The 111,653-nt window shown below is 71.4% G+C and carries 104 protein-coding genes and 1 riboswitch (2 of these 105 running past the window's edge); of the genes, 57 read left to right on the forward strand and 47 right to left on the reverse strand.

Annotated elements, in window-relative coordinates; all coding sequences use genetic code 11:
* Window positions 1–181: the start of an ABC transporter ATP-binding protein gene (locus tag PHZ_RS02780; RefSeq protein WP_041373047.1), read on the reverse strand. It extends 1,595 nt beyond the left edge of the window; only the first 181 of its 1,776 coding nucleotides appear in the window; its start codon is at window positions 179–181; the stop codon falls past the left edge of the window.
* 105 nt (window positions 182–286) lie between these two features.
* On the opposite strand from PHZ_RS02780, the gene PHZ_RS02785 reads away from it, so the two are divergent.
* Entirely contained in the window at window positions 287–970 is a 684-nt protein-coding gene (locus PHZ_RS02785; protein WP_012521078.1) for a fused DSP-PTPase phosphatase/NAD kinase-like protein, read from the forward strand.
* A 58-nt stretch (window positions 971–1,028) separates the two neighbouring features.
* The gene (locus PHZ_RS02790) at window positions 1,029–1,256 is read left to right on the forward strand and encodes a hypothetical protein (protein WP_148216773.1); all 228 of its coding nucleotides are present in this window, start codon (window positions 1,029–1,031) and stop codon (window positions 1,254–1,256) included.
* A 37-nt stretch (window positions 1,257–1,293) separates the two neighbouring features.
* Here the strand turns inward: PHZ_RS02790 and PHZ_RS02795 are convergent, their stop codons facing one another.
* From PHZ_RS02795 to PHZ_RS02815, 5 genes are read right to left on the reverse strand one after another with little or no spacing between them, the layout of a single operon-like run.
* Window positions 1,294–1,527: a DUF4170 domain-containing protein gene (locus PHZ_RS02795; protein WP_012521079.1), complete on the reverse strand. Its 234-nt coding sequence runs from the start codon at window positions 1,525–1,527 to the stop codon at window positions 1,294–1,296.
* A gap of 22 nt (window positions 1,528–1,549) precedes the next feature.
* Window positions 1,550–2,332, reverse strand: a complete 783-nt coding sequence (locus tag PHZ_RS02800) for an inositol monophosphatase family protein (RefSeq protein ID WP_041373826.1) — start codon at window positions 2,330–2,332, stop codon at window positions 1,550–1,552.
* A 2-nt stretch (window positions 2,333–2,334) separates the two neighbouring features.
* The gene (locus PHZ_RS02805; protein ID WP_041373827.1) at window positions 2,335–3,666 is read right to left on the reverse strand and encodes a TldD/PmbA family protein; all 1,332 of its coding nucleotides are present in this window, start codon (window positions 3,664–3,666) and stop codon (window positions 2,335–2,337) included.
* Window positions 3,667–3,703: 37 nt separating this feature from the next.
* On the reverse strand, window positions 3,704–4,105 hold the full coding sequence (locus PHZ_RS02810) for an MAPEG family protein (RefSeq protein ID WP_012521082.1): 402 nt from the start codon (window positions 4,103–4,105) through the stop codon (window positions 3,704–3,706).
* Between the two features lie 17 nt (window positions 4,106–4,122).
* Window positions 4,123–5,649 (reverse strand): UbiD family decarboxylase, encoded by a 1,527-nt coding sequence (locus tag PHZ_RS02815; protein ID WP_012521083.1) that lies wholly within the window; start codon window positions 5,647–5,649, stop codon window positions 4,123–4,125.
* A 61-nt stretch (window positions 5,650–5,710) separates the two neighbouring features.
* On the opposite strand from PHZ_RS02815, the gene PHZ_RS02820 reads away from it, so the two are divergent.
* Window positions 5,711–5,932: a hypothetical protein gene (locus PHZ_RS02820; protein ID WP_041373052.1), complete on the forward strand. Its 222-nt coding sequence runs from the start codon at window positions 5,711–5,713 to the stop codon at window positions 5,930–5,932.
* 10 nt (window positions 5,933–5,942) lie between these two features.
* On the opposite strand, the gene PHZ_RS02825 is transcribed toward PHZ_RS02820, so the two are convergent.
* Entirely contained in the window at window positions 5,943–6,287 is a 345-nt protein-coding gene (locus PHZ_RS02825; RefSeq protein ID WP_041373054.1) for an MmcQ/YjbR family DNA-binding protein, read from the reverse strand.
* Between the two features lie 11 nt (window positions 6,288–6,298).
* Window positions 6,299–8,086, reverse strand: a complete 1,788-nt coding sequence (locus PHZ_RS02830; protein ID WP_041373056.1) for a gamma-glutamyltransferase family protein — start codon at window positions 8,084–8,086, stop codon at window positions 6,299–6,301.
* Between the two features lie 116 nt (window positions 8,087–8,202).
* Here PHZ_RS02830 and PHZ_RS02835 point away from each other — a divergent pair, with 116 nt between their 5' ends.
* Both PHZ_RS02835 and PHZ_RS02840 read left to right on the forward strand, forming a co-directional pair.
* Window positions 8,203–9,738: a leucyl aminopeptidase gene (locus PHZ_RS02835; RefSeq protein WP_012521086.1), complete on the forward strand. Its 1,536-nt coding sequence runs from the start codon at window positions 8,203–8,205 to the stop codon at window positions 9,736–9,738.
* Window positions 9,739–9,794: 56 nt separating this feature from the next.
* The gene (locus PHZ_RS02840; RefSeq protein WP_012521087.1) at window positions 9,795–10,406 is read left to right on the forward strand and encodes a pyridoxamine 5'-phosphate oxidase family protein; all 612 of its coding nucleotides are present in this window, start codon (window positions 9,795–9,797) and stop codon (window positions 10,404–10,406) included.
* 3 nt (window positions 10,407–10,409) lie between these two features.
* On the opposite strand, the gene PHZ_RS02845 is transcribed toward PHZ_RS02840, so the two are convergent.
* The 4 genes from PHZ_RS02845 to PHZ_RS02860 all read right to left on the reverse strand — a co-directional run bounded on the left by PHZ_RS02845 (window position 10,410) and on the right by PHZ_RS02860 (window position 13,937).
* Entirely contained in the window at window positions 10,410–11,246 is an 837-nt protein-coding gene (locus PHZ_RS02845) for a S1C family serine protease (protein WP_049758114.1), read from the reverse strand.
* Between the two features lie 107 nt (window positions 11,247–11,353).
* Window positions 11,354–11,653, reverse strand: a complete 300-nt coding sequence (locus PHZ_RS02850; protein ID WP_041373059.1) for a hypothetical protein — start codon at window positions 11,651–11,653, stop codon at window positions 11,354–11,356.
* 63 nt (window positions 11,654–11,716) lie between these two features.
* Window positions 11,717–12,058, reverse strand: coding sequence for a VOC family protein (locus PHZ_RS02855; protein ID WP_012521089.1), 342 nt, complete (start codon window positions 12,056–12,058; stop codon window positions 11,717–11,719).
* Between the two features lie 88 nt (window positions 12,059–12,146).
* Entirely contained in the window at window positions 12,147–13,937 is a 1,791-nt protein-coding gene (locus PHZ_RS02860) for an ABC transporter ATP-binding protein (RefSeq protein WP_012521090.1), read from the reverse strand.
* A gap of 350 nt (window positions 13,938–14,287) precedes the next feature.
* Here PHZ_RS02860 and ubiA point away from each other — a divergent pair, with 350 nt between their 5' ends.
* The 4 genes from ubiA to PHZ_RS23350 all read left to right on the forward strand — a co-directional run bounded on the left by ubiA (window position 14,288) and on the right by PHZ_RS23350 (window position 18,355).
* The gene (gene ubiA / locus PHZ_RS02865) at window positions 14,288–15,205 is read left to right on the forward strand and encodes a 4-hydroxybenzoate octaprenyltransferase (protein ID WP_012521091.1); all 918 of its coding nucleotides are present in this window, start codon (window positions 14,288–14,290) and stop codon (window positions 15,203–15,205) included.
* Window positions 15,206–15,275: 70 nt separating this feature from the next.
* The gene (locus tag PHZ_RS02870; protein ID WP_012521092.1) at window positions 15,276–16,217 is read left to right on the forward strand and encodes a fatty acid desaturase family protein; all 942 of its coding nucleotides are present in this window, start codon (window positions 15,276–15,278) and stop codon (window positions 16,215–16,217) included.
* Between the two features lie 59 nt (window positions 16,218–16,276).
* Window positions 16,277–16,945 (forward strand): class I SAM-dependent methyltransferase, encoded by a 669-nt coding sequence (locus PHZ_RS02875; protein WP_012521093.1) that lies wholly within the window; start codon window positions 16,277–16,279, stop codon window positions 16,943–16,945.
* A gap of 60 nt (window positions 16,946–17,005) precedes the next feature.
* Window positions 17,006–18,355 (forward strand): CAP domain-containing protein, encoded by a 1,350-nt coding sequence (locus PHZ_RS23350; protein ID WP_012521094.1) that lies wholly within the window; start codon window positions 17,006–17,008, stop codon window positions 18,353–18,355.
* Here PHZ_RS23350 and PHZ_RS02885 read toward each other — a convergent pair.
* Both PHZ_RS02885 and ppk2 read right to left on the reverse strand, forming a co-directional pair.
* Window positions 18,343–19,551: a winged helix-turn-helix domain-containing protein gene (locus PHZ_RS02885; RefSeq protein ID WP_012521095.1), complete on the reverse strand. Its 1,209-nt coding sequence runs from the start codon at window positions 19,549–19,551 to the stop codon at window positions 18,343–18,345. The two genes, PHZ_RS23350 and PHZ_RS02885, sit on opposite strands and share 13 nt — an antisense overlap.
* Window positions 19,552–19,589: 38 nt before the next feature.
* Window positions 19,590–20,342, reverse strand: a complete 753-nt coding sequence (gene ppk2 / locus PHZ_RS02890) for a polyphosphate kinase 2 (protein WP_012521096.1) — start codon at window positions 20,340–20,342, stop codon at window positions 19,590–19,592.
* A 48-nt stretch (window positions 20,343–20,390) separates the two neighbouring features.
* Here ppk2 and PHZ_RS02895 point away from each other — a divergent pair, with 48 nt between their 5' ends.
* Together PHZ_RS02895 and PHZ_RS02900 are read left to right on the forward strand one after the other, a co-directional pair.
* A complete protein-coding gene (locus tag PHZ_RS02895; protein WP_012521097.1) occupies window positions 20,391–21,110 on the forward strand; it encodes a 16S rRNA (uracil(1498)-N(3))-methyltransferase in 720 nt (239 codons plus the stop codon).
* A gap of 99 nt (window positions 21,111–21,209) precedes the next feature.
* Window positions 21,210–22,565, forward strand: a complete 1,356-nt coding sequence (locus PHZ_RS02900) for a glutamate--cysteine ligase (RefSeq protein WP_012521098.1) — start codon at window positions 21,210–21,212, stop codon at window positions 22,563–22,565.
* 9 nt (window positions 22,566–22,574) lie between these two features.
* Here PHZ_RS02900 and PHZ_RS02905 read toward each other — a convergent pair whose 3' ends face one another.
* A complete protein-coding gene (locus PHZ_RS02905; protein ID WP_012521099.1) occupies window positions 22,575–23,084 on the reverse strand; it encodes a DUF427 domain-containing protein in 510 nt (169 codons plus the stop codon).
* Between the two features lie 186 nt (window positions 23,085–23,270).
* Between PHZ_RS02905 and PHZ_RS02910 the strand changes: the two genes are divergently transcribed.
* Window positions 23,271–25,118, forward strand: coding sequence for a peptide MFS transporter (locus PHZ_RS02910; protein ID WP_012521100.1), 1,848 nt, complete (start codon window positions 23,271–23,273; stop codon window positions 25,116–25,118).
* Window positions 25,119–25,198: 80 nt separating this feature from the next.
* On the opposite strand, the gene PHZ_RS02915 is transcribed toward PHZ_RS02910, so the two are convergent.
* From PHZ_RS02915 to tldD, 3 genes are all read right to left on the reverse strand, one after another.
* The gene (locus tag PHZ_RS02915) at window positions 25,199–27,226 is read right to left on the reverse strand and encodes a TonB-dependent receptor plug domain-containing protein (RefSeq protein ID WP_012521101.1); all 2,028 of its coding nucleotides are present in this window, start codon (window positions 27,224–27,226) and stop codon (window positions 25,199–25,201) included.
* 108 nt (window positions 27,227–27,334) lie between these two features.
* Window positions 27,335–29,344 carry a TonB-dependent receptor plug domain-containing protein gene (locus tag PHZ_RS02920; RefSeq protein ID WP_012521102.1) on the reverse strand — a complete coding sequence of 670 codons (2,010 nt, stop codon included), beginning with the start codon at window positions 29,342–29,344 and terminating at the stop codon, window positions 27,335–27,337.
* Between the two features lie 124 nt (window positions 29,345–29,468).
* Entirely contained in the window at window positions 29,469–30,899 is a 1,431-nt protein-coding gene (tldD, locus tag PHZ_RS02925; RefSeq protein WP_012521103.1) for a metalloprotease TldD, read from the reverse strand.
* A 353-nt stretch (window positions 30,900–31,252) separates the two neighbouring features.
* Here tldD and coxB point away from each other — a divergent pair, with 353 nt between their 5' ends.
* The 13 genes from coxB (at window position 31,253) to PHZ_RS02985 (ending at window position 43,281) form a co-directional block, all read left to right on the forward strand.
* A complete protein-coding gene (gene coxB / locus PHZ_RS02930) occupies window positions 31,253–32,224 on the forward strand; it encodes a cytochrome c oxidase subunit II (RefSeq protein ID WP_012521104.1) in 972 nt (323 codons plus the stop codon).
* Window positions 32,225–32,241: 17 nt separating this feature from the next.
* On the forward strand, window positions 32,242–33,891 hold the full coding sequence (gene ctaD, locus PHZ_RS02935) for a cytochrome c oxidase subunit I (RefSeq protein ID WP_012521105.1): 1,650 nt from the start codon (window positions 32,242–32,244) through the stop codon (window positions 33,889–33,891).
* 73 nt (window positions 33,892–33,964) lie between these two features.
* The gene (gene cyoE / locus PHZ_RS02940) at window positions 33,965–34,951 is read left to right on the forward strand and encodes a heme o synthase (protein WP_012521106.1); all 987 of its coding nucleotides are present in this window, start codon (window positions 33,965–33,967) and stop codon (window positions 34,949–34,951) included.
* Window positions 34,952–35,104: a hypothetical protein gene (locus tag PHZ_RS22965; protein WP_086003999.1), complete on the forward strand. Its 153-nt coding sequence runs from the start codon at window positions 34,952–34,954 to the stop codon at window positions 35,102–35,104.
* Window positions 35,082–35,690, forward strand: coding sequence for a cytochrome c oxidase assembly protein (locus PHZ_RS02945; RefSeq protein ID WP_012521107.1), 609 nt, complete (start codon window positions 35,082–35,084; stop codon window positions 35,688–35,690). The genes PHZ_RS22965 and PHZ_RS02945 overlap by 23 nt, the downstream gene beginning before the upstream one ends.
* A gap of 55 nt (window positions 35,691–35,745) precedes the next feature.
* Window positions 35,746–36,207, forward strand: a complete 462-nt coding sequence (locus tag PHZ_RS02950) for a hypothetical protein (RefSeq protein WP_041373064.1) — start codon at window positions 35,746–35,748, stop codon at window positions 36,205–36,207.
* Window positions 36,208–36,348: 141 nt separating this feature from the next.
* Window positions 36,349–37,218 carry a cytochrome c oxidase subunit 3 gene (locus tag PHZ_RS02955; RefSeq protein ID WP_012521108.1) on the forward strand — a complete coding sequence of 290 codons (870 nt, stop codon included), beginning with the start codon at window positions 36,349–36,351 and terminating at the stop codon, window positions 37,216–37,218.
* A gap of 1 nt (window position 37,219) precedes the next feature.
* Window positions 37,220–37,579 (forward strand): DUF983 domain-containing protein, encoded by a 360-nt coding sequence (locus tag PHZ_RS02960; protein WP_012521109.1) that lies wholly within the window; start codon window positions 37,220–37,222, stop codon window positions 37,577–37,579.
* Window positions 37,572–38,288 (forward strand): SURF1 family protein, encoded by a 717-nt coding sequence (locus tag PHZ_RS02965; RefSeq protein WP_012521110.1) that lies wholly within the window; start codon window positions 37,572–37,574, stop codon window positions 38,286–38,288. Before PHZ_RS02960 ends, PHZ_RS02965 begins: the two co-directional genes overlap by 8 nt.
* The gene (gene thrC, locus PHZ_RS02970) at window positions 38,288–39,676 is read left to right on the forward strand and encodes a threonine synthase (RefSeq protein WP_012521111.1); all 1,389 of its coding nucleotides are present in this window, start codon (window positions 38,288–38,290) and stop codon (window positions 39,674–39,676) included. Before PHZ_RS02965 ends, thrC begins: the two co-directional genes overlap by 1 nt.
* Window positions 39,651–40,946, forward strand: a complete 1,296-nt coding sequence (locus PHZ_RS02975) for a M16 family metallopeptidase (protein ID WP_012521112.1) — start codon at window positions 39,651–39,653, stop codon at window positions 40,944–40,946. Before thrC ends, PHZ_RS02975 begins: the two co-directional genes overlap by 26 nt.
* A 33-nt stretch (window positions 40,947–40,979) precedes the next feature.
* Window positions 40,980–41,591, forward strand: coding sequence for a GNAT family N-acetyltransferase (locus PHZ_RS02980; RefSeq protein WP_012521113.1), 612 nt, complete (start codon window positions 40,980–40,982; stop codon window positions 41,589–41,591).
* A gap of 31 nt (window positions 41,592–41,622) precedes the next feature.
* Window positions 41,623–43,281, forward strand: a complete 1,659-nt coding sequence (locus PHZ_RS02985; RefSeq protein WP_012521114.1) for a putative bifunctional diguanylate cyclase/phosphodiesterase — start codon at window positions 41,623–41,625, stop codon at window positions 43,279–43,281.
* Window positions 43,282–43,313: 32 nt separating this feature from the next.
* Here the strand turns inward: PHZ_RS02985 and PHZ_RS02990 are convergent, their stop codons facing one another.
* Window positions 43,314–43,877 (reverse strand): YqgE/AlgH family protein, encoded by a 564-nt coding sequence (locus PHZ_RS02990; protein WP_012521115.1) that lies wholly within the window; start codon window positions 43,875–43,877, stop codon window positions 43,314–43,316.
* Window positions 43,878–43,959: 82 nt separating this feature from the next.
* Here PHZ_RS02990 and PHZ_RS02995 point away from each other — a divergent pair, with 82 nt between their 5' ends.
* A complete protein-coding gene (locus PHZ_RS02995; protein ID WP_012521116.1) occupies window positions 43,960–44,442 on the forward strand; it encodes a peroxiredoxin in 483 nt (160 codons plus the stop codon).
* On the opposite strand, the gene PHZ_RS03000 is transcribed toward PHZ_RS02995, so the two are convergent.
* Window positions 44,402–45,028, reverse strand: a complete 627-nt coding sequence (locus PHZ_RS03000; RefSeq protein ID WP_201765266.1) for a DNA-3-methyladenine glycosylase — start codon at window positions 45,026–45,028, stop codon at window positions 44,402–44,404. The genes PHZ_RS02995 and PHZ_RS03000 overlap by 41 nt on opposite strands.
* Before the next feature lie 28 nt (window positions 45,029–45,056).
* Here PHZ_RS03000 and PHZ_RS03005 point away from each other — a divergent pair, with 28 nt between their 5' ends.
* Complete coding sequence (locus tag PHZ_RS03005; RefSeq protein WP_012521118.1) at window positions 45,057–46,238, forward strand: amidohydrolase family protein; 1,182 nt, start codon at window positions 45,057–45,059, stop codon at window positions 46,236–46,238.
* Here PHZ_RS03005 and PHZ_RS21450 read toward each other — a convergent pair.
* Together PHZ_RS21450 and PHZ_RS03015 are read right to left on the reverse strand one after the other, a co-directional pair.
* Window positions 46,235–48,085, reverse strand: coding sequence for an ATP-binding protein (locus PHZ_RS21450; RefSeq protein ID WP_012521119.1), 1,851 nt, complete (start codon window positions 48,083–48,085; stop codon window positions 46,235–46,237). The genes PHZ_RS03005 and PHZ_RS21450 overlap by 4 nt on opposite strands.
* A gap of 87 nt (window positions 48,086–48,172) precedes the next feature.
* Window positions 48,173–49,921, reverse strand: coding sequence for an acyl-CoA dehydrogenase (locus tag PHZ_RS03015; protein ID WP_012521120.1), 1,749 nt, complete (start codon window positions 49,919–49,921; stop codon window positions 48,173–48,175).
* Between the two features lie 73 nt (window positions 49,922–49,994).
* On the opposite strand from PHZ_RS03015, the gene PHZ_RS03020 reads away from it, so the two are divergent.
* The 5 genes from PHZ_RS03020 to PHZ_RS03040 all read left to right on the forward strand — a co-directional run bounded on the left by PHZ_RS03020 (window position 49,995) and on the right by PHZ_RS03040 (window position 55,032).
* Entirely contained in the window at window positions 49,995–50,918 is a 924-nt protein-coding gene (locus tag PHZ_RS03020) for an L-threonylcarbamoyladenylate synthase (protein WP_012521121.1), read from the forward strand.
* A gap of 12 nt (window positions 50,919–50,930) precedes the next feature.
* Window positions 50,931–52,340, forward strand: coding sequence for an FAD-binding oxidoreductase (locus PHZ_RS03025; RefSeq protein ID WP_012521122.1), 1,410 nt, complete (start codon window positions 50,931–50,933; stop codon window positions 52,338–52,340).
* A gap of 42 nt (window positions 52,341–52,382) precedes the next feature.
* A complete protein-coding gene (gene yaaA, locus PHZ_RS03030; protein ID WP_012521123.1) occupies window positions 52,383–53,183 on the forward strand; it encodes a peroxide stress protein YaaA in 801 nt (266 codons plus the stop codon).
* A gap of 1 nt (window position 53,184) precedes the next feature.
* Window positions 53,185–53,982: a 3-hydroxybutyrate dehydrogenase gene (locus PHZ_RS03035; protein WP_012521124.1), complete on the forward strand. Its 798-nt coding sequence runs from the start codon at window positions 53,185–53,187 to the stop codon at window positions 53,980–53,982.
* A 66-nt stretch (window positions 53,983–54,048) separates the two neighbouring features.
* Entirely contained in the window at window positions 54,049–55,032 is a 984-nt protein-coding gene (locus PHZ_RS03040) for an NAD(P)H-dependent flavin oxidoreductase (protein WP_012521125.1), read from the forward strand.
* A 3-nt stretch (window positions 55,033–55,035) separates the two neighbouring features.
* Here the strand turns inward: PHZ_RS03040 and PHZ_RS03045 are convergent, their stop codons facing one another.
* Window positions 55,036–55,587: a hypothetical protein gene (locus PHZ_RS03045; protein WP_041373067.1), complete on the reverse strand. Its 552-nt coding sequence runs from the start codon at window positions 55,585–55,587 to the stop codon at window positions 55,036–55,038.
* Between the two features lie 133 nt (window positions 55,588–55,720).
* Here PHZ_RS03045 and PHZ_RS03050 point away from each other — a divergent pair, with 133 nt between their 5' ends.
* The 3 genes from PHZ_RS03050 (at window position 55,721) to PHZ_RS03060 (ending at window position 58,644) form a co-directional block, all read left to right on the forward strand.
* Window positions 55,721–56,686 carry an SPFH domain-containing protein gene (locus PHZ_RS03050; RefSeq protein WP_012521126.1) on the forward strand — a complete coding sequence of 322 codons (966 nt, stop codon included), beginning with the start codon at window positions 55,721–55,723 and terminating at the stop codon, window positions 56,684–56,686.
* Window positions 56,687–56,689: 3 nt separating this feature from the next.
* Window positions 56,690–57,157 (forward strand): NfeD family protein, encoded by a 468-nt coding sequence (locus tag PHZ_RS03055; protein ID WP_012521127.1) that lies wholly within the window; start codon window positions 56,690–56,692, stop codon window positions 57,155–57,157.
* A gap of 170 nt (window positions 57,158–57,327) precedes the next feature.
* On the forward strand, window positions 57,328–58,644 hold the full coding sequence (locus PHZ_RS03060) for a hypothetical protein (protein ID WP_041373069.1): 1,317 nt from the start codon (window positions 57,328–57,330) through the stop codon (window positions 58,642–58,644).
* Window positions 58,645–58,729: 85 nt separating this feature from the next.
* Here PHZ_RS03060 and PHZ_RS03065 read toward each other — a convergent pair whose 3' ends face one another.
* The 4 genes from PHZ_RS03065 to PHZ_RS03080 are packed head-to-tail and all read right to left on the reverse strand — an operon-like array spanning window position 58,730 to window position 63,654.
* A complete protein-coding gene (locus PHZ_RS03065) occupies window positions 58,730–60,271 on the reverse strand; it encodes an acetolactate synthase large subunit (protein WP_012521129.1) in 1,542 nt (513 codons plus the stop codon).
* Window positions 60,268–62,043: a feruloyl-CoA synthase gene (locus PHZ_RS03070; protein WP_012521130.1), complete on the reverse strand. Its 1,776-nt coding sequence runs from the start codon at window positions 62,041–62,043 to the stop codon at window positions 60,268–60,270. The genes PHZ_RS03065 and PHZ_RS03070 overlap by 4 nt, the downstream gene beginning before the upstream one ends.
* A 43-nt stretch (window positions 62,044–62,086) precedes the next feature.
* Window positions 62,087–63,298: an RNA polymerase sigma factor gene (locus PHZ_RS03075; RefSeq protein WP_012521131.1), complete on the reverse strand. Its 1,212-nt coding sequence runs from the start codon at window positions 63,296–63,298 to the stop codon at window positions 62,087–62,089.
* Window positions 63,298–63,654 carry a YciI family protein gene (locus PHZ_RS03080; protein WP_012521132.1) on the reverse strand — a complete coding sequence of 119 codons (357 nt, stop codon included), beginning with the start codon at window positions 63,652–63,654 and terminating at the stop codon, window positions 63,298–63,300. Before PHZ_RS03080 ends, PHZ_RS03075 begins: the two co-directional genes overlap by 1 nt.
* 138 nt (window positions 63,655–63,792) lie before the next feature.
* Between PHZ_RS03080 and PHZ_RS03085 the strand changes: the two genes are divergently transcribed.
* A complete protein-coding gene (locus tag PHZ_RS03085; RefSeq protein ID WP_041373072.1) occupies window positions 63,793–65,148 on the forward strand; it encodes a serine hydrolase domain-containing protein in 1,356 nt (451 codons plus the stop codon).
* Between the two features lie 3 nt (window positions 65,149–65,151).
* Here PHZ_RS03085 and PHZ_RS03090 read toward each other — a convergent pair whose 3' ends face one another.
* Together PHZ_RS03090 and PHZ_RS03095 are read right to left on the reverse strand one after the other, a co-directional pair.
* Window positions 65,152–66,486 carry a dihydroorotase gene (locus PHZ_RS03090; protein ID WP_012521134.1) on the reverse strand — a complete coding sequence of 445 codons (1,335 nt, stop codon included), beginning with the start codon at window positions 66,484–66,486 and terminating at the stop codon, window positions 65,152–65,154.
* The gene (locus PHZ_RS03095) at window positions 66,479–67,447 is read right to left on the reverse strand and encodes a glycosyltransferase family 9 protein (protein ID WP_012521135.1); all 969 of its coding nucleotides are present in this window, start codon (window positions 67,445–67,447) and stop codon (window positions 66,479–66,481) included. Before PHZ_RS03095 ends, PHZ_RS03090 begins: the two co-directional genes overlap by 8 nt.
* Before the next feature lie 60 nt (window positions 67,448–67,507).
* Here PHZ_RS03095 and ygfZ point away from each other — a divergent pair, with 60 nt between their 5' ends.
* The 4 genes from ygfZ (at window position 67,508) to PHZ_RS03115 (ending at window position 70,821) form a co-directional block, all read left to right on the forward strand.
* Window positions 67,508–68,314 (forward strand): CAF17-like 4Fe-4S cluster assembly/insertion protein YgfZ, encoded by an 807-nt coding sequence (gene ygfZ, locus PHZ_RS03100; protein WP_012521136.1) that lies wholly within the window; start codon window positions 67,508–67,510, stop codon window positions 68,312–68,314.
* A 63-nt stretch (window positions 68,315–68,377) separates the two neighbouring features.
* Window positions 68,378–68,968 (forward strand): DNA-3-methyladenine glycosylase I, encoded by a 591-nt coding sequence (locus PHZ_RS03105; protein WP_041373074.1) that lies wholly within the window; start codon window positions 68,378–68,380, stop codon window positions 68,966–68,968.
* Window positions 68,968–69,660, forward strand: coding sequence for a ribonuclease HII (locus tag PHZ_RS03110; protein ID WP_012521138.1), 693 nt, complete (start codon window positions 68,968–68,970; stop codon window positions 69,658–69,660). Before PHZ_RS03105 ends, PHZ_RS03110 begins: the two co-directional genes overlap by 1 nt.
* A gap of 81 nt (window positions 69,661–69,741) precedes the next feature.
* Window positions 69,742–70,821, forward strand: coding sequence for a site-specific DNA-methyltransferase (locus tag PHZ_RS03115; RefSeq protein ID WP_012521139.1), 1,080 nt, complete (start codon window positions 69,742–69,744; stop codon window positions 70,819–70,821).
* Here the strand turns inward: PHZ_RS03115 and mutY are convergent.
* Window positions 70,818–71,867 carry an A/G-specific adenine glycosylase gene (gene mutY / locus PHZ_RS03120; RefSeq protein WP_012521140.1) on the reverse strand — a complete coding sequence of 350 codons (1,050 nt, stop codon included), beginning with the start codon at window positions 71,865–71,867 and terminating at the stop codon, window positions 70,818–70,820. The genes PHZ_RS03115 and mutY overlap by 4 nt on opposite strands.
* A gap of 117 nt (window positions 71,868–71,984) precedes the next feature.
* Here mutY and PHZ_RS03125 point away from each other — a divergent pair, with 117 nt between their 5' ends.
* The 9 genes from PHZ_RS03125 to PHZ_RS03165 all read left to right on the forward strand — a co-directional run bounded on the left by PHZ_RS03125 (window position 71,985) and on the right by PHZ_RS03165 (window position 80,190).
* Complete coding sequence (locus PHZ_RS03125; RefSeq protein WP_012521141.1) at window positions 71,985–72,524, forward strand: DUF721 domain-containing protein; 540 nt, start codon at window positions 71,985–71,987, stop codon at window positions 72,522–72,524.
* 130 nt (window positions 72,525–72,654) lie between these two features.
* Window positions 72,655–73,272 (forward strand): DsbA family protein, encoded by a 618-nt coding sequence (locus PHZ_RS03130; protein ID WP_012521142.1) that lies wholly within the window; start codon window positions 72,655–72,657, stop codon window positions 73,270–73,272.
* A gap of 2 nt (window positions 73,273–73,274) precedes the next feature.
* A complete protein-coding gene (locus tag PHZ_RS03135) occupies window positions 73,275–73,919 on the forward strand; it encodes a DsbA family protein (protein ID WP_012521143.1) in 645 nt (214 codons plus the stop codon).
* 6 nt (window positions 73,920–73,925) lie between these two features.
* A complete protein-coding gene (gene smc, locus PHZ_RS03140) occupies window positions 73,926–77,369 on the forward strand; it encodes a chromosome segregation protein SMC (protein WP_012521144.1) in 3,444 nt (1,147 codons plus the stop codon).
* A gap of 178 nt (window positions 77,370–77,547) precedes the next feature.
* Window positions 77,548–77,904: an AtpZ/AtpI family protein gene (locus tag PHZ_RS03145; protein ID WP_041373077.1), complete on the forward strand. Its 357-nt coding sequence runs from the start codon at window positions 77,548–77,550 to the stop codon at window positions 77,902–77,904.
* Between the two features lie 16 nt (window positions 77,905–77,920).
* A complete protein-coding gene (locus tag PHZ_RS03150) occupies window positions 77,921–78,706 on the forward strand; it encodes a F0F1 ATP synthase subunit A (RefSeq protein WP_012521146.1) in 786 nt (261 codons plus the stop codon).
* A gap of 52 nt (window positions 78,707–78,758) precedes the next feature.
* A complete protein-coding gene (locus PHZ_RS03155) occupies window positions 78,759–78,983 on the forward strand; it encodes a F0F1 ATP synthase subunit C (protein ID WP_012521147.1) in 225 nt (74 codons plus the stop codon).
* A 72-nt stretch (window positions 78,984–79,055) separates the two neighbouring features.
* Window positions 79,056–79,676: a F0F1 ATP synthase subunit B family protein gene (locus PHZ_RS03160; RefSeq protein WP_012521148.1), complete on the forward strand. Its 621-nt coding sequence runs from the start codon at window positions 79,056–79,058 to the stop codon at window positions 79,674–79,676.
* 10 nt (window positions 79,677–79,686) lie between these two features.
* Window positions 79,687–80,190 carry a F0F1 ATP synthase subunit B gene (locus PHZ_RS03165; RefSeq protein WP_012521149.1) on the forward strand — a complete coding sequence of 168 codons (504 nt, stop codon included), beginning with the start codon at window positions 79,687–79,689 and terminating at the stop codon, window positions 80,188–80,190.
* Window positions 80,191–80,197: 7 nt separating this feature from the next.
* On the opposite strand, the gene PHZ_RS03170 is transcribed toward PHZ_RS03165, so the two are convergent.
* The 6 genes from PHZ_RS03170 to PHZ_RS21455 form a co-directional block, all read right to left on the reverse strand.
* Window positions 80,198–80,584, reverse strand: coding sequence for a PGPGW domain-containing protein (locus PHZ_RS03170; protein WP_041373079.1), 387 nt, complete (start codon window positions 80,582–80,584; stop codon window positions 80,198–80,200).
* A 205-nt stretch (window positions 80,585–80,789) separates the two neighbouring features.
* The gene (gcvPB, locus tag PHZ_RS03175) at window positions 80,790–82,316 is read right to left on the reverse strand and encodes an aminomethyl-transferring glycine dehydrogenase subunit GcvPB (protein ID WP_012521151.1); all 1,527 of its coding nucleotides are present in this window, start codon (window positions 82,314–82,316) and stop codon (window positions 80,790–80,792) included.
* Window positions 82,313–83,641 (reverse strand): aminomethyl-transferring glycine dehydrogenase subunit GcvPA, encoded by a 1,329-nt coding sequence (gene gcvPA / locus PHZ_RS03180; RefSeq protein ID WP_012521152.1) that lies wholly within the window; start codon window positions 83,639–83,641, stop codon window positions 82,313–82,315. The genes gcvPB and gcvPA overlap by 4 nt, the downstream gene beginning before the upstream one ends.
* A 150-nt stretch (window positions 83,642–83,791) precedes the next feature.
* The gene (gene gcvH / locus PHZ_RS03185; RefSeq protein ID WP_012521153.1) at window positions 83,792–84,157 is read right to left on the reverse strand and encodes a glycine cleavage system protein GcvH; all 366 of its coding nucleotides are present in this window, start codon (window positions 84,155–84,157) and stop codon (window positions 83,792–83,794) included.
* Window positions 84,158–84,350: 193 nt separating this feature from the next.
* Entirely contained in the window at window positions 84,351–85,493 is a 1,143-nt protein-coding gene (gene gcvT / locus PHZ_RS03190; protein WP_012521154.1) for a glycine cleavage system aminomethyltransferase GcvT, read from the reverse strand.
* A gap of 168 nt (window positions 85,494–85,661) precedes the next feature.
* A riboswitch (glycine riboswitch) is annotated at window positions 85,662–85,763 on the reverse strand.
* A gap of 336 nt (window positions 85,764–86,099) precedes the next feature.
* The gene (locus tag PHZ_RS21455; protein ID WP_049758117.1) at window positions 86,100–86,981 is read right to left on the reverse strand and encodes a terminase small subunit-like protein; all 882 of its coding nucleotides are present in this window, start codon (window positions 86,979–86,981) and stop codon (window positions 86,100–86,102) included.
* Window positions 86,982–87,270: 289 nt separating this feature from the next.
* Here PHZ_RS21455 and PHZ_RS03200 point away from each other — a divergent pair, with 289 nt between their 5' ends.
* Complete coding sequence (locus PHZ_RS03200; RefSeq protein ID WP_041373081.1) at window positions 87,271–87,732, forward strand: hypothetical protein; 462 nt, start codon at window positions 87,271–87,273, stop codon at window positions 87,730–87,732.
* 73 nt (window positions 87,733–87,805) lie between these two features.
* Here PHZ_RS03200 and PHZ_RS03205 read toward each other — a convergent pair whose 3' ends face one another.
* Both PHZ_RS03205 and PHZ_RS03210 read right to left on the reverse strand, forming a co-directional pair.
* Window positions 87,806–89,647, reverse strand: coding sequence for a hypothetical protein (locus PHZ_RS03205; RefSeq protein WP_148216775.1), 1,842 nt, complete (start codon window positions 89,645–89,647; stop codon window positions 87,806–87,808).
* An 836-nt stretch (window positions 89,648–90,483) separates the two neighbouring features.
* Entirely contained in the window at window positions 90,484–91,680 is a 1,197-nt protein-coding gene (locus tag PHZ_RS03210) for a cytochrome P450 (protein WP_012521156.1), read from the reverse strand.
* A 510-nt stretch (window positions 91,681–92,190) separates the two neighbouring features.
* On the opposite strand from PHZ_RS03210, the gene rnk reads away from it, so the two are divergent.
* Window positions 92,191–92,607, forward strand: a complete 417-nt coding sequence (gene rnk, locus PHZ_RS03215; RefSeq protein ID WP_236611863.1) for a nucleoside diphosphate kinase regulator — start codon at window positions 92,191–92,193, stop codon at window positions 92,605–92,607.
* A gap of 210 nt (window positions 92,608–92,817) precedes the next feature.
* On the opposite strand, the gene PHZ_RS22970 is transcribed toward rnk, so the two are convergent.
* Window positions 92,818–93,798 carry a hypothetical protein gene (locus tag PHZ_RS22970; protein ID WP_012521158.1) on the reverse strand — a complete coding sequence of 327 codons (981 nt, stop codon included), beginning with the start codon at window positions 93,796–93,798 and terminating at the stop codon, window positions 92,818–92,820.
* A gap of 335 nt (window positions 93,799–94,133) precedes the next feature.
* On the opposite strand from PHZ_RS22970, the gene PHZ_RS03225 reads away from it, so the two are divergent.
* On the forward strand, window positions 94,134–95,921 hold the full coding sequence (locus PHZ_RS03225; protein ID WP_012521159.1) for a long-chain-acyl-CoA synthetase: 1,788 nt from the start codon (window positions 94,134–94,136) through the stop codon (window positions 95,919–95,921).
* A 4-nt stretch (window positions 95,922–95,925) separates the two neighbouring features.
* Here PHZ_RS03225 and PHZ_RS03230 read toward each other — a convergent pair whose 3' ends face one another.
* Entirely contained in the window at window positions 95,926–97,425 is a 1,500-nt protein-coding gene (locus PHZ_RS03230) for a sensor histidine kinase (protein WP_012521160.1), read from the reverse strand.
* 100 nt (window positions 97,426–97,525) lie between these two features.
* On the opposite strand from PHZ_RS03230, the gene uvrC reads away from it, so the two are divergent.
* Entirely contained in the window at window positions 97,526–99,385 is a 1,860-nt protein-coding gene (gene uvrC, locus PHZ_RS03235; RefSeq protein ID WP_049758119.1) for an excinuclease ABC subunit UvrC, read from the forward strand.
* Window positions 99,386–99,490: 105 nt separating this feature from the next.
* Complete coding sequence (gene pgsA / locus PHZ_RS03240; RefSeq protein WP_012521162.1) at window positions 99,491–100,108, forward strand: CDP-diacylglycerol--glycerol-3-phosphate 3-phosphatidyltransferase; 618 nt, start codon at window positions 99,491–99,493, stop codon at window positions 100,106–100,108.
* Window positions 100,109–100,115: 7 nt separating this feature from the next.
* Here the strand turns inward: pgsA and PHZ_RS03245 are convergent, their stop codons facing one another.
* The 4 genes from PHZ_RS03245 to PHZ_RS03260 form a co-directional block, all read right to left on the reverse strand.
* A complete protein-coding gene (locus tag PHZ_RS03245) occupies window positions 100,116–100,556 on the reverse strand; it encodes a YciI family protein (protein WP_012521163.1) in 441 nt (146 codons plus the stop codon).
* A gap of 91 nt (window positions 100,557–100,647) precedes the next feature.
* Window positions 100,648–102,018, reverse strand: a complete 1,371-nt coding sequence (locus PHZ_RS03250) for an L-serine ammonia-lyase (protein ID WP_012521164.1) — start codon at window positions 102,016–102,018, stop codon at window positions 100,648–100,650.
* 10 nt (window positions 102,019–102,028) lie between these two features.
* Window positions 102,029–102,922 (reverse strand): pirin family protein, encoded by an 894-nt coding sequence (locus tag PHZ_RS03255; protein WP_012521165.1) that lies wholly within the window; start codon window positions 102,920–102,922, stop codon window positions 102,029–102,031.
* 22 nt (window positions 102,923–102,944) lie between these two features.
* Window positions 102,945–103,442 (reverse strand): Lrp/AsnC family transcriptional regulator, encoded by a 498-nt coding sequence (locus PHZ_RS03260; protein WP_041373084.1) that lies wholly within the window; start codon window positions 103,440–103,442, stop codon window positions 102,945–102,947.
* Window positions 103,443–103,583: 141 nt separating this feature from the next.
* On the opposite strand from PHZ_RS03260, the gene PHZ_RS03265 reads away from it, so the two are divergent.
* Complete coding sequence (locus PHZ_RS03265; protein WP_012521167.1) at window positions 103,584–107,018, forward strand: indolepyruvate ferredoxin oxidoreductase family protein; 3,435 nt, start codon at window positions 103,584–103,586, stop codon at window positions 107,016–107,018.
* Here PHZ_RS03265 and PHZ_RS03270 read toward each other — a convergent pair.
* The 3 genes from PHZ_RS03270 to PHZ_RS03280 form a co-directional block, all read right to left on the reverse strand.
* Window positions 107,015–107,893, reverse strand: a complete 879-nt coding sequence (locus PHZ_RS03270) for a lipid kinase (protein WP_012521168.1) — start codon at window positions 107,891–107,893, stop codon at window positions 107,015–107,017. The two genes, PHZ_RS03265 and PHZ_RS03270, sit on opposite strands and share 4 nt — an antisense overlap.
* Window positions 107,894–107,924: 31 nt before the next feature.
* Complete coding sequence (locus tag PHZ_RS03275) at window positions 107,925–109,094, reverse strand: serine hydrolase domain-containing protein (protein ID WP_012521169.1); 1,170 nt, start codon at window positions 109,092–109,094, stop codon at window positions 107,925–107,927.
* A gap of 207 nt (window positions 109,095–109,301) precedes the next feature.
* Complete coding sequence (locus PHZ_RS03280) at window positions 109,302–110,603, reverse strand: tetratricopeptide repeat protein (protein ID WP_012521170.1); 1,302 nt, start codon at window positions 110,601–110,603, stop codon at window positions 109,302–109,304.
* Between the two features lie 179 nt (window positions 110,604–110,782).
* Between PHZ_RS03280 and PHZ_RS03285 the strand changes: the two genes are divergently transcribed.
* The gene (locus PHZ_RS03285; protein ID WP_012521171.1) at window positions 110,783–111,412 is read left to right on the forward strand and encodes a TetR/AcrR family transcriptional regulator; all 630 of its coding nucleotides are present in this window, start codon (window positions 110,783–110,785) and stop codon (window positions 111,410–111,412) included.
* 38 nt (window positions 111,413–111,450) lie between these two features.
* Window positions 111,451–111,653, forward strand: partial view of an NAD(P)/FAD-dependent oxidoreductase gene (locus tag PHZ_RS03290; RefSeq protein ID WP_012521172.1) — the 5' portion only. 937 nt of this gene lie beyond the right edge of the window; only the first 203 of its 1,140 coding nucleotides appear in the window; it begins with the start codon at window positions 111,451–111,453; its stop codon lies beyond the right edge, outside the window.

The following is a 111,653-nucleotide window of genomic DNA, read 5'->3' on the forward strand; positions in this document are numbered from 1 at the left end:
TGACCATCAGGTCGTTGGTGGCCGGCTCCAGGATCTGGACCAGCATGGTGGTGAAGTACGCCGCGGCGATCCCGGCCACGAGGGCGCCGGCCCAGGCCATCCAGCGCGGGACGAGGTAGGCCCGCGCCACCCGCCCGATCAGGGCTCGGCCGGACAGCTCGGGGGCGCTGCGCTCGCTCATGGCGCGAGGCGTCGGACGTTGCGGAAGCGAAGTCAAGCGGCGGCAGGCCCCCTGCGACGCCCGGCCCGGCTTCCGGTTTGGCGGGGATCGCCCTACTTAGGCGCCATGACGGACGCGCCCGCCAAGGCTCCCTTCGACCTGTCGACGCCTCTCGGGCGGGCGAGGACCTATCTGGACTACCTCTGGAACGACCACGCCTACCTGCGGCTGGGCTTCTCCAACGCCCACTGGATCTCGGAGGAGCTGGTGCGGGCGAACCAGCCGTGGCCGCACCAGCTGGCCGCCTGGAAGGCGCGCGGGATCAAGACGATCATCAACCTGCGCGGCGGGTTCGACGCCAGCTTCCACGCGCTGGAAAAGGACGCCTGCCAGCGCCTGGGGCTGACGATGGTGGACTTCACCATCACCTCGCGCGAGGTGCCCAGCGTCCAGCGCGTGCTGGGCGCCAAGCGGCTGTTCGAGACCATCGAATATCCGGCCATGATGCACTGCAAGTCCGGCGCGGACCGGGCGGGCATCATGAGCGTGCTCTACATGCACTTCCGGAAGGGCAAGACCATCCGCGAGGCCATGGACCAGCTGCACCTGCGCTACCTGCACGTGAAGCAGGGCAAGACCGGCGTGCTGGACTACACCTTCGAGCGCTACCTCGAGGAGGGCGAGCCCGCCGGCATGAGCTTCCTCGAGTGGGTGCAGAGCCCGATGTACGATCCCGCCGGCATGAAGGCGACGTTCCGCGCCCAGATGCTGGGATCGCTGATCACCGAGCGCCTGCTCCGCCGCGAATAGCCGGCCCGTCCGCCCCCCGGGAGCTGTCGCCTTTGTGACAGACAACCGGGGCTGCGACATGCGAAGGTACGGTATGGACGACGGCCACACCCTCGCGGCGGAAGAATTCTGCACGCTGCTGTGCGTGCGCGCTGACGGCGTCTCGCCCTTCGTCGACCTCGCTCCATGGACCGGGCTGGAGCACGTGCGCAGGCGCGCGCAGCGGCTGCTGCGCGAGCATCTGAGCTGCGACGCCGTGGAAGTCTGGCGCGGCGGGACCCTGCTGGAGCGCATCGCGCGCGGTTGAGGGCGGCGGCCCGCTTCGGCGGGCCTGCCTTCCCCGCCTAGCGGCCTTCCTCGGCCGGCGAGAGCAGCTTGTGCGCGTGGATGATGAAGTAGCGCATCAGGGCGTTGTCGACCGTCTCCTGGGCCTTGGCGCGCCAGGCGCGCAGCGCTTCGTCGTAGGAGGGGAAGGCGCCGACGAGGTCGACCTTCCTGAGGTCGCGGAACTGGGGCGGGCCCTCGAGGGATTCGAGCTCGCCGCCGATGACGAGGTGCAGAAGCTGCTTGTCGGACATGGGTCGCTTTCGTAGCGGAAGGTCAGTTTCCGCTGCGGATATGCCGGACCCGGTCCAGGATCAATGGGGCGAGACGCGGCGTCGCGCAGACGAGGCTCGCCTGCACGGGGCGCGGGCGGTTGTAGCGGAAGCCCGCGCCGGTGTGGTCGCCGACGAATCCGCCGGCTTCCGTGGCGATCAGGTCGGCCGCGGCCAGGTCCCAGTCGTGCTTGGCCACGGGCGCCACCGCGGCGTCGAAATCGCCCGAGGCCACCAGGCACATGCGGTAGGCGGTGGAGTTGCGCTGCTGCACCTGCATCGGCGGCCAGGGGACCGGCCAGCTCGGGTGCGGGAAGACCCTGGGATCGCCCGCCATGCGGCAGTCCTCCAGGCGGTCGGTCCCGCTGACCCGGATCGGCGCCCCGTTCATCGTGGCGCCCTGCCCGGCGACGGCGGCGTAGGTCTCGGAGAGTTCCGGGGCGAAGACCACCCCCGCGACCGGCCGCTCGTCCTCGACGACCGCCAGCGAGATCGCCCACCAGGGCATGTCGTTCAGGAAGGCGCGGGTGCCGTCGATGGGATCGACCACGAAGAGTCGTCGGCGCGACAGGCGCCCGCTGTCGTCGGCGGTCTCCTCGGAAAGCCAGCCGTAGTCCGGCCGCGCGGCCCCCAGGCGCGCCTTCAGCAGCGCGTCGGCGGCCAGGTCGGCGTTGGTGACCGGCGAGCCGCCCTCCTTGTAGTCGATCTCCAGGCCCTCGCGGCGCAGGCGGGCCGCGAGCTCGCCCGCTTCCTGCGCGGCGTCCAGGAGGAGGGCCAGGTCGTCCAGGATCAGCGCCCCGCGATGGCCAGGGCGTCCACCAGCAGGGAGGGCGCGTTGGAGGCGCCGCGGATTTCGAGGTCCGAGCCCGGGACGAGGCGGCCGTAGATGTCGATCAGGTTGCCGGCGACGGTGATCTCGCTGACCGGATAGGCGAGCTCGCCGCCCTCGAACCAGAAGCCCGAGCAGCCCACCGACCAGTCGCCGGTGTTGCCGTTCAGCGAAGGGCCGAACATCGAGGTGACGAGCAGGCCCGAGCCGGCGTCCTTCATCAGGGCGGAGAGGTCCTTCTCGCCCGGCCGCAGGGTCAGGTTGGTGGGCGAGACGCCGGGCGGGCCGGCCAGGCCGCGCGAGGCGTGGCCGGTCGTCGAAAGGCCCAGCTGGCGGGCCGAGGACGAGTTCAGCAGCCAGGTGGTGAGCACCCCGTCCTCGATCAGGTCGCGGCGCTGGTTGCGGACCCCCTCGTCGTCGAACGGCGAGGAGCCGAGGCCGCGCGGACGGTGCGGATCGTCGGTGACGAAGATCCCCTTGGCGAACACCGGCTGGCCCAGCCTGTCCTTCAGGAACGAGGTCCCGCGGGCGATGGAGGGGCCGGCGATCGCGCCGATCAACGGCGACAGCAGCGAGGCGGCCAGGCGGTTCTCGAAGATCACCGGCGCGGTGGTCGAGGCGATCTTGCGCGCGCCCAGGCGGGCGGCGGCGCGGCGGCCGGCCTCGGCGCCCAGGGTCTCGGGCGCGGGCAGGTCGGCCTGCCAGCGGGCCGAGCGGCCGTCGTAGCCGGTCTCCATGCCGCCCTCGTCGCCGGCGATGGCCGAGGCGCCGATCGAGAAGCCCGAAGCGCGGTGCACGCCCGTGAAGCCGCCGCTGGTGACGATGGTCCAGCGCGAGGACGACCACGCGCCGCTGGCGCCGTCGGTGTTGGTGACCCTGGGCTGGGCGCGGGCGGCGGCCTCGGCGGCGCGGGCGCGATCCTCCAGCTCGGCCGCGGTGGGCTCGGCCGGGTCGTAGAGGTCGAGGTCGGGGAGGTCGCCGCGGGCCAGGGCGTCGGGGTCGGCCAGGCCTGCGTAGGGATCCTCCGGGGCGAGCTTGGCCATGGCGACCGCCCGCTCGACCAGCTTGGCGCGCGCCTCCGGCGAAATGTCGGAGCCGGAGACGGTCGCCTGCCGGCGGCCGACGAACACCCGCAGGCCGAGGTCGCGGGACTCCTCGCGCTCCACCTCCTCGAGGTCGCCCAGGCGCACGGTGACCGAAAGGCTGCGGCGCTCGGCGCCCACGGCCTCGGCGGCGTCCGCCCCGGCCTTCAGCGCGGCGGCCACGACGTCGTTCAGCAGGTTTTCGTCCATGCCCGGCATATGGCCGAGCGGAGCCCCGTTCACAAGCTCACGGCACCGCGTAGAACAGCAGCGCGGCGGCCGCGGCGATATAGGCGATCCAGGTGGCGAGGACGCCCGCGGCGCGGGGCAGCGTCGCTTCGCCGCTGCGCGAGAGGCCGACCGCGTGCAGCCCGCGACCGGCGAACAGGACGAAGCCGATCAGGTGGACGAGCAGGGGAGGGGCGCCGGCCAGCGCCAGGATCGCCAGGCCGATGAGCGCCGTCGGCACATATTCGGTGGCGTTGCCGAAGGCGCGGATGGCGCGCTCCAGCTCCGGAACCCCGCCGTCGCCCAGGGCCACCCCGTGCTTGCGCCGCTGACGGGTGACCAGCACCGACAGGACCAGCAGGAGGACGAGGTGCAGGCCGGCCCAGAGGGCGGCGGCGTGGGCGGCGGGCGTCAGGTCCATCGGGTTCCTTGGAGTGCTCAGTCCACGGGCCGGCCGTCGCCGGGAAGGCCGAGCTTAGCCCACTTTTCGGTCACCGCCTCAACCACGGCGGGATCCATGAACAGCTTCTCGCCCCACTCCCGCTTGGTCTCGGGGGGCCACTTGTTGGTGGCGTCGAGGCCGATCTTGGAGCCGAGGCCGCTCTCGGGGCTGGCGAAGTCCAGGTAGTCGATGGGGGTGTTCTCGACGAGCGTGACGTCCCGGGCCGGGTCCATCCGCGTGGAGATGGCCCACATCACGTCCTTCCAGTCGCGGGCGTCGATGTCATCGTCCACGACGATCACCCACTTGGTGTACATGAACTGGCGAAGGTAGCTCCAGACGCCCATCATCACGCGCTTGGCGTGGCCGGGGTAGGCCTTCTTCATCGACACCACGGCGATCCGGTAGCTGCAGCCCTCGGGCGGCAGCCAGAAGTCGACGATCTCTGGGAACTGCTGGCGGATCAGCGGGATGAACACCTCGTTCAGCGCCTCGCCCAGCACGCTGGGCTCGTCCGGCGGCCGGCCGGTGAAGGTGGTCAGGTAGATCGGGTCGCGGCGCATGGTGATCGCGCTGACCTGGAACACCGGGAAGCGCTCGACCGAATTGTAGTACCCCGTGTGGTCGCCGTATGGCCCCTCGTCGGCGTACTCGTCCAGGAGGACGTGGCCCTCCAGCACGATCTCGGCCTGGGCCGGCACCATCAGCGGCACGGTCTTGGCCGGCACGAGGTCCACCTTGGCCCCGCGCATCAAACCGGCGAACTGATACTCCGACAGCGTGTCCGGCACCGGGGTCACGGCGGCCAGGATGGTCCCCGGATCGGCGCCGATCACCGCGCAGGCGGGCAGGGGCTCGGGCCTGCCGGCCGCCTTCCAGCGGCGGTGGTGCTGGGCGCCGCCTCGGTGGGCCAGCCAGCGCATGATGGTGCGGTCCTTCCCAAGCACCTGCATGCGGTAGATGCCGAGGTTGTAGTCGTCTTCGCGGTCGGTGGAGGGGCCCTTGGTGACCACCAGCGGCCAGGTGATCAGCGGCGCGGGCTCGCCCGGCCAGCAGGTCTGGATCGGCAGTTGCGTCAGGTCGATCTGGTCGCCCGTGAGGACGACCTCCTGCACCGGCGCCTTCTTCACCGTGTTGGGCCGCATGCTCATCACCGTCTTGGCGAGGGGCAGCATGCCCATGGCGTCCTTCAGGCCGCGCGGCGGCTCGGGCGCGCGCAGGAAGGCCAGCAGCTCGCCCACCTCGCGCAGATCGGCCGCCGTCGCCCGTTCGCGGCCCTCCAGCGTCACGCCCATGGCCACGCGCTTGACCGTGCCGAAGAGGTTGACGAGGCACGGCATGGCCGAGCGCTGGCCGTCGGCGCGGATGACGTTCTCGAACAGCACCGCCGGCCCGCCGGCGGCCAGCAGCCGCCGCTGGATCTCGGTCATCTCGAGCACCGAGGAGACGGGTTCGGCGACCCGGACCAGCTCGCCCGCGGCTTCCAGGCGGTCGATGAAGTCGCGCAGCGATCGGTAAGCCATCGTTCCTCCACACTTGGCCGGCGGTTTACCCGCAGCCCCCCGGCGGGTCTAGGATGGGCCCATGAAGCGCCTCGACCTCGACGACCTGCCGCCGAAGATCGCCGCCCTGCTGGAAGGCCTGGCTCCCGGCGAGGCGCTGCTGCTGGTCCGGCACGGCGCGGTGGTGGGCCGGCTGGTCGCGGAGGGCCCGGCCGCCCCGCCGGCCGAACCCGGCCTTCCGCCCGAGCAGCACGCCCGCGAGGTGTTCGAGAACTTCCGCGCCGCGATCGAGGACGAGTTCTGAGGCCCTCCCCCTAGTCCTGTCCGGCCTCCCAGGCCTTCAGCGCCGCCTTCTTGGCGATCTTGCGGAAGCGGCGCTCCAGGAAGTTGCGGAAGCTGCCGGGGTGCAGGGTCGCCATCCGCGCCAGCACGCTGGGATAGTCCTTGTAGTGCGGCGTGATGTGGAAGGTCCCCGGCTCGGCCTCCATCAGCATCTCGCGCTCGTCGAACGAGACGTCCATCAGGACGAGGCTCTGGTCCTCCCGGCGCAGGCGCGTGAAGAACTTGCCGTTCACCAGGAAGGCGGGCTTGCCGTAGCTCTTGCCCTCCTCGGCGCCGGGGAAGGCCAGCACGATGGCGCGCATCTCCTCGTAGGTCATCGGGGACGTCCCTAGTAGGCCAGAGCCATGCCGTCCTTGCGCATCTCGCTGGCCGCGGCGTAGCGGCCGGGCCAGCGCTCGACCGCCTGGTAGCCGCCGAAGCCGCCGTCGGGCTCGCCCAGCTTCCAGCCGAGGGCGGCGAGGGCCGCCTTGGTCCTGGCGGGCACGCCGGTCTCCAGCCGCAGCAGGCCCAGCGGGTCCAGCTTCTGCCCGGTGGGCTCGGAGCCGCCCTCGTGATGCCAGCGGGGCGCATCGCCCGCCTCCTGCAGGGACAGGCCGTGGTCGACCATGTTGGAGATGATCTGCGCCTGGCCCTGGGGCTGCATGTCGCCGCCCATGACCCCGAACGACAGCCACGGCTTGCCCTCGCGCGTGGCGAAGCCCGGGATGATGGTCTGGAAGGGCCGCTTGCCGGGCGCGTAGAGGTTCGGATGGCCGTCCTGCAGGGCGAACAGCTCGCCGCGGTCCTGGAACATGAAGCCCAGGTCGTCGGGCGACAGGCCCGAGCCCATGCCCCGGTAGTTGGACTGGATGATCGAGACCATCATCCCGTCGGCGTCGGCGGTGGTGAAGTAGGTGGTGTCGCCGCGGCTGGGGGCCTGGAAGGGGGCGATCTCCCGCAGGATGCGGTCAGGCCGGATCAGGGCCGCGCGCTCCTTCGCATAGGCCTTGGAGACCAGGTGCTCGATCGGCGCCTTGTAGAAGGCGGGATCGGCGTAGTGGCGGGCGCGGTCCTCGAAGGCCAGCCGCTTGGCCTCCACCGCGTGGTGGATCGCCGCCGCCGACTGGAAGCCCATCGCCTTCACGTCGAACTGCTCGAGGATGTTCAGCAGCTGCAGGGTGGCGATCCCCTGGCTGTTGGGCGGCAGGGCCCAGACGTCGACCCCGCGGTAGCTGGACGAGACCGGGGCCACCCACTCCGACCGGTGGGCGGCGAGGTCGGCGCGGGTCATCCAGCCGCCGATGCGCTTGAAGTAGGCCTCGATGGCCCGGGCGGTCTCGCCCTCGTAGAACTCGCGCCCGCCGCCCTCGGCGATCCGGCGGTAGGTGGCCGCCAGGCGCGGGTTCCTGAACACCTCGCCCTCGACGGGGACCCGGCCCTCGGGGGCCCAGACGGCCTTGAAGTTCTCCACCTCCTCGATGCCCGAGCCGGGCCGGGTGAAGGCGCTGAACGAGCGCTCCAGGTAGTAGGCGACGTTCTGGGTGATCGGCGCGCCCTCGGTGGCGTGGCGGATCGCCGGCTCGAACAGGCTCTTCCACGGCAGCTTGCCGTAGCGCTGGTGCAGGCTCCACCAGGCGTCGACGGCGCCCGGCACGCTGACCGAGATGGCGCCGTGGCTGGGGATGAAGCCGTTCTTCGCCCGCGCCCGGACGGTCGCCAGCGACAGCCCGCGCGGGCTGCGGCCCGAGCCGTTCAGGCCGACGACCTTCCCCTGCTTCGGATCCCACAGCATCACGAAACAGTCGCCGCCGATGCCGCAGGCGATGGGCTCGGCGAAGCCCAGCACCGCATTGGCGGCCACGGCGGCGTCCACCGCCGAGCCACCGGCCTTGAGGATCTCGATGGCGGCGAGGGTGGCGAGGGGGTGGGCGGTGGCCGCCGCCCCGTGCAGGCCCCAGGCCGCCGAACGGCTGGCGAAGGTGGCGCCGTCGATCCGGTCGCCGGGCCCCACGTCGGGCCGGTTCCGGTTGGGGTTCTGGCTGCGGCTGTCCGCTAACGCGGGCGCGGCCAGAGGCCCGGCCAGGGGCGCGGCCAGGGCGGCGGCGGGCAGGGCGGCCAGGAAGGTGCGGCGGCGCATCGGCGGACTCCGGAATGGGCAGATGACGGAGTGTTAGCGAAGCTGGGGCGGCCGGCCTAGCCAGGGCTCAGTTTAGCTGCTTAACAGGCGTTACAGTGTAACGGGGGAAATCCTGCATGCGAGCCGTCGTCGCCGCCCTGAGCCTGGCGCTGTGCGCCACCGCCGCCGAAGCGCGGCCCATCCAGTTCGCCGCCGAGGCGCCCCAGACGGGCGCGCTGGTGCTGCCGCTGGCGTCCGAAGCCGACCTGGCGGCCCGCGGAACCATGCTGGACGAAGGCGTGCGCGCCGCCGTCTCCCGCGCCCTGGCGGCCGCCAAGTTCGACTACAAGGCCGGCGAGACCCTGAGCCTGCGCGGCCCGGGCCCCTGGGATCAGATCGTCGTCCTGGGCGCCCGGCCCGAGGGCGCCGCGCTCACCGCCGTCGAGCTGCAGGACCTCGGCGCGGCGGCCGCCAAGGCCACGGCCAAGGCGCCGGCCGCGCTGGTGGCGACGGGCCTCTCCGATCCGTCCCAGGCGGCCCTGGGCGCGGCCCTGGGTTCGTACCGCTTCTCCAACAGCTACAAGTCCCGCAAGGCCGACGAGCCGGCGACCGAGCCCGCGCTGACCGTCGTGGCGTCCGACGCCGCGGCGGCGCGGCAGGCCTACGCCCGGCGCGGCGAGGCCCTGGCCGAGGCCGTGGCCTTCACCCGCGACCTGATCACCGAGCCCGCCAACGTGATCTATCCCGAGACCTTCGTGGAGCGCACCCGCGCGGCCTTCAAGGGCGTGGGCGGCGTGACCATCGAGGCGTTCGACGAGGCGGCGCTGCAGAAGATGGGCATGAACGCCATCCTCAGCGTGGGCATGGGGTCCAAGCGTCCGCCGCGCCTGCTGGTGGTCGAGTACAAGGGTCCCGGCGCGTCCGGCAAGCCGGTGGTGCTGACCGGCAAGGGGATCACCTTCGATTCCGGCGGCATCTCGCTGAAGCCGGGCTCGAACATGTGGAAGATGAAGGACGACATGTCCGGTGCGGCCGCGGTCGTCGGCGCGACCCTGTCGCTGGCCAAGTCGAAGGCCCCGGTGCACGTGGTGGCGATCGCCGCCCTGGCCGAGAACATGCCGGACGGCGGGGCCGCGCGCCCGGGCGACGTGATCCGCGCCTATGGCGGCAAGACCATCGAGCGGCTGAACACCGACGCCGAGGGCCGCATCGTGCTGGCCGACGCCACCGCCTACGCCGACCAGCGCTACGACGCGGCGGCCATCGTCAACCTCGCCACCCTGACCGGTGCGGTCGTGGGCGCCCTGGGCGACGACTACGCCGGCCTCTTCAGCCGTCACGACGGCCTGGCCGAACAGGTCGAGGCGGCGGCCAAGGCCAGCGGCGAGGGCGTGTGGCGCCTGCCGATGCATCCCAGCTATGCCAAGGCGGTGGACTCGCCGATCGCCGACATCCGCGACATCGGCTCGGGCGAGCCGGGCGCCGGCGTGGGCGCCCAGGTGATCGGCTTCTTCGCCGACCCCGAGACCCCGTGGGCGCACGTCGACATCGCCGGCGTCGCCTGGGACGACCAGGGCACGCCCACCGCGCCGAAGGGCGCCCGCGGCTACGGCGTCCGCCTGCTGGACGAGCTGGTTCGCGGATTCGACGCCGCCAAGGCCGCCCGCAAGTAGTCCCCGCTCGGGAGCGGCGTCTTTACGGCGCCGCTCCGCCGGGCGCAGGATGGCGCATGGCGATAGAGACGCTCGAGGACCTGGAGGCGATCTACGGCGTCTCGCTGGCTCCCGCCTCGGTGGTCAAGGAGACCGACCGGATCACCCCGCACTACCGGGCGCTGATCGAGGCCTCGCCCTTCGTGGCGCTCGCGACCGCCGGGCCGGAGGGCCTGGACTGCAGTCCCCGGGGCGACGCCGGCGCGGTCGTCCGTATCGCCGACGAGAAGACGCTGATCCTGCCCGACCGGCGCGGCAACAACCGCATCGACAGCCTGCGCAACATCGTCCGCGACCCGCGCGTGGCCCTGCTGTTCCTGATCCCCGGCTCGGCGACCACTTTCCGGGTGAACGGCCGCGCCGTGGTCAGCGCCGACCCGGACCTGCTGGCCTCGCTGGCCGTCGAGGGCCAGGCGCCGCGCACGGCCATCGTGGTGACGGTGGAGACGGCCTACTTCCAGTGCGCCCGGGCGGTGGTCCGCTCGGGCCTGTGGGACCCGGCGCGCCACGTCGATCCTGCGAGCCTGCCCACCCCCGGCCAGATCCTCGCCGCCCTCACCGGCGGTGAGGTCGGCGGCCAAGCCTATGACGCCGACTGGCCCGCCCGCGCGGTCAAGAGCCTCTGGTGAGGCTCAGTTCGCCGGCCTGAGCGCCAAGGTGTCCAGCGCCTCAGCGATCGGGATGAAGAGGTTCAGGCCCGTCGGCGCGTCGTTGACCTGGTAGGTCGAGACGGAGATCCCGAGCACCGAACCCTTCTCGTCAAGCAGCGGACCTCCACTGTTGCCGGGATTGATCCCCACATCGCTCTGGAGAAACGCGAGGCCGTCGTAGGTCCTGCTCGCCGACACGACGCCCTTCGTCACCGTGTTCTGGAATTTCGCGTCGAGGGGCGTTCCGATCGCGAACACGGTCTCGCCCAGCGCCGCCGGCGAAGAGCGGAGCGCCAGGGGTGTCGCTTTGGCGCTCGTCTTGATGAGCGCGACGTCGCGTCGGCGGTCCGATCTGACAACCTCGCCCAATGCCTCGAAGCCATCCGCCCAGCGGACCTTCACGTACTTGGCGTCGCCGACGACATGCTGGTTGGTGAGCAGATAGCCGTCGCTCGAGACCACGAAGCCGCTGCCGTGGCCGCCGCCTGCAAACACGGCCGCAACCGACTGCACCGCCGCAGATAGAGGCACAGACGCCGCCTTGGGGCCAACGATCTGGATCGCCTCGAAGCGGGTCGCGGGGGAGCCGATGGCCTGAGCGGGATCGTCGGCCATCACCTGTCGGAATCGCTCGTCCGCCAGGAGACTGCGGACGTTGGCGGCGAACGCCTCCTGGGCGAGGCTGCGCTTGCTGCGGTCGTCGAGCTTCTTCGCCTCGTAGGTGCCGGTCGTCTCGATTCTGGCGACCACCTCGCGCCGCAGGCCTGAGTAGATTTGCCACTCGACGCCGAGCGTAACCTTGCCGGAGGTCTTGATCACGTTCTCGCAGTAGGAGGCGTCCGCGCTCTTGACGAGGGCGCCGACCTGCAGGTCCCCAGATGTCGGAGCAGCTTCGGCGAAGAGGTTGGACGGGTCGGAGCCGGCCTTCAGGCCGCGGCGGCGAACTCTTCCGCGAAGACGGCGTCCAGACCTGTCATCATCTCGGCGAGATCCTTCCACAGCAGCGGCGTCGGCTGGATGCAGACGGTTCCCCACCAATAGGTGCCGACCTTCTGCTCGTCGCGGAGGGGGCTGCCCACGCGCGTCAGGGTCACCGAAGCCGAAACGCCTGCGGACGACGAGGCCTTCGCCGACGTCGGCGCCGGCGCCGGCGAGCCAAGCGGCTGCGCCTGCGCTGTTCCGACCGCCAGCGCCAGCGCGCCAACGATCACGATCCACCCCTTCATCGTCGCCCCCCTGTGCGTATCTGACGATCACCTCAACCTTAGTCAGCTTAAGGTTGTTTGACGCTACCCCTCGCTCCAGACCGCCAGCTCGTTGCCGGCGGGGTCGCGGAAGTGGAACCGCCGCCCGCCGGGGAAGGCGAAGATCGGCCGGACGATCGTTCCGCCCGCGGCGCGCACCTTGCCCTCCATGGCTTCCAGGTCGTGGGCGTAGAGGATGACCAGGGGCTGCGGCGCCGCCTCGGCCGCGTCGGCGTGGAAGCCCCCGTCGAGGCCCTCGTTGAAGGCCTGATAGTCGGGACCGTAGTCCTGGAAGGTCCAGCCGAAGGCCTGGCCGTAGAAGGCCTTGGTGGCGGCCATGTCGCCGCCGGGGAACTCCACGTAGTCGATCTTGCCGTCCTCGCGCATGGCGGGCCCTCCGTATTCATGTTCGCGTTATGTTCTAGGCCGGCCGCCCGCGCCCGGCAAGCCGCGGGCGGGGGGCCCAGCATCCCTCCTAGATCATCCCCTCGGTCACCGCGTGCAGGCGCGCATAGGCGCCGCCCTTCCTCACCAGGTCGGCGTGGCGGCCTTCCTCGACGATCCGGCCGTTCTCGAAGACGAGGATCCGGTCGGCGCCGCGGATGGTGGAGAGCCGGTGGGCGATGACGATGGTCGTGCGGCCCGCCATCAGCTCTTCCATCGCCGCCTGCACCTGGCGCTCGGTCTCGACGTCGAGCGAGGAGGTGGCCTCGTCCAGCACCAGGATCGGGGCGTCGGCCAGGAAGGCGCGGGCGATCGCCACCCGCTGGCGCTCGCCGCCCGACAGCTTCACGCCGCGCTCGCCGACCAGGGTCGCGTAGCCCTTCGGCAGGCGGGTGATGAAGTCGTGGGCCCGGGCCCGCCGCGCCGCCAGCTCGACCTCCTCGCGGGTGGCGTCCGGCCGGGCGTAGGCGATGTTCTCGGCGATCGTGCGGTGGAACAGCGCCGGGTCCTGCGGCACGACGGCGATCGCGCGGCGGAGCGAGCCCTGCGCCACGTGGGCGATGTCCTGACCGTCGATCAGGATGCGGCCGCGCTCCAGGTCGTAGAGCCGCTGGACCAGCTTGACGAAGGTGGACTTGCCGGCCCCGGTCGCGCCCACCAGCGCCACCCGCTCGCCCGGCGCGATGGCCAGCGAGAAATCCTCGTAGAGCGGCGTCTCGGCCGACTTGTAGCGGAACGTCACCTTGTCGAAGACGATCTCGCCGCGCTGGCCGCGGAAATGGGCCGCGTCCGGCCGGTCGGGCACCTGGGGCGCCATGCGGGCGTAGGCGGCCACGTCCTCGGCGTCGTCGAGGCCCTTCTGCATCATGCGGATGTTCTCGCCCATGTTGCGCAGGTAGCCGCTCATCAGCAGGAACGAGGTGATCGCGAAGGCGACGTCGCCGGCGCTCGCCTGGCCCAGCGCCCACAGCCGCACCAGCAGGCCCGAGAGGCCCGCCTGCAGCACCACCAGGATCATGTTCTGGATCAGCCAGACGTCGAGGAAGCGGTTCCAGGTGATCACCGTCCGGCTGCGCCACAGCTCGGTGACCTCGGCGATGCGGGCCTCCTCGCGCGGCTCGGCTCCGAACGCCTTCACCGTCGGGTTGGACGTGATGGAGTCGGCGAGCGCCCCGCCGATGCGGCTGTCCAGCGCCACCGACTTCAGGTTCGCCGGGCGCACGTACTTCACCGTCAGCCACAGGTTCGAGGCGATGTAGAGCGCCACCGTCGCCAGGGCGAAGAGGCCCACGCCGGGCCAGCGGAAGATCATGCTGACCGACAGGCCGACGAGGACGAGCAGGGCCGGGCCCAGCCAGAGCACGACCGCGTCCGAGACGCTGTCGTAGCCCCACATCGCCCGCGAGAGCTTGCGCACCGTGGCGCCGGCGAAGGTGTCGGCGTGCCAGTCGGCCGAGAACGCCTGCACCCGGCGGAAGGCCTCGTCGGTCATCGCCTTCATGTTGTGCGCGGCCATGGGGTTCCAGAAGCGGAAGGCCGCGTTCCGGATCAGCGAGAAGGCCAGGTAGACGCCGACGAAGGTCGCCCAGGCGGCCCAGGCCTCGGGCGGCTCGCGCGGCGTGGTCGCCACCGCGTCCACCAGCCGGCCGGCGGCCCAGGGCAGGGCGAGGTCGAAGCCGATCGCCACCAGCATCAGGATCACCGCCGGCCAGAACAGCCAGGGACGGCGCATCCAGAAGCGGGCGATGAAGCCCAGCACCTGGCTGTTCTTCAGGACGCGGTCCTTCTTGGCCTCGTCGTCGTCTTCGTAGTGGTCGGTCATGCGGAATCTCGGGAAGGCCGGCCGGGCGCCGTCGGAGCGCGCGGGCCGGAAAGGCTGTCGTGGGTGGAGAACTCGCGGGAGGCCGCAGGCGCACGGGTTCGCTTCGCGCGGAGGACCGGCGAGCGCCTCGGGACGGGGCGTCCGGGCGAGCTAGAGGTGCGGCGGCGGCGGCCCGAGGCGTTTGCGGGGGGCAACGCGACGTCGGTCATGTCGTCCTCCCGGATCGGCCTCGAAGGTTCAGAAGCTAGGCGCCGCCCCGGCGGGGGTCAAGGAACCGGGGCGGGTTCGGAGAACGCCGGATTCCGCCGCGGCATTTCCGCCACAGGCCCGGCTCTGCTAAGTCGCCGCCCATGACCGCGCCCCTGCCCGACGCCGCGCCCGCCAACTGGGTGGACCGACACGCGCCCGCGGGGCTCCGCCCATGGCTGAAGCTCGGCCGCTTCGACCGGCCGACTGGCGTCTGGCTCCTGATGCTGCCCGGCTGGCAGGGCGTCGCCCTGGCCGGGCTGGCGACGGGCCGCGGCCCCGACCTGGCGCTGCTCGCCAAGATCTTCGTGGGCGCGGCGCTGATGCGGGCGGCGGGCTGCGCCTACAACGACATCGTCGACAGCGACATCGACGCCAAGGTCTCGCGCACGGCGGGGCGGCCGATTCCCTCGGGCCAGATCAGCCTCCGGCAGGCGTGGGGCTTCATCGTCGCCTGCTGCCTCGTCTCCTTCGGCCTCCTGCTGACCATGCCGCCGCTCGCCATCGGCCTGGGCGTCGCCTCGCTGGCGCTGGTCGCGGCCTATCCGTTCATGAAGCGGATCACCTGGTGGCCGCAGGCGTGGCTGGGCCTCACCTTCAACTGGGGCGCGCTGCTGGGCTACGCGGCGGCGGCGGGGGAGCTCTCGCTCGCGGCCGGTCTGCTCTATGCGGCGGGCATCTTCTGGACCCTCGGCTACGACACCATCTACGCGGTCCAGGACCTCGAGGACGACGCCCTGGCCGGCGTGAAGTCTTCGGCGCGGCGCCTGGGCTCCGGCGTGGGGCGCGGCGTCCTCGTCTTCTACCTGGTATCGCTGGCCCTGGCGGCGGCCGCCCTGCTGCAGGGGGGCGCCTCGACCCTCGCCCTGCCGCTGTTCGCCCTCTACGCCGTCCACCTGATCCTGCAGGCGCGGCGCGTGCGGCCGGACGCCCCGGCGCAGGCGTTGTTCCTGTTCAAGGCCAACGCCTGGGCGGGGCTGATCCTGTTCGCCGCCGTCGTGGCGGGGGGCTTCCCGCTCTAGGCCGTTCCCCCCAAGACCGTTCCCCGGCGTCACCCTGTTTCGCGGGGCGTTCCGGGCGTAGACTGCGGCCATGGCCGTCGCCGCCCGCGTCAGTCCGAAGGACTTCTTCACGCCCGAGGAATGGGCGCCGCTGCCCCGCCGCTCGTGGTGGAAGGGCCCGGCGCTGGTCGCCCACGCCTGGGCGGTGATCCTCGCCGCCGGCGCCATGGCCGTGGTCTGGCCCATCACCATCCCGCTGGCGGTGGCGATCATCGGCGCGCGGCAGCTGGGGCTGGCCATCCTGATGCACGACGCCGTGCACGGCGCCCTGCACCCGAACCTTGCGGTCAACGACTGGGTGGGCAACCACCTGACCACCGGCGACCTGACGCCCTACCGGCCCTACCACCTGGGCCACCACAAGTACGCCCAGCAGGCCGAGGATCCCGACCTGGTCCTGTCGGCGCCGTTCCCGATCACCCGCACCTCGCTGCGGCGGAAGATCGTCCGCGATCTGACCGGCCAGACCTACTACAAGCAGAAGTGGTCGGGCCTCGTGCAACGCCTGCGCGCGCGCCAGCCGGGCGAGCCGCTGTGGCCGATCCTGAAGGACGCCGTGGTCCGCCGCCGGCGGTTCTTCACCGGCATGGTCGTGACGGTGGCGCTGACCGCGCCGTTCGGCCTTTGGTGGGTGTGGCCGGTGCTGTGGCTGGCGCCCCAGGCCACCTGGCTGCCGATGGTCACCCGCCTGCGCAACATCGCCGAGCACGCCCTGGTGGCCAAGGACGAGCCCGATCCCCTGCGCCATGCGCGCACCACCCACGCCAACCTGATCGAGCGCGCGTTCCTGGCGCCCTACTGGGTGAACTATCACTGCGAGCACCACATGTTCATGCATGTGCCCTGCTACAACCTGCCCAGGGTCCGCCGGCTGCTGGCCCGGAAGGGCGTCACGGACCGGATGCTGTCGGCGCCGGGCTACCTCGAGTTGCTGAAGCTCGCGTCCAGCCGGCCGGAGCGGGTCGCGGCCTGAGGTTGGCGCCGGAGGTTCGGGCCGATGCCCCGGCCGCGCGATTGGGCTAGAGCATCCGGATGATCCCGCCGCAGGCCCGCCGCGCCTTCATCCTCGAGAACACCCGGCTGCAGCGCCCGCCGCACACGCCCGAGCTGGTCCTGCACCTGGCCGACGAGATCACCCCGATCTGGCGGATGACCGAGGAGGCCCTGGCCGAGATCGGCCTGCCGCCGCCGTTCTGGGCCTTCGCCTGGGCGGGCGGCCAGGCCCTGGCGCGCTACGTCCTTGACCATCCCGAGGCGGTGGCCGGTAAGCGGGTGATCGACTTCGCCTCGGGCTCGGGGATCGTCGCCATCGCCGCCATGAAGGCCGGAGCCGCGGACGTGCTCGCCGCCGACGTCGATCCGTTCTGCGGCGCGGCCCTGGACCTGAACGCCGAGGCCAACGGCGTCGCCTGCGCCTTCACCGACGCAGACCTGCTGGACGCACCGCCCCCGGCCTGGGCGCAGGTCATCCTCGCCGGCGACATCTGCTACGAGAAGCCCCTGGCCGCCAGGGTCATCGCCTGGCTGGGAGAGGCCCGGGCGAACGGCGCGACCGTGCTGATCGGCGATCCCGGCCGCAGCTACTTCCCGCGCGAAGGCCTCGACAAGCTGGCCGAATACCAGGTCCCGACCACCCGCGAGCTGGAGGACATGGAGGTCAAGAAGACCGCCGTCTGGGCCCTGCCGGAAGCGCGGCCCTAGGCCCCTTTTTCGCCGCGCCCGCGTTGAACCCTGGAAAGGTTCAACTTTTCCGAGGTCCCGATGTCCGCGCCGACCCCCTACGAGCAGTACATGCTGGAGCTGGTCAACGCCGAGCGCGCCGCGGCCGGCGTGCAGCCGCTGGCCTTCGACTTCCTGCTGAACGATTCCGCCGAGCTGCACAGCCAGTGGATGATCGCCAACGACACCTTCAGCCACACCGGCGCGGGAGGCTCCACGCCGACCGACCGCATGGTGGCGGCGGGCTACCAGCTCACCGGCTCGTGGACGACCGGCGAGAACCTCGCCTGGCAGAGCCTGCGCGGCGCGGCCGGGATCCAGGACGACGTGGCCGATCTGCACGTCGGCCTGATGAACTCCCCCGGCCACCGGGCCAACATCCTGAACGGGAACTTCCGCCAGGTCGGCATCGGCATAGAGACCGGCGAATACCAGGGCTGGCAGGGCGTATTCGCCACCCAGAACTTCGCCAAGACCGGCAGCGCCTACTTCATCACCGGCGTCGCGTTCGACGACCTGGACGGCGACGTCTTCTACGATCCGGGCGAGGGCCTGGGCGGGATCAACGTGACGGTGACCAGCGCCGCGACGGGCCAGGCGGTGAGCGCCCTCACCTATGGCTCCGGCGGCTACGAGGTGGCGGTCGCGCCCGGGACCTACACCGTCACCTTCTCCGGCGGCGGCTTCGCCGCGTCCAGCCGCACGGTCTCGGTGGGCTCGGCCAATGTGAAGGTAGACTGGGCCGACCCGCCGCTCGGCGCAGGCGGCGGCGCGCCCACCCCCGGGAACGACGACCTGACCGGCACGCCGCTGCACGGCGGGGCGGGAAACGACACCCTCACCGGAACCTCCGGCGAGAACTATCTGCGCGGCGACGCCGGTGACGACCGCCTGGTCGGCGGGCCGCTGTTCGACGACCTGCACGGCAACATCGGGAACGACACCGTCTACGGCGGCGCGGGCGGCGACTGGGTGGTCGGCGGCCAGGGCCACGACCAGCTGTTCGGCGACGATGGCCACGACGCGGTGCTGGGCAACCTCGGGAACGACGTGCTGCTGGGCGGGACCGGGAACGACGTCATGCGCGGGGGCCAGGGCGACGATGCGGTGACCGGCGGCGCGGGCGACGACTGGCTGGCGGGCGACCGCGGCTCGGACACCCTGGCCGGCGCGCGCGGCGCCGACACCTTCCACAGCTTCGCCGGGGCCGGCCTCGACCACATCCTGGACTTCAACTTCGCCGAGGGCGACCGCCTCAACCTCGTGGCCGGCTCCGGCTACAACGCCTACCAGTCGGGCGCCGACGTGATCGTCGACGTCGCGGACGGCCGGATCGTCCTGGCGGGCGTGTCCATGTCCAGCCTGGGGGAGGGCTGGATCTACCTGGGCTGACCGATCGCGTCCTCCAGCGCGGCGGCGAGGTCGCCGCGGCGGGCGACGCGGACGCGCCCCAGTCCCAGCCAGGCCGCCATCGTCCCCAGCTCCTCGGCGAGCCGCGCGGCCGTCCGGTCCGAGGCCCAGGGCTCGGCGTGGCTGGCCTGGACGATCAGCTCGCCCGCCTTGCGGTCGGCCTTCAGGTCGACCCGGGCCGTGATCGCATCGCCCTCCAGGAACGGCAGGACATAGTAGCCGTGGGTGCGCTTCTCGGCCGGGGTGTAGATCTCGAGCCGCACCTTCACCCCGAACATCCGCTCGGTCCGGTCGCGGAACCAGATCAGATTGTCGAAGGGGGAGAGGAGGGCGTGGGCCTGCACCTTCCGCGGCCGCCGCGCGGCCGGGTCGAGATAGGCCTGTTCGCGCCAGCCCTTCACCGTCACCGGGACGAGGTCGCCGGCCTCCACGAGGTCGGCGAGGCGGGCGCGGCTGTCCTCCACGCCCATGCGGAAATAGTCGCGCAGGTCGCGGGCCGTGGCGATTCCCATGGCTCGGGCGGCGATCCTCAGCAGCTCGCGTTGGGCCGCCTCGCGCGGCGGCGTCGGCGCCTCGCGCACCGCCTTCGGCAGCACCGTCTCGGGCAGGCCGTAGACCCGCTCGAAGGTTCCGCGCCGGGTGGCGGTGGTGAGCTCGCCCGCCCAGAAGAGGCCCTCCAGCGCCCGCTTGGCCTCGCTCCAGCCCCACCAGCCGCCCTGGCCCTTGTGGCCCATCTCCAGCTCGGAGGCCGACATCGGCCCGCGGCTGCGGATCTCGTCCAGCACCGCATCCACGAAGTCGCGTCGCTCGCGCAGGAACCGGGCGATGCCCTTCCAGGTCCCGACGCCCTCGCGGGCGTCCGCCATGCGCCAGCGGAACAGCGGCTGGGCGCCGAGGGGCAGCAGGCTGGCCTCGTGCGCCCAGTACTCGAACAGCGCCTTCTTCCGGCCCCAGGCGATCTCCTCCAGCAGCTCGCGCGGATAGGCGCCCAGGCGCGAGAAGGCGGGCAGATAGTGGGTGCGCGAGACCACGTTGACGCTGTCGATCTGCACGACGCCCAGGCGGTCCACCAGCTTGACGAGCTGGCGGCGGCCGACCTCGCCGTCCGGGCGGGCGCCGAAGCCCTGGGCCGCCAGCGCGATGCGCCGGGCCTCGCCGGCGGTGAGCGAATCCTTCATGCAGACAGGCTAGCGTGCGAACGAAGCAAGAACAACGTTCAGCGGTTGAGCCGCGTCAGCGCCTCGGGCGTGAAGCGGAAGACCACCTCGGGATCGGGCTCGGCGACCCCGCCGGCGATCTCCGGGGGCGCGAGCGCCTTCAGCAGCAGGCGCAGGATGTTGAGGCGCGCGGTCTTCTTGTCGTCGGTCTTCACGACGATCCACGGCGCGTGCTCGGATCCGGTGCGCGCCAGCATCTCGTCGCGGGCGGCGGAATAGGCCTCCCACTTCTCCTGGGCGACCGCGTCGAGCGGGCTGACCTTCAGCGCCTTCAGGGGGTTCGAGCGGCGGGCCTCCAGCCGCCGGGCCTGTTCCTGGCGCGAGATGTCGAGCCACAGCTTGACGATCTGGACGCCTCCGTCCGTCAGCATCCGCTCGAAGATCGGCGCGTCCTGCAGGAACACCTCCTGCTCGGCGGGCGTGGAGAAGCCCATCACGCGCTCGACCCCGGCGCGGTTGTACCAGGAGCGGTTCAGGATCACGAGCTCGCCCGCGGCCGGGAGGTGCGGGACATAGCGCTGGAAGTACCACTGGCTCTGCTCGCGGTCGGTGGGCTTGGGGAGGGCGATGACGCGGGTGGCGCGGATCGACAGCGGCTCGACGATCCGCTTGATCGCCCCATCCTTCCCGGCGGCGTCGCGGCCCTCGAAGATCACCAGGTCCTTCTCGCCGGCGGCCATGGCGTATTGCTGGAAGCGGACGAGGGCGACCTGCAGGGCCTCGAGTTCGCGGTCGTAGTCGGACTTGGGCATGGAGCTGAGCCTATGCGGGGATCGGCGGGGGAGGCTAGAACGCGCGGCATGATCCGTCTGTTCGTGACGCACGACCTTTCGGCCGGCGCCGAGCTCGCCCTGGACGAGGGCCAGAGCCGGTATCTCGCCGCCGTCATGCGGGCCAAGGCCGGGGACGAGCTGCGGGTGTTCAACGGCCGCGACGGCGAGTGGCGCGCGCTGGTGGCGGCCGTCGGCAAGCGCGCGGTGACGCTGCAGGTGATCGACCCCGCCCGCCCGCAGGCCCCGGGGCCCGACCTCGACCTCGTCGTCGCGCTGGTCAAGCGCGCGCCGCTGGAGACCATCGTCGAGAAGGCGGCCGAGCTGGGCGCCCGGCGCATCCGGCCCGTGGTGACCGAGCGGACCAACGCCGACCACACCCGGGTGGAGCGCCTGCGGGCCATCGCCACCGAGGCCTCGGAACAGACCGGCCGGCTGGACGTGCCCGAGGTGACCGAGCCCGTGAAGCTGGAGCGGCTGCTCGCCGAATGGGAGCCCGGCCGGCGGCTGCTGTTCTGCGACGAGGCGGGCGACGCCCGGCCCGTGCTCGAGGCGCTGGAGGGCGCGGCCGGCCCCTGGGCCATCCTCATCGGACCCGAGGGCGGCTTCTCCCCGCGCGAGCGGGAGGCGCTGCGGGCGCTGCCCTACGCCGTCCCGGCCAGCCTGGGGCCCCGGATCCTGCGGGCCGACACGGCGGCGATCAGCGCGCTCGCGCTGTGGCAGGCCGCGGCCGGCGACTGGCGCTCTTGAGCAACGGCCGAATTGCCCCCACCTAGCTGAACGGCGTAAAGATCACGGCTGCGCGGGACCTCGCCCGCCATGATCCGGGTTGGGCTGGGGAGGTTTTGGATGGCCGGTGTCGCCTGCGACGATCGCCCGCTCGTGTTCGCGGACCTGGTCCGCTGGTTCGAGGCGGGCGCCAAGCCCGCCGCCGACTGGCGGGTCGGGGCCGAGCACGAGAAGTTCGTCTTCAAGCTGGGCTCGCACGAGCCGGTCCCCTACGAGCCCGGCGGCATCAAGGCGCTGCTCGACGGCCTCACCCGCTTCGGCTGGAAGCCTGTCCTCGAGGGCGAGAACGTCATCGCGCTGGAGCGCGGCATGGCCAGCGTCAGCCTCGAGCCCGGCGGCCAGTTCGAGCTGTCCGGCGCCCCGCTCGAGACCATCCACGACATCTGCGAGGAGACCGGCCAGCACCTGCAGGAGGTGAAGGTCGTGGCCGACGAGCTGGGCCTGGGCTTCCTGGGGCTGGGCTTCACCCCCACCTGGACCCGCGCGCAGGTCCCGGTGATGCCCAAGGGCCGCTACGGCATCATGCGGGCCTACATGCCCAAGGTCGGCTCCCTCGGCCTCGACATGATGTTCCGCACCTGCACGGTGCAGGCGAACCTCGACTTCGGCTCGGAAGCCGACATGGTCGCCAAGTTCCGCGCCTCGCTGGCGCTGCAGCCGATCGCCACCGCGCTGTTCGCCAACTCGCCGTTCAAGGAAGGCAAGCCGTCGGGCCTGCTCTCCACGCGCGCGAACGTGTGGACCGACACCGATCCCGACCGCACGGGGATGCTGGATTTCGTGTTCGAGGACGGCTTCGGATTCGAGACCTACGCGAACTACGCCCTCGACGTGCCGATGTATTTCGTCAAGCGCGACGGCCGGTACATCGACGTGGCCGGCCGCTCGTTCCGCGACTTCATGGAGGGGCGGCTGCCCGAGCTGCCGGGCGAGCGGCCGACGATCAAGGACTGGGCCGACCACACCACCACCATCTTCCCCGAGGTGCGGCTGAAGCAGTACCTGGAGATGCGCGGCGCCGACTCCGGGCCGTGGAGCCGGCTGTGCGCCCTGCCGGCCCTCTGGATGGGGATCCTCTACGACTCCGCCGCGCTCGAGGCGGCCTGGGACCTGGCCAAGGGGTGGGCCATCGAGGACCACGAGCGCCTGCGGGCCGACGTGGCGCGCCTGGGCCTGAAGGCGCAGGTCGGCGGCCGCTCGGTGCAGGACGTGGCCAAGGACATGCTGGCCATCGCCCGCGAGGGGCTGAAGCGCCGCAACCGCCTGTCGGGCGGCCTGGTGGACGAGAGCGGCTACCTTGCCGAGCTGGAGCAGATCGCCGACAGCGGCGTCACGCCCGCCGAGCGCCTGCTCGAACTGTACGAGACCCGCTGGAACGGCGACGCCGGCCGGGTCTTCGACGACTTCGCCTACTAGGGCGCGCGCTCAGCGCAGGCCGCCGCCGGGGCCCTCCACGTTGGGCTCCCAGTGTTCGCGCTGGCTGGTCCCGGCGCCCGAGTCGGTGTGCTGGACGACCGCGTCCACGTCCTCGCGGGCGGCGTCGTCCTCCCGGTCGTGCTTCGGGTTCACCGCCGCGTCGTCGACCTCGTAGACCTCGACCCGGTCGGGATAGAAGGCGATCCGCCCGTTGATCCGGGCCACCGCCTCGGCGGGGCTCTCGTAGCTCCAGGCGACGTCGTCCTCGACGTAGGACTCCATCCGCAGCGTGTAGTAGGTCGCATCGCCCTTGTAGGGGCAGTGCGTGACGTGATCGCTGCGCCCCATGTATTCCATCGCCACGTCGTCCCGCGGGAAGTAGACGACGGGGGCCAGGTTCGCCTCCTGCAGGATCAGGACGTCGTCGCTGTCGGCGATCACGTGGCCGGCGAAGCGCGCCCGCCAGCGGTTCCTCGCGGGCTCGACGGTGATCGGGTGGTCCGGGCCGGGGGTCAGCATGCGGGGTCCTCCTTGCAGGGGGACAACGCGGCAGGCGCGCCGGAGGCTCCGCCATCCGCTCCGAAGGCGCCGGCTTGCTTGTGCTTCCGGAGTCCGCGTGATTTTCTCCCGCCAAATCCGGCCGGCCTGGGCGCGATCGTCCAAGCCGTTGGAAGTCCATAGGGAAACCCGGGAAACCTCCCCCACATGAACCTCATCGTCCTGATCGGCATAGCGATCACGCTCGTCACCGGCCTGCCGGTGCTGATGCAGCTCCGCAAGAACCACCCGCGCGGGCTGATCATCCTGTTCTTCGCCGAGATGTGGGAGCGCTTCTCCTACTACGGCATGCGCTCGATCCTGATCTTCTACCTGACCCAGCACCTGCTGTTCGACGATGCGACGGCGAACGCCCAGTACGGCTCCTACACCTCGCTCGTGTACCTGCTGCCGCTGCTGGGCGGCATCCTGGCCGACCGCTACATCGGCACGCGCAAGGCGGTGGCCTTCGGGGCGCTCCTGCTCGTCGCCGGCCACCTGACCATGGCCGTGGAGGGCAAGCCCGCCACCCAGACCCTGACCTACGCCGGCCAGACCTATCAGGTCGTCTCCGAGGGGCTGATGGAGCAGCGCCAGGTGCGTCTGGTCGTGGACGGCCAGCAGCACGAGTTCGGCCCGGCCGCCACGGGCGGCCTCGAGATCAAGAACCTTCCGGCCGACGCGCCCCTCCCGTCGGTGCTGCCCGACGGCGAGTACCAGCTCACCAACACGGTGGATCCGTTCGGCAAGAACGCGTTCTACCTGGCGGTCAGCCTGATCATCATGGGGGTGGGCTTCCTGAAGCCGAACATCTCGACCCTGGTGGGCCAGCTCTATCCGCAGGGCGACCCGCGGCGGGATTCGGGCTTCACCCTCTACTACTACGGCATCAACCTGGGCGCCTTCTGGGCCTCGGTGCTCTGCGGCCTGCTGGGCGTGACCTTCGGCTGGTGGGCGGGCTTCGGCCTCGCCGGCGTCGGCATGCTCGCGGGCTTCATCGTCTTCGTCCTCGGCAAGAAGCACCTGGAGGGCAACGGCGAGCCGCCGAACCCCGAGCTGCTGAAGAAGCCCGTGGCCGGCCCTGTGAACCGCGAGTGGCTGATCTACGGCCTCAGCATCCTGGGCGTCCTGCCGGTCTGGTGGCTGGTGCAGCGCAACGCCGTCGTCGGCGTGGCGCTCGGCATCTCGACCGTGGCCTCGTTCATCGGCATCGCCCTGATCATCGCCTTCATGGCCAAGACCTGGGTCGAACGGCAGCGGATGATGCTGGCCACGGTGCTGATCCTTGGCGCGGTGGTGTTCTTCACGCTGTTCGAACAGGCCGGCACCTCGCTGAACCTGTTCGCCGCGCGGAACGTGAACCTCGTGGGCGTCAGCGCCGCCCAGACCCAGTCGTTCAACGCCGGCTACATCCTGATCTTCGCGCCCGTGTTCGCGGCCGCGTGGGCCTGGCTGGCGCAACGGGGCCGGGACCCGAACCCGACGCTGAAGTTCGGGCTGGGCCTCTTCCAGGTGGGCCTGGGCTTCATGGTGGTGGTCTGGGGGGCCGGTTTCGCGGACGAGCAGTACCGCATGCCGATGATCTTCCTGGCGCTGCTGTACCTCTTCCACACCACGGGCGAGCTGTTCCTGTCGCCGGTGGGACTGTCCGAGATCACCAAGCTGTCCATCGCCCGCGTGGTCTCGTTCATGATGGCCGTCTGGTTCCTCTCCTCGTCCGTCGCCCAGTACGTGGGCGGCTGGATCGCGGGCCTGGCGGGCACCCACACCGTCGGCGGCCAGGTGACCGACCCGGCCGCCTCGCTGGCGGCCTCGCTGAAGGTGTTCAACATGCTGGGGCTGTGGGGCATGGGCATCGGCGTCGGCTTCGTCGTGCTCAGCTTCTTCATCAAGCACTGGGCGCACGGGGTGAACGACCCGGCCGGTCATGCGCAGCCCGAGCCCATCGCCCCGGTGCTCGACGGCGAGCGCCAGGCCGTGAGCCCGGCCGCCATCCGGCGCGACCGCCAAAGCTAGGCCGCGCGCCCGGGCGAAAACACGAAGGCCGCGGAGCGATCCGCGGCCTTCTTTCTTTCGGCGGAGGGGCGGGGCGAGCCCTAGCCGCCGAAACTCTTGCGCAGGCGGACGTAGAGGGTCCGGCCCGGCGTCAGGTCCCGGTCGTCGGTGTAGGCCAGCTGGCCCGTGCGGCGATCGCCGTCGTAGGCCTGGGTGTTGAAGCGGATGCCGCGCTCGGTAAGGTTCGTGAATTCCACCCGCACGATCGTCTCGGGGTCGAGCCGCTTGTCGATCCAGGCGGTGACGTAGGCGTTGTGCAGCTTCACGTCGGTGATCGAATTGTAGCGGTAGGTGGTCTGCGACCAGCCGCTGAACGCCGCGACCCCGACGCTCGTCCCCCACTGCGGCAGGTCCTGGGTGTAGCGCACCTCCCACTCCAGCGGCCGCAGGCGCGAGATCTCGCGGCGCGTCAGGGTGGTGGGGTCCGTCACCTTCGACCAGCGGCGGTTCAGTTCGCCCTGCAGGACGCCGCCCTTCCAGCCCAGCGGGTCGGAGGGGACCATCAGCGTCACGATCAGCTCGTCCTTGGTCCCGTCGCCGATGTTGGTCGGCCGGTCGAAGACCTTGCCGCTCGGGGTGAACACCGGACCGCGGTCGATGACGTCGGTCAGCTCGGAGTGTCGATAGGTGACGGTGAGCGCGCCGCTCTTCCAGAACCGCTGCTCCAGCGCCAGTTCCCCGACCCAGGCCTGTTCCGGGTCGAGGTCGGGATTGCCGACGCTGACGCCGGTGCCCTCCTCGAAGTCGGCGTCGGCGACGAAGTCGTCGAAGTCCAGCTGCCCGACCACGCGCTCCACGCGGCCGCGGACCTGGGTGCTCGGCCGCGGCTGCCAGGCCACCGAGAGGCGGGGCTTGAGGAAGCTCAGGCGCTTCTCCAGCACCACGTCGCCCTCGGACGAGATCTCCGAGGCCTCGAAGCGCAGACCCCCGTCCAGGGTCCACTGCGCGGTGGGGCGCCACACGGCCTTGGCGAACAGCTCGCCGCGCAGCTCCTCGACCTGCACGTCGGCGGCCGACAGGTCCTCGGCCTCGCCGTTGACGAACTGCTCGGAATGGCTGTCCAGCCGGTTCAGGGCGGCCTCGCCGCCGGCCTCGAACGACAGCGTCGTGGAGCGCTGGTGCTTCAGCACGGCCCGGCCGATCGTCTCGTCGTAGGTCCGCTCGTAGCGGAAGTCGTTGGTGGTCCCGGGCGTGACGGCCAGGTCGAAGCCGTGGAAGTCCGAATCGCTGCGCAGGCCGACGACCTCCAGCTTGGTCCTGGCTCCGAAGTCGCGATTGTAGCGGGCGCCCAGCTCGGTCAGGAACTCGTCGTACGGCGAGGTGAAGTTGTCCACGCGGTCGGCGGGCTGGCTGAAGCGGACGGTGTTCTCGTTCTTCCAGTTGTCCCAGAAGGCCCGGCCGTTCAGGGCGATCCGGCCGCCGAGCAGCGGCTGGCTGTAGCCGGCGGTGATGGTCTGCTGGACGCCGTCGCTCTCGGCCTCGTAGGCCGCCTGCCGGATGATGGACCCGTCGGGCGCCAGGCGGACGTAGGGGCCGAACTGGCCGCCGTCGTCGTTGCCGTAGCCGTAGCGGATCGTCGTCTCCCAGCTGCGCGTCCCGTCGCCCCCGGACAGCTCCAGGCGCATGCCGTGCATGTTGCGCCCATCCCAGAGGTGATTGTTGGCCACGGCGAAGAGGCCGCGGAAGCTCGCGCCCTGCTTGCGGACGACGTTGGCCAGCACCGACTTGCCCTGCATGTCGATGCCGGGCGCGCCGCCGCGGATGATGTCGATGCGCTCGACGGCGCTGACCGGCACGCGCCGCAGGATCTCCTCGAGATTGTCGCTCTTGCTGGCCGGACGCTGGCCGTCGATCAGGACGTTGCCGGCGGCGCCCTCGTAGCCGCGCACGCTGTCGCCCACGTCCAGCGTGAAGCCGGGGACCCGGCCCAGCATCTCGGCTGCGTTGGAGGCCTGCTGGCCCTCGAAGAAGCTGGCGGGGTAGCTGATCACCCCCTGCTGCGGCGGCGCCTCGGCCGCGGGCGGAACGACGGCGGCGGCGGCCTGCGCCAGGACATTCACGATCAGCATGTGGTGTAGCTCCCCAAGTGGGCGCAGATGACCCGCGCCCCGGGGCCGGAGCCAATTAATTGGCCGTAAGGTGGATTAAATCGGGGAAATGTTTGCGCCGTCCGGCGCTTAGCCGCCGAAGGTTTTCCGCACGCGGACGTACCACATGCGGCCGGGCTGGAGGTCGCGGTCCTCGATCACCGGCTGGCCGCCGCCGCCGCGCGGGCCGGGGTAGATGGCCACCGTCCGGCGCAGGCCCCGCTCGGTCACGTTCGGCAGCTCGACGCGGATGTGGATGTCCGGCTGCGGCTTCCACTCCAGGAACGGGTGCACGAAGGTCTTCAGCTTCGTCGTCTCGACCAGGTTGTAGCGGTAGTAGGTCTCGCGCCAGCCGCCGTAGGCGCTGACGCCCCAGGTCAGCCGCCAGCGCGGGATGTCGTGGGTCAGGTAGGCGTTCCAGTCCAGCGGGTGCAGGCCCGAGATCTCGCGCGTCTCGCCCGTCGTGGGATCGACCACCTCGGACCAGCGCTTGGTGAGGTCGCCGCGAAGCTGCACGCCGCGCAGGCCGACGCGCTCGAAGGGGATGTTCCACTCCAGCGCCAGCTCGTCCTTGGTCCCGTCGCCGATGTTCTCGGGGCGGTCGAAGATCTCGCCGGTGGGCGCGGTGACCGGGCCGCGGTCGACCACGTCCTTCAGCTCGAAATGACGGAACGCCACGACGACAGAGCCCGAGCGCCAGAACCGGTGCTCGACCGCGGCCTCGGCCACCCAGGCCTGCTCCGGGTCGAGATCGGGATTGCCGGCGGTCACCCCGCCGCCGCTCGAGAAGCGCGAGGTGGCGACGAAGTCGTCGAAGTTCAGCTGGCCGACCTGCCGCTCCACCCGCACGCGCAGCTGGGTCGACGGCAGCGCGTCCCAGCTGGCGGTCACGCGCGGCTTCCAGAAGCGCAGCGTCTTCTCCAGCACCACGTCGCCTTCCGACGAGATGGTCGAGCTCTCGTAGCGGAGCGAGGAGTCGACGGTCCATCCCGACGCGGGCCGCCAGGCGCTCTTCACGAACAGCTCGCCGCGCTCCTCCTTCACCGCCACGTTGGCGGCGGGCAGGTCGCCGGGGGCGCCGTTGAGATGCAGGGACGTGCGGCTGTCCAGTTCGTTGACCGCCAGCTCGCCGCCGCCCTCGACCGACAGCCGGTCGCCGAAGCGGTGCTTCAGGACGGCGCGGCCGATGGTCTCCGACGTGTCCCGGTCCAGGGCGAAGGTGACGGTGTCGGGCGCGGCGCTCTGGGTGGAGACGATGCTGCGCTCCCGGTCCTGGCGCAGGCCGACCAGCTCGAGCGACGTGCGGGCGCCCAGGCTGCGGGTGTAGTTGACCCCAAGCTCGGTCTCGTCGGTCCAGGTGACCTCGTCGGTGGTCTCCAGTCCCGGCGCGGGGGACAGGAGCCGGAAGTCCTCCTCGAATTTGAACTTCTGGGTGTAGGCGCGGCCGTTGAAACGCGCCTGGCCGCCCAGCAGCGGGGTTTCGAACGCCCCCGTGGCCTGGGCGTCCACCAGGTCGCCCTCGGTGTCGGCGAAGGCGGCCACGTCGGGGCGCGCATCGGGATGCAGGCGCACCGCCCGGCCCGAACCGTAGCCGTCGTCGATGGCCTTGCCCCAGAACACGCCCAGCTCCCACTTGCGCGGGCCCAGGTCGCCCTGGCCCTCGATGCGCATGGCCGGCGCCGTCCGCCCGTCCCACGTATGGTTCTGGGCCACGGCGACGAGGCCGGTCATGCCGCCGGGCTTGCGGACGACGTTGGCGATGACGCTCTTGCCCTGCATGTCGATGCCGGGCGCGCCGCCGCGGATGATGTCGATCCGCTCCACGCGGCTGGCCGGCAGGCGCCGCAGGATCGCTTCCAGGTCGTCGGTCTTGGTCGCGGGGCGTTTGCCGTCGATCAGCACGTTGCCGGCCGCGCCTTCGTAGCCGCGCACCGAATCGCCCGTGTCCAGGAGGAAGCCGGGGGTGCGCTCGACCATCTCGGCGGCGTTGGCGGGCTGTTGGTCGGCGAAGAAGCTGGCCGGATAGCTGATGACGCCCTGGTCCGCCGGCGGGGGCGCGGCGGCGACGGCGGCCTGCGCCAGGACGTGGACGATCAGCATGACGGACTCTCCCCAAGTCCGCGCAGGTGAACCGCGTTACGCCGGGGAGGCCAATTAAATGCCCGTAAGGTCCGTCAAGGCGCCGGGCCGTCGGCGTCCCTCCGCCTGATGGGGAAGGATTTCCCTAGACGCTGGTGCCGCCCACCGTCAGGCCGGTGATCTTCAGCGAGGGCTGGCCGACGCCGACCGGGACGCTCTGGCCCGACTTGCCGCACACCCCGATGCCGGGATCGAAGGCGAAGTCGTCGCCCAGCATGGTGACGCGGGTCAGGGCCGACGGGCCGTCGCCGATCAGGGTGGCGCCCTTCACCGGCGTGGTCAGCTTGCCGTCCTCGATCAGGTACGCCTCGGTGCACTGGAAGACGAACTTGCCGTTGGTGATGTCCACCTGGCCGCCGCCGAAGTTGGCGCAGTAGAGCCCCCGCTTCGTCGAGGCGATCATCTCCTCGCGCGGCGTGTCGCCGCCCAGCATGCCGGTGTTGGTCATCCGGGGCATGGGCATGTGGGCGTAGGACTGCCGGCGCGCGTTGCCGGTGGGCGACAGCCCCATCAGCCGCGCGCTCATCCGGTCGTGCATGTAGCCCACCAGGACGCCGTCCTCGATCAGGAGGGTGCGCTGGGTCGGGGTGCCCTCGTCGTCCACGGTCAGCGAGCCGCGGCGGCCGGCGATCGCCCCGTCGTCGAAGACGGTCACGCCGGGGGCGGCGACCCGCTCGCCGATCTTGCCCGAGAAGGCCGAGGTGCCCTTGCGATTGAAGTCGCCCTCCAGGCCGTGGCCCACCGCCTCGTGCAGCAGCACGCCGTTCCAGCCGGGGCCCAGGACCACGTCCATCTCGCCGGCGGGGCAGGGCACGGCGTCTAGGTTCACCAGCGCCTGGCGCAGCGCTTCGTCCACCTGGGCCTGCCACTTGTCGGCGGTGATCCAGGTCTCGAACCCGGCTCGGCCGCCGGCCCCCGTGTAGCCGTTCTCGCGCCGGCCATCGCGCTCGACCGTGACCTGGACGTTGATCCGGGACAGGGGGCGCACGTCGCGGATCAGCCGCCCGTCGGCGCGCACGATCTCGACCGTGCGCCGCTCGCCCGCGAGGCTGACCATCACCTGGGCGATGCGCGGATCGCGGGCGCGGGCCCAGGCGTCGATCTCCTGCAGCAGGGCCACCTTGTCCGAGAAGTCGGGCGAGGCGAGCGGATCGTCCTCGGCGTAGAGCTTGGCGTTGGTCGCCCGTGGCCCTTCTGCGGCGACGCCCTCGTAGCCCCGCTTGGCGAGCGCGGCCGAGTCCGCGGCCCGGCGGATGGCGGCCTCGGAGATTTCGCTGGCGTGGGCGTAGCCGGCGGTCTCGCCCGCCACCACCCGCAGGCCGAACCCTTCGGTGGCGTCGTAGGCCGCCGACTTCAGCCGCCCGTCGTCGAACAGGAACGACTCGCTTTCCGAGCGCTCGACGAACAGCTCCCCATCGTCGGCGCCGGCGAGGGCCTGGCCGAGGATTTCGCGGGCGCGGCCGGAATCGACGCCGGCGGACTCGAGGATGGAGGGGGAGGGGGCGTGCGCGTTCATGGCCGCAAGATAGGAAGCCGGCCGGCCCGCGTCACCGGCCCTTTCGTCGCCCCGTTCGACGGGCCCCCTTCGACAGCGGCGGCGAGTCGCATGCCGGTTCGGGAACGGCGCTCGCCGGAAGTGGGGTCGTCCGCGGCCCCGAGGGGAGGAATCCGCCCCTCGGGGCGCTGCAAAGATGCAGACCGGGCCGGAAGCGCCGCAACCGCCTTGGCAAGCCAATCCGGAGCGCGTATGGACCGCCGCTGAGTGGGCCGGGCGGGCGCCAGCGAGCGCGCGTGCGCGCCTGTTCTCCAAGTCGGCGGAGGCTGTTCGCCCGTTCGCGAGGCGCCGCCGGCCAACCAGACCGAGGGGACATGAAGTCGAGGTTTCAGGGTTTGCGGGCGTTGGCGGCGGGGATCGTCGCGGCCGCTACGGGGGCGTTCTGGGGCGCGGGCGCCCTGGCTGAAGACATGATGGGTCAGCCGACGCCGGGGGCGATCGACCTGCAGCCGGGCGTGACCCCGCTGCGCGCCGACGCGATCTTCTTCCACAACGCCATCCTGCTGCCGATCATCACGATCATCACCCTGTTCGTGCTGGCGCTGCTGGTGTGGGTGATCGTGCGCTACAACAAGCGGGCCAATCCGGTCCCCGCGCGCTGGAGCCACAACACCCCCCTGGAGGTGGTCTGGACCCTGGTCCCGGTCCTGATCCTGGTGTTCATCGCGATCTTCTCGTTCAAGCTCCTCTACGCCTACCACGACATGCCCAAGCCCGACCTGACGGTGAAGGCGACCGGCTACCAGTGGTACTGGGGCTATGAGTATCCCGACCAGAACGTCTCCGAGTTCGTCTCGAACATGCTGCCGGAGGACGAGGCGCGGGCGAAGAACGTGCCGTTCCGCCTGGCCGCCACCGAACCGATGGTCGTCCCCGTCGGCAAGACGGTCCGCGTGCTGGTCACCGGCGCCGACGTGATCCACGCCTTCGCCGTCCCCTCGTTCGGCATCATCACCGACGCCGTGCCCGGCCGGGTGAACGAGACCTGGTTCAAGGCCGACCGCGTGGGCACCTACTACGGCAACTGCCGCGAGCTCTGCGGCGTGGACCACGCCTTCATGCCCATCGAGGTGCGGGTGGTGAGCCAGGCCGACTTCGACGCGTGGGTCGCCTCGAAGGGCGGCGGCGCGCCGGCCCCGACGCCCAGCGCGCTCGACGCCGCCGCCGACGCCGCGGGCGCCGCGAACACCGAGGCGGCTCCGGCCGCCGCCGACGCGGCCCAGCCGGCCGCCGCCGAGCCCGCCGCCACCACTCAGCCTGCGCCTGTGGCGCCGGCCGCGAAATAAGCCAGGACTAGAGTAAGATGGCACACGCCGCCGCTCACGATCACGGTCACGATCACAAGCCGCCCTTCATCACGCGTTGGTTCTTCTCGACCAACCACAAGGACATCGGCACCCTCTACATCCTGTTCGCCATCATGGCGGGCCTGATCGGGGGCGCCCTGTCCGGCCTGATCCGCTGGGAACTGGCCGAGCCGGGCATCCAGGTGTTCCGCGAAGGCGGGCTGCTGAGCCAGCTCGGGCTCATCGATCCGACCAAGCACGGCTACAACGTCGTGGTCACCGCCCACGCCCTGATCATGGTGTTCTTCGTCGTCATGCCGGCGACGATGGGCGGGTTCGGCAACTGGTTCGTGCCGCTGATGATCGGCGCGCCGGACATGGCCTTCCCGCGGATGAACAACATCTCGTTCTGGCTGCTGTTCGCCGCCTTCATGCTGCTGTGCGTGTCCCTGTTCGTCGACGGCGGCCCGGGCCGCGGCTTCGGCGGCGGCTGGACGGCCTATCCGCCGCTGTCCACCTCGGGCCACACCGGCCCCTCGATGGACCTGGCGATCCTGTCGCTCCACCTCGCGGGCGCCAGCTCGATCCTGGGTTCGATCAACTTCATCACGACGATCTTCAACATGCGCGCGCCGGGCATGACCCTGCACCGCATGCCGCTGTTCGCGTGGGGCGTGCTGATCACCGCCTTCCTGCTGCTGCTGTCGCTGCCGGTCCTGGCGGGCGCGATCACGATGCTGCTCACCGACCGCAACTTCAACACGCACTTCTTCGACGCGGCCGGCGGCGGCGACCCGGTGATGTACCAGCACCTGTTCTGGTTCTTCGGGCACCCCGAGGTCTACATCATGATCCTGCCGGGCTTCGGGATCATCAGCCACATCGTCTCGACGTTCTCGCGCAAGCCGATCTTCGGTTACCTGGCGATGGCCTACGCCATGGTCGCCATCGGCTTCATCGGCTTCATCGTGTGGGCGCACCACATGTACACGGTGGGCATGCCCATCAACCTGCGCGCCTACTTCGTGGCCGCGACGATGGTCATCGCCGTTCCGACGGGCGTGAAGGTGTTCAGCTGGATCGCCACGATGTGGGGCGGCTCGATCGAGTTCAAGACGCCCATGCTGTGGGCGATCGGCTTCATCTTCCTGTTCACGGTGGGCGGCGTCACGGGCGTCGTGCTGGCCAACGCCGGCATCGACTACAGCCTGCACGACACCTACTACGTGGTGGCCCACTTCCACTACGTGCTCAGCCTGGGCGCCGTGTTCTCGATCTTCGCCGGCTTCTACTACTGGTTCGAGAAGATGTGGGGCGTGAAGTACCGCGAGTGGCTGGGCGCCCTGCACTTCTGGGTCACCTTCATCGGCGTGAACCTGATCTTCTTCCCGCAGCACTTCCTGGGCCTGCAGGGCATGCCCCGGCGCTACGTGGACTATCCCGAGGCGTTCACCTTCTGGAACCAGGTGTCCTCGCTGGGCTACGTGGTGACCCTGGTGGGCGTGGGGATCTTCCTGGTGGTCCTGCTCGACGCGATGGTCTTCCGCCGCAAGGCCGAGGCCAATCCGTGGGGCGAGGGCGCGACGACGCTGGAGTGGACCCTCCCGTCGCCGCCGCCGTTCCACCAGTTCAACGAACTGCCGGTGGTCAAGCCGGACGCCCACTAGCGTCAGGCTCCTCCGGGACCATCTATGAGGGGCGCGCTCCGACGGGGCGCGCCCCTCGGACATTGTAGAGTATATGCTCATGGCCATGTCGCCGGCCCTCAGCTCGACCCGCGCGCCCGCCCGCTGGCAGGACTACTTCCAGCTGCTGAAGCCGCGCGTCATGTCGCTGGTGGTGTTCACCGCCCTGACCGGCCTGGTCTGCGCCGACCGGGCGATCCATCCTGTGCTGGCCGGCGTCGCGGTGCTGTGCATCGCGGTGGGCGCGGGCGCCTCCGGCGCGCTGAACATGTGGTGGGACGCCGACATCGACGCAAAGATGCGCCGCACCCGCGGCCGTCCGGTGCCCGCCGGCCGGGTGCAGGGCGCCGACGCCCTGGCCCTCGGCGTCGTCCTGTCGCTGTTCTCGGTGATGCTGATGGGCATGGCGCTGAACTGGTTCGCCGCCGGCCTGCTCGCCTTCACCATCCTGTTCTACGCGGTCGTCTACACGATGTGGCTGAAGCGCTGGACGGCGCAGAACATCGTGATCGGCGGCCTGGCCGGCGCGCTGCCGCCGGTGATCGGCTGGGCCGCGGCCACGGGTTCGGCCCCGCTGAACGCCTGGCTGCTGTGCGCCATCATCTTCATGTGGACCCCGCCGCACTTCTGGGCGCTGTCGCTCTACACCAGCGAGGACTACGCCAAGGCGGGCGTGCCGATGCTGCCGGTGGTGCGCGGCGCGGCCTCCACCCGCCGGCAGATCCTGATCTACAGCCTGCTGCTGATCCCGGTGTGCATCGCCCCGGCGTTCACCGGCCTCGGCGGCCTGCCCTATCTGGCGGTGTCGAGCCTCGGCGGCCTGGTGTTCCTGCTGCTCGCCTGGCGCCTGTACCGCTCGAAAGCGGGCGAGGCGGCCGATCCGCGCAACGACCCGGAAGCCAACGGGGGCCTCTACGACGTGCGCGCCGCCGCCCGCGACGCGCGCAACCTGTTCGCCTTCTCCATCCTGTACCTGGCCCTGCTGTTCGCGACCCTGCTCGCCGAGCACCTGGCGGGCCTGAAGCCTCTGGAGCTCGTCTAGATGAGCGACCCCACCCGTGAGAACGAGACCGAAGCCAAGGCGCGGCGCGGCCGCAACATCGCCCTGGCCGTCGGCCTCGTGCTGTTCGTGATCCTCGTCTTCGTCGTCACGCTCGTGAGGCTCGGTGGAAATGTCCTCGAACGTCCCCTCTGATCCGGCAAAGGCCCGCAACAAGAAGGTCGCCCTCATCTGCGCGGCCGCGTTCGCCGGGATGATCGGCCTGGCCTACGCCTCGGTGCCGCTCTACCGCGCCTTCTGCGAACTCACCGGCTTCGACGGCACGCCGCGGCGGGTCGAGGCCGCCTCGGACGTGGTGCTCGACAAGACCCTGACGGTGCGCTTCGACGCCAACGTCCGCGACCTGCCGTGGGACTTCGACGCCAAGCAGACCTCCCAGCAGGTCAAGATCGGCGAGACCAAGGTCGCGTTCTTCAAGGTCACCAACACCTCGGACCAGCCGATCACCGGCCGGGCGGTGTTCAACGTCGTGCCCGAGCAGGCGGGGCTCTACTTCCAGAAGCTCGACTGCTTCTGCTTCGAGGACCAGACGGTCGGCCCGGGCGAGACCGTGGACATGCCGGTGCTCTACTTCATCGATCCGAAGTACGCCTCGGACTTCGAGACCAAGGGAAAGTCGGAGGTGACGCTGTCGTACACCTTCTTCCGCTCCACCAGCGCGCCCGAGCCCGCCCAGGCGGGCCTGCATCCCCCCAAGACCCCCGCGCCCGCCAAGGGGTGACGGGCCGGCCGGTTTCGTGCTGACCTGGGCCGAACGTGAGCCGAGGGAAGCCGTCATGCGCCTGGCCGTCCTGACCATCGCCGCCCTGGCCCTGTCGGCGGCGGGCGCCGCCCACGCCGCCGCCTCAGCCGGGCCGATGGCCGGCTATCGCGAGGATGCGACGCTGTCCTGCGAGCAGCTCCGCACCGAGATCCTCGAGACCCGCGCGGCGGCCGCGCGCAGCGCCGAGCGCGCGCGCCAGGTCCAACTCGCCGACGCCCGCGTGATGCGTGAGGCGACGTCCCTGACGATGGGGCGGATCCTCGAGGCCGGCGCGGTCGCGGCCCCCTCGAGCCCGAACGCGGAAGCCCGGCGCGAGGCCCGCCTGCGGTCGGCCGAGCGGCGGCTCCAGGCGGCCCGCGCGCGGCTCTCGCTGCTGGCCGGCCTGCATCAGGCGAGGGGCTGCGCCGAAGCCGGTCCGCGGCCCCGACCGGGCCTCCGCTACGGCCCGGAGACGGCCCAGGGCGCGGCCGACTGAAAATCCCCGCCCGCGCGGGCGCCTTTCCCCCTTGGCGGGAGGGTCGGCGCAAGGCTATAGCGTCCGCGACTTTCCGCCGTGCGACTCCATGGGGGCGCGCGTCCGGCGGCTTAAGAGACTTGTCGAGGGGTTAGGACCGACATGGCCGAAGGCGTCAAACACGACTATCACCTGGTCAACCCGAGCCCGTGGCCGCTGGTCGGCTCGCTGTCGGCGATGGTGATGGCGCTCGGCGGCGTCGTGTGGATGAAGGGCCTGTTCGGCCTTCCCGCCGGCACCTGGTGGCTGTTCGCCGCGGGCCTTGCGGGCGTGCTCTACACCATGTTCGGCTGGTGGCGGGACGTGGTGAAGGAAGCCAACGCCGGCGACCACACCCCCGTCGTCTCGATCGGCCTGCGCTACGGCATGATCCTGTTCATCGCGTCCGAGGTGATGTTCTTCGTCGCCTGGTTCTGGATGTTCTTCGAGATGGCGCTCTTCAACGACGTGCGCGCCGCCTCGTCGATCGAAGAGGTCCGCAACGCCTGGGCGACCTGGCCGCCGCAGGGCGTCGAGACGGTGCCGGCGTGGGAGCTGCCGCTCGTCAACACCCTGATCCTGCTGCTCTCGGGCACCACGGTGACCTGGGCCCACCACGCCCTGCAGCAAGGCGACCGCAAGGGCGCCAAGATGGGCCTGATCCTGACCGTGATCCTCGGGGCGCTGTTCACCGCGATCCAGGCGTACGAGTACCACCACATCCTGTCGCACCAGTACTTCTTCTCGGAAGAGGCCGCGAACTCGGGCCTGTACGGCTCGACCTTCTTCATGGCCACCGGCTTCCACGGCTTCCACGTCCTGATCGGGACCATCTTCCTGCTGGTCTGCCTGATCCGCCTGATGCGCGGCGGCTTCACGCCCCAGAAGCACTTCGGCTTCGAGGCGGCGGCCTGGTACTGGCACTTCGTCGACGTGGTGTGGCTGTTCCTGTTCGCCTTCATCTACGTGGTCTTCGGCGGGCCTGCGCACTAAGGTGTCCCGGCCCCACCCGCTGCTGGCGGGGGCGGCCGGACGCTGCCCCAACTGCGGAGAGGGCCGCCTCTTCGAAGGCTTCCTGGCGGTCGCGCCTCGCTGCGACGCCTGCGGCTACGACCTTGCGAAGGCCGACTCCGGCGACGGCCCCGCCGTCTTCGTGATCCTGATCGCGGGGTTCGTCGTCGCCTTCGCCGCACTCTTCACCGAAGTCGCCTACAGCCCGCCCGTCTGGGTGCACCTCGTGCTCTGGCTGCCGGCGACGCTGGTCCTGTGCCTGGGCCTGCTGCGGCCCCTGAAGGGCCTGCTGCTGGCGGCGCAGTTCATGAACAAGGCCTCGGAAGCCCGGCGCGATGACTGACGCCCGACGGTTCCCCCTGGGCCTGACGATCGCCACGGCCATCTCGCTCGCCATCCTGCTGACGCTGGGGACCTGGCAGCTCCAGCGGTTGGCCTGGAAGCGCGACCTCATCGCCCGCATCGAGGCGCTGCAGACCGCGCCCGCCCGGCCGCTGGGGCCGGTGCTCGCCGCCGCCGCCCGCGGCGAGGACGTGGACTTCGTGCGCGTCGCCGTCACCTGCCCGGGCCTCGCGTCCGCCCCCTATCTCGAGCTCTACGGCCTGCGCGAGGGCCAGGCGGGAGCCCGCCTGATATCGGCCTGCCCCGCGGAGGGCGGCGGCTACGGCAGCATCCTCGTCGACCGCGGCTTCGTGCCCGACACCGTCTCGGCCCGCCCGCCCGTCGACGCCGCCGATGCGCGGCCGCTTGAGGTGACCGGCGTCCTGCGCGCGCCCGACGCCAAGAGCACGTTCTCGCCGCCGAACCGGCCGGACCGCTGGTTCACCCGCGACATCCCCGCGATGGCCGCGGCCCTCGGGGCCGCCGACCCCGCCCCCGTGTTCCTGATGGCCGAAACCTCGTCCAACCCGGAGTGGAAGGGCCTGACGCCCGCGCCGGTCCCGGCCAACATCTCCAACCGTCACCTCGAGTACGCCGTGACCTGGTACGGCCTTGCCGCCGCCCTGCTCGGCGTCTATGCGGCCATGCTCCTCAAGCGGCGGAAGACCTGATGCGCTACGTCTCGACCCGCGGGCAGTGCCCCGCGGTCGGCTTCACCGATGCGGTCCTCTCGGGCCTGGCCCCCGACGGCGGGCTCTATGTGCCCGAGGCCTGGCCGACGTTCAGCCGCGCCCGGATCGAGGGCTTCGCCGGCAAGCCGTATGCCGAGGTCGCCGCCGCGGTGATCGGCGCCTTCGCGGGCGACGAGATCCCCGCCGCCGACCTGCGCGAGATGTGCGAGGAGGCCTACGCCACCTTCAACCACAAGGCCGTCGTGCCGCTGGTCCAGATCGGGCCCGACGCGTTCCTGGCCGAGCTGTTCCATGGGCCCTCGCTCGCGTTCAAGGACGTGGCGATGCAGATCCTGGCGCGGCTGTACGACCACCTGCTGGGCGCGCAGGGGCGGACGCAGACGATCCTCTGCGCCACCTCGGGCGACACGGGCGGGGCGGCGGTGGAGGCCTTCCGCGGCCGGAAGAACGTGAAGATCGTGGCGCTCTTCCCCGAGGGCCGGATCTCGGAGGTCCAGCGCCGGTTCATGACCACGGCCGAGGAGGACAACGTCGCCTGCGTGGCGGTGACGGGCACCTTCGACGACTGCCAGGCCATCGTGAAGCAGGCCTTCCAGGACCAGTCCCTGCGCCAGGCCGTGGACCTGACGGGCGTCAATTCGATCAACTTCGCCCGCATCGCCGCCCAGGCGGTCTACTACTTCACCACCGCCGTCGCGCTCGGGGCCCCGCACCGGAAGGTCAGCTTCTGCGTCCCGTCGGGCAATTTCGGCGACGCCTTCGCCGGCTACGTGGCCATGCGCATGGGGCTGCCGGTGGCGCGCATCGCCACGGCGACCAATGCGAACGACATCCTGGCCCGCGCGTTCGAGACCGGCCGCTACGTGCGCGGCGCGGTCCAACCCACCATCTCTCCGGCCATGGACATCCAGTCGGCGTCGAACTTCGAGCGGCTCTACTTCGAGACCGTCAAGCGCGAGCCGGTCGAGACGGCCCGCGCCTTCCAGGCGTTCGCCGAGGCCGGCGCCATCGACATCCCGCCCAGCGCCTACGCCGCCATGCGCGAGGTCTTCCGGGGCGTGAGCATCGGCGAGGACGAGACGGCCCGCACGATCGTCTCGACGCTGAACGAGACGGGCGAGCTGATCGACCCGCACACCGCCGTGGGCGTCGCCGCCCTGCGCCACGTGGACCTGCCCGGGCCCGTGGTCGTGCTTTCCACCGCCCACGCCGCCAAGTTCCCGGACGACGTGGCCAAGGCCTGCGGCGCCATGCCGGCCCTGCCGCGGGGCGTCGCCAACCTCGCCGACCGACGCGAGCGCTTCGACCGGCTGCCGGCCGAGGCCGAGACCATCAAGGCCTATGTCCGCGCGTTCGCCGAGCGCTGAGGCGCGCCTGCCCCGGGTCCACCGGCTAGCGAACGGGGTGCGGGTGGTCTGCGACCCGATCCCCGGCTGGCAGACCGTGGCGCTGTCGGTCGTGGCCGGCCGCGGCGCGCGGTTCGAGGACGAGGCGCGGTCGGGCTGGTCGCACCTGCTGGAGCACATGGTGTTCAAGGGCGCGGGCGGACGCTCGGCCCGCGAGATCGTCGAGGTGATCGAGGCCGAGGGCGGCCACATCAACGCCGCCACCGGCTACGAGCGGACCAGCTACCAGGTGCGGGCGCTGAAGGGCGGGCTGGACCTCGGTTCGTCCGTCATCGCCGACCTCCTGCTGCGGCCGACGATGGACGCCCGCGACCTCGCCCGCGAGAAGCAGGTGGTGGGCCAGGAGATCGCCGAGGCGGCCGACACCCCGGACGACCTGGTCTTCGAGCTGGCGCAGGAGGCCGCCTTCGCGGGCCATCCGCTCGGTCGATCGATCCTGGGGACCACCGGGTCGATCGCCGTCGCGACGCCCGAGACGCTCAGCGCCTGGCGCGGGGCGCTGTACGCCGCGCCCTCGCTGGTGATCAGCGCGGCGGGAGCCGTGGACGAGGACGAACTGCTGCGGCTGGCCGAGCGCGACTTCGGCGCGGCGGACGGCGGCGGCCTGGCGGCGACGCCTGAGCCTGCGGCTTTCACAGGCGGGGTCCGCACCATCGCCAAGCCGCTGGAGCAGGCGAACGTCGTGCTGCTGCTGCCCGCGGTCGGCGTCCACGATCCGGACTACTTCACCCTGCGCCTGCTGGCCGAGATCCTGGGCGGGGGCATGGCCTCGCGGCTGTTCCAGGAGGCGCGCGAGAAGCGGGGCCTCGCCTACACCATCGACGCCTATTCCGAGACCTACGCCGACACCGGGGTGCTGGGCGTCTTCGCCGGCTGCGCCGCCGAGGACGCCGCCGAGCTGGCGCAGGTGACGGTGGACGAGATCCGCAATCTCGCCGAGCCCGTGCCCGAAGCCGAGCTGGCCCGGGCGAAGGCGCAGCTGAAGGGCTCGATGTTCATGGGGCGCGAGGCGGCCCTGGCCCGGGCCGAGCAGGCCGCCGGCCAGGTGCTGCTGTTCGGCCGGCCGCTCGATCCCGAGGTGATCGCCGCCGAGGTGGATGCGGTGAGCGCCGAGCAGCTGGCGGCGCTGACCCGGCGGATCCTCGAGCCCCGCAAGGCGGCCGTGGCGGTGCTGGGGCCCAAGGCGGCCCTGAAGTCCGCCGAGACGTTCCTCAAGGCGGTGGGCGGCTAGCGTCCCGGCGCCAAATCGGCGAGGCTCTAGGGAATGGCCCTGTTGGACTGGATCGCGCCGGAAAGCGGCCTTCGCGTGGAAGGCGAGGGCGTGCGCCTGCGTCCGCCCCGGGCGTCCGACTACGCCGAGTGGCGCGAGCTGCGCGCCGTGAGCCGCGCGTTCCTGCAGCCGTGGGAGCCGACCTGGCCCGCCGACGACCTGTCGCGCGTCGCCTTCCGCCGCCGGCTCCTGGCCTACGCCCGCGACCGGGAGGTCGGGGCGGCCTATCCCTTCTTCGTCTTCCGCACGTCCGACGACGCCCTCACCGGCGGGATCACGCTGTCGAACATCCGCCGCGGCGTCGCCCAGACGGGCTCCATCGGCTACTGGTGTGGCAAGCCCTTCACGCGCCAGGGCCTGACGCTGGCGGCGGTGAAGGCGCTGATCGGCTTCTCGTTCCGGACCCTGGCCCTGCACCGGCTCGAGGCCGCCTGCATTCCGGAGAACCAGGCCTCCCGTGACCTGCTGGGCAAGGCCGGCTTCGCCGAGGAGGGCCACGCCAAGGCTTATCTGAAAATTAACGGCGCCTGGCGAGATCATGTCCTGTTCGGCCTCGTCAGCCCGTTGGGGGATCACGACGGACCGGACGAGGGGGTGTCGGTCTGACCGGCGCCGTAGGACGCGCGGCCGAGCTTTCATGTCGAACGACCGCTGGATGTGGGACGCCACGGCCACCTTGGAGGCGCTGGGCGCGGCCGATGTCGCGCTCTGGGTCTGGGAGCCCGAGAAGGACCGCCTGCGCCTGACGGGCGCGACCCGCGCGCTGGGCCTCGGCCCGCTCGCCCCCGACTGCTCCTCCGCTGCGCTGCGCGCGCTGTCGCTGCCCCAGGACCGGGTGCTGGCCGAGGACATCCTGCGCGTCCAGCCGCCGGGCGGCGAGGTGGCCGTGCGCCTTCGCATGCGCGGGGCGGGCGTGTGCATCTGGCGCGGCGTCTGGCTGGAGGAGGGCGTGCGCGCCGCCGGCGTGGTCGCGCCCGAGACCAAGTTCGCCGCCTCGGACCAGGACACGCTCACCGGCCTGCTGGACCGCCGCAGCTTCATCCATCGGGCGCGCGAGCGGCTGCAGTCGCCCGGACCCCACGAGCTGATCGTCGCCGACCTGGACCGGCTGCGCCGCCTCAACGAGGCCCTGGGCCACGAGCGGGCCGACCTCGTGCTGGCGGCGCTGGGCTCGCGCCTGGCCGCCGCCTTCCCGCCGGGCGCCCTCCTGGCGCGGATCGGCGAGGACGAGTTCGCGGCCTTGTGCGCGGCCGAGAGTTCTCCGGGACCCGAGGCCCTGCGGCGCGCCCTGGAGCAGCCGCTGCGGGTCGCCGGCTTCGACATCCATCCCACCCTCTCCATCGGCGCGGTCGAGGCCGAAGGCGGCGACGAGGCTCCCGAGGCGGCCGAGCTGCTGCGGCGGGCCGAGCTGGCCGTGGAAGCCGCCCGCAGCCACGGGCGCGGCGGGGCGGCCGCCTACGGCCGCAGCCTGGAGACCGACGGCCTGTCGCGGCTGGCGCTGGAGGGCGACCTGAAGGGGGCGCTGAAGCGCGGCGAGCTCGCGCCCTTTTACCAGCCGATCGTGCGGCTCTCGACCGGGGCCCTGTCAGGCTTCGAGGCGCTGGTCCGCTGGCGCCACCCGCGCCGGGGCCTGCTGATGCCCGAGCAGTTCCTGCCGCTCTGCGACGAGATGGGGATCATGAGCGAGATCGGCGCCATGATGATGCGCGAGGCGGCGCGGCAGCTCGCCGCCTGGCGCCGGCGCCACCGGGCCGCGGGCGAGCTGTCGGTCTCGGTCAACCTCTCCACCGGCGAGATCGACCGCCCGGACCTGGTCGAGGACGTCCTCGCCATCCGCAGAGAGACCGACCTGCCGCCGGGCGCCCTGAAGCTGGAGGTGACCGAGAGCGACGTCATGCGCGATCCCGACCGCGCGGCGGTGACGCTCCGCAACCTGCGGGCCGCCGGCGCGGCCCTGGCCCTGGACGACTTCGGAACCGGCTTCTCGTCCCTCAGCTACCTGACCCGGTTGCCCTTCGACACGCTGAAGATCGACCGCTACTTCGTTCGCACCATGGCCACCAACGAGGGCTCGACCAAGATCGTCTCGTCGGTCGTGAAGCTGGGCCAGGACCTCTCGATGGAGGTGGTGGCCGAGGGGGTGGAGAACGCCGGCATGGCCCGCCAGCTGCTGGCCCTGGGCTGCGACTACGGCCAGGGCTTCGGCTATGCCCCGGCCCTGTCGGCCCAGGAGGCCGAGGTCTACCTCAACGAGAGCTACGTCGACGGCGCGGCGCCCCTGAAGGCGCGAGGCTAGGCGCGAGGCTAGGCGCGAGGCTAGGCGCGGGGCTAGGCCCGGCCCGCCTCGGCGGTCAGGAACGTGGGGTCGATGCCCAGCTTGGCGACCGCCCGGGCCCACTTGGTGTCGTAGTCGGCGTCGAAGATCAGCGCCTCGTCGGCCTCGCAGGTCAGCCAGACGTTCTCGCGGATCTCGTGCTCGAGCTGGCCCGCGCCCCAGCCGGCGTAGCCCAGGGCCAGCAGCGAGCGCCTGGGGCGGCCGTCGGAGCTCCCCATGGCCTCCAGCACCTCGCGCGTGGCCGTGAGGGCCACGCCCCCGCCCACCGGCAGGCTGAACTCGCCCTGGTAGTCGTCGGTGTGCAGGACGAAGCCGCGCTCGCGCTCGACCGGGCCGCCCACCAGGACGAGGTCGGGCGGCAGTCGGATCGTGGACTTGATCTCCAGCCGCTCCAGCAGGTCGGGCACCGTCAGGCCTTCGACCGGATGGTTGAGGGCCAGGCCCATCGCGTGGTGGGCGTCGTGCGCGCAGACCAGGATGAGCGTCCGCTCGAACCGCGGATCGGAGATCCCCGGCATGGCGATCAGGAGCTGGCCGGACAGGAACCCGCTTTCCATCGTCTGCGAATGTCGAGCCTCTTCGTGGCGCTTTCAAGGAGGTTCGGCTATCAGCGGAATGAAAGCCCATTGGAGGACGGACATGACCATCAAAGTCGGCGACAAGCTGCCCAACGTCACCCTCACCCAGGCCACGGCCGAGGGCCCGCGTCCGGTCTCCAGCGAAGAGTTCTTCAAGGGCAAGACGGTGGCGCTGTTCGCGGTGCCGGGCGCCTTCACCCCGACCTGCTCGGCCAAGCACCTGCCCGGCTTCAAGCAGGAGGCCGGCGCGCTGAAGGGCAAGGGCGTCGACGAGATCGCCTGCCTGTCGGTGAACGACGCCTTCGTGATGCGCGCCTGGGCCGAGGACCAGGCGGTGGGCGAGGACATCACCATGCTGGCCGACGGCAACGGCGACTTCACCAAGGCCATCGGCCTGGAGATGGACGGCTCCAAGTTCGGGATGGGGCCGCGCTCGCAGCGCTATTCGATGATCGTCGAGGACGGGGTCGTGAAGCAGCTCAACGTCGAGCAGGGCGGGGAATTCAAGGTCTCGTCCGCCGACTACCTGCTGGCGCAGCTCTAGGCGCGCTCGGAAAGGGCCGGCTCACGAAGCGGGAGCCGGCCTCGCCGAAGCGCCAGGGCTTCTCCGCGGCCTTGGTGATGCCGATCCGCGGGCCGACCGCGATCCCTGCCGCGGACCCTTCGCGCAGCTCGAACGGGGCGTGCTCCAGAGACAGGCCGTCGTGCTCGCGCGTGACGCCCAGCGCCTGGCACAGCTTGCCCGGGCCCGAGCAGAGGGCGCGCGGCTCGGCCAGGCCGCGGCGCTCGGCCATGACCTGCAGGCCGTGGGTCGGCTCCAGCGCCCGGATCAGCACCGCGGCGCCTTCGCCGGCCTCGCCGCAGACGAAGTTCATGCACCAGTGGATGCCGTACGAGCGGTAGACATAGACGTGCGCGGGCGGGCCGAACATCACCCGGTTCCGCGGCGTCGGCCCCGAGAAGCTGTGGGAGGCGGGGTCTTCCTGGTGGTAGGCCTCTGTCTCGACGATCCGCCCGCCGACCCCGTTCACGAGCACCTCCCAGCCGATCAGGTCGCGCGCCACCTCGACGGGATCGCGAAGCCAGAAGCCTTGACGGGCCGGGTTCGAAGGCTCGGAATGCCGGGACAAGAATGAGCTCGTCTTGGGAGGATGCGCCATGCCGTACGTCGAGGGCCGGACGATCCACGACGCCGACAGCCATATCATGGAGCTGCCGGGGACGATCCACCGCTATCTGGACCCCAAGGCGCGCGACGCCTTCGTGGAAAAGACCGGGCGCAAGGACGTCCTGCCCGAGTGGTTCGCCAAGGCCGCCGCCCAGCAGGAGGACCCCGAGTTCCGGGCCGGCGCCGAGGCGGGCATACTCCTGCGGAAGAACTACGAGGCCCTGGGCGCCTTCCGGGCCGAGGACCGGCCGAAGACCCTGGACTATCTGGGCTTCGCCTCGCAGCTCGTCTTCACCACCGCCTGCCTTTCGAACTGGGGGCTGGAGCAGATGGGCGAGGTCGAGCTCGCCCTGGAGGCCGCCCGCGCCCACAACCGGATGATGACCGAGTTCTGCTCGGTGGACCGGCGGCTGCTGGCCACCGGCTACGTCCCGCTGGTGGACCGGGCGCGCGCGCCGCAGATCGCCCGCGAGGCGATCGCCCTGGGGGCCAAGGGCCTGGTGATTCCCTCGCGCCATCCGCCGGGCTTCTCGCCCAGCCATGCTGAGCTCGATCCCCTCTGGGCGCTGGCGGAGGAGGCGGGCCTGCCGATCCTCTTCCACGTCGGCGGCGAGGAGAAGATGGCGCCCGACTACCTCGAGAACGGCCTGCCGCGGGTGAAGGACTTCCACGGCGGGGACGAGAACTTCACCTCGGTCACCTTCATGGCGATCCCGATCAGCATCTGGCAGACGCTGTCGGTGCTGGTGATCGACGGCGTCTTCGACCGCTTCCCCAACCTGAAGTTCGGCGCCATCGAGCTTGGCGCCTCGTGGCTGCCCAGCCTGATGCGGTTCCTGGATTCCGGCTGCGCCGCCTTCGGCAAGGAGGAGCGGCTGCAGAAGCTGTCGGCCCGGCCCAGCGAGATCCTGCGCCGCCAGCTGCGGGTCACGCCCTATCCGCACGAGGACGTGCGCTGGATCATGGAGAACGCCGGCGAGGAGATGGTGCTGTTCTCGTCCGACTTCCCGCATGTCGAGGGCGGCCGCAATCCGCTGAAGCGGTTCAACGACAGCCTCGAAGGGGTCGGCGAGGCGGCCCGGCGGCGCTTCTACCGCGACAACTTCATCGACCTGATGGGCAAGGGCCTCGATCCGGCCCTGCACGACCTGCCCTCGCTGGCGGCCGCCTAGGCGACCCGGGCGTCGCGCGGAGGGGCGGCCACGGCCCGGTCGATGGTGGCCAGCAGGTCGGGGATCTGGATCGGCTTGGAGGCGTGCTCGGCGAACCCCAGGGCCATGTAGCGCTCGCGGCCGCCCGACGTCACGTCGGCGGTCAGGGCCACGACGGGCGTCAGCCGGTTGGGCGAGGCGCCGGCGCGCAGCTGCTCCAGCGCCTCGATCCCGGTCATCTCGGGCATCTGGATGTCCATCAGGATCAGGTCGAACGGCTGGCCTTCGGCGAGTTCGAGGGATTCCCGCGCGCCGGTCGCCTTCACCACCAGCGCCCCGCAGGCGCCGAGCACCTGTTCCAGGACCAGCAGGTTCACGGCGTTGTCGTCCACCGCCAGCACCCGCAGCCCGCCGGCGGGCTGGGACGCGGCGGGGGCGGCCGCGAGCGGAGCGGCCGGCGCCGCGGACGCGAGCGTCAGCGGGATCTCGACATGGAAGGTCGAACCGGCGCCGAGGCGGCTTTCCACCGCAACCTCGCCGCCCATCAGCTCGGCGAGCTGCCGGACGATGGCCAGGCCCAGCCCGGTCCCGCCGAACTTGCGGATCTCGGCCTCGTCGCCCTGCGAGAAGCGGTCGAAGAGGCGGGGCAGGTCGCCCGGGGCGATGCCGGGCCCGGTGTCGCGCACGGAGAAGCGGGTAAGGACGACGCCGTCCCTTGCCGGCTGTCCGGTGACGATCACCTCGACGCCGCCGGTCTCGGTGAACTTCAGGGCGTTGCCCACGAGGTTGAACAGGATCTGCCGCAGGCGCAGGGCGTCGGTGAGCACGAAGTCCGGGGCGCCGGAGCCCATCGTCAGGTTCAGCGCCAGCCCCTTCTCGATCGCGCGCCCGACCCAGAAACCGACCAGCCGGTCCAGCAGCAGGCGCAGGTCCTCGGGGCGCGAGAGGATCTCGAGCCGGCCGGCGTCGATCTTCGAGACGTCCAGGATGTCGTTGAGGATCGAGAGCAGGTACTCGCCGCTGTCGATCAGGGTGTCGAGCCGCGCGATCTGCTGCGGGTCGGCCTCGTCGCGCTTCAAGAGCTGGGCCATGCCGAGGACGCCGTTCATCGGCGTGCGGATCTCGTGGCTCATGGTGGCCAGGAAGTTCGACTTCGCGCGGTTGGCCTGGCGGGCCTCCTCGCGCGCCCGGTCCGCGGCGGCCCGCTCGGCCACGGCCTGGTCGCGGGCGATCTCCAGCTCGCGCACGAGGGCGAGGTTGGCGTTGAACGCGGCGTGCCAGCCGCTGATCGCCTGGGTGGTGTTGTTCGAGATCATCGCCAGCAGCGCCAGCATGATCGCAAGGCCCAGCAGCACGGCGCCGGCGGGCGCGGGCGGCAGGGTCGTGAGGCAGGTCACGCCCGCGGCGACCAGCACCGGCGTGACGAAACCCCAGAAGATCGTCCGCGACAGCGCCCCGGCCGAAAGGGCGATGGCGATGAGCGTGCCGGCCTGCACCCAGAAATAGGCCATCTCGCCCAGGCCGCCCGCCAGCACCATGGCGACGGAGGGGACGAGGTAGGTGCTCACGCGCACGGCCGAGAGGAGCGCCAGGCGCCGATAGCCGCGGACCTGGTCGGCCTCGCCGCTGGTCCGCAGCCAGCGCCGCAGCAGCCGTTGCTGGACGATGTCGATAGCCGTCGCGCTGGCGAACGCCAGGGCCGCGATCAGCGGATGGCCGAGGAGCAGCGCGGCGATCGCCCCGAGGGCGTTGAAGGCCATGTGGCCGCCGATCGGGAAGATCAGACCGGCCAGCGTCAGCTGATACGGACTGTAGGCCTCGCCCACGGCCACGCGCATCTGCGGCCGATCTTCCGCCCCGTCAGACATGACGCCCTTGTCTCCCGGCGGAAAGACTTACGCGAAAAAGGTAAAGCTTAGAAAAACAATGCTATTCCACCGATGGTGGAGCCGGCTCTACCCAGCGAGGAGTGCGGCGGGGGTCTGTTCGAGCTCGTCCCAGCCTTCGCCCAAGCCGTCAGCGGCGCCGGGCGCGGTGCTGAGCACCTGGGCGGCGTAGAGGCGGGCCAGCGCGCCCTTGGCCTGCAGCCAGGGCTCGTCCGAACCGTCGGCGGCGATCGCCAGTCGGCCGAGGATCCAGCCGCCCACCACATCCCCGGCGAGCTTCAGATAGGGAACGGAGGCGGCCAGGGCCGCGCCGTTGTCCGCGCCGAGCAGCCAGTCGGTGGCGCGCTCCAGCGCCGCCACGCCCTCGGCGAGCCGGCGGCCCACCGGGGCGAGGCCGGGACTGTCGGCCAGCGCCTGGGCCGAGAGCATCATCTCGGCGCAGAGGCCGCGCATGGTCTCGCCGCCGTTCATCCGCACCTTCCGGCCCACGAGGTCGGCGGCCTGGATGCCGTTGGTGCCTTCGTAGATCGGGGCGATGCGGGCGTCGCGGTAGTGCTGGGCCGCGCCGGTCTCCTCGATGAAGCCCATGCCGCCATGGATCTGCACGCCGGCCGAGGCGACCTCGACCCCGACGTCGGTGGACCAGGCCTTGGCGATCGGCGTCAGCAGCTCCTGCCGCGCCTTGGCGGCGGCGCGCTCGTCCTCGTCCTCGGCGCGGTGCGCGAGATCGGCCAGGACGCCGGTGGTCAGGCAGATGCCCCGGGCCGCCTCGATCTTGGCCTTCATCAGCATCAGCGTGCGGCGCACGTCGGGATGGTCGTAGATCGCCGCCGGATAGTCGGCCGACCAGACGGCGCGGCCCTGCCGGCGCTCCTGGGCGAAGGCCAGCGCCTGCTGGAAGGCGCGCTCGGCGATGCCGACCCCCTGTACGCCCACCTGGACCCGGGCGGCGTTCATCATGACGAACATGTGGGCCAGGCCCTGGCCCAGTTCGCCGACCAGCTCGGCCTTGGCGCCCTCGTAGAGCATGACGCAGGTCGGCGAGGCGTGGATGCCCAGCTTGTGCTCGATGGAGCCGGGGCGGAAGTCGTTGCGCGACCCCAGCGAGCCGTCGTCCTTCAGCTCGTACTTCGAGGTCAGGAAGAGGCTGATGCCCTTGACGCCCGGAGGCGCGTCGGGCGTGCGGGCCAGCACCAGGTGGATGATGTTGTCGGTGGCGTCGTGGTCGCCCCAGGTGATGAAGATCTTCTGGCCGTGCAGGCGGTAGCCGCCTTCGCCGTCGGGCTCGGCGCGGGTGGTCAGCGCGGCCAGGTCCGAACCGGCCTGCGGTTCGGTCAGCACCATGGCGCCGGTCCACTCGCCGGAAACGAGCTTGGGAAGCACGAGGCGCTTCTGGCGCTCGGTCCCGTGCAGCGTCAGGGCCTCGATCGCCGCCTGGGTCAGCATGGGGCAGAGCGCGAACGCCATGTTGGCGGCGTGCGCCATCTCGAAGACGGCGAGCTCCATCGCCTTGGGCAGGCCCTGGCCGCCGAACAGCGGATCGGCGGTGAGGGAATTCCATCCCTGCTCGGCGAAGGCCTTGTAGGCGGCGGCGAAGCCCGGCGCGGCGGTGACCTTGCCGTTCTCGTAACGGGCGCCTTCCAGGTCGCCGCGGCGGTTCAGCGGCGCGAGCTCGTTGTCGGCGAAGGCGCCGGCGGCCTCGAGCACGGCCTGGACGGTGTCCTCGTCGAGGTCGGGGAAGGCGCGTTCCACCAGCGCCGAGTGGCCGACGGTCTTGAGGGCGAAGGCGATGTCGCGGACGGGGGCTCGGAAGGTCATGGCCGGGGTTCTAGACGCACGGCGCGAGCCGGGAAAGTTGCCGCATGGGTCACCCCTCGTGTAACGGCCGCGGGTGGACCCGACCGATCCCCATACGGCGGCGCAGGCGCTGAAGGCCGGCGGCCTCGTGCTGATGCCGACCGAGACGGTCTACGGACTGGCCGCCGACGCGGCGAACCCGCGCGCCGTCGCCGCCGTCTATGAGGCGAAGGGCCGGCCGAGCTTCAATCCCCTGATCTCGCATGTGGCGGACGTCGGCATGGCCCGCCGCATCGCGCGGTTCGACCCGCGGGCCGAGGCCCTGACGGCCCGGTTCTGGCCGGGGCCCCTGACCCTGGTGCTGCCGGCCGCGGACACGGCCGCGGTCTGCGACCTGGCCCGGGCCGGCCTCGACACGGTGGCCGTCCGCGCGCCCGCCCATCCGCTGGCCCGGGCCCTGCTGCAGGCGTTCGGCGGCCCGGTGGTGGCGCCGTCCGCCAACCGCTCGGGCCGCCCCAGCCCCACGACCTTTGCGGCGGCGCTGGAGGAGACCGGCTACGCCGCGGCGGCGGCGCTCGACGGCGGCCCCTGCGAGGTGGGGCTCGAATCGACCGTCGTCGCCTTGCTGGACGAAGCCCGCCTGCTCAGGCCGGGGGCGGTGACCCGCGCCGAGATCGAGGCGGTGATCGGGCCGCTGGCCGAGGCGGAGGCGGACGCCAGGCGCTCTCCCGGCCGGCTGGCGCGCCACTACGCGCCCGACCTGCCCGTGCGGCTGGACGCGGCGGCGCCCGCGGCCGGCGAGGCCTTCCTGGCGTTCGGCCCGGCGCCCGAGACGGCGCGGACGTTCAACCTCAGCCCGTCCGGCGACCTGAAGGAGGCTGCGGCCAACCTCTTCGCCATGCTGCGGGCGGCGGACCGCTCGGGAGCGTCGGCCATCGCCGTCGCGCCGATCCCGCACGAGGGCCTGGGCGAGGCCATCAACGACCGGCTGAAGCGCGCGGCCGGGTTCGTGGGCTGATATAGTCGCCGCATGACCGCTCCCGTCCCCGCCGACGTGATCTCGCGCCTCAAGGCCGTGCTCGGCGAGGGCGGCTGGAGCGAGGATCCCCAGCGCATCGCGCCGAAGCTGGTGGAGTGGCGCGACCGCTGGGTCGGCCAGACCCCGTTCCTGGCGCTGCCCAAGACGACGTTCGAGGTGGCGGCGGTGGTCGGCGTCTGCGGACAGGCCGGCCAGCCGATCACCATCCAGGGCGGCAACACGGGGCTGGTCGGGGGACAGATCCCGCAGGGCGAGATCCTGCTCTCCACCGAACGGATGCGGGCGATCCGCGAGGTCTCGCCGCTGGACGACGTGATCACCGCCGAGGCCGGCGTCACCGTGGCCGAGGTGCATGCGGCGGCGGCGGGCGTGCGCCGCCGCTTCCCGCTGGGGCTGGCCTCGGAGGGCTCGGCCACCGTGGGCGGCGTCGTTTCGACCAACGCCGGCGGCACCCAGGTGCTGCGCTATGGCTCGACGCGCAACCTGGTGCTGGGTCTGGAGGCCGTGCTGCCGAACGGCGAGGTCTGGAACGGCCTGAAGCACCTGCGCAAGGACAACACCGGCTACGACCTGAAGCAGCTCCTGATCGGCGCCGAGGGCACCCTGGGCGTGGTGACGGCGGCGGGCCTGAAGCTGGTCCCGGTGCTGGACTCCCGCGCGGTCGCCTTCCTGGGGATCGCTTCCCCCGAGGCGGCCATCGAGCTGCTGGCCCGGGCCAAGGACGCGGCCGGCGGCGCCGTCGAGGCGTTCGAGCTGATGGGCCGGCTCGGCATCGAGTTCGCGGTGAAGAACATCGCCGGCACGCGCGACCCGCTGGCCGGCGCCCATCCCTGGTACCTGCTGGCCGAGTTCGCCTCGGCCGAGGAAGGCTCGGCCGAGCGGGCCATGGAGCGGTTCCTGGCCGATGGCCTGGAGGCGGGCCTGATCGCCGACGCCGTGGTCGCCCAGACGCAGGCGCAGGCGCAGGCGCTTTGGGCGATCCGCGAGAACCAGTCGCCGGCCCAGAAGCCCGAGGGCGCGACGTGGAAGCACGACGTCTCGGTCCCGGTGAGCCAGGTCCCCGCCTTCCTGGCCAAGGCCGACGCGGCGATGCAGGCGTTCGCGCCGGGCTGCCGGATCGCCGCCTTCGGCCATGTGGGCGACGGCAACATCCACTACGACGTGCTGCGGCCAGACAGCGGATCGGACGTCGAGCATTCGGCGAGGCGGGATGAAGGCTCGCGGATCGTCCACGATCTGGTGGCGAGCCTCGGCGGCTCGATCAGCGCCGAGCATGGCCTGGGAGCGATGAAGACGGCCGAAGCCGCGCGCTACAAGAGCCCGGTCGAGCTGGCGGCGCTGAAGGCCGTGCGGCAGGCGCTGGACCCGGGCCGGATCCTCAATCCGCGGGTTCTGTTCTAGCGCTATTGGCCTTTTGCAGCGGTCCCGCTTATGAGGGCCGAAATGCTGATCGTGCTCTCCCCGGCCAAGGCGCTGGACTTCGCCCAGCCGCCCGTGCAGGCGCCGCTCACCGCGCCGCAGATGACCGAGGACACGTCCGAACTCGCCAAGGTCGCCCGGAAGCTGACCGCCCGCGACCTATCGCGGCTGATGTCGCTGTCGGAGAGCCTCGCCAAGCTGAACCGCGAGCGGTTCCAGGCCTTCGACCCGGTCTCGGAAGAGGGGCTGCAGGCGGCCTTCGCCTTCAACGGCGACGTCTACCAGGGCCTGCGCGCCCGCGAGCTGGACCGCAAGGCCCTGGCCTGGGCCCAGGACCATGTGCGGATCCTCTCGGGCCTCTACGGCGTGCTGCGGCCGCTCGACGCCATCCAGCCCTACCGCCTGGAGATGGGCGTGCGGCTGAAGACGAAGCGGGGCTCCACCCTCTACGACTTCTGGGGCGAGAAGGTCAGCCTCGCCCTGAACGAGGCCGCCCAGGGCCACAAGGACAGGACGCTCGTGAACTGCGCCAGCGGCGAGTATTTCGGCGCGGTCGACCGCCGGGCCCTGAAGCTGCCGGTGGTGAGCTGCCGGTTCCTGGAGGAAAAGGACGGCCAGGCGCGGATCATCTCGTTCTACGCCAAGCGCGCGCGGGGGCTGCTCGCCCGCTACGCCATCGACAATCGCATCGAGCGCGCCGCCGACCTGAAGGGGTTCGACGCCGCCGGCTACCGTTTCGCCCCGGAGCTTTCGACGGACGAGGAATTCACCTTCGCCCGGCCGCAGCCCCCGCCGCCCGCCGCCTCCCGGAACAAGGAAGACTGACATGGCCGTCGACTACAAACTCGAAGGCCACGTGGCCGTCGTCACCGGCTCCACCAGCGGCATCGGCCAGGCGCTGGCGACCGCCCTGGCGGAGCAAGGCGTGAACGTGGTCCTGAACGGCTTCGGCGACCCGCAGAAGATCGAGGCCGACCGCCAGGCGATCCAGGCCCGCACCAACGCGGCGGTCCGCTACCACGGCGCCGACATGACCAAGCCGGCCGAGATCGCCGACATGATCGCCTTCGCGAAGGCCGAGTTCGGCCGGCTGGACATCCTGGTGAACAACGCCGGCGTCCAGCACGTGGCGCCCGTCGACGAGTTCCCGGACGAGAAGTGGGACCAGCTGATCGCGGTGATCCTGTCGTCCACCTTCCATGCGACCAAGGCGGCCGTGCCGGTGATGAAGGCGCAAGGGCGCGGCCGGATCGTCAACATCGCCTCGGCCCACGGCCTCGTCGCCTCGGCGTTCAAGGCGCCCTACGTCGCCGCCAAGCACGGCGTGGTGGGGTTCACCAAGTCCTGCGCGGTCGAGCTGGCGCGCACCGGGATCACCGTCAACGCCATCTGTCCCGGCTATGTGAAGACGCCGCTCATCGAGAGCCAGATCGTCGACCAGGCGAAGGCCCGCGGCATCGCCCCCGAGCGGGTGGTGGAGGATGTCATCCTGGCGGCCCAGCCCAACAAGACGTTCGTCGAGTACGAGCACCTCGCGGGCCTGCTCCTGTACCTCGTTTCGGACCTCGGCGCCTCGGCGACCGGCGCGGCGATGACGGTGGACGGCGCCTGGACCGCAGCCTGACCTCGCGTCACGGTTTTCAACGATAACCCAGGGCGCCATGCTCCTCCCAAAGACCGGGAGGAGCCGATGACCCTGCACACCAAGCTCTGCGACCTGCTGGAGGTGAGGCATCCGATCATGCTCGCCGGCATGGGCGGGGTGTCCTACGCCGAGCTCGTGGCGGCGGTGTCCAACGCCGGCGGCTATGGCGTGCTGGGCATGGCCGGCCGCGGGCCGGACTTCATCCGCGACCAGATGCGGCAGGTCCGCAAGCTTACCGACAAGCCTTTCGGCGTGGACCTGCTGGCCGCCTCCCCGGAAAGCCTGACCGACTCGGTCGACGTGATCATAGAGGAGGGCGCCTCCAGCTTCGTCGCCGGCCTGGGCGTGCCGATGCCGATCCTCGAGAAGCTGAAGAACGCCGGCCTGAAGGTCATGGTGGTCTGCGGGGCCGTGAAGCACGCGGTGAAGGCCGAACAGGCCGGCTGCGATGCGGTGATCTGCCAGGGCGGCGAAGGCGGCGGTCACACCGGCCTCGTCGGCACCATGCCGCTGGTGGCCCAGGCGGTGGAGGCGGTGAAGATCCCGGTGGTGGCGGCCGGCGGCCTCTACGACGGCCGGGGCCTGGCGGCGGCGCTGTCGCTGGGCGCCGTCGGCGTCTGGATGGGCACGCGGTTCATCGCCTCGAAGGAGGCCCACGCCGGCGAGATGTACCGCCAGACCATCGTCGCGGCCTCGGACGAGGACACGGTGCGCACCCGCTGCTACTCGGGCAAGCCGATGCGGGTGAAGAAGAACCCCTACGTCGAGGACTGGGAAAGCCGCCCGGCCGACATCCAGCCCTTCCCGATGCAGGCGATGATCTCGCACAACGCCGGCGTCATGGGCGGCATCGGCGGCCAGGTCGAGGGGCTGGACGCCGACAAGTCCTGCTTCGCCATGGGCCAGTCGGCGGGCGGCGTCCGCGACGTGCGTCCTGCGGGCGAGATCGTCGCGGCCATCATGGCCGAGGCCGAGGCGGCGATCGACCGGGTCGCGGCCCTGCGCGGCCGGGCCATGGCCCCCGCCTGACGGTCAGGGCGCGACGGCGAGGTAGCCGGTCGGGTCCCGGACGAAGCCGGCCGCCTCGGTCAGGCAGCCTTGCCAGGCGGCCAGGTGCGTGCGGCCGCTGTCGCGCGTGTCGGACTTCATGATCAGCGTGGCGTAGGTCACGTGCGGCTTGCCGGCCTTGTCCTGGTAGATGCGGCACACGACCGAGGTCTGGTTGAAGCCGTTGATCTGGGCGAGCGTCGGCGCGCCCCCGCCCAGCAGGCCGTCGAACAGCATCGCCTGGCAGGCCCGGCCGCTCGCGTTGCAGCCGGCGAACTGGACCGAGAAGTTCGCCGCCGTCGAAGTGACCGCGGCGAACACCGAGTCCGCCTCGCGCCGGTTGCCCGAGACGCTGGCGCCGGCGGCGGTCAGCAGGCCGAGCAGGCTCTGGGGGTTCGTCGGATCGTAGGCGCCCTCCGCCTGCGCCTTGGCCGGCGCGGCGGCCTTGGGGGCGGCCTTCTGAGGGGCCTTTTGGACGGGGGCGGCGGCGCCCAGGAGCAGGGCGGCGAGCAGCAGCGGCGCGGTTCGGATCAGCATGGCGGAGCGCTAACAGAGCCACGACTTTGGCGCGAGCGTGGCGCGCGGTTTCGGCCGGAGCGTGTCCGGTTTCCGTGGCGTGAGCCCTCGGCCCCCGATAAGCTTCGCCGGAGTGATCGGGAGGGAACGGGCCATGGAGCTCGCAGTCGCAGGCGTCTTTCTGTTCCTGGCGGTGGTGGTGGCGTTCAACGCCATCAAGATCGTGCCGCAGGGGCGCGAGTACACGGTGGAGCGGTTCGGCCGCTACACCCGCACGCTGAAGCCGGGGATCAGCTTCCTGACGCCGTTCGTCGAGGGCGTGGGCCGGCGGGTGAACATGATGGAGCAGGTGCTGGACGTGCCGCGCCAGGAGGTGATCACCAAGGACAACGCCGCGGTGCAGGTGGACGGCATCGTGTTCATCCAGGTTATGGACGCGGCGGCCGCCGCCTACCGGGTGGACAACCTGAACTACGCCATCCAGCAGCTGGCCATGACCAACCTGCGGACGGTGGTGGGCTCGATGGAGCTGGACGAGGTGCTGTCGCAGCGCGACGCGATCAACACCCGCCTGCTCAACGTGATCGACGAGGCCACCGGCCCCTGGGGCGTGAAGGCCGCGCGGATCGAGATCAAGGACCTGCAGCCGCCGCCGGACATCACCGCGGCCATGGCCCGCCAGATGAAGGCCGAGCGCGAGCGCCGCGCCGTCATCACCGAGGCCGACGGCGAGAAGTCGGCCGCAATCGCCCGCGCCGAGGGCGCCAAGCAGGCCGCCATCCTCGAGGCCGAGGGCCGGCGCGAGGCCGCCTTCCGCGACGCCGAGGCGCGCGAGCGGGAGGCCGAGGCCGAGGCCAAGGCGACCGAGCTCGTTTCGACCGCCATCGCCCGCGGCGACGTGAACGCCATCAACTACTTCGTCGCCCAGAAGTACGTGGAGGCCTTCGCCCAGCTGGCCAACAGCCCGCAGCAGAAGACGGTGATCGTCCCGGCCGAGATGACCGCCCTCGTGGGCTCGGTGGGCGGGATCGGCGAGCTGGTGAAGGCGATCGGCGCCGAGCCGCCGCCACGGCCTGCGGCGCGAAGCCGCGGGGCCGCCGTCCCGCCGACGGGAGCCTGACCCATGCAGCTGCTCGGCGACATCTATGCGGCCCAGCCGTTCTGGATCTGGGTGGCCCTGGCCGCCGGCCTGCTGGCGATCGAGATCATGACCGGCACCGGCTGGCTGCTCTGGGCGGCGGCCTCGGCCGGGGCGGTGGCGATCGCCACGGCCATCGGCGACCTGTCCTTCGCCATGGCGCTGCTGGTCTTCGCCGCGCTCACCATCGCCTCGTCCCTGCTGGCCCGGCGCTACCTGCCCCGGTCTGTGATGGCCGCCGGCGGCGACATCAACGACAACGTCGACCGCCTCGTGGGCCGGCGCGGCTCGGCGGTCCACGCGTTCAAGGGGGGCGCGGGCCGCGTGTTCATCGACGGCAAGGAATGGCCCGCCGAACTCGAGGACGGCGAGCGTCTGGAGGCCGGGGCCAGCGTCGAGGTGGTGGGGGTCACGGGCGTGCATCTGCGGGTCCGGCGGGCCGGGCAGGCGTAACGCCGGTCGCCGATCGGGCGGCCGAACGGCCGGGCCGGCGCCCCGTCGCCGCTCGGATGCGGCCACACTTGCGCCGTCGTTCCGGGCCAACTTGACCCCGAGGGGCAGGCGGCGCTTATGTGCGCGCCAAACAAAATCACCCCAAACGAAATCACCCAGGAGAAGCACAGGTGAAGACGCCCAAGGCGATCGGGCTTGCAGCGGCGCTCGCGGCGCTGGTGATGGTTCCGGCCGCGGCCATCTCGCAAGGCAAGAAGGCCGCCGACATCCCCGCCGCCGCCCGCAAGAGCGGCATGGCCGAAGCCCCCGCGCTGGTCCAGGCCGCAGGCCTCGGCTGCCAGGTCTCCGACGCCCGCAAGATCGGCGAGGACAAGAAGTCCAAGACCGCCTACTACGAGGTCGCCTGCGGCGCCGGCGCCATGGGCTATGTGCTCCAGGCTCCGGCCGAAGGCGCGCCCACCGTGTTCAGCTGCATCGAGGCCAACACGCCGCCCGAGCCGGGCAAGCCGGCCGCCGCGCCGTGCCTGCTGCCCGAGAACTCGGACCCGAAGGCCGTGCTCGGCCCGATGATGCAGAAGGCCGGCGTGCAGTGCCTGCCGCAGGAAGCCCGCGGCATCGGCCAGACCAAGACCAACACCTACGTCGAAGTCGCCTGCCAGAGCGGCGAGGGCTACATCCTGATGGCCAGCGCGCCGTTCGATGCGGCCAAGCCGGCTCAGCCGCAGAACTGCCTGCTGTACGACGACGCCGAGACCAACATTAAGTGCATCCTGACGGACAAGGCCTCGCGCCTGGCCGTGGTGGACAAGTACGCGGCCGCCGCCAACAACGGCTGCGCCGTGAAGGACCGCCGCTTCGTCGGCGCGTCGAAGGACAACTCGACCTTCTACGAAGCCTCCTGCCAGGACGGCAAAGGCTACATCTACAAGATCGGCGTCGACGGCCAGCTGGCCGAGACCTACGACTGCGCCAAGGCCAGCCAGATCCTCGGCGGCTGCCAGCTGACCGACGCCCGCCAGGCGGAGACCGAGCAGGCCGCGCTCTACACGCGCCTGACCAAGGCCGCCGGCGGAAACTGCGAAGTCGAGCGCTACGCCCTGTTCCCGCCCCGTCCGGGCGAGGAAGTCGTGGAGCTGGTCTGCAAGGACGGCACGGGCGCCATCGGCATGTTCAAGGCCTCGGGCCAGGGCAGCCAGGTGCTGGACTGCGGCCGTGCGCCGATCGCCGGCTACAAGTGCAGCCTGACCAACGACCCGGCCTACGGCAGCCTCACGGCCGACCTGAAGAAGTTCAACTACAACTCCTGCCAGGTCTCGAACTCGCGGGTGATCGGCAAGAGCGCCAAGGACACCACGTTCGTGGAAGTCGCCTGCGCCGACGGCCTGAAGGGCTACGTGCTGGAGTACCAGTCGGCTCCGAAGATCAACGCTGTGGGCGCCACCGGCTGCGCCTTCGCCGGCAACTGCACGCTGCCCGGCAACAAGTGATCGGCCGGCAAGGCTGAAAAGACGAAGGCCCGCGGAGCGATCCGCGGGCCTTTTTCCTTGGGCCGTTCTCCTGCCGGACAGGAGGCTAGATCACCGCCTCGATGAAGGTCGGGCCCTTCTGGGCCATGGCGGCGGCGAAGGCCTTGTCGAACTCCTCGGCGGTGGCGCAGCTCACCGCCGGCAGGCCCATGCCCTTGGCGATCGGGACCCAGTCGATCTTCGGATCGCCCAGGTCGAGCAGCTTGCGCGCCGAGGGGCCCGCCTCGCCGGCGCCGGTGCGGGTCATCTCCACGTTGAGGATGCGGTAGGTGTAGTTGGCGAACACCACGACGGTGATGTCGAGGTTCTCGCGGGCCATCGTCCAGAGCGCCTGGACCGTATACATCGCCGCCCCGTCGCCGTTCAGGCTGAGCACCTTGCGGTCGGGCGCGGCGACGGCCGCGCCGATGGCGAGCGGCAGGCCGATGCCGATCGCCCCGCCGGTCAGCGCCAGCACCTCGTGCGGCCGGGCGCTCGCCGTCATGGCCGCCACGCCGGTGCCGGAGGTCACCGCATCGTCGCAGACGATGGCGTTCTCGGGCATGTGCCGGGCGATGGACGTTCCCACGTAGTAGGGATTGAGGCCCCCGCTGGGCGCGGCGTCCGGCAGGGCCAGCGCCTGGACCGGCCCTTCCTTGGGCGCCCCCAGCGCATCGGCCAGGGCGGCGAGGCCGGCGACCGAATCCTCGGCCCGGTCCGCGAGGGTGAGGGTCTGGCACCCCTCGGGGACGAGGACGCTGGGCCGGTTGGGATAGGCGAAGAAGGCCACCGGCGTCGTCGTGCCGACGAACACCATCAGGTCGACGCCCTCGAGCTCGCCCAGGGCCATCTCGCCGAAGTAGGGCATCTTCTTGGGCGCGAACACGCCGGCGCCGCGCGGCTGGCGGGGCACGAAGGTGTCGGAATAGATGGTGATCCCCGCCGCCTGCAGCCGGGCGGCCTCCTTCAGCGCCTCGGCGCGGCAGGCCTGATTGCCCAGCAGGATCACGGGGTTCTTCGCCGCCTTCAGCGCGCGGGCGGCGGCCTCGACCGCCTCGCCGCGGGGCGCCGCGCGCGCCGGCCGCTGGGCGCGGGCGATCTCGCCGCCGGCCGGCAGCCAGGCGCTGTCGGCCGGGAGGATCAGGCTGACCGGACCGCCGGGCGGACCGTACGAGGCCTGCACGGCCTCGGCCGCGAGCGCCGAGACATCGTCGGCGGTCTCGGCCGACTTCACCCAGATCGAGTTCGGCTTCACCAGGGTGGCGATGTCGGAGTTCAGCGGCGCGTCGTACTGGCGGTGATAGGTGGCGTGGTCGCCGATCACGTTGACGATCGGCGTATAGGCCCGGCGGGCGTTGTGCAGGTTGGCGACGCCGTTGCCGTAGCCGGGCCCGAGGTGCAGCAGGGTGCAGGCCGGCCGGTCCGCGATCCGGCCGTAGCCGTCGGCCGCGCCCGTGGCCACGCCTTCGAACTGGCACAGCACCGGCCGCATCTGCGGCACGCCGTCCAGCGCGGCCACGAACTGCATCTCGCTGGTGCCGGGATTGGCGAAGCAGGCGGTGACCTCGTTGGCCACCAGGGTCGAGATCAGGGCGTCGGCGCCGTTCATGCGAACTCCATCACGTCGGGAGGTGTCGGGTGGGCGAAGAGCCGCCGGACGGCGGCCGCGTGTTTCGCGCGGGCGAGGCTCTGGGCGATGTAGCCCTTGTCGGTGATCTCGCCGGAATGGGGGTCCGGCGGCTCGGGAAGCACGAGGGCGCGGGCGATCCTGCCGCCGCCCTGCGCCTGGGCGTTGAACCGCGCCAGCCCGTCGCGCGCGGCGGCGACGACCTCGGCATGCGAGAGGTTGGGGTTGGGATAGAGCAGCAGGCCGACCCCCTCCTCGCCCTCGCCGCAGACCACCGCGTCGGTCACCGCCCCGCCGATCGCCCCGATCGCCCGGATGCGCAGGTCGCCGACGGTCACGAAGGTGCCCGAGGCCAGCTTGAAGTTCTCGGACAGCCGGCCGTCGAAGATCATGCCCTGCGCCGGATCCCCGGGATCGACGAAGCGGGCGGCGTCCCCCAGCCGGTAGAAGCCCTCGTCGTCGAAGGCGGCGGCCGAAAGGTCGGGCCGGCCGAGGTAGCCGCTGGTCACCTGCGGACCCTTCACCCGGAAGTCGAGCTTCCCGTCCTGCGGCACCAGCCGCACCGAGGTGCCGGGCAGGGGCAGGCCGATCATGCCCATGCGGCCGTTGGTCCAGTGGACGTTGCAGGCGGTCGGACCCGTCTCGGTAGCGCCATAGCCGCTGGAGAAGCTGATCTTCTCGCCCACCGTGCGGATCGCCACGGCCTGGATGCGGTCGGCGACCGTCTGGCCGAGGGCCGCGCCGCCGTACTGCAGCAGGCGCACGCGCGAGAAGAAGTTGCGGGCCAGCGCCTCGTCCTTCTCCAGCTCGTCGACCAGCAGCATCCAGCCGGCGGGGACCATGTTCTGATAGGTGGGCTGCACCTCGCGCAGGTTGCGCAGGGTCTCGCCGAACCTCGCCGCGGTGGGCTGGCCGGCGTCGATGTAGAGCGTCCCGCCCCGGTGCAGGCTCATGTGCAGGATGGCGTTGGCGCCCAGGCTGTGGCTCCACGGGGCGGAGTGCAGCATCACCGGCGGGTCGGGGTCGTCGAAGCACGCGGCGATCTGCGCCGCGTTGAGGCTGAGCTCTCGGTGACGGCCGATCACCGCCTTGGGCAGGCCGGTCGAGCCCGAGGTCAGCAGGTACTTGGCGTGGTCTTCCGGGCGGGCGCAGAACGTGGCGGCCGAGGCTTCGTAGAGCCGTTCCATCGGGATGTCGCCGGCCCGCGGCGACAGGCCCGCGATCACCGGCAGGCCGGCCAGGATCTCGGCCGAGAGGCCGTCGGCGAACAGCGCCGCGTCCTCGGTGTAGACGGCGGCGGGCTGCAGGATCTCGGCGGCGTGGGTCAGGCGGGCGAGGTTCGCGCCGGGCAGGCCGTACTGCGGCGAGACGGGCGCGACCGGCATGCCCTGGCTCATGGCCGCATAGGCGATCAGCGCGTGGTCTATGCCGTTGCGGGCCAGGATCAGCAGCGGCCGCTCACCGACGACGCCCAGCTCCCTGAGACCCCCCGCCAGCGCGGCGATCCGCTCGCGCGCTTCGGCGAACGTCAGGGTGCGCCAGCCCTCGCCCGAGCGCTCGGCCAGCCAGACGCGGTCGGGCGCGCTGGCGGCCCAGGCGTCCAGGGCCGAGGTCGTGGTCTGGTGCTGGGTGGAATAGGGCGTCGGATTGGTCAGCACCATCTCGCCGCCGCCGCGGCGGTCGATCTCCAGGCGTCGCGGCGCATAGCGCGGATCGCGGAACGGGGCGGTGGAGAGGCTGAGCTCGGCGTCCATGGGGCCATCGGTTACGGGCCGCCGCGACGTAAGTCGAGCCCCGCTAGGCCTTCTCCAGCTCGCGCAGCCGTCGTTGGAGGTACAGCCGCTCGGCGGGCGCGGGGTTCAGCCCCAGCGCCGCGCGGAGGGCGGCGATCGCCTCGCGCCTGCGGCCGGCCCGCGCCGACAGGTGCGCCAGGGCGGCCTGGTAGGGCAGCCAGGCCTGCATGCCTTCAACCCGCGCCAGCGCCGCGAGGCCCGCTTCGGCCCCGGCGGTCTCCCCCAACGCCACGGCGCGGTTCACGGCGGCGGCGGGGCTCGGCCGCACCGCGAGCAGGACGTCGTAGAGCCGGGCGATGTCGGCCCACGGCGTCGGCCGCCCCTCGGCGCGGGCGCAGTGGTTGGCGTGGATGGTCGCCAGGATCTGGCGCGGGCCGCTGCCGGCGAAGCCGGCGGCGCGATCCAGGAGGCCGGCGCCCTCGGCGATGAGGTCGCGCCGCCACAGGTCCGCCTCCTGCGCTTCGGGCGGAACCATGGCCCCGGTCGCGTCCAGGCGGGCGGGTCGCCGCGCCTCGGCGAAGCGGACCAGGGCGGCCAGGCCGAGGACCTCGGGCTCGCCCGGCATGAGCTCGGCCAGGAGACCCGAGAGGCGAAGCACCTCCGGCGCGAAGCCGGCGGCGTCGGTGGCCAGGGCGGCGTCCTCGTAGGCCTGGGCGTAGGCGACTTCGAGGGTGGTCAGCACCGCCTCCAGCCGCTCGGGCCAGGCGGCGGGGCCGGGGACCTCGAACGGGACGCCGGCGCCGGCGATCTTCCGCTTGGCCCGGGTGATCCGCTGGAGCATGGCCGGCTCGGCGCAGAAAAAGGCCCGCGCCAGCCGCTGGGTGGAAAGTCCGCAGACCACCTTCAGCGTCAGCGCCGCGCGGGCGTCGGCCGCCAGCGCCGGATGGCAGCAGACGAAGATCAGCCGCAGGCGCTCGTCGGGGATGGGCTCGTGGGCCATCAGCGCCTCCTCGGGGCTCGCTTGGGGCGCCGGCGGGTCGAGCATCGTGCGCGCCCGGACCGCGGCGCGGCGCCTGGCGTCGATCGCCCGGCGGAGCGCCGCCCGCCAGAGCCACGCCGCCGGATCGCGCGGCGGCTGGTTCGGCCAGGCCACGAGGGCCGCCGCGCAGGCGTCGGAGAAGGCGTCCTCGGCCAGGTCCAGGTCGCGGAGCCGCGCGGCGAGGGCGGCCACCACCCTGGGCCGCGCCTCGGCGATCGCCCGGCCGAAGACCGTCATCAGCCCATGTCCAGCAGGGGGCGCACCTCGGTCTTCGAGCCCGCGACGCCCGGAACGCGGCGGGCGATGGCCAGGGCCGCGTCCAGGTCGGGCACGTCGATGAGGTAGTAGCCGCCCAGGTGCTCCCGGGTCTCGGCGAAGGGGCCGTCATGCAGCGTCTGCCGCCCGTCGGCCCCGATCACCACCGTGGTCGCGGTCTCGACGCCCTGCAGGCCCGAGCCGTCCAGCAGCACCCCCGCGGCCTGCAGCTCCTCGGCCAGGGCCATGTGCCTGGCGGCGACGTCCTGCAGCAGGGTTGCGTTCTCCGGCCCCTGGTAGGCGCCGGCCGGCTCATAGATCAGGACCATGTACTTCATCGCGGTCGTTCCCCGTTCGGGTTGATGTTTGCGCGACGCAGCGCTGTGCGTCACCGGGGAGACGCGCGGCCGGCTGCGGATTCGACAGGCTCTCGAAATTTCCTAGTGTGGCCGCGCCGAAAGAGGAGGGGCCCCCGCGTGCGCAGACTTCTGATCGCCGCCGTCATCGCCATGGCGCCGGCGGGCGCCCAGGCCGCCGAGGACGCCCACGTCCGGGCGCTCGCCGCGGGCTACAAGGCCGCCTTCCTGTGCAGCGGGGTGTTCAACGCCGGCATGAGTCCCGAACAGGTGGCCGCGGACGACCTGGAGGGGATCTACGCCGACTACCAGGAACTGGTCCGCACCCTGCCGGCGCGGATCGACCGCGAGGCGAAGACCGTCAGCGTGCCGTTCGACGAGGCCATGCCGCCGCGGATCGCCGCCTGGCGGCCGGGCCTGGGCTGCAGCCAGCTTCCCGTGGGAGGGGCGGCCACGATGGCGCAGGCCCTGCCGAGGCTCGCGGCGCAGCGGCCGCAGGAGGCTGTTCGCGCCTGGCCCGACGGAGACGCCGGAATCCGCGCGAGGCCGTCCCGGGCGCTCGCCGCGACGGTGGCGAAGGCCTTCGACAGCCAGACCTTCGGCGCCGGGACGAAGACCACGGCCGTGGTGGTGATCAAGGACGGCAGGATCGTCGCCGAACGGTACCGCGCCGACTTCACCCCGCACACGCCCCAGCGCACCTGGTCGGTGGCCAAGAGCCTGACGGCGACCGTCGTGGGGCGCGCGGCGCACCTGGGCCTCCTGAAGGTCGACGCGCCGGTGGACATTCCCGAGTGGCCGGCGAACGATCCCCGGCGCCGGATCACCCTCGCCCAGCTCATGCACATGGGCTCGGGCCTGTGGACCGACGGACCGGGCAACCGAACCGACGAGGTCTATGTCGGCGGGGCGCTGGTCACCCAGACGGCCACGGCCATGCCGATGGAGGCCGCGCCGGGAAGCCGGTTCCGCTACGCCAACAACGACACCCTGCTGGCGGCCCGCGCGGTCCGCGCCGCGCTCGGCGACGGCCAGGCGGCGATCGACTTCCCGTTCACCGAGCTTCTCTGGAAGATCGGCATGACCCGCACCACGCCGGAGACCGACTGGCAGGGGAACTACGTGCTCTCCAGCCAGGTCTGGACGACCGCCCGCGACCTCGGCCGGCTGGGCCTGCTCTACCTGAACGACGGGGTCTGGAACGGCGAGCGCCTGCTGCCCGAGGGCTGGTCGCGGTTCGTGGCCACGCCGGCGCCGGCCCAGCCGGAGAAGGGGGCCGGCTATGGGGCGTTCTTCTGGCTCTACGGCCCGGGCCAGGGCCTGCCGGAGGGGACCTACGCCATGAACGGCAACCGCGGGCAGTACGTCTTCATCGTGCCCTCGCGGAAGCTGGTCATCGTCCGCCGCGGCTTCGATCCCGCCGGCAAGCGCTTCGACGAGGCGGCGTTCGCGAAGGCGGTGATCGAGGCGTTGTAGAGGCTAGCTCGTGAGAGTCTCGCCGAACCGCACCGGCTGGCCGAGATGCGGGGCGACGATCTCGTCGTCGCGCATGACGACCGTTCCGCGAACGATCGTCGCCATCGGCCAACCCTTCGCCTCGAAGCCGTCGAAGGGCGTCCAGCCGACGCGGCTGGCCATGTCCTCGTGCCGGAGCGTGCGTCGGGCCTTGAGGTCCACCACGGTCAGGTCGGCGTCGTAGCCCACCGCCAGCCGGCCCTTGTCGGCCAGGTTGAAGATGCGGTTCGCGCCGTGGCTGGTCAGGTCGACGAGGCGCTCCAGCGTCAGCCGGCCCTCGGCGACGTGGGTCAGCATCACCGGCAGCAGGGTCTGCACGCCAGGCATCCCGGAAGGCGAGGCGGGGTAGGGCCGGGCCTTCTCCTCGCGGGTGTGCGGGGCGTGGTCCGAGCCGATGACGTCGGCGACGCCGTTCGCCACCCCGACCCACAGCCCCTCGCGGTGCTCGGCCCCACGGATCGGCGGGTTCATCTGGGCGAAGCCCTTCAGACGTTCATAGGCCTCGGGCCCGGCGAGGGTCAGGTGCTGGGGGGTCACCTCGACCGAGGCGACGTCCTTGTGGCCGGCGAGGAAGGCGATCTCCTCGCGCGTCGTCACGTGCAGGACGTGGATGCGCTTGCCGCACTTGCGGGCCAGGCGCACCAGGCGCTCCGTGGACTGGATCGCCGACTGGGCGTCGCGCACCTCGTAGTGGCTGGTCCAGTCGCCCGTGCGGGCGAGCGGCCGGCGCTCGGCCAGCCGGTACTCGTCCTCGGAGTGGAAGGCCGCGCGGCGGGAGATGTGGCGCAGCACCTGCTCCACGCCCTCGTCGTCCTGCACCAGCAGCGTGCCCGTGGAGGCCCCCATGAACACCTTGATCCCGCAGCAGCCGGGCAGGCGTTCCAGCTCGCCCAGGAAGCGCGCGTTCTCGTGCGTGCCGCCGACGTAGAAGGCGTGATCGCAGTGCATGCGGTCGCGGGCGCGGGCGAGCTTGTCGGCCAGGGTGTCGGGGTCGGTGGTGGTCGGCTCGGTGTTCGGCATCTCGAACACGGCGGTGACGCCGCCGAGCACCGCGGCGCGCGAGCCGGTCTCGAGGTCCTCCTTCCACTCCAGGCCGGGCTCGCGGAAGTGGACCTGGGTGTCGATGACCCCCGGCATCACCGTCAGGCCGGAGGCGTCGAAGGTCTCGCCCGCCGAAGCCTGGGCGAGGTCGCCGATGGCGGCGATCTTGCCGCCGCGGACGCCGATGTCGGCGCGGCCGCGTCCGGCGTGGTTCACCACCTCGCCGCCGCGCACGATCAGGTCGAAGGTCTCAGGCATGTGGGGCCTCGGTGGCGGCCAGGAGTTCCTCCGCCGCGCCTACCACCTTCTCCACCGGCAGGTCCATCATGTGGCAGATGGCCTGCGAGAGTTCCGGGTCGACCGCGCGGATCTGGTCGAGGTCGCGGGCGCCGCGCACGATCCGGCAGTGCTCGCCCCAGGGCGCGTACAGCCGCTCGTCCGAGGGGCCGAAGAGGCCGATGGTGGGGACGCCGGCGGCGGCCGCCAGATGCATGGCGCCGGAATCGTTGCCGATGAACAGCCGCGCCCGCTTCAGCGCCGCATGGGCCACCAGCAGGTCCTGGCCCGTGAGGTCGATGATCCGGTTCTTGGCCGCGTCGCGCATCGCCTTCACGACGTTGGCGTCGCCGGCGCCGCCGACCACCATCAGCCGGCCGCCCTTGAGCTCGCCCTCGCGCAGCAGGCGCATGGCGACCTGGCTGAACCGCTCCGCCGGCCAGGTCTTGCCGATCCAGTTGGCGGCCGGCGCCATGGCCAGGATCGGCCCCTCGCCGGCGGTCAGCGCCGCGGCCTGCGCCTCGATCTCGGGCGAGGTGAAGATGTGCGGCGGCGCCGGTTCGTCCTCGATGCGCAGGGTGCGCGCCGCCTCCAGCACCTTGTGCAGCGGCTCGGCGCTCTTGCGATGGATGGCGCGCCGCCGCGTCCGAAGGAACCGCGACAGCCCCGAGCCGCGCAAGTCGACGACCAGGCCCCAGCGCCGCCTGCGCACCTGGCGCCACAGGTCGAACCAGTGGCCGCCGGACTTGCTCTTCTCGAGCACGATGACGCGGTCGAGGTTCGGGACCTCGGCGAAGAGCGGCGCCGCCGCGGGGCCGGCCACGATGGTGAAGCGGGCGTTGGGGATCTCGTCGTGCAGGCGCTTGACGAGGCCCGACGAGAGCACGGCGTCGCCGATGCGCGTGGCCGTGATGAAGAGAATCGGGAAACCGCCGGACGCCATGCAGACTGCATAGCCAAGGGGCGGCTGGCGCTCCACAGCGGCGCGCCCCAAATTGTCGTCATGACCATCGTGCAGCTGACGAGCCGGGCCGTGATCGCCGTGGGCGGCCCCGAGTGGCGGAGCTTCCTCCAGGGCCTGCTCACCCAGGATGTCGAGACGCTCCAGCCGGGGCAGGCGCGGTTCGGCGCCCTGCTGACGCCGCAGGGACGGCTGCTCTACGACCTGTTCGCGGTGGGCGCCGAGGACGGCTGCCTGCTGGACGTGGAGGCGGCTCATCGCGACGCCCTGCTGCAGCGGCTGACGATGTACCGCCTGCGGGCCAAGGTGGAGCTTTCCGCCCCCGATACGGCGGTCTTCGCCGCCTTCCCCGACGCGCCGGGGCCGGGCTGGATCCGCGATCCCCGGCGGCCCGAGCTGGGCTGGCGCGGCTATGGCCTCGCGGAGCGGGCGACCTCGGACGAGGCGGCCTATGACGCCCATCGCCTTCGGCTGGGCGTTCCCGGTCCGGCGGATTGGGGGACGGACTCCACCTATCCGATCGAGGCCGACTTCGACCTCCTGGCCGGCATCGACTTCAAGAAGGGCTGCTTCGTCGGCCAGGAGACCACCTCGCGCATGAAGCGCCGGGGCCAGATCAAGAGCCGCATGCTGCCGATCGTGTTCGAGGGCCCGCCGCCGGCGTCCGGGACCGAGATCCTGGCCGGCGACCTGCGGGCCGGCGAGGTGTTGTCGGGGACGGAGGGCCGCGCCATGGCCCTGGTGCGGCTGGACCGCGCGCTAGGCGCCGACCTGACGGCGGACGGCCGTCCGGTGCGGGTGGAGCCGCCGGCCTGGTTCGAGCAATCGGCTGGGGATAACGCGTCCTGAAACCGCCGATGCGACGGAAACGGCCCTTGAGGTTCTGAGCGCCGTCGGCTGAGAGTGCCGGCGATGGATGCGCCCGTCGTCACCCGCTGCACCTGGACCGGCATGGCCGGCGACCCGCTCTACGAGGCCTACCACGACACCGAGTGGGGCGTGCCCGAGTACGACTCGCGCGCGCTGTGGGAGAAGCTGGTGCTGGACGGATTCCAGGCGGGCCTGGCCTGGATCACCATCCTTCGCAAGCGCGAAGCCTTCCGCGCCGCGTTCGACGGCTTCGATCCCGAGAAGGTGGCGGCCTACGGCGAGGCCGACCGGGCCCGGCTGATGGCCGACGCCGGCATCGTCCGCTCGAACGCCAAGATCGACGCCGCGATCGAGAGCGCGCGGATTTACCTGGCCATGCGGGACCGCGGCGAGGACTTCGCCGACTTCTGCTGGGGCTTCGTGGACGGCCGGCCGGTGCAGAACCGCTGGGATCTCGGCCAGGTCCCGGCCCAGACGCCGCTGGCCGTAGAGGTCTCGAAGGCCCTGAAGGCGCGCGGCTTCAAGTTCGTGGGTCCGGTGATCGTCTACGCCTGGATGCAGGCCACCGGCCTGGTCAACGACCACCTGACCTGCTGCTTCCGCCACGAGCAGGTGAAGGGGCTGGCGCGCTGATGGCCGGCAGGAGCGCGCCAAGAGCATCCAAGGGACCGACCCTGCTGCTGGAGAAGGCCTTCGTCGGCGGGCCGGTCTGCGGGGTGGACGAGGCGGGGCGCGGCCCCTGGGCCGGACCGGTCTGCGCCGGCGCGGTGATCCTCGATTCCAATCCGCGCAAGGTCCCCAAGGGCCTCGACGATTCCAAGAAGCTCTCGGCCAAGGCGCGAGAGGCGCTGGAGGAGGAGATCAAGGAGAAGGCCGTGGCCTGGGGCGTCGGCTTCGCCAGCGTCTCCGAGATCGCCAGCCTGAACATCCTGCACGCCACGGGCCTGGCCATGTGCCGGGCTATCGAGGCCATGGCGGTGCAGCCCGCCTTCGCCCTGGTGGACGGCAACTACCGCTTCGACCTGCCGTGCGAGGTGACGACGGTGGTGGGGGGCGACGCCAAGTCGAAATCGATCGCCGCGGCCTCGATCCTCGCCAAGGTCGCCCGCGACCGGCTGATGGTGGAGATGGACGCGCTCTATCCCGGCTACGGCTTCGCCAGCCACAAGGGCTACAACGCCCCCAGCCACGTCGAGGCCCTGGTCAGCCTCGGCCCCTGCGAGATCCATCGCCTGGCCTGGCGGCCGGTGAAGCTTGTCCTGGCCGGCAAGGATCCGAGGCTCGCGGGCGACCTCCAGGACGAGCTGCCGTTCGGCGAGGCTTAACTTCTCGTTGACCATCCGCGTCAACGGCCTCTTCACCATAAGCCCCGAGGATTCAGACTCTGGTTCTCTTGGGGTTTGAGCATGGGCCTGCCGGTCGACACGATCATCGAGGGCGATTGCCTGGAGGCGCTGAAGAAGCTTCCGGACCGCTCGGTCGACCTCGTCTTCGCAGACCCGCCCTACAACCTGCAGCTCGGCGGCGACCTCCTGCGGCCCGACAATTCCAAGGTCGACGCCGTCGACGATCACTGGGACCAGTTCGAGAGCTTCGAGGCCTATGACGCCTTCACCCGCGCCTGGCTGAAGGAATGCCGGCGGGTCCTGAAGGACGACGGCGCGATCTGGGTGATCGGCAGCTACCACAACATCTTCCGCGTCGGCGTCGCGGTGCAGGACCTGGGCTTCTGGATCCTGAACGACATCGTCTGGCGCAAGTCGAACCCGATGCCGAACTTCAAGGGCACGCGGTTCACCAACGCCCACGAGACCCTGATCTGGGCCTCCAAATCGCGGGGCGGCCGGCGCTACACCTTCAACTACGACGCCATGAAGATGGCCAACGACGAGCTGCAGATGCGCTCGGACTGGACGCTGCCGCTGTGCACCGGCGACGAGCGCCTGAAGGACGGCTCCGGCGCCAAGGCCCACCCGACCCAGAAGCCCGAGGCCCTGCTGCACCGGGTGATCCTGGCCTCGACCAAGCCCGGCGACGTGATCCTCGATCCCTTCTTCGGCACCGGCACCACGGGCGCGGTGGCCAGGCGCCTGGGCCGCAAGTTCGTGGGCATCGAGCGCGAGGCCGAGTACGCCGCCCTCGCCCGCAAGCGCATCGCCCAGGTGACGCCGGCCACGGCGGACGAGATGGCGGTGACCGGCTCCAAGCGCGCCGAGCCGCGCGTGCCCTTCGGCACCATCCTCGAGGCCGGGCTGCTGCGGCCGGGCGACGTCCTCTACTGTCCGAAGGGGCGCAACGCCGCCCGCGTGCGGGCGGACGGCAGCCTGGTGGTGGGCGAGGTGTCCGGCTCGATCCACAAGGTGGGCGCGCTCGTGCAGTCGGCGCCGGCCTGCAACGGCTGGACCTACTGGCACTTCAAGTCGGACAAGGGCCTCGCCCCCATCGATGTGCTGCGCGCCAAGGTCCGCTCGCAGCTCCCCGCCTAGAGCAGGTTCGAGAGCCCCGCGCGGGCCGCCTTCAGGAACACGCTGGGCAGCGCCTCCAGGTCGCCGCGCGGGCTCCAGATCACGCCGTCGGCGTCGCCCTCCGCGCGCAAGAGCCGCAGCGTCAGGGAGAAGTGCGTGAAGACGTGCTCGACCTCGCCCACGCCGCGCCAGGCGGCCGGCGCGGGGGCGGCCGAGATCGCCTCGGCCTCGGACCAGGGCTCGGACCGCCAGTCGCTGGTGGGCAGGGCCAGCATGCCGCCCAGCAGCCCCTTGGGCGGGCGGCGCACCAGGGCCACCTGGTCGCCGCGCGTCAGCACATAGGCCACGCCGTGGCGTCGCGGCCGCGCGGCCTTGGCCGTCTTCCGGGGCCAGGCGTCCGGCGTCCCGGTCGCGAAGGCGGCGCAGTGATCGGCGAGGGGGCAGCGGTCGCACAGCGGCGCCTTGGGGCGGCAGATCGTCGCTCCCAGATCCATCAGGGCCTGGGCCCAGTCGCCGGGCCGGTCCTCGGCCACGAGCGCGGCGGCGAGCCGCTTCAGCTCGGGCTTGGCCGCGGGCAGCGGCTGCTCGACGGCGAAGAGGCGCGAGACCACCCGCTCGACATTGCCGTCCACCACATTGGCCGGGCGGTCGAAGGCGATCGCCGCGACCGCCGCCGCCGTGTAGGGGCCAAGGCCCGGCAGCTTCAGCAGGCCCGCCTCGGTGTCCGGGAAGACGCCGCCGTGGTCGTTCGCCACCGCCCGGGCGCACGCCAGCAGGTTTCGGGCGCGGGCGTAGTAGCCCAGGCCCGCCCAGGCGGCCATGACCTCCTCGTCCGGCGCGGCGGCGAGGTCGGATACGGTCGGCCAGCGGGCCGTGAACTTCAGGAAGTAGGGCGTGGCGTGCGGCACGGTCGTCTGCTGCAGCATCACCTCGGACAGCCAGACCCGGTAGGGATCGGCCCGGACCCCTGCCGCACGGTCGGCGGGCCCCACCCGCCAGGGCAGGTCGCGGGCGTTCTGGTCGTACCAGGCGAGCAGCTGGGCGCGGAGGGTCACGGCGGCCTTCATACCGTCATCGGTCCGGCGCGCGCGAGCGGGATCGGGGGCGCAGGCGGCCTGCGTCGATTCGGCCGGCGCCTTGGGACCGCCTTCCGCAAGGGCCGGGGATGGCGGTATGTAGGGGCCATGCGACGCCGCCTGCCGAGCTCCGCCGAGGCGCTCGAGATCCTGAAGCGCAAGCGCACGCGGCCGGCCCATCGCCCGCCGCCGCCGGCCGGTCGCGCCCTTACCGGCTTGATCCGCGAGCTGGACGCCCGCTTCGGCCAGGGCGCGAACGCCCTTTCGGCCCGCTGGCGGGAGGTGGTGGGCCCCGACATCGCCCGGCGCACCGAGCCGGTGAAGCTGGTGAAGGGCCGCAACGGCGGCCCCTCCTCGCTGGAGATCAGGGTCGCGGGGCCCTCGGCCGCCATCGTCCAGCATCAGGCCCACGAGATCCTCGCCCGGGTGAACCTCTTCCTGGGCCCGGACGCCGTTCAGAAGCTGCGGATCGTCCAGGGACCGCTGCGCCGGACCGAGGCCGCGCCCGCCCCCGCCCGCCGCCGCGCCCGGCCGCTCGACGCCGCCGAGGAGGCGAAGCTCGCCGAAAGCCTGGCCGACGCGCCCGAGGGCAAGCTCAGGGACGCGCTGCTGGCGCTCGGCCGCGGCGTCCTGCGCCAAGGCCGATGATCCGGGCGGCAGGTTGACTCAATTCCGCCGCCGTCCCATCGCGTAGGGAGGGGCGTGGCCGGCGCGGTTTGCGCGCGCTTTCGGGAATCGCGCTTTAATCCTTCGTTCAGAACTACCGGAAGGTCCTTCGATGACGATCCTCAGCCGCCGTCTTCTCCTGGTCGCCGCAGCGGGCGCGAGCCTCGTGCTCGCCGGATGCGGCAAGGGCGCCGGTCCCACGGCCTCCGCCGAGGACATGACCCTCGGCGATGCGAATGCGCCGGTGAAGGTGGTCGAATACGCCTCGGTGACCTGCAGCCACTGCGCGGCCTTCAACGAGACGACCTTCCCGCAGTTCAAGGCCAAGTACATCGACACCGGCAAGGTGCACTACACCTTCAAGGAGTTCCTGACCCCGCCCGAGCAGGTCGCCGCCGCCGGATTCCTGGTCGCGCGCTGTGCGGGCAAGGACAAGTACTTCACGGTCATCGACGCCCTGTTCCGCTCGCAGCAGGAGATGTTCCAGAGCGGCGACATGCGCGGCGGCCTGCTGCGCGTCGCCCAGTCGGCCGGCATGACCGAGGCGCAGTTCAACGCCTGTATCCAGGACGAGGCGGCGCTGAAGGCGCTCAACGATCGGGTGGAGAAGGCGATCCGCCAGGACGGCATCTCGGCCACCCCCACCTTCGTGGTCAACGGCAAGAAGGTGAAGGAAGGCGACATCACCCTGGCCGAGCTCGACGCGGCCATCGCCGAGGCTTCGAAGTAGCCGTGAACGCGCTCAGCCGCCGCGGCGCCCTCACGGTCGGTCTGGCCGCTGGCCTCGCCGGCGGTCTGGGCCTCGCGCTGGCGGGCCCGCAGGCGCTCGCGGCCGCCGAGCCGGCGGCAGGCGACATCAGCGTGGGCAGCCCCAAGGCGCCGGTGCACGTGGTCGAGTACCTGTCGGTCACCTGCCCGCACTGCGCGCACTTCAACGCCGACGTCTTCCCGACGCTGAAGGCGAAGTACATCGACACGGGCCAGGTGCGCTGGACCTTCCGGGAGATGCTGACCGCGCCGGGCAACGTCGCGGCCGCGGGCTTCCTGATGGCCCGCTGCGCCGGTCCGTCGAAGTACGTGAAGGTCGTGGACGAGGTCCTGCGCAGCCAGCCGCGCTGGCAGAGCGGGAACATCAAGCCGATCTTCCTGGAGATCGCCCAGGCGAACGGCCTGACCGAGGCGCAGTTCGAGGCCTGCCTGACCGATCCGAAGGGGCAGGAGGCGCTGCAGCAGCGGCTGATGCTCGCCCAGAAGGACGAGGTCACCGGCACGCCCACCTTCTTCGTCAACGGCAAGCGCGTCGGCGGCCCGGGCGTGCCCGATCTCGCCGACATGGAGGCGGCGATCGCACAGGCCGCGAAGGGCGGGAGGCGCTAGGGGCCCGTGCACTTCCAGCGGCTGCGACTGTCGGGCTTCAAGTCCTTCGTCGATCCGACCGAGTTCCGGATCGAGCGGGGAATCACGGGCATCGTCGGTCCGAACGGCTGCGGCAAGTCGAACCTGCTCGAGGCGCTCCGCTGGGTGATGGGCGCCAACTCGGCCAAGGCGATGCGCGCCGGCGGCATGGACGACGTGATCTTCGCCGGCGCCGCCAACCGCCCGGGGCGCAACCACGCCGAAGTCTCGCTCACCATCGACAACTCGGACCGGCGGGCGCCGGCGGCCTTCAACGACCATCCGGTGCTCGAGGTGGTCCGCCGGATCGACCGCGGCGAGGGCTCGACCTACCGGATCAACGGCCGCGAGGTCCGCGCCCGCGACGTCCAGCTCCTGTTCGCCGACGCCTCCACCGGATCGAACTCGCCGGCCCTGGTCCGCCAGGGCCAGATCTCGGAGCTGATCTCGGCCAAGCCGCAGAACCGCCGCCTGATCCTGGAGGAGGCCGCCGGCGTCTCGGGCCTGCACTCGCGGCGGCACGAGGCCGAGCTGCGGCTGCGGGCCGCCGAAGCCAACCTCGCCCGCCTCGACGACGTGGCCGCCGAGCTGGAGAGCGCGCTGAGCCGCCTCAAGCGCGAGGCCCGGCAGGCCGAGCGCTACCGCAAGCTTTCGGCTGAGATCCGCGCCCTGCAGGGGGCGGTCCTCTACGCCAAATACGCCGAAGCCCGGGCCGCCGCCGAGCGGCTGGCCGCCGAGGCCGCGGCCGCCGTCCGCGCCGTGGACGAGACCGCCCGCGCCGCCGCCGCGGCCACGGTCCGCGCGTCCCAGGCCGAGGAGGCGCTGAAGCCCCTGCGCGAGGCCGAGACCATCGCCGCGGCCGTGCTGCACAAGCTGGCCATCGACAAGGATCGGCTGGAGCGGGAGGAGGAGGCCCACGCCGCCGAGCTGGCCCGCCTGACCGGCGAGGTCGAGCGGATCGACGCCGACGCCGCGCGCGAGCGCCATATCGTCGAGGACGCCGAGGTCGCGCTCAAGCGGCTGGCCGAGGACCTGTCCGCCCTGGAAGGCGACGTTGCGACCTCGCCGGAGCGGGGCCCCGAGCTGGAGGCGGCCGCCCGCGCCGCCGAGGCGGCCCGCGCCGAGGCCGACGCCGAGGTGGAGCGGCTGGCCGCCGAGGTCGCCGCCCAGGAGGCCCGCGCCCGCGCCGCCCGGGCGCGGATCGAGGAGGCCCAGGGTCGGGTCGTCCGCACGCGGCGCGCCCTGGACCAGGCGCGGCAGGAGCGCCAGGCCATCGCGCTCGCGGCCAATCCCCAGGCCCTGCAGGCGAAAGTCGACCTCGAGGCCGCCGAGGCGGCCCTGGCGGCCGCGCGGGCCGCCCTCGACGCCGCGGAGGAGGAGCGGAGCAAGGCCACCGAGGCCGAGGCCGCCGCTCGCGACGCGGCCCGCAAGCTGGAGGAGCAGCTCGGCCGCTTCACCGCCGAGGCGCGCGCCCTGGCCGGCCTCGTCGCCCAGGCCAAGCGGGGCGGGTTCGCTCCGGCGCTGGACTCGGTCTCGCCGGACCGCGGCTATGAGGCCGCCCTCGCCGCGGCCCTCGGCGATGACCTCGACGCCGCGCTCGACCCGGCGGCGCCCGCGTTCTGGGGCGGCCGCGATGCGCCGGCGCCGCAATGGCCGCAGGGCGCGGCGCCGCTCGCCCCGCTGGTGAAGGCGCCGCCGGCGCTGGCCGCCCGGCTCGCCTACGTGGCGCTGGTGGACCGCGCCGACGGCGACCGGCTGCAGAAGCTGCTTCCGCCCGGCGGCCGGCTCGTCTCGAAGGAAGGCGACCTCTGGCGCTGGGACGGCTTCACGGCCCGCGCCGAGGCGCCCAAGCCCGCGGCCGTGCGCCTGGAGCAGAAGACGCGCCTGGCCGAGGTCGAAGCCGAGATCGAGAAGCTGGAGCCCAGGGCCCAGGCCGCCCGCGCGGCCCAGGCCGCCGCCGCCCAGCGCCTGCGCGCGGCCGACGAGGCGCTGCGCGAGGCGCGCCGGCAGCCGCCGGCCCTCGAGCAGAAGGCCGCCCACGCCAGGGCCGCGCTGGCGCGCTTCGACCAGGAGGCCGCCCGAAACGAGGCGCGCGCCGCCTCGCTGGACGACCTGATCGGCCGATTCGAGGCCGAGTTCGCCGAGCACGAGGCCCAGCTCGCCGCGGTCGAGGCCGAGGCCGGCGGCGAGGCCGGCGCGGGCGACCTCGCCGAGCGCCTCGCCGCCGCCCGCGCGGCCGCCGGCCCGGCCCGGGAGGCCGCCGCCGCCGCGCGCGCCGCCTACGAGATGGAGATCCGCGAGCGCGAGGGCCGCGCCCGCCGCCTGGAGGGCCTCCGCCGCGACCGGGAGGACTGGACCCGCCGTTCCGCCGCCGCGGCGCGGCGCCTCGAACAGCTCGCCGCCGCCCGCGAGAAGGCCTGGGCCGCGCTCGAGGCCGCCAAGGCGGCGCCCAGCACGCTGGAAGCCCGGCGCGAGAAGCTGCTGGACGAACTGGCCCAGGCCGAGGCGCGCCGGGCCAAGACCTCCGACGCCCTCGCCGCCGCCGAGCACGAACGGGCCGAGGCCGACCGGGCGCTCCGCCAGGCCGAGGCGGCGGCAGGCGAGGCGCGCGAACTGCGGGCCAGCTTCACCGCCCACTCCGAAGCCGCGGCCCAGCGCCTGGCCGAGGTCACGGCGATGATCCGCGACACGGCCCAGATGGAGCCTGAGGCCCTGGGGCGGAGGCTCGCGGACGAGGCGGTGGCCATCCCCACCGACGCCGAGGGCATGGAGGCCCACCTCTTCAACCTCGAGCGCCAGCGCGAGGCGATCGGGCCGGTGAACCTGCGGGCGGAGGAAGAGGCGACGGAATACGCCACGCGCCTCGAGACCATGCAGGCCGAGCGCTCGGACCTGACCGGCGCCATCGCCCGCCTGCGGCAGGGCATCGACGAGCTGAACGGCGAGGGCCGCGAGCGCCTGACCGCCGCGTTCGACGTCATCAACGAGCACTTCAAGACGCTCTTCTCCACGCTGTTCCAGGGCGGCCAGGCAGAGCTGCGGCTGGTGGAGTCGGACGATCCGCTGGAAGCGGGGCTGGAGATCTACGCCTGCCCGCCGGGCAAGCGGCTGGCCGCCATGAGCCTGATGAGCGGCGGCGAACAGGCGCTGACCGCCGCGGCCCTGATCTTCGCCGTCTTCCTCGCCCAGCCGGCGCCGATCTGCGTGCTGGACGAGGTGGACGCGCCGCTCGACGACGCCAACGTCGACCGCTTCTGCAACATGATCGACGAGATGTGCCGGCGCACCGAGACCCGGTTCATCGTCATCACCCACAATCCGGTCACCATGGCCCGCGCCGATCGCCTGTTCGGGGTGACGATGGCCGAGCGGGGGGTCTCGCAGCTGGTGTCGGTGGACCTGAGGCAGGCCGAGGCCATGGCGGCCCAGTAGGGCGGCGCCCCAGGGGAAGGTGGCGGACGTTCTGCCACACTTCCAATTTTGTCATTAAAAACAGTCGGATAGATACTTCCGAGGCAGCCTTGACGCACTGCACACGCGTCTATAGGTTCCGCGCGACTTCAAGCCCCCGCCGTGGCGGCGACGTCGCGGTCTTATGGCCTCCCGACCCATGCCGCAAACGGACGAGACGCGCGAAGAGGCGCTTCGGCGCCTGGACGCCCAGGCCCGCGCCCTCCAGGCGCGGACCGCGCCCAAGGAGCCGACCGACTACGGCTCCAAGGCGGCGGGGTATGGCTATCGGCTGCTCGGCGTCCTGCTGGGCGGCCTCTTTGTCGGTCTGGGGTTCGGCGCAGCCGTCGACGCCCTCGCCGGCACGGGGCCTTGGGGAATGATCGTCGGAGTCCTGGTGGGCTTCGTGGTGTCGATCTGGATGGCCGTCCGCTCAGCGCAGCGGATGTCCGCCGAAGCGGAGAGGGAATGGGGTCCCGCGAAGGACCTCCCCCTCGACGGCGACGAGGAAGATTGAGGGAGTTCGAGGCGGCATGGCCGACCCGATGCACCAGTTCGAGGTCCAGAAGATCGTGGACCTCCCGGATCTGACCATCCCCGGCGTGGGCGTCATCGATATGGCGTTCACCAACTCGACGCTGGCCATGACCCTGGCCGCCGCCGGGATCGCCACGTTCTTCGGCCTGGCCACGGCGCGCGGCGCAGTGGTTCCCGGCCGTCTGCAGATGATCGGCGAGGCGGCCTTCGGCTACATCGACGACCTGACGACCAGCATCATCGGCCACGAAGGCAAGCGGTTCTTCCCGTTCGTCTTCACGCTCTTCCTGTTCATCCTGGCGATGAACCTGCTGGGCATGTTCCTGGTGTTCACGGCGACGTCGCAGCTCGCCGTCACCGCGACGCTCGCGGCCCTGACGATCCTCCTGGTGCTGATCGTCGGCTTCGCCCGCAACGGCCACAACATGTACAAGCTGTTCGTCCCCTCGGGCGTGCCCTGGTACATGCTGATCCTGGTGACCCCGATCGAGCTGATCTCGTTCCTGCTCCGGCCGGTCACCCTGGCGCTTCGTCTCTTCGGCAACATGCTCGGCGGCCACGTGGCCCTGAAGGTGTTCGCCGGTTTCGTGGTCTCGCTGGGCGCGCTGGCGGCCGGCGGCGGCCTCGGGCTGCTGGGCATCCCCGGCGCCCTGCTGTCGCTGGGCGGCGTCGTCGCCCTGACGGCCCTGGAGTTCCTGGTGGCGTTCCTCCAGGCCTTCGTCTTCGCAGTTCTGGCCTGCGTCTATCTCAACGACGTGGTCAACCTCGGCCATCACCACTGATCGGCCGGCAGTACGAACCTTCAACTCTCAACTTCGGTAGGACTAGGACATCATGGAAGCGGAAGCCGCTAAGTACATCGGCGCTGGTCTCGCGACCCTCGGCATGATCGGCGCGGGCATCGGCGTGGGCACCCTCTTCAGCGGGTTCCTGCAAGGCGCCACCCGCAATCCGTCCGCCGCCGGCGGCCAGTTCACGAACCTCATCCTGGGCGCGGCTCTGACCGAAGCGCTGGGCATCCTGGCCTTCGTGCTCGGCCTGCTGATCCTCTTCAGCTAAGTCAAAGACCCGTCGGGCCGGCGCGCCGTTCCGCGGCGGCGCCGGCTCAACGCATAAGGACGTCCGAGCCAGATGGCGACTGAGTCCCCTAGCGCGCCGCCCGTCGGCGCCCACGACGGCAATCCCGCCGCCGAAGCCGCTGAGGCTGTGCACGGCCACGAGGTCCCCGCGGGCGCCTCGGAAGTCGCGGCGCACGGCGGCGAGGGCGGCGGCCTGCCGCAGTTCGAGGTCGAGTACTGGGGCGGCCAGATCATCTGGCTGCTGATCCTGTTCGCGATCCTCTACTTCCTGTTCGCGAAGGTGTTCACGCCGCGCTACCGCAAGGTTGTCGAGGCGCGCGCCGAGACGATCGCCGGCGCGCTGGAGGAAGCCCGCCGCGTGCAGGCCGAGGCCGACAACCAGGCGGCGGCGGTGAAGGCCGAGGTCGAGCAGGCCCGGTCGAGCGCCCGCAAGGTCGTGGCCGACGCCAACGCCAAGGCGGCGGCCGAGCTGGCCCGCAGCCAGGCGGCCGAAGACGCGCGGCTCAACGCCGAGCTGGACCAGGCCGAGCAGCGCATCCGCAAGATGCGCGACGGGGCCATGACCAACGTCGAGGCGATCGCCGCGGACACGGCCAAGACCATCGTCGAGAAGCTGACCGGCAAGGCGGTGACGCCGGCCGAAGCCGGCGCGCTCAGCGCCACGCGCTCCTAGAGGACAGAAGATGCCTGCTTTCCTGAATCCGGCCGAGGCGGAGTTCTGGGTCGGCGCCGGCCTGCTGATCTTCCTGGGGATCGTCTTCTTCGGCGCCAAGGCCCACAAGGCCATCGCCGCGGCGCTCGACGCCAAGGCGGCCTCGATCCAGGCCAACCTCGACGAGGCGGCCCGGATCCGCGACGAGGCCCGCCGCCTGCTCGAGGGCCTGCAGGCCGAACGGGCCGAGGCCGAGCGCCAGGCGAAGGAGATGCTGGCGACCGCCGAGGTCCAGGTCCGTCAGTTCGAGGCCGAGGCGAAGGCCAAGCTGGAGGAGGCCATCGAGCGCCGCCGCCGGATGGCCGAGCAGAAGATCGCCACCGCCGAAGCCCAGGCCGCCGCCGAGGTCAAGGCCGCCGCCGCCGAGCTCGCAGCTCAGATGGCCGAAAGCGTCCTGGCCCAGCGCCTGACCGGCGCGAAGGCGGACCCGCTGGTCGACCGCGCGATCGGCCAGCTCGCCTCGAAGCTTCAGTAGGAAAAGATCAGCGGCGGCGCATGAAGCGCCGCCGCACCTTCACGGCGAACCGCGCTCGCTTCGGAAGCACCAGCCGCTCGACCCGCAGATACTGCTGCCAGAACACCGGCAGAACCTCGGGCTCGCGCCGGAGCAGCCGGCGGATCGGGAAGACCATCTTCGGGTGCGCCCGCTGGAACTTCACGAACTGCCGTCGGGCGTAGAACGAGTTCCGCAGCACGATCATCAGGCCGACCACGATGACCGGGATTCCGCCCGGTCCGGGCAGGGGGGCGATCAGGACGCCCAGCGCCACGATCGCCAGTCCAAGCAGCACGAGGCCCCACCGCACGAGGCGGGCCACAATCTCGCGCGCGAGATCGTCCGTGGCGCGGTAGACGCGCAAAGAGGGCATGGCGAAAGTCACGATTCAAACCTGGGAGCGCGCGGCGAAGCGGGGAGGTTCCGCCGTCACGCTCCAGATATGCGAACGACCCTCGGAGTCGTAAAGGCGAGGGCGCGTTAAATTTTCCTAACCCGCACCTATTCCAAGGCTGATGGCGCCGGCGCCACACCCTCCGATGCAAAGTCGTCACAGATGCGCCGAGGCGCCGCCACAATCACTCGGCGGGCGGCGTCCAGGCGAGCTTCGGCTTCCGCGCCGCGAGGGTCTCGTCCAGGCGACGCAGGGGAGCCAGGAACGGCGCGCCCTTGAACCGCTCGGCTTCGCCCGCCTTGGCGGCGCCGGCGAGCGCCCGGAGCGCCTCGCAGAACCGGTCGAGCTCCGCCTTCGACTCCGTCTCGGTCGGCTCGATGAGCATCGCGCCGTGGACGACCAGCGGGAAGTACATGGTCATGGGGTGGAAGCCCTCGTCGATCATCGCCTTGGCGAAGTCGAGGGTGGTGACGCCCGTGCCGTCCAGCCAGGCGTCGTCGAACAGGGCCTCGTGCATGCACGGACCCTCGGGGAAGGCCGGGCTCATGACGTCGGACAGCCGGGCCTTGACGTAGTTGGCGTTCAGCACGGCGTCCTCGGCGACCTGACGCAGGCCGTCGGCGCCGTGGCTGAGCATGTAGGCGTAGGCGCGGACGAACATGCCCATCTGGCCGTGGAAGGCGCACATGCGGCCGAAGCCGGCGTCCTGCTCCTGGAGACCCAGGGCGTCGGGGCCGCTGACGATCCAGGGGGCGGGGGCGAAGGGGGCGAGGGCCTGCGAGAGCACCACCGGGCCTGCGCCGGGACCGCCGCCGCCGTGCGGGGTGGAGAAGGTCTTGTGCAGGTTGATGTGCATGGCGTCGACGCCGAGGTCGCCGGGGCGGACCTTGCCGACGATGGCGTTGAAATTGGCGCCGTCGCAGTAGAAATAGGCGCCGGCGTCGTGAGTTAGTCGAGCAATTTCAATGACATCGCGCTCGAAAAGACCGCAGGTGTTGGGGTTCGTGACCATGATGGCCGCAACGTCCGGGCCGAGCTTGGCGGCGAGGTCGGAAAGGTCCACGCGGCCGTCGTCGGTCTGGGCGATCTCGGTCACCGAATAGCCGACGAAGGCGGCGGTGGCCGGGTTGGTCCCGTGCGCCGAGGTCGGGACCAGCACGGTGCGGCGGTGGCCCTGGCCGGCCGCCTCGTGGGCCGCCTTGATGCACAGCAGGCCGCAGAGCTCGCCGTGGGCGCCGGCCTTGGGAGACAGCGCGACGGCCGGCATGCCGGTCAGGGTCTTCAGCCAGTGGGCGAGGCGGTCCATGAGCTGCAGCGCGCCCTGGGTCGTGGAGACCGGCTGCAGCGGGTGCAGGTCGGCGAAGCCCGCCAGCCGCGCCATCTTCTCGTTCAGGCGCGGGTTGTGCTTCATGGTGCACGAGCCCAGCGGATAGAGCGCCAGGTCGATGGCGTGGTTCTTCTGGGACAGGCGGACGTAGTGGCGCACGGCCTCGGGCTCGGAAAGGCCCGGCAGATCCACGCCGTCGCGGGTCAGGCCCGCCAGGTCGTCGGCGTCGGGGCCGTCCGGCAGGTCGACGCCGGTCTTGTCCCAGCCGCCCACCTCGAACAGCAGCGGCTCGTCCTGGAGGAGGCCGCGGCCGCCGGTCAGCGAGGTCTGGGCGGGCTCGGCGGCCTCGGGGCGGGTGGGGCGGCCCACGTTCAGCATGCTCATCGGGCGAGCGCGTCCTTCAGCGCGGCGATGTCGTCGGAGGTGGTGGTCTCGGTGGCGCAGAGCAGCAGGACGTCGTCCAGGCCCGCGCCGGGATCCAGGCGCGAGAACGGCACGCCGGCGACGACGCCGTCGGCCAGCAGGCGCTCGACGAGGTCGGCGGCCGGGCCCTTGGTGCGCACGGCGATCTCGTTGAAGAACCGCGGCGTCAGCACCTCGAGCCCCGCGGCCTCCACGGCGGCCTTCAGCTCGCGGGCGCGGGCGTGGTTCACCCGGGCGAGCTGGGAGAGCCCCTTGCCGCCCAGCAGCGACAGGTGGATCGAGAACGCCAGGGCGCAGAGCCCCGAGTTGGTGCAGATGTTCGAGGTCGCCTTCTCGCGGCGGATGTGCTGCTCGCGGGTCGACAGCGTCAGCACGTAGCCGCGCCGGCCCTCGGCGTCGACCGTCTCGCCGCAGAGGCGGCCGGGCATGTTGCGGACGAACTTCTCGCGGCAGGCGAAGAGGCCGACGTAGGGGCCGCCGTAGTTCAGCGCGTTGCCGATCGACTGGCCCTCGGCCACGGCGATGTCGGCGCCCATCTCGCCCGGCGACTTCAGCAGGCCGTAGGCGACGGCCTCGGTCGTGACCACGATCAGCAGGGCGCCCTTGGCGTGGGCGGCCTCGGCGATCTTCGACACGTCGGTGACCACGCCGAAGACGTTGGGGGTCTGGACGACGACGCAGGCGGTCTCGGCGTCGATCGCCTCGATGACCGCGGCCTCGGCGTCGATCGCGGCCGGCTGGCGGACGATCTCCATGCCCTCGGCGTGGGCGATGGTCTGGGTCGTGGCGGCGTAGTGCGGATGCAGGCCGCCCGAGAGGATCGCCTTCTCGCGGCGGGTCACCCGCTGGGCCATCATCACGGCCTCGGCGCAGGCGGTCGAGCCGTCGTACATCGAGGCGTTGGCCACATCGAGGCCGGTCAGGCGCGCGACCTGGGTCTGGAACTCGAACAGGACCTGCAGCGTGCCCTGGGCGATCTCGGGCTGGTAGGGCGTGTAGCTGGTCAGGAACTCGGACCGCTGGATGATGTGGTCCACGGTGGCCGGCACGTGGTGGCGGTAGGCGCCGGCGCCGCAGAAGAACGGCCCCGCCCCGGCGGCGCGGTTGAGGGCGGCGAGGCCGGAAAGCTCGCGCTCCACCTCCAGCTCGCCCGCGTGCGGCGCAAGGCCGATGGCCGGATTGCGCGCGGCCGCCGGCACGTCGGCGAACAGCGCGTCCACGTCGGGCGCCCCGATGACGCCGAGCATCTGCGCGCGGTCTTCGGGGGTGAGGGGCAGGTATCTCATCGGGTCAGATCCAGCAGGCGTGCGGCGTCCTCCGTTTCGTCATCCCCCGGTCGCGGAGCGATCCGGGGGGACCCATGCGGCGCTCGAGGCTCGGCTTGGGTCCCCCGGACCGGCCTTTGGCCGGCCGTGGGATGACGAACGGGATCGGCGTCAGGAATTGGCGACGAAGGCGTCGTAGGCGGCCTTGTCCATCAGGCCGTCCAGCTCGGCGGGGTCGGCGACCCGGACCTTGGCGAACCAGCCGCCGGCCTCGGGCTCGGCGTTGACGGTCTCGGGGGCGCCCGAGAGGGCCTCGTTCGCCTCGACCACCTCGCCGGTGACCGGGGCGTAGACGTCGGAGGCGGCCTTGACGCTCTCGACCACGGCGAAGGCGTCGCCGGCCTTCACCTGGCGGCCGACCTCGGGGACCTCGACGAACACCACGTCGCCGAGCTGCTCGGCGGCGTGGGCGGTGATCCCGATGGTGGCCACGTCGCCGTCGAGGGCGACCCACTCGTGATCCTTGGTGAAGCGCATGGGGTCTAGCTCCTGGGGATGGGTGCGCGGCCTGGCGCCCTCCTCCCCCGTCGGGGGAGGGGGACCATGCGCAGCATGGTGGTGGGGGCTTGCGGGCGAGCGCGGCGGACGGGGCTGGCCCCCTCCACCGCTGTCGCGGTCCCCCTCCCCCGACGGGGGAGGAGGGTGGATATCGATGTCGCCGCCGAGCCCATCACGACGCCTTGCGGACGTAGCGGTGGGGGACGAAGGGGGTCTTCACGACCTCGCAGGCCTGGGGCTTGCCGCGGACGATGACCTTCAGCTTCGTGCCGGCTTCCGAATGCAGCGGGGGCACGAAGGCCAGGGCGATGCCGGCGCGCAGGGTGGGGGAGAAGCCGCCCGAGGTGACGACGCCGATCACCTGGCCGGCCTCGTCGGCCACTTCCGCGCCCTCGCGGGCCGGGGCGCCTTCCAGCACCCTCAGGCCGACGCGGACGCGGGCGGGGCCCTCGGACAGCTCCTTGACGATCCGGGCCGCGCCCGGGAAGTCGCGCTGCTCGCGGCGGTTCCTGTTGATGGCGAAGGTCAGGCCCGCCTCGACCGGGCTGACGGTCTCGTCGAGGTCGTGGCCGTAGAGCGGCAGGCCGGCCTCCAGCCGCAGGGAATCGCGGGCGCCCAGGCCGATGGGCTTGACCCGCTCGTCGGCCAGCAGGGTGTTCCAGACGAAGGTCGCGGCATGGGCGGGGACCGAGATCTCGAAGCCGTCCTCCCCGGTGTAGCCCGAGCGCGAGACGATGCAGTCGACGCCGAACGCCTCGATGCGGCGGATGTCCATGAAGGCCATGGTCGCGACCTCGGGCGCATGGACCTTCAGGGCCTCGGCCGCCTTGGGGCCCTGCAGGGCCAGCAGCGCGCGGTCCTCCAGGCGCTCGACGTCCACCTGGCCGGCCAGCTCGTCGTCGATGACCTTGAAGTCGTTCTCCTTGCAGGCGCCGTTGACCACCAGGAAGAGGCCCGGATCGGGCGCCCCGCCCGGGCCGGTCGGGCGGCCGGCCATCAGGTCGTCGATGATCCCGCCCTTCCTGTTCAGCAGCAGGGAATACTTCTGCTTGCCGGGCTTCAGGCCGATGAAGTCGCCGGGGACGATCTCCTCGATGGCCGAGAGCGGCGAGACGCCGGTCAGGCGCGCCTGGCCCATGTGGGAGACGTCGAACAGGCCCGCGTGCTCGCGCACCCACAGGTGCTCCTTCAGCACGCCCTCGGCGTACTGCACGGGCATGGAGTAGCCGGCGAAGGGGACCATCTTCGCCCCCAGCGCCACGTGCGCCTCAGTGAGCGGGGTGGTCTTCAGGACCGTTTCGGGATGGTCGGACACGAGAGGGACTCCGGCTGACGATGCGGCGAGCGGCCGGGGCCCGCCCCGCACCGTCCGCGCCCCCGCTGTCCCTTGGCCTGAGAGATTTCGAGCCGTCCGGTGGTTGGACGGCCCCCTGCTCCTTCGGCGCCCGCGTCCCTTATGAGGCGCGGAACTTTCCAGCGTTCATCAGCCCGCGCGGTCCTTTTGCCTGAGCGTTTCCGGGGCGGTTGCGCCTTCGGCTCCCTCCGCGGCCCGGAGGCCTTGGAAGATCTCTCCCGCGAGAGTCGGCCGGACCCTGTTGGAAGGCGGAACGGGAGTCAACGGCCGAGTGCGGTGGAGGCGGCCCCCTCTCCCCCCGAGCGCAGCTCGGAGAGGGAGAGGGTCGGGGAGAGGGAGAGGGTCGGGGAGAGGGCGAGCGGAGCGAGGGGGCGTCCACGAACCACAGAACCACACGGACGGGGCCTTTCTCCCTCGTCATCGCCCGGCCTGTCCGGGCGACCCAGCCTGGGGCGTGGGCGGGCTTTGCTGCGGAAGGGCTTCGGGATGCGCAGCCCGGACGAGCCGGGCCATGACGAGGGCGGGGCGGCGCCCCCGCTCATGGCCGCCCCCTCGCGGCGGCGGGCCTCACGTCCACCCCTCGGGATCGTGCGGCCGCTCCGCCGCCTCCGATCCGGGCCCCGACTCCGGCCCCGACTCCGGACCCGCCCCCGGACCCGCCCCCAGACCCGCCCCGGGCGCGGGCAGCGCCCCCGCGCCCCCATGCGGCCAGCGGCCCTTCTTCATCAGCCCCGGCGGGAAGCTCCACGGCCCTTCGCCCACCCGCACCGGCACGCACCGGTCGGCGTCGGGCTGGTAGGTCACCACCCGCATCGCCCCGTCCTCGCGCTCCTCCAGGCGGAAGTGCTTCAGGATCAGGCGCTGGGTTTCGGGCGCCTCCTCGGGTTCTGCGGGTTTCAGCCGCGCGTGCGTGCGCGGCGACCACACCGCCGCCATCCAGCGCAGCTGCCCCAGCCGCACGTGCGTCAGGTACGCGGTCTCGGGCGTGGCCCCCATGGCCAGCTCCCAGCCGGTGTCGCAGAACGCCTCGGCCTGCGCCTGCCGGGCCATCCGCATCGCCTCGGCGAACTCGGGCACGTCGCGGCGCCACAGGTTCACGGTCGAATTGGCCGGCATGTCCCGGTCGCGGCAGATGGCGCTCAGGCTCTCGCCCGCGCACAGCCGGGTGTAGATCTCGTTGGCGACCACGGGGCAGTAGGTGGTCATCCCCCCGGTCCCCATCCGCCCGGCCTCGCGCCTGGCCCGCTCCAGCCGCAGGCCCAGCGTCGGCCGCTCGTTGGCCCAGCGGCGGAAGGTGTTGCGCGAGGGCATGAACGGCTCGCGGCAGATCGCCGCCAGGCTCTCCCCCGCCGCCACCCGCTTCAGCACCGCCTTCGCCAGAGCGTACTGGTAGCGCACATAGCGCCGCACCCGCGCCGACCCCTCGGCCGGCAGGCCCGCATCGTCCATCGCGACGTCCCGCAAATGATCTGAGGAAAAGCGCCCCGCGCGCCCCGGCCGCCCTCTCAGGCCCCGCCGGACGCAGTCATCGACGCTGCCGAAATCCTCTCAAAAACGCGTGCGAATGTCAAGAACAAAATAAGAACATGGGGCGGCCGGTCAGGCGGCGTCTTGATGGCCGGACACGGTGGTTCACACCAGCGCCGGTCGCCCGCAGATGTCAGTTGAGCGCCAGAAGCGGAACTGAGGACGACGCCCGAAAGCAGACGTTAGTGGACGTTGGGCCAAGGCGAAGGCCATGCTGAACCCGGCGGCCGCCCTGGAGGATCTTGCTGTGCTCAGAAGCGTAGCGCTGGCGACGTGTGCTTTGGCCGCCTTCACCACGCCTGTGTCCGCTGCCTGCACCCCCGATTTCGCGAGTTCGCGCGCCAAGGAGGAAGTCGCTACCGCAGCGACCTCGGCCATAATGAGCGCGGATGGGGAGGCATTGGAGAAGCTCCTCGCAGCCAACGCAACTATCTATGCCGCGTCCGATGGGTCCCTTGGGAAAGTCGCCGAAGTCACCGCCCGCCTCGCTGAGATGCGGGCCGAGCTTGGATCGGGAATTCCGCCGCACCGGGTGACAGGCGTTCTCGTCGCACAGGATACCGTAGCCGTCCGCATCGCGAGACGGTGGCGCGGCGACAAGAAGGACGTCGAGGGACTCATGGCCTTCCACATTGAGGCGGGATGCATAAGGTCTGTCGCGGTGATGGACTGACGGCTGTGCGCCAACAGCGTACCTTAGGAGCGGACCGCAAAGCGGACGTCTGAAGGCTTAGATCAATGCCGCATCACCGTTCAAGAAAGGTGACGTCGTCATAGGCCAGGGCCCAAGGTGTAAGACCGCCATTCGCTAGAGTGATCGTGAAACGCAGGGGCGAGTTAGCTGTGCGCTTGGCCGGCGGGACGGTCGCCAGCGTGATCTTCCCGCCGAACCTCGCCATCAGAAGATGGGCGACCAAGTCCTCCACAAAGCAGCAGGTCCGGTCCAGCATCCGTTCGGCGAAACGCGTCACCGGCACCCCCCGAATCTCCGGCTCTTCCGGCACAACCGCCCCGGGCGATGTGCGGTATGTGACCCGAGGAAGCACCCAACCCTCATGCTCGATCGCATTGCGCGCCAGCACCAGTTGCTCTGACCAGCCCCGGGCCTGGCGCAGGTAATCCGCCAGGCGAGGATCGGATTGGCCGAGGCGCGCCAGGCCATTCTCGAACGCCGCCGGCTGCTGGAAGAGGAAGCCGATTTCCGCGCCCAGCAGCCGAGCCAGGCTCTGGAGATTGTACTTCGAGACGCGGACGGCGCTGATTAGGAAGTCGGCGACCTCCCGCCGTAGCGGCTTGTCGATGCTCTCGGTGACGCGGATTGTCTGGCCGCCCCTCTCGACGACCTTGCCGGATGTGACAGCCTCCACATGATCCCGCCACAGCCGCGTCAGGTCGGTGACATTCTCCCGGCAGGTCGACAGCGACTGGTGCATGGCCTCGAACAGTCGATCGAAGGCGAGCCGGCCGGCCTCGTCTTCGGTGTAGACTTGGTCCCGAAGCGTAAGTAGGCCGAGCATCAGACGCGCGATGTATGGCGACGCCGTCCCCTCGTCGCCGACCTTCTGCACGAAGAACTGCTCCTTTGGCTGATGGAACCGCAGGTTCGAGCGCGCTTCGGCGACGCGCAGCAGCTGGGCAAACCCTCGCCGGTCCATTGGCAGCACCGATGAGACCTGCAGGTCACCGGGCTGCCGCAATACGGTCCAGCTGTTGGGCTTCAGGCCCGCGAACATCAGCAATCCGCTGAGCGGAAACTTACCGGTGAGCACGATGACGCCGCCGTCCTGCCATGGCACGAAGCGAAGCGCCGCCAGCGGCTCCTTCGCCCCGGGGCCTAGGATCTGGACGGGCACCTCCGGCACCATTCGATCCGAATAATACTCGTCAGGGACCGGCTTCAGGTCGCCGGCCAGATTGTACTGGTAGCCGCTGACAACTATTGCCTTGCGGTCAGCCGGATCCGACTTCGGAAGCTCGGGAATATCAGTTGGGCGACGAAACAGCTGCAGGTGCTGAAGCAGCCAGGTTGCCGCGCCCGTCGCCGGGCCGAGGGCACCGACGGTCTTGGTCAAGACGATGTAGATTCCGGGCTGGTAAGGCAGACCGTTGTCCGGGGTTGGCGGGAACCAGCCCATAAGAGCGGACGTGCCTGGAAACTGAATGCCGTACTCCAGCGCGCACACGCCGTTGATCACGAGACGATCGAGCCAGAGCCCGCCCGGGGTCTCGCCATTCAGCGCCTGGAGGCGTTCGACGATCTGCTCCACTGTCCCATTGATCGAGCGGGCGAAGACGAGCCCGAGCGTGCCGTTCGAACCATCGTCTGGCGTATCCTTGTGCTGGCCCTTCGCTAGGCGCTTGGCGGATGCAATCCGCGCATAGGCCGCCGTCAGCGACTCCTCGGTGAGTACATCGACGATGTCGGCGACGGCCGCGACAGTGGACACCTCCGCATCCTCGCCGCCTTCGTCTCCAGCCCCGGGGTCGGTCGCGGCGATGATCAGCGGCAACGCGTCGCTGATGGCCCCGGCGGCGTCGAACAGCCGTCCCGAGCGGATGCGGTACCGTCCGCCGACCAGCTCGGCCAACTCGCCACGCAAGGCGTCGGCGAACGCCTGGCCGGCGAGATCGCCGATCCGCGCGTCGAGCCCCGTCAGGCGTGCTCGGAAGTTCTCAGAGATCGATCCGCCTCACAGGAACATGCAGTCCAGCGCGGATGAGCTGTCGACCCGCGCCCCGTGGTTCTGACGGCATCCTAGCACAGCAGCAGATTCGGCTTGTGGACGCGCATGGCCAGCCCAGCAGGACCTTACGAGTGTCTCTCAAGAGCGAGCTTCTGACCGAATGCAGCCAAGCTCAGCAGTCGCTCGCAAGCTGACTTTCTCAAGGTCAGCTATGAGTCAAAAGCGGACCTCGTGCGGACAGGCTGGTTCAGCGTCTTCGAGCCGGCCTCCGCCAACGTCCGGTCGGTGCGATTATCCACCTCGCCGCTCAGGTTCCCGGCGCGGCCCTCCGCCACGCCCTCCGCGCTCCCCCGATGGTCATGGCCCGCTTCATGCGGGCCACCCATCCCGAAGCCGTTCAGCAGCAGCGGCGGCCGCGGCACCGGGCTGGGTCGCCCGGACAAGCCGGGCGATGACGACGGTGGGGGCGCGCCCCCCCCCCCCGTTCGTGTGGTTGGTGTGGTTCGTGGACCCCTACGACCGCGCCCCGACCAACGCCTGCGCCCGCAGGTGGCGGTGGAAGCGCCACAGGCAGTCCTCCAGCCGGCCCTGAACACCCGCTCGACCTCGCCTTCGAACACCTGCGGGTCCAGGTAGGCCGCCGCCGGCAGCGACGTCGCCCGCGCCGGATCGTCCGCCACCTGGCCGTAGGCCGCCCGCAGCGCCTCGTCCCTCTGGGGCCTTTCCATCCGACCGCCCCCCTAAGCCGCCGCCCGGAAGCGCAGCGGCATGACCTTCGGTCCCGAGATGAAGTTCGACGCCAGCCACTCCACCTCGCCGGCCGGGGCGAAGTCGGTCATCCGCGACAGCACTTCCTCCAGCATGGCGTCGATCTCGACGCGGGCGATGTGCTGGCCCAGGCACACGTGCGGGCCGTTGCCGAACGCCAGGTGCGCGGTCTCTTCCCGCGACAGGTCCAGCGCGTCCGGGCGCTCGATCGCCGCGGGGTCGCGGTTGGCCGCGCCGAAGTACATCACCACCTTGTCGCCCGCCGCGATCCGCCGGCCGCCCAGCTCGACGTCGCGCCGGGCGGTGCGGCGCATGTAGATCACCGGGCTCACGTACCGCAGCAGCTCCTCGCGGGCGGCGGGCAGGCGGGCGGGCAGGTCCGCCGTCAGCCAGGCCAGCTGCTCCGGATGCTCCATCAGCGCCAGCAGCCCGCCCGACAGCAGGTTGCGGGTGGTGTCGCCGCCGGCGTCGATCAGCAGCAGGAAGAACAGCAGGAACTCCATGTCCTCCAGCCGCCGGCCGTCCACCTCGCAGGCCAGCAGGCGCGAGGCCAGGTCGTCGCCGGGCCTCGCCCGCTTCTGGGCCATCACCTGCGCGCCGTACTCGAACATCTTCATCACCGCCGCGGCGCCGGCGCCGGGCGGCAGGGCTTCCGGGGCGGTGTGGATGGTCTCGGTCAGCTTGTAGAGCTCGCGCCCGTCGTCCAGCGGCAGGCCCATCAGTTCGGCGATGACGAAGCTGGGCATCTCGCCGGCCACCTCGGCCACGAAGTCGCACTCGCCCTTGTGGACCACGGCGTCGACGATCTGCCGCGCCAGGGCCCGGATGCGCTCGGCGCGCAGGCGCGCCTGCGGCTCGGTGAACTCGGAGCGGATCAGCTTGCGGAACGCGGTGTGCTCCGGCGGATCCATCATCAGCATCATCTTGTAGGGGCCGAAGGCCGCCGCCGCCTCGGCCGCCGGGTCGGGGATCATCACCGTCGGCTCGGACGAGAACGTCTGGAAGTCGCGGTCCACCGCCCGCACGTCGGCGTGGCGGGTCACGGCCCAGAAGCCGGGCCCGTCCGGCTCGGCGTGCCGGAAGACCGGCGCATGCTCGCGCAGCCAGGCGAACTGGGCGTGCGGCTGGCCGCCCGCGAAGCTCGCCGGCGACAGGAGATCGATCTCCATCGCCCATCCTCCCCGTATTTGTTCCGCCGATAGGACGCGGCCTTCCCCGCCGTCAGGCAATCCGCATCGCGCCGCGAAGCCGTGATTTGACTTCCCGGGCGGGCGGCCCCATCTTGGACGTACGATGTGTAACTCGCGTGCAAATCTGCGTCGAACGCACCACGCCGGCCGCTTTATCGCAGGCCTGTAACCCCGAGCCCGTTTAAAGCCGGCTGGCTGGGTTCGGGGATACTGCACATCTTCTCACGATTGTTCTGAAGCTGCGCCCGCCGTTTCGCGCGGGTGGAGGTGAAGACTTGTCAGCATCATCCTCAAATCCCTCGCCCGACAGGAGAGGGGCGCCGGCGCGGCCGGAAAGCACCCCCTCGAACGTCATCCCCTTCGCCCCGCGCCCGCCCGCATCGCGTCCGCCTGGACCAGGGCCGGCGCCGTCCCACTCCCCATCCCCATCAGGGGGCGACGAGCCGCCTTCCGGCCCCTCCGCCGCCTGACAACCAGATAGACCCTCCAATGGAAACCAAGACCATGCTCGCCGACACCAAGACCCGCGAACGGGCCCGCACGCCGACCGTGCGCGTGGCCGAGGCCGACTACGACCGCCTGCTCAACCTCGCCGACCACGACGGTCCCGGCGCCGAGCTGCTGGCCCGCGAACTCGACCGCGCCATCGTCGTGCGCGAGGGCGAGAAGAGCCGCCCGTTCGTCCGCCTCGGCTCCACCGTCGAATACCGCGACCGGCTGACCGAGAAGGTCCGCACCGTCGAGCTCGTGCCGCCCGACGCCGCCGACATCGACGCCAACCGCCTGTCGGTGCTCTCGCCGGTCGGCGCGGCGCTGCTGGGCCTCTCGGTGGGCGACACCTTCAGCTGGACCGCCCCCGACGGCCGCCCCCGCGTCGTCACCGTCGAGGCCGTCCGGCGCGACTGATCGCGCGCCCCCCGAATCTCCCGCCGCCCGCGAGACGCCCCCCGCTCGCGGCCAGGCGGGACGCGCGGCGCCCCCTCTCGGGGGACCCTCTCGAGGATGCCTGCGAGGCGAGGCGCCGCGCACCTCTCGCACGGAAAAAGGGCGGCGCCGTCGCGGCGCCGCCCTCTCTCGTCCCCATGCCCTCTTGGGGCGGGGCCCCAACGGAAGGGGTTATTGCGGCGGGATCGGCGTCTCCGGGGCCGCGGCGGCGCCGGGGGCCGGCGTCGGCATGGCTTCCGGCGAGGCGTCCGGCAGGACCGGCGGGGTGGCCGGCAGCGGGGCCGGGGTCTCGATCGCCGGAGCCGTAGTTTGGGGGGCGGTGGTCTCGGGGACCGTGGTCGCCGTATCCGACTGGGCCTGCGGGTTCAGCGCCGAGTAGGGCTGAGGGCCGTCCGGCAGGGCGGCCGAGCCGCTGGCGTTGATTCCGGCTTCCGTGGCGCTCGCCGCCGGGGCGGCGGCCGACCGGACGCGCGGGGCGCTGGCCGTGCGCGCGGGCGCCGCGCGTTCGCGGGTTTCGCTCACTCGAGCCTCGCTCGCTGGCGGCGTCTCGGCGGCGGCCTGCGCGCCGGCGGTGAGGTTCGCGGACGCCATCGCGGGCCCGCTCGCGCCCATCATCGGATCGGCCATCGGGTCGTTCTGGGCGATCGCCAGGCTCTCGGTGGCCGGGGCGGGGGTGAGTTCGGCCACGCCGTCGTCCTGCTGGGTCACGTACCAGCCGGCGGCGCCCACGGCGCCCAGGGCGACCACGCCGGCGGCCAGCGCGGCGGCGGGCATGCCGCTCTTGCGGGCGGGACCGCCGGTGCGGGTGCGCGTCCGGCCGATCGGGGCCACCAGGCCGGCCTCGCCATGGGCGTCCTCGTCGGCGTAGGCGGCCGTGCCGGTCATCGGCCGCGTCTCGGTCATCGGCCTATCCATCGCGGGCCTGTCCATCGCGGGCCGGTCCGTCGGCGAGTCGAAGCTGCGGGGCTCGGCGGCGACGGGCGCCGCGGCCGCCGCGGGCTTGCCGCGGCCGAGACCCTTCCGCTTCTTGCCGCGTTCCCAGGCGGGAATGGGGGCGAAGAGCGAGCCTTCGGCGTCACCAGTGTTGTGGGTGTTGTTCAGCTCGGCGCCGGGGGCGGTCGCGCCCCTCATGCCGGTGTGGTCCATGGACATGTCGTCCCTCCAGAAAGTGTCGCCAGGTCAAAGCGAGGCGAGCTCCTGAAGGTTCCCGTTCAAAGGGCTCCGAGCGCTGTCATGGCGGAATAATGGCGAAGTGTGTAGGTCGCGAACATTCTATCTCATCTTCCATATATGCCTGTGATGGCCGGATTGTCCCTTGGGTCCAGCTATAGTGTTATGACTTGCTCTGGCGAAGCTTGCCCCGGATTCGCCCCAATTGGGGCCGGGCGCGCGGCCTGTTACGCAGCTGTGACCGATCGGTCGCCAAGCCTCGCTTGACCGTATGGGGCGGTCCTCTCCAAGGTCGGGTCTGGAAGTCGGAGGAATGAATGCGCCTGAAGGCAAGGCTCCAGCGCGAGTGGCGTTTCGTGCGCGGGCTGAACCGGACGCTGAAGCGGGTGAAGTCGATCTCGAAGGAGAGCCCCAATCTCCTCTGCGACGACCTGCAGGCCGCGATGGACAAGTGGCGCGGCCGCCCGGCGATCACCTTCGAAGGGCGCACGATCACCTATGGCGATCTCGACGCCATGGCCAACCGCTACGCCCACTGGGCCAAGGGGTTGGGCCTGCGGCGCGGCCAGGTCGTGGCGCTCTTCATGCCCAACCGCATCGAGTACCTGCCGATCTGGTACGGGCTCTCCAAGGTCGGGGTGGTCACGGCCCTCATCAACAACCAGCTCGCCGGCCTGCCGCTGGCCCACTGCCTGAACATCTCGGGCGCCTCGCACGTGATCGTCGACGCCGAGACCTCGCCGGTGTTCGAGCCGGCCAAGGGGCTCCTCGAGAAGACGCTGCAGCAGTGGGTGCTGGGCCCCGCGCACGGCGACCAGCGCGACCTCGTTCAGGCGCTGAAGAGCTGCAGCCAGCTGCCGCCCGACCGGTCGGTGCGCGAGGACATGACCGCCGCCGACACGGCGCTGCTGATCTTCACCTCGGGCACCACGGGCATGCCCAAGGCCGCCCGGATCACCCACATGCGCGGCCAGCTCTACATGCGCGGCTTCGCCGGCTCGACGGGCGCGCGCGCCGAGGACCGCGTCTACGTCGCCCTGCCGCTCTACCACGCCACCGGCGGCCTCTGCGCCATGGGCGCGGCGCTACTGAACGGCGGGTCAGTAGTGCTCCGGCGCAAGTTCTCGGCCACCCACTTCTGGCCCGAGGTCGTCGCCGAGGGCTGCACCATGTTCGTCTACATCGGCGAGCTGTGCCGCTACCTCGTGAACCACGAGCCCGACCCCGACGAGACCCGGCACAAGATCCGCATGGCCTTCGGCAACGGCCTGCGCCCGGACATCTGGCCGGTGATGAAGCAGCGCTTCCGCATCCCCGAGATCCTCGAGTTCTACGGCTCGACGGAGGGGAACGTCAGCATGTTCAACTTCGACGGCCGGGAGGGGGCGATCGGCCGCGTGCCGAAGTGGCTGCGCAGCCGCTTCAACATCCGGCTGGTCCAGTTCGACGTCGAGAAGGAGCAGGTGATCCGCGGGACCGACGGCTTCGGCATCGAGTGCGGGCCGGGCCAGATCGGCGAGTGCATCGGCAAGATCGGCGGCGAGGCGCGCGCGGAGTACACCGGCTACCTCGACCGCAAGGCCTCGGACAAGAAGGTGCTGCGCGACGTCTTCGAGCGCGGCGACGCCTGGTTCGCCACGGGCGACCTGATGCGCATGGACGCCGACGGCTACTTCTACTTCGTGGACCGGATCGGCGACACCTTCCGCTGGAAGGGCGAGAACGTCTCCACCAACGAGGTGGCCGAGCGGCTGCAGGCCTGTCCGGGCGTCGAGCAGGCCACGGTCTACGGCGTGGCGGTCGAGGGCGCGGAAGGGCGCGCCGGCATGGCGGCCCTGGTGGTCGGCCCGGACTTCGACATCAAGCTGCTCGGCGAGCACGTGACCCGGGAGCTGCCGCCCTACGCTCAGCCCCTGTTCGTCCGGCTGCTGCCGGCCATGGAGACGACCGGCACCTTCAAGATCCGCAAGATGGACCTGGTGGCCGACGGCTACGACCCGGGCAAGGTGCGCGGGCCGCTCTACTTCCACGACCCCAAGAAGGGCTATGTGAAGGTCACCAAGGCGGTGTTCGACAAGATCGCCGCCGGCGGCGTGAAGGTCTGAGGCCTCAGCGTCGGTCCAGCGGCAGGCGCACCCGGCAGACGAGCCCCGCGGCGGCGAAGTCCAGTTCGGCCGCGCCGCCCAGGGCGCCCTCCAGGCTGCGCTCGATGAGCCGCGAGCCGAAGCCGCGCCGCTGCGGCGGCGTCACCGGCGGCCCGCCGGTCTCGCGCCAGGCCAGATCGAGCGTCCCGTCCTCGACGCGCCAGTCGACCGAGACGCGGCCTTCGGGGACCGACAGGGCGCCGTACTTGGCCGCGTTGGTGGAGAGCTCGTGCGCCAGCAGGCCCAGGGCGACGGCCGGCGCGGGGGCGAGCGCCACGTCGGGACCGCTCAGGCTGTAGCGCTCGGCGCCGTGGGGCTGCACTTCCGAGAGCAGCACGTCCCGCAGCTGGGCGCTGCGCCAGCTGGTGGCGGTGAGGAGGTCGTGCGTCGCCGACAGGGCCATGAGCCGCGCCTCGAACGCCTCGCGGAAGGCCGCCGGGTCCGGCGCGGTGCGCAGGGTCTGGCTGGCGATCGACTGGACGGTGGCCAGGGTGTTCTTCACCCGGTGGTTCAGCTCGTCCAGCAGCAGCTTCTGCTGGCGTTCGGCGAGCACGCGGTCGGTGACGTCGCTGCCCTCCACGAACACGCCCCAGGCCTGGCCGTCGGGGCCGAGAATGGGCTGGTAGACGAAGTCGAGGAACCGCTCCTCGAGAGGCGCGCCGGGCGACCTCTGCAGGCGGACGCTGACGGCGCGTCCGAGGTACGGCTCGCGCTGGCGGACGACCGTCTCCAGGAGGTCCGGGAACCCCTGGTCGAGCACCTCGGGCAGGGCCTCGGCGAGCGGCTTGCCGATCACCTGCCGGTGGCCGATCAGCCGCAGGTAGGCGTTGTTGACCAGGGCGAAGACGTGGTCGGGCCCGGTCAGCACGGCGATGAAGCTGGGCGCCTGCATGAACAGGTCGCGCAGCCCCTGGCTTTCCTGCAGCAGGGACTGGTTCAGCTCCTGCACCTCCTGGGCGCGGAGCAGGATGTCCTTCTCGCCGGGACGCGGCGCCGGGTCGGCCCCGGGGCCGTAGGCGATCTCCCTCAGCCGCTGCAGCTCGGTGACGTCGACCGTGTTCTGGATCAGGAACCGGGCGCGGCCGTCCGGGCCCGGCAGCGGGACGTGGGCGGCCGACCAGTAGCGCAGGGCGAAGCCGCCGCCGCGGCTGGCGGGCCGCTCGATCGGATAGGGGATCAGCGGGATGGAGTCCGGCCGCCCGGTCTCGAACACGCGCTCGAAGGACTCGCGCAGGCGGCGCCCGCTGGGGCCGGGGTTCGGGAACACCTCGAAGAGCCCGCGCCCGACCAGGTCCTCCCGCCGACGCTCCAGCGTGGCGCAGTAGGCGTCGTTGACCTCGACGTAGCGCAGGTCGCGATCGATGATCATGTAGGGGCTGGGAAGCGCGCGGAAGGCGGCCTCGAAGTCGGGCCGCTCAAGGGTCGGCTCGACCACCGTGGCGATCTCGTCCGATGTAAGCTTCACGCTGAACCCCCGATTTGCTCCCAACGTGCAACGGCGAAGCTGGTTGCATCGTGGTCGCATGCCCTGCCGACGCGGCGCGAACCTGCCTATATTCCCGCCCATGCTGGAAACCCAGGCGCCGCTGAAGGGCGCTGCGCTCATCAAAGACGAGGTCAGGCGCCTGCCCGATCGGCCCGGCGTCTATCGCATGATCGGCGAGGACGGCGAGGTGCTCTATGTGGGCAAGGCCCGCTCGCTGAAGAAGCGGGTGCTTCAATATGCGCAGGGGCGGTTCCACACCCAGCGTATCGCCCACATGGTCGACCTGACGCGGGCGATGGAGTTCGTCACCACCCGCACCGAGACCGACGCCCTGCTGCTCGAGATCAACCTGATCAAGCAGCTGAAGCCGCGCTTCAACGTCCTGCTGCGCGACGACAAGAGCTTCCCCGAGATCGTCATCCGCCGGGACCACGCCGCGCCGCAGCTGCGTAAGCACCGCGGCGCCCATTCGATCAAGGGCGACTACTTCGGCCCCTTCGCCAGCGCCTGGGCGGTCAACCGCACCCTGAACACCCTGCAGAAGGCCTTCCTGCTGCGGTCGTGCTCGGACAGCGTCTACGAGACGCGCACCCGGCCCTGCATGCTGCACCAGATCCGCCGCTGCTCCGCGCCGTGCACCGGCCTGATCAGCCTCGAGGACTACAACGCCCTCGTGGACGAGGCCGGGGCCTTCCTGCGCGGCAAGAGCCGGGCGGTCATGGAGCGGATGGCGGGGGAGATGCAGGCCGCCGCAGAGGACCTGGAGTTCGAGCGCGCCGCGCGCCTGCGCGACCGCATCCGGGCGCTGGCCTCGGTGGCCCAGGAGCAGCAGATCAATCCCGAGACGGTGGACGAGGCCGACGTCTTCGCCCTGCACGCCGAGGGCGGCCAGGCCTGCGTGCAGGTGTTCTTCTTCCGCGCCGGCCAGAACTGGGGCAACCGCGCCTACTTCCCGCGGGTGGACAAGTCGGACGAGGACCCGGACGTGATGGGCGCGTTCCTGGGCCAGTTCTACGACGACAAGCCGATCCCCAGGATGATCCTGGTGAACGTCGTGCCGGCCGAGTGCGAGCTGCTGTCCGAGGCTTTCTGCCAGAAGAGCGGCCGCAAGGTGGAGATCAGCCGGCCGCAGCGCGGCGAGAAGCGCCAGATCGTGCAGCACGCCCTGACCAACGCCCGCGAGGCGCTGGGCCGCAAGATGGCCGAGAGCTCGGCCCAGTCCAAGCTGCTGGCCGGGGTCTGCGAGGCCTTCGGGCTGGAGGGCTCGCCCGAGCGGATCGAGGTCTACGACAACAGCCACATCATGGGCACGAACGCGGTGGGCGGCATGATCGTGGCCGGGCCGGAGGGCTTCCAGAAGAGCCAGTACCGCAAGTTCAACATCCGCTCGTCCGAGCTCACGCCCGGCGACGACTACGGCATGATGCGCGAGGTGCTGCGCCGCAGGTTCTCGCGGCTGGTGAAGGAAGAGGAGGAGGGCGGCGAGGCCGTCCGCCCGGACCTGGTGCTGATCGACGGCGGCCGGGGGCAGCTGGACGCGGCCATGGAGGTGATGGCCGACCTGGGCGTCGACGACATTCCGGTGGTCGGCGTCGCTAAGGGGCCCGACCGGGACGCGGGGCTCGAGCGGTTCTTCATGCCGGGCAAGGAGCCGTTCATGCTCGAGCCCAAGAGCCCGGTGCTCTACTACCTCCAGCGCCTGCGCGACGAGGCGCACCGCTTCGCCATCGGCAGCCATCGCACGCGGCGGGCCATGGACATGAAGAAGAACCCGCTGGACGAGATCGACGGCGTGGGGCCGGGCCGCAAGCGCGCCCTGCTGCACACCTTCGGATCGGCGCGCGGCGTCTCACGCGCCTCGGTGGCCGACCTCGCCAAGGTGGAGGGCGTCAGCGAGGCCCTGGCCCAGCGGATCTACGATCATTTCCATAAGGCCTGATCCACAGGGCCTGATCCATAGGGCCTGATCCATGGGGCCTGACGCGCAGGCCGGGGAACAGCTAAGCTCGGGAACGAACCGCCGGACCGGACGCTCGATTCCCTCATGAAAGCTCTGCCGAACATCCTGACGTCGATGCGCCTGGTGCTGGCGCTGTTCATGTTCGTGGCGCTAGCCGCCGCGGCGGGGGCGGTGCCCTATCTGTCCGAGCGGCTCACGCCGCTGCAGCAGTTCAGCCTGCAGAGGTGGGCCGTCTACGCGTTCATCGTGGCGGCGGTGACCGACTTCTTCGACGGCTGGCTGGCGCGGCGGATGAACGCCGTCAGCGTCTGGGGCGCGATCCTCGATCCGATCGGCGACAAGGTGCTGGTCTGCGGCGCGATCCTGGGGCTGCTCTCGCTGGGCCCGCAGCCGATGGTCGTCCTGCCGGCCGGCCTGATCCTGTTCCGCGAGTTCACGGTCAGCGCGCTGCGCGAGGTGGGCGCCGGCCGCGGCGTGAAGCTGCCGGTCACCCTGCTCGCCAAGTGGAAGACGACGCTGCAGCTCACGGCGCTGGCCATGGAGCTGATCGTCGCCGCCTGGGGCGCCTTCTCCCTGCCCGAGGAGACCGCGGTCCGCAGCGGGTTCGCGCTGGCGGCTCACGGCCTCTTCTGGATCGCGGCGATCGTGACGCTGATCACCGGGGCGCAGTACTGGGAACAGACCCGGAAGGCGCTGAGCTGAGGGGCGGCTAGGCCTGGGCCTTCAGCGCCCGTTCGCGCTGGGCCTCGCGCCAGCCCTTCTCCTGCTCCATGACCTCGTCGGAGACGAGGCCCTCGAACGCCTCGGGTTCGAAGAAGGGACGCAGCTCCAGCTCGCCCTCCACGAAGGGGACCTTGCGGGCCCAGGACAGCGCCTCGTCCATGTCCTTGCACTCGAGGATCCAGTAGCCGGAGATCAGCTCCTTGGTCTCGGCGAAGGGCCCGTCGGTGACGAACGTGTTCCCGCGGCCCTCGAAGCGGATCCGCTTGCCGGCCTTGCTGGGCTGGAGGCCGGCGCCGTCCAGCATCACGCCGGCGGCGATCAGCTCGTTGTTGAACTCGGCCATCTCGGCGAACATCCGCTCGGCGTCGGGCGGGAATTCGCCGGCTTCCGACTGGGGCGTCGCCTTCACGATCAGCATGTAGCGCATGGTCTCGTCTCCTCGCTTGTCCGATGGACCCTACGGCCCAAGGACGGACGGGGCGCGCCCGTCCCGACAATCGGGGCCCGACACTCGCGGCTCAGCATTCCGCCAGGTTGACAGCCAGGCCGCCCAGCGAGGTCTCCTTGTAGATGGCGCTCATGTCCTCGCCGGTGCGCTTCATGGTGGCGATGACCTTGTCGAGGCTGACGGTGTGCTGGCCATCGCCCAGCAGGGCCAGGCGCGCGGCGTCGATGGCCTTCACCGCGCCCATGGCGTTGCGCTCGATGCAGGGCACCTGGACGAGGCCGCCGATCGGATCGCAGGTCAGGCCGAGGTTGTGCTCCATGGCGATCTCGGCGGCGTTCTCGATCTGGGCGTTGCTGGCGCCGAGCGCCGCCGCCAGCCCGGCCGCGGCCATGGAGCAGGCCACGCCTACCTCGCCCTGGCAGCCGACCTCGGCTCCCGAGATCGAGGCGCGGGTCTTGTAGAGCGCGCCGACGGCCGCCGCGGTCAGCAGGAAGGTCCGCCGGCCCTTCGGCGTGCCCTGGTGGAAGCGGTCGTAGTAGCGCAGCACGGCCGGCAAGAGGCCCGCCGCGCCGTTGGTCGGGGCGGTGACCACGCGGCCGCCGGCGGCGTTCTCCTCGTTCACCGCCAGGGCCCACAGGTTGACCCAGTCGAGGGCGGCGAGGGGGTCGGCGATGCGGCGGTCGGCGTCGTCCATCAGGCTGTTCCAGACCTGCCGCGCCCGCCGCTGGACGTTCAGCCCGCCCGGCAGGACGCCCTCGGCGCGCATGCCCCGGTCGATGCAGGCGTACATGGCCTGGGCGATCTCCTCGACGCCGGCCTCCACCTCGGCCTGGCTGCGCCGGACCTTCTCGTTGGCCATCATCAGCTCGGCGATGGAGAGGCCGGCGGCCTCGGCCATCTCGAGCAACTCGGCGCCGGAGGTGAAGGGATAGGGCGTCGGCAGGGCGCGATCCGGGCTGTCGTTCCGGCCCATCTCGTCCTCGTCGCGGACGAAGCCGCCGCCAACCGAGAAATAGACCCGCTCGCCCACCACACCGCCCCCGGCGTCCAAGGCGGAAAGCCGCATGGCGTTGGGATGCTGGGGCAGGCGGGTGCGGCCCTCCCAGAGGATGTCGCGGGCCTCGTCGAAGCCGACGTCGTGACGGCCGGCGAGCGGCAGCCGGCCGCTTTCGCGGACCTGCGCGAGCGCCCGGTCCGCCGCGTCGGGATCCAGCGTCCGCGGCTCGAAGCCGGCGAGGCCGAGGATCACCGCCCGGTCCGTGGCGTGGCCCCGGCCGGTCAGGGCCAGCGAGGCGTAGAGGGCGACCTCCACCCGCGCCGCACGCGCCAGGTCCTCGCCCAGCCAGGCGAGGAACCGGCCCGCGGCGGTCATGGGGCCCATGGTGTGGGACGAGGAGGGGCCGACCCCCAGCTTGAAGAGGTCGAAAACGCTGACGTTCACTTCGGCGGGCTCAGCTCATCGGGTTCGCGGGCGGGGGCGGGTCGCCCGGCAGGGGGATGAACTCGTCGTCGTCCGCGTCGGGCAGCTTCATGCGGCCGGCGCGCCAGTCGGCCTTGGCCTGCTCGATGCGGTCCTTGGACGAGGACACGAAGTTCCACTCGATGAAGCGGGGCCCCACCGGCTCACCACCCAGCAGCATCACGATGGCCGGGGTGACCGCGATGAACAGGACCGGCTGGCCGGGCGCGAACACCGCCATCTGGCCGGCCTGGAGCTGGCGGCCGTCCACCTCCACCACGCCCTGCGCGACATAGGCGGCGCGCTCGGGATACTCGGCCGGAAGCTGCGCCTGGGTTCCCGCCTCCAGGCGCCAGTGGACATAGAACATCGGCGAGTGGGTCTTCACCGCGGCTTTCGCGCCGAACGCCTCGCCCGCGATCAGCCGGGCGAACAGGCCGCCTTCCTCGTAGGTCGGCAGGTCGGCGCCGTCGTGATGGAAGAAGCCGGGATCGGTCTCCTCGTCCTCCACCGGCAGGGCGACCCAGGCCTGGATGCCGTGCATGGCGCCGCCGTCGGCCCGCAGGGTCTCGAACCGTTCGGAGTGGGTGATGCCGCGCCCGGCGATCATCCAGTTCACCTCGCCGGGGTGGATCCGCTGGGTGACGCCCACGCTGTCGCGGTGGGTGATCTCGCCGTCGAACAGGTAGGTGACGGTGGACAGGCCGATATGCGGGTGCGGCCGGACGTCGACGTTGCGCGGGAAGCCCGGCGCGAACTCCACCGGCCCCATGTGGTCGAAGAACACGAAGGGCCCGACCATCCGCCGCTGGGCGAAGGGCAGGACGCGCCCGACCTCGAACCCGCCGAGGTCCTTGCGCCGCTGGTCGATGACGAGGTCGATCATGGAGCCCTCCGTCGGTGGCGGGCTAGCTTTGCGCGCTCACGTACGGGCTGACCAGCCCCAGCGGGGCGGCGGTGGTGTTCTTCACCGAGCGGATGACGATCCGGCTCTCGATGTTGGAGACGAGGCCCAGCGAGAGGATCTTCTCGCGCAGGAAGTCGTCGAAGGCGTGCATGTCGCGGGTGACGATGCGCAGCTCGTAGTCGGCCGCGCCGGTGACGGTGGCGCACTGGACCACCTCGGGCAGCTTAAAGATCGCCTGCTCGAACGAGTCGAGGTTCTCCTTGGTCGGGAGCGACAGCTTCACCGTGCAGTAGACCTCGAAGCCCAGGCCCAGCTTGTCGCGGTCGAGGATGGTCACGCGGCGCTGGATGACGCCGGCGTCCTCCAGGCGCTTGATCCGGCGCCAGCAGGGACTGGAGGACAGGCCCACGCGATCGGCGATCTCGGCGACCGACAATCCGGCGTCGTGCTGGATGAGATCCAGGATCTTGGCATCCACGGCGTCGAGGGCCTCAGACAACTTTTCCTCCTTCTGCGGGCGGATATGGGCGTGGTTCTTGCCCCGGAACCGGCTGGCCGGGGCATGGTTTTGGTAAGCAATTCCCCGGAACCTATATGATCTTGCAGGGCTGGAGGAAGGCCCGAAAGGAAGAAAATTGCGATGCGCCACGCCGAAGTGACGCTGGACGACAAATTTCTGCTCACCGAAGGCCGGGTCTTCATCACCGGGGTGCAGACTCTGCTCCGGGTGGCGATGGACCAGCGCCGGCTGGACCGTGCGGCGGGCCTGAACACGGCCGGATTCATCTCCGGCTATCGCGGCTCGCCCCTGGGCGGGCTCGACCAGCAGGCGCACCGCGCCGGCAAGCACCTGAAGGCGGCCGAGATCGTCTTCAAGGAGGGGCTGAACGAGGACCTGGCCGCGACGGCCGTCTGGGGCAGCCAGCAGGCCAACCTGTTCGCGGGCGCGCGCTACGACGGCGTCTTCGGCATGTGGTACGGCAAGGCCCCGGGCGTGGACCGCACGGGCGACGCCTTCAAGCACGCCAACTTCGCCGGCGTCTGGCCCAAGGGCGGGGTGCTGGCGGTGGCCGGCGACGACCACTCGTGCAAGTCGTCGACCCTGCCGTCGCAGTCGGAATACGCCTTCCAGGACTTCGAGATGCCGGTGCTCTCGCCGGCCGACGTGCAGGAGGTGCTGGACTACGGTCTGCTGGGCTATGCGCTCAGCCGCTTCTCGGGCCTGTGGGTGGGGCTGATCGCCCTGGCCGACACCATGGATTCCGGCGCGACGATCGACGTCAGCCTGGACCGTCACCGGTTCGTCACGCCTGAGAACTTCCGCATGCCCGCGGGCGGGCTCGGCATCCGGCTGAAGGACCAGCCGCTGGACAAGGAGCGACGGCTCCGCACCCAGAAGATCCCCGCCGCGCTGGCCTTCGCCCGCGCCAACCGGATCGACCGGGTCATGCTGGGCGGCAGCCGCCCGAGGCTCGGCATCGTCTGCCAGGGCCAGGCCTACAAGGACGTCATCGAAGCCTTCGCCGCCATGGGCATCAGCCCGCAGGAGGCGCAGGCCCTGGGCGTGGCGATCTACAAGGTCGGCATGCCCTGGCCGCTCGAGCCTGTCGGACTGCGTGGGTTCGCGGCCGGCCTCGAGACCCTGATGGTGGTCGAGCACAAGCGCCCGCTGATCGAGACCCAGGCGCGGGCCGCGCTCTACGACCTGCCGGCGCACGCGCGCCCGAGGATCATCGGCAAGACCGACGAGAACGGCGGGCCGCTGCTGTCCGAGCTCGTATCCCTGTCGGTGGCCGAGATCGCCCTGGCCATCGCCGACCGCCTGCCCCCCGGCCCGCACATGGAGCGGGTGCACGACTACCTGTCCCGCGTCTCGGCCGCCTCGATGGCGGCGGTCACGCTCTCGTCGGACCAGCAGCGCAAGCCGTACTTCTGCTCGGGCTGCCCGCACAACACCTCGACCCGCCTGCCCGAAGGCAGCCGCGCCCTGGCCGGCATCGGCTGCCACTACATGGCGAGCTTCAACGACCCCAACACCGACCTCACCAGCCACATGGGCGGCGAGGGCCTGACCTGGGTCGGCGCGGCGCCCTTCACCGACGAGAAGCACGTCTTCGTCAACCTCGGCGACGGCACCTACAACCACTCAGGCTCGCTGGCGGTCCGCGCCTCGGTCGCGGCCGGCTCGAACATCACCTACAAGCTGCTGTTCAACGACGCGGTGGCGATGACCGGCGGCCAGCAGGCCGAGAGCGGCTTCACCGTGCCGCAGATCACCCGCCAGCTCGCCGCCGAGGGCGTGAAGAAGATCGTCGTCGTGGCCGCCGAGCCCGAGCGGTACGACGGGGTCCGCGACCTCGCCCCCGGGGTGGAGGTGAAGCCCCGCGCCGAGCTGATGGCCGTCCAGCGCGAGCTGCGCGAGACGCCCGGCACGAGCGTGCTGATCTACGACCAGGTCTGCGCCACCGAGAAGCGCCGCCGCCGCAAGCGGGGCAAGATGGCCGCCGCCCCGATGCGGGTGATGATCAACCCGCTGGTCTGCGAAGGCTGCGGCGACTGCTCGCGCACCAGCCACTGCGTCTCGGTCGAGCCGCTGAACACCGAGTTCGGCCGCAAGCGGAAGATCAACCAGTCGACCTGCAACCAGGACTACTCGTGCCTGGACGGCTTCTGCCCCTCGTTCGTCACCCTGGAGGGCGCCGAGAACGCGCACCGCGAGGCGATGCCGGCGCTGACCGCCGACTCCACGCCGCTGCCGGCCTTCGAGGCCCTGGAGGGCGTGCGGAACATCGTCTTCACCGGCGTCGGCGGCACGGGCGTGACGACCGTGGCCTCGATCCTGGCCATGGCCGCCCACGTGGACGGCCGCTCGGCCAGCGTGGTGGACATGACGGGCCTGGCCCAGAAGGGCGGGGCGGTGTTCAGCCACGTCCGCATCGGGGAGACCGAGGAGACGACGATCGGCGGCCGGGTGCCGGCGGCCAGCGCCAACGTCCTGATCGCCTGCGACCTGCTGGTGGCGGCGGGCGCCGACGCGCTCAGCCTCTACGCCAAGGACCGGACGGTGGCGGTGGGCAACGCCGACTTCTCGCCGACGGCGGACTTCATCACCGACCGCGACGTGCGCTTCGACGCCGACGCCCAGGCCCGCCGGATCGCGGCGGCCGTGAAGAGCTTCGACGCCGCCCCCGCGCAAGCCCTGGCCGAGACCAACCTGGGCGATGCGATCTACGCCAACATGATCATGCTGGGCTTCGCCTGGCAGAAGGGCGTGATCCCGGTCTCCAGCCGCGCGCTCTACCGGGCCATCCGCCTGAACGGGGTGCAGGCCGAGGAGAACCTCCAGGCCTTCGAGCTGGGCCGCAAGGCCGCCCACGACCCGGCCGCCCGCGGACCGCGCGAGGACGACGTGGCCACCCCCGAGACCCTGCCGCTCGAGGACCTGATCGCCCACCGCGCCGGCGAGCTGACCAAGTACCAGAACGGCGCCTATGCCCAGCGCTACCTGGACCGGGTGCGCAAGGTGCAGGCGGCGGAGGCCCCCCTGGGCTCCGAGGCCCTGACCCGCCAGGTGGCGATCAGCCTCTACAAGCTGATGGCCTACAAGGACGAGTACGAGGTCGCCCGGCTGCATTCGGACGGCCGCTTCGCCGCCTACAAGGCCCAGAGCTTCAAGGGCGGCAAGGCCAAGGTCTGGCTCGCCCCGCCGCTGCTGGCGCGCAAGGGGCCGGACGGCAAGCCGAAGAAGATGGCCTTCCCCGGCTGGGTCGCCGACGCCGCGTTCCCGACGCTGGCGAAGCTGAAGGGCCTGCGCGGCACCCCGCTCGACATCTTCGGCTACACGGCCGAGCGCAAGATGGAGCGCGAGCTGCTCGTCGACTTCGAGATCCAGGTGGACCGTCTGGCCGCCGAGCTGGACAAGGCGCGCCTGCCGCTCGCGACCAAGATCGCGGCGGTCCCGCAGCAGATCCGCGGCTTCGGCCATGTGAAGGACGCCTCCGTCGGGCCCGCCAAGGCCGAGGCCAGGCGCCTATGGTCGCAGTGGGAGAAGGCGCCGGCGCCGGTCGCGGCCTAGGCGTCGGGGACGAACACCTCGATCGCGCCCGGCAGCTCCTCCAGCCGGAGCGGGGTCTCCGTGGCGAGGTCGCCGTCGAGGTTGACCGGCATCGGCGAGGGCGTGCGGATCTCGATCGTCCGCGCGCTGGCGGTCCGCACCTGCCGCCAGCGCACGTGGCGGCCGCGGCGGAACAGCGGCGCGAGCAGGACCACCTTCCAGAGGCTGCCCGGCTCGAGGCTGTAGAGGACGAGCCGGCCGCTCTCGATGCTGGCGTCCTCGCGCACGGCCAGGCCGCCGCCGTGGTAGCGGCCGTTGCCGACGGCGATCTGGTAGCTGCGGGTGCGGACGAGCCGGTCGCCGGCGGCGATGGCGGCCCGGAACGGCCGGGCGCGGAGCAGCACCTTCAGCGCCGCCAGGGCGTAGGAGAGCCGACCGAGGGGCTTGCCGGCGCCCTCCAGGGTCTGGGCCACCTCGGCGGCGAGGCCGAGGCTGGCGACGTTGAAGAACGGCCGGCCGTTGGCGAGCCCGAGGTCGATCCTACGCGTCTGCCCGGCGGCGATGACCTCGGCGGCGGCGAGCGGGTCGAGGGGCAGGCCGAGGGTGCGGGCCAGGTCGTTGGCGGTGCCCAGCGGCAGGACGCCCAGCGGCTTGCCGAGCTCCAGCAGGGCCGGGGCGGCGCCGTTCAGCGTGCCGTCGCCGCCCGCCACCCCGACGAGGTCGGCGCCCTCTCCCTCGGCCTTTCCCTCGGCGGCGATGATGCGGCAGGCCTCCTCGCCCGAGCCGCAGGGGCGGTCGACGAGCTCGATGCCGGCGTCGGCCAGCCGCGCGCGCACCGCGGCGACCCAGTCGTCCGGCTTGGATCGGTTGCGGATGAGAAGGCCGCGCCGCGCCATGGGAGCCTCAACGGCTAAGGCGCGGGAAGGCTCACTCCGTCGTCGCCGCCGCGCGGATGGCGTCGATGAAGGCCGTGCGGGCCATGGAGTAGTCGCGGTTGGTGGCGTGCGGCCAGGCCGAGTTGATGACGATCACCAGGCCCTCGTCGCGGAAGGTGGTGATCGACTGGCCGAAGATGCCGCGGGCCTCGTAGGCGCCGCTGACCGGCATCCACCAGAAGTAGCCGTAGCCGCGCTCGGGGGCGCCTTCCTTGATCTGGGGCGAGGTGGCCTGGGCCAGGAATTCGGGCGGGACGACCTGCTCGCCGCCGGCCTTGCCGCCCTCCAGCAGGAAGAGGCCGAGGCGGCCGTAGTCGCGCAGCGTGATCGAGATGCAGCAGCCGCCGCGCTCGTGGCCGGCGAGGTCGGTGACCCAGATCCCGTCGCGCTCCATGCCGAACGGCTTCCAGATCTTCTCGGAGGCGTACTCGGACAGGCTCTTGCCGACCGCGTTCGAGACCAGCACGCCGACGAGGTCGGTCTCGCCGGTGTTGTAGGTGAACTTCGTGCCCGGCGCGTTGGCCCGGGGCAGCTTGCGCATGTAGCTGACCAGCGGATTGACGCCCGGCTCGAGGATCGCCGCGCCCGCCCGGGCGACGTCGGAGTTCGGGTCGGTGTAGTCCTCGTTCCACTTCACGCCCGAGCTCATCATCAGGAGCTGGCGGATGTTGACGCCCTCGTAGCCCGAGCCCTTCAGCTCGGGGATGTAGTCGGTGACCGGGCTCTCAAGGCTCTCGATCCTGCCGTCCTGGATGGCGGCGCCGACGAGGGTGGAGGTCAGCGACTTGGCCACCGAGAAGCTGGTCCAGCGGTCCTCGGGCCGGCGGCCCAGGCCGTAGCGCTCGAGCAGCACCTTGCCATCCTTCAGCACCAGCAGGCCCGAGACGTCGTAGGCGGCCATGTAGTCGTCGACGCTGAGCGTCCTGCCGCCGATGGAGACGGTGGGGGCGATGGCGCGCCCGGCGGGCGGCAGGTCGCGGATCTTGCCGCCGGCCTTGAAGGCGTTGACCCGGTAGACGGTCTCGATGGCGGGGTACCACGCCTTCTGCTGCTCGGGGCTCCAGACGAGGATGCTGGGCGTGTCGGGCTTGATCGCCTGCTGGGCGAGCGCCGGCGTGGCGAAGAGGACGGCCGCGGCGGCGGCGGTCAGGACATGGCGCATCGGAAGCTCCCCCGGAAAGCTGCACTTTCCGAGGAAGGTAGAGCTTTCCCCAAGGGCGGGGGAAGCGGAAAGGGCGGGCGCGCCGCCGGCCGAAAAAAGAGGAGCCCCCGCGCCGCGGAGGCTCCAGTTGGATGTGGTCCCCCCCGGAACCACCTCGGGAAGAAGATGACGGGCGGCGAACTCGGGGCGGGCCGCCGCCCGTCGCCGTCACGCGGCCAGGCGCCGCGCGGCGGTGTCGGCGAGCGGCCGGGCGGCGGCGCGTTCCGCCAGCAGGGCCGCCTTCAGGCTGTGTTCGCCGCTACGCCCGGCGGCCTCGATCAGCGTCAGGTCGATGACGTCGCGCTGGGCGTGGCTGCCGCCGAAGCGGGCCGACTTGTTGCGGACGCCGCGCATCAGCTCGACCGATCGGGCGTAGTCGCCATGGCCGAAGGCGTGGATCGCCTGGGTGAGCGGCAGGCCCACCTCGCGGGCGAAGTAGCCGTTGTCGCCCGGCCCCTCGGCGGCGGCCTTCTGGGCGTCCAGCAGGGCCTGGGCGTCCGCCTGCCGGCCCGTGGCCACGTAGGCCATCATGGCGTGGGCGTCGACGAAAGCCGAGCGCCCGGAGGGCTCACCCGCGAAGGTGTCGGCCAGGACGCTCCAGCGGCCGCCCACGTCGATGCCGCGCAGGTTCAGGCGCCACAGCATGGCGGCGGCGTCCACCAGGTCGAAGCCGCGGGCCGAGGGCTCGCCGAAGATCGGGCCGTCGTAGAGCTTCAGCACCTCGTCCACCTCGCCCAGGCCCAGGTGGAAGAGGGCGGTGTGCCACCAGTTGTGGACCCCCAGCAGGGCCTCCGGCTGCCAGGCGGTGTTCTCGCGCAGCATCCAGGCCAGACCGTCGCGGCGGCGGTCCTGCATCTCCAGCACGTGGGCGACGGCGTGCTGGGCCCAGTTGTTGCGCGGCTCCAGCTCGACGGCGCGGCGGCCGACCGCCTCGGCGCGGTCGTAGAGGCCGGTCTCCTCCAGGCCGAAGGCGAAGAGGCCCAGGACGGCCGAGCAGTCGGGCATGTCCTCGCTCCAGTGCGGGACGACCCGGCCGATGCGGTCGCGCAGCATGCGGGAATCGCCCAGCAGGAAGTCGAAGAGCTGGCCGGCGTGCAGGGCCAGCGCATCGTGCGGATGGGCGATGCTGACGTCCTCCAGGATGCGCGCGGCGCTGCGGATCTCGCCGGCCAGCAGGCTGCCGAGGGCGGCCAGGTGGCCGAGCTCGCGGGTGTTGGCGTTGAAGTCCTTGGCGGCCTCGAAGGCCTGCACGCCCTGCATGGCCACCTCGGCCGGCTCCCCGATCAGGGTCAGGTACGCCTTCAGCACGTGGGCCATGGTGAAGCGCGGGCTGTCGGCGATGGCCTCCTCCAGGGGAGTCATCGGATCGCCCGAATAACAGTGGTAGGCGTGCAACGCCTGCTGGAATTTTTCTGCCGCGGCGGCGCTCGCGCCTGACAATTCCATTCCGTAGGGGTCTTTGACGGCCATCGCTTTTCTCCTCGACTTGGGGCGGGGAGGGGTAAGCCGTTCCAGCCTGTCTCTCTAGCGCAAGCGCGGTCGGTTCGCGCCGTTCGCCGATTCCCGTTATCTTTGAGGCTGCTGGGCGGAAGATGACCGCGGGAGCGTTCGCCATGGCCGGCGTGACAAGCATAAAAACTGTACCGAAGGTGCAGTCGCAACCCCGCACCAAGGGCGCGCGGACCCGCGAGAGGCTGCTCGACCTGGCCCAGGACGCGGTCATCCGGAAGGGGTTCGGGGCCACCTCGATCGAGGAGCTGGTGGAGGCCGCCGGCATCACCAAGAGCGGCTTCTTCTACCACTTCAAGGACAAGACCGACCTCGGCCGCCAGATGGTCGAGCGCTACGCCGGGCACAACAAGCGCTTCCTGGCCGAGATGGAGGCGCGGGCGCGCGAGCTGTCGGACGATCCGCTGCACAGCTTCCTGATCTTCCTGAAATTCTATGCGGAATCGATGGAGGGGGCGGCCGCCAGCCATCCCGGCTGCATGGTGGCGACGGTAACCTTCCAGGACCTGATCTGGGACGGCGAGACGCGCCGGATGACGGTCGACGGGGTGAAGGACTGGCGCGGGCGGTTCCTGGCCTGGCTGGAGGAGATCGCGGCGGCCTATCCGCCGCCGATCCGGCGCATCGACCTCGTCGACCTCGCCGACAGCCTGCTGGCGATCACCTACGGCGGCATGACCCTGGCCAAGGCCCTGGAGGACAAGAGCGCCATCGCCCGCCAGACCCTGATGTACCGCGAGACGGTGCGGCTCTACTTCCTGGGGACGTGACGGTTTCCAACGGCTGCGCCGCGCGTTAGGCCAGCCGTATGGCCGAGTTCGATTTCGATGCGGTGGTCGTGGGCGCGGGCGCCGTGGGGCTGGCGTGCGGCTACGCGCTGGCCCGGCGGGGCCTGACGGCGGCGGTGCTGGAGCAGGACGCGGCCATCGGCCAGGGCGTCTCCTCGCGCAACTCCGAGGTGATCCACGGCGGGCTCTACTATCCGACGGGGTCGCTGAAGGCGCGGCTGTG

Source organism: Phenylobacterium zucineum HLK1, assembly GCF_000017265.1.
GTDB lineage: Bacteria > Pseudomonadota > Alphaproteobacteria > Caulobacterales > Caulobacteraceae > Phenylobacterium > Phenylobacterium zucineum.

Coding starts and splice junctions, on each gene's coding strand:
- PHZ_RS02785 (WP_012521078.1), top strand. CDS start 287: ATGACGGACGCGCCCGCCAAGGCTCCCTTCGACCTGTCGACGCCTCTC.
- PHZ_RS02790 (WP_148216773.1), top strand. CDS start 1,029: ATGCGAAGGTACGGTATGGACGACGGCCACACCCTCGCGGCGGAAGAA.
- PHZ_RS02795 (WP_012521079.1), bottom strand. CDS start 1,527: ATGTCCGACAAGCAGCTTCTGCACCTCGTCATCGGCGGCGAGCTCGAA.
- PHZ_RS02805 (WP_041373827.1), bottom strand. CDS start 3,666: ATGGACGAAAACCTGCTGAACGACGTCGTGGCCGCCGCGCTGAAGGCC.
- PHZ_RS02810 (WP_012521082.1), bottom strand. CDS start 4,105: ATGGACCTGACGCCCGCCGCCCACGCCGCCGCCCTCTGGGCCGGCCTG.
- PHZ_RS02815 (WP_012521083.1), bottom strand. CDS start 5,649: ATGGCTTACCGATCGCTGCGCGACTTCATCGACCGCCTGGAAGCCGCG.
- PHZ_RS02820 (WP_041373052.1), top strand. CDS start 5,711: ATGAAGCGCCTCGACCTCGACGACCTGCCGCCGAAGATCGCCGCCCTG.
- PHZ_RS02825 (WP_041373054.1), bottom strand. CDS start 6,287: ATGACCTACGAGGAGATGCGCGCCATCGTGCTGGCCTTCCCCGGCGCC.
- PHZ_RS02830 (WP_041373056.1), bottom strand. CDS start 8,086: ATGCGCCGCCGCACCTTCCTGGCCGCCCTGCCCGCCGCCGCCCTGGCC.
- PHZ_RS02835 (WP_012521086.1), top strand. CDS start 8,203: ATGCGAGCCGTCGTCGCCGCCCTGAGCCTGGCGCTGTGCGCCACCGCC.
- PHZ_RS02840 (WP_012521087.1), top strand. CDS start 9,795: ATGGCGATAGAGACGCTCGAGGACCTGGAGGCGATCTACGGCGTCTCG.
- PHZ_RS02850 (WP_041373059.1), bottom strand. CDS start 11,653: ATGAAGGGGTGGATCGTGATCGTTGGCGCGCTGGCGCTGGCGGTCGGA.
- PHZ_RS02855 (WP_012521089.1), bottom strand. CDS start 12,058: ATGCGCGAGGACGGCAAGATCGACTACGTGGAGTTCCCCGGCGGCGAC.
- PHZ_RS02860 (WP_012521090.1), bottom strand. CDS start 13,937: ATGACCGACCACTACGAAGACGACGACGAGGCCAAGAAGGACCGCGTC.
- ubiA (WP_012521091.1), top strand. CDS start 14,288: ATGACCGCGCCCCTGCCCGACGCCGCGCCCGCCAACTGGGTGGACCGA.
- PHZ_RS02870 (WP_012521092.1), top strand. CDS start 15,276: ATGGCCGTCGCCGCCCGCGTCAGTCCGAAGGACTTCTTCACGCCCGAG.
- PHZ_RS02875 (WP_012521093.1), top strand. CDS start 16,277: ATGATCCCGCCGCAGGCCCGCCGCGCCTTCATCCTCGAGAACACCCGG.
- PHZ_RS23350 (WP_012521094.1), top strand. CDS start 17,006: ATGTCCGCGCCGACCCCCTACGAGCAGTACATGCTGGAGCTGGTCAAC.
- PHZ_RS02885 (WP_012521095.1), bottom strand. CDS start 19,551: ATGAAGGATTCGCTCACCGCCGGCGAGGCCCGGCGCATCGCGCTGGCG.
- ppk2 (WP_012521096.1), bottom strand. CDS start 20,342: ATGCCCAAGTCCGACTACGACCGCGAACTCGAGGCCCTGCAGGTCGCC.
- PHZ_RS02895 (WP_012521097.1), top strand. CDS start 20,391: ATGATCCGTCTGTTCGTGACGCACGACCTTTCGGCCGGCGCCGAGCTC.
- PHZ_RS02900 (WP_012521098.1), top strand. CDS start 21,210: ATGGCCGGTGTCGCCTGCGACGATCGCCCGCTCGTGTTCGCGGACCTG.
- PHZ_RS02905 (WP_012521099.1), bottom strand. CDS start 23,084: ATGCTGACCCCCGGCCCGGACCACCCGATCACCGTCGAGCCCGCGAGG.
- PHZ_RS02910 (WP_012521100.1), top strand. CDS start 23,271: ATGAACCTCATCGTCCTGATCGGCATAGCGATCACGCTCGTCACCGGC.
- PHZ_RS02915 (WP_012521101.1), bottom strand. CDS start 27,226: ATGCTGATCGTGAATGTCCTGGCGCAGGCCGCCGCCGCCGTCGTTCCG.
- PHZ_RS02920 (WP_012521102.1), bottom strand. CDS start 29,344: ATGCTGATCGTCCACGTCCTGGCGCAGGCCGCCGTCGCCGCCGCGCCC.
- tldD (WP_012521103.1), bottom strand. CDS start 30,899: ATGAACGCGCACGCCCCCTCCCCCTCCATCCTCGAGTCCGCCGGCGTC.
- coxB (WP_012521104.1), top strand. CDS start 31,253: ATGAAGTCGAGGTTTCAGGGTTTGCGGGCGTTGGCGGCGGGGATCGTC.
- ctaD (WP_012521105.1), top strand. CDS start 32,242: ATGGCACACGCCGCCGCTCACGATCACGGTCACGATCACAAGCCGCCC.
- cyoE (WP_012521106.1), top strand. CDS start 33,965: ATGCTCATGGCCATGTCGCCGGCCCTCAGCTCGACCCGCGCGCCCGCC.
- PHZ_RS22965 (WP_086003999.1), top strand. CDS start 34,952: ATGAGCGACCCCACCCGTGAGAACGAGACCGAAGCCAAGGCGCGGCGC.
- PHZ_RS02945 (WP_012521107.1), top strand. CDS start 35,082: ATGTCCTCGAACGTCCCCTCTGATCCGGCAAAGGCCCGCAACAAGAAG.
- PHZ_RS02950 (WP_041373064.1), top strand. CDS start 35,746: ATGCGCCTGGCCGTCCTGACCATCGCCGCCCTGGCCCTGTCGGCGGCG.
- PHZ_RS02955 (WP_012521108.1), top strand. CDS start 36,349: ATGGCCGAAGGCGTCAAACACGACTATCACCTGGTCAACCCGAGCCCG.
- PHZ_RS02965 (WP_012521110.1), top strand. CDS start 37,572: ATGACTGACGCCCGACGGTTCCCCCTGGGCCTGACGATCGCCACGGCC.
- thrC (WP_012521111.1), top strand. CDS start 38,288: ATGCGCTACGTCTCGACCCGCGGGCAGTGCCCCGCGGTCGGCTTCACC.
- PHZ_RS02975 (WP_012521112.1), top strand. CDS start 39,651: ATGTCCGCGCGTTCGCCGAGCGCTGAGGCGCGCCTGCCCCGGGTCCAC.
- PHZ_RS02980 (WP_012521113.1), top strand. CDS start 40,980: ATGGCCCTGTTGGACTGGATCGCGCCGGAAAGCGGCCTTCGCGTGGAA.
- PHZ_RS02985 (WP_012521114.1), top strand. CDS start 41,623: ATGTCGAACGACCGCTGGATGTGGGACGCCACGGCCACCTTGGAGGCG.
- PHZ_RS02990 (WP_012521115.1), bottom strand. CDS start 43,877: ATGGAAAGCGGGTTCCTGTCCGGCCAGCTCCTGATCGCCATGCCGGGG.
- PHZ_RS02995 (WP_012521116.1), top strand. CDS start 43,960: ATGACCATCAAAGTCGGCGACAAGCTGCCCAACGTCACCCTCACCCAG.
- PHZ_RS03005 (WP_012521118.1), top strand. CDS start 45,057: ATGCCGTACGTCGAGGGCCGGACGATCCACGACGCCGACAGCCATATC.
- PHZ_RS21450 (WP_012521119.1), bottom strand. CDS start 48,085: ATGTCTGACGGGGCGGAAGATCGGCCGCAGATGCGCGTGGCCGTGGGC.
- PHZ_RS03015 (WP_012521120.1), bottom strand. CDS start 49,921: ATGACCTTCCGAGCCCCCGTCCGCGACATCGCCTTCGCCCTCAAGACC.
- PHZ_RS03025 (WP_012521122.1), top strand. CDS start 50,931: ATGACCGCTCCCGTCCCCGCCGACGTGATCTCGCGCCTCAAGGCCGTG.
- yaaA (WP_012521123.1), top strand. CDS start 52,383: ATGCTGATCGTGCTCTCCCCGGCCAAGGCGCTGGACTTCGCCCAGCCG.
- PHZ_RS03035 (WP_012521124.1), top strand. CDS start 53,185: ATGGCCGTCGACTACAAACTCGAAGGCCACGTGGCCGTCGTCACCGGC.
- PHZ_RS03040 (WP_012521125.1), top strand. CDS start 54,049: ATGACCCTGCACACCAAGCTCTGCGACCTGCTGGAGGTGAGGCATCCG.
- PHZ_RS03045 (WP_041373067.1), bottom strand. CDS start 55,587: ATGCTGATCCGAACCGCGCCGCTGCTGCTCGCCGCCCTGCTCCTGGGC.
- PHZ_RS03050 (WP_012521126.1), top strand. CDS start 55,721: ATGGAGCTCGCAGTCGCAGGCGTCTTTCTGTTCCTGGCGGTGGTGGTG.
- PHZ_RS03055 (WP_012521127.1), top strand. CDS start 56,690: ATGCAGCTGCTCGGCGACATCTATGCGGCCCAGCCGTTCTGGATCTGG.
- PHZ_RS03065 (WP_012521129.1), bottom strand. CDS start 60,271: ATGAACGGCGCCGACGCCCTGATCTCGACCCTGGTGGCCAACGAGGTC.
- PHZ_RS03070 (WP_012521130.1), bottom strand. CDS start 62,043: ATGGACGCCGAGCTCAGCCTCTCCACCGCCCCGTTCCGCGATCCGCGC.
- PHZ_RS03075 (WP_012521131.1), bottom strand. CDS start 63,298: ATGACGGTCTTCGGCCGGGCGATCGCCGAGGCGCGGCCCAGGGTGGTG.
- PHZ_RS03080 (WP_012521132.1), bottom strand. CDS start 63,654: ATGAAGTACATGGTCCTGATCTATGAGCCGGCCGGCGCCTACCAGGGG.
- PHZ_RS03090 (WP_012521134.1), bottom strand. CDS start 66,486: ATGCCTGAGACCTTCGACCTGATCGTGCGCGGCGGCGAGGTGGTGAAC.
- PHZ_RS03095 (WP_012521135.1), bottom strand. CDS start 67,447: ATGGCGTCCGGCGGTTTCCCGATTCTCTTCATCACGGCCACGCGCATC.
- ygfZ (WP_012521136.1), top strand. CDS start 67,508: ATGACCATCGTGCAGCTGACGAGCCGGGCCGTGATCGCCGTGGGCGGC.
- PHZ_RS03105 (WP_041373074.1), top strand. CDS start 68,378: ATGGATGCGCCCGTCGTCACCCGCTGCACCTGGACCGGCATGGCCGGC.
- PHZ_RS03110 (WP_012521138.1), top strand. CDS start 68,968: ATGGCCGGCAGGAGCGCGCCAAGAGCATCCAAGGGACCGACCCTGCTG.
- PHZ_RS03115 (WP_012521139.1), top strand. CDS start 69,742: ATGGGCCTGCCGGTCGACACGATCATCGAGGGCGATTGCCTGGAGGCG.
- mutY (WP_012521140.1), bottom strand. CDS start 71,867: ATGAAGGCCGCCGTGACCCTCCGCGCCCAGCTGCTCGCCTGGTACGAC.
- PHZ_RS03125 (WP_012521141.1), top strand. CDS start 71,985: ATGCGACGCCGCCTGCCGAGCTCCGCCGAGGCGCTCGAGATCCTGAAG.
- PHZ_RS03130 (WP_012521142.1), top strand. CDS start 72,655: ATGACGATCCTCAGCCGCCGTCTTCTCCTGGTCGCCGCAGCGGGCGCG.
- PHZ_RS03145 (WP_041373077.1), top strand. CDS start 77,548: ATGCCGCAAACGGACGAGACGCGCGAAGAGGCGCTTCGGCGCCTGGAC.
- PHZ_RS03150 (WP_012521146.1), top strand. CDS start 77,921: ATGGCCGACCCGATGCACCAGTTCGAGGTCCAGAAGATCGTGGACCTC.
- PHZ_RS03155 (WP_012521147.1), top strand. CDS start 78,759: ATGGAAGCGGAAGCCGCTAAGTACATCGGCGCTGGTCTCGCGACCCTC.
- PHZ_RS03160 (WP_012521148.1), top strand. CDS start 79,056: ATGGCGACTGAGTCCCCTAGCGCGCCGCCCGTCGGCGCCCACGACGGC.
- PHZ_RS03165 (WP_012521149.1), top strand. CDS start 79,687: ATGCCTGCTTTCCTGAATCCGGCCGAGGCGGAGTTCTGGGTCGGCGCC.
- PHZ_RS03170 (WP_041373079.1), bottom strand. CDS start 80,584: ATGCCCTCTTTGCGCGTCTACCGCGCCACGGACGATCTCGCGCGCGAG.
- gcvPB (WP_012521151.1), bottom strand. CDS start 82,316: ATGAGCATGCTGAACGTGGGCCGCCCCACCCGCCCCGAGGCCGCCGAG.
- gcvPA (WP_012521152.1), bottom strand. CDS start 83,641: ATGAGATACCTGCCCCTCACCCCCGAAGACCGCGCGCAGATGCTCGGC.
- gcvH (WP_012521153.1), bottom strand. CDS start 84,157: ATGCGCTTCACCAAGGATCACGAGTGGGTCGCCCTCGACGGCGACGTG.
- PHZ_RS21455 (WP_049758117.1), bottom strand. CDS start 86,981: ATGGACGATGCGGGCCTGCCGGCCGAGGGGTCGGCGCGGGTGCGGCGC.
- PHZ_RS03200 (WP_041373081.1), top strand. CDS start 87,271: ATGCTGAACCCGGCGGCCGCCCTGGAGGATCTTGCTGTGCTCAGAAGC.
- PHZ_RS03210 (WP_012521156.1), bottom strand. CDS start 91,680: ATGGAGATCGATCTCCTGTCGCCGGCGAGCTTCGCGGGCGGCCAGCCG.
- rnk (WP_236611863.1), top strand. CDS start 92,191: ATGGAAACCAAGACCATGCTCGCCGACACCAAGACCCGCGAACGGGCC.
- PHZ_RS22970 (WP_012521158.1), bottom strand. CDS start 93,798: ATGTCCATGGACCACACCGGCATGAGGGGCGCGACCGCCCCCGGCGCC.
- PHZ_RS03225 (WP_012521159.1), top strand. CDS start 94,134: ATGCGCCTGAAGGCAAGGCTCCAGCGCGAGTGGCGTTTCGTGCGCGGG.
- uvrC (WP_049758119.1), top strand. CDS start 97,526: ATGCTGGAAACCCAGGCGCCGCTGAAGGGCGCTGCGCTCATCAAAGAC.
- pgsA (WP_012521162.1), top strand. CDS start 99,491: ATGAAAGCTCTGCCGAACATCCTGACGTCGATGCGCCTGGTGCTGGCG.
- PHZ_RS03245 (WP_012521163.1), bottom strand. CDS start 100,556: ATGCGCTACATGCTGATCGTGAAGGCGACGCCCCAGTCGGAAGCCGGC.
- PHZ_RS03255 (WP_012521165.1), bottom strand. CDS start 102,922: ATGATCGACCTCGTCATCGACCAGCGGCGCAAGGACCTCGGCGGGTTC.
- PHZ_RS03265 (WP_012521167.1), top strand. CDS start 103,584: ATGCGCCACGCCGAAGTGACGCTGGACGACAAATTTCTGCTCACCGAA.
- PHZ_RS03270 (WP_012521168.1), bottom strand. CDS start 107,893: ATGGCGCGGCGCGGCCTTCTCATCCGCAACCGATCCAAGCCGGACGAC.
- PHZ_RS03275 (WP_012521169.1), bottom strand. CDS start 109,094: ATGCGCCATGTCCTGACCGCCGCCGCCGCGGCCGTCCTCTTCGCCACG.
- PHZ_RS03280 (WP_012521170.1), bottom strand. CDS start 110,603: ATGGCCGTCAAAGACCCCTACGGAATGGAATTGTCAGGCGCGAGCGCC.